Here is a 115,343-nt window from a genome sequence, read left to right as displayed (position 1 = left end):
AAGCCCCACCTGAGAACCACCGAATCGGCACCTTGGCACCGCCCAAGCGCCTGTTCAACGGAGCGGGCAACACTGTAGTTTGTACCAGTGAGTAACACAGAGCTGATGAAAACTGAGCCCTTCGAAGCCGCCAAAGCCGCGGCCGACTACATCGCGGCGGAGACCGGCGTCGAATCCCACGACGTAGCGCTCGTGCTCGGCTCAGGCTGGGGCGCGGCTGCGGATCTTATTGGCGAAACGACGGCGACCCTGACGGCGTCGGAAGTTCCCGGCTTCCACGCTCCTGCCGTCGAGGGGCACGTTGGCACCATCCGCTCGGTCCTGACGAAGGAGGGAAAGCGGGCCCTCGTCCTGGGTGCGCGCACCCACTACTACGAAGGCAAAGGCGTCCGCTCGGTGGTTCATGGGGTTCGCACCGCGGCGGCAGCAGGCTGTAAGACCTTGGTGGTAACCAACGGCTGCGGGGGCCTGAACGAATCCTGGACCCCCGGTACTCCCGTGCTGATCAGGGACCACATCAACTTGACCGCAGCTTCGCCCCTTGAGGGCGCTACGTTCGTCGACCTCACGGACCTGTACTCGGCGCGTATCCGCGGCCTGGCACGTGAGGTGGATCCCACGCTCGACGAAGGCGTCTACGCCCAGTTCACCGGCCCGCACTACGAAACTCCGGCCGAGGTCCAGTACGCCAAGCGGATCGGCGCCGATCTGGTGGGCATGTCCACCGCTCTGGAGGCCATAGCCGCACGGCACGCAGGAATGGAAGTCTTCGGCATCTCCTTGGTCACCAACCTCGCGGCCGGCATCAGCCCGGCTCCCCTGAGCCACCAGGAAGTCATCGAGGCGGGGCAAACTGCGAGTGCACGAATTTCCCGTCTTCTGGCGGACATCATCGCCAAACTCTGATCCGAAAGGCCAGGAGGCGGAAAGCGCTGCGAAATCTTGCATCCCGTGGCCGTACAATTTGAGTGATTCTCCGTCTTGGCTCAGCAACCGGAAAGGACTGCCGATGAAGACATCCGCGCCTTTCCGGTTCTTGCGCACTGGCCTGATCGCTTCAATCATCCTCGGCTTGGCTGCCGGTGGACACTTGGCGGGAGGCGGAAGCCTTCCGGCACCAGTCATTCTGATGGCGCTCTGTGCCCTGACGATCCTCCCGGTCGCCGTGCTGACGCGTGCCCGCCTTTCGCTGCCCGTCTTCGCTGGGCTGCTGGGGGCCGGGCAACTCTGCCTGCACTGGGCTTTTTGCGCGCTTTCGCCCGGAGCTTCCAGCGCGGCAACCCTGGCGTCCGGGCATGCTGGACATGTTCTTTGGACGCAGGCACCAGAAGCTCTGGGGGCCGTCGCCTCGGCTCACACCGCCGGAGACGACTGGCAAATGTTCGCCGCCCATGCGGTGGCCACGTTGGGTACCGCATTGGTGCTCGCCCGCGGCGAACAGGCGCTGTGGGCGCTGGCGGCATGGCTGTGCCCCCTTGTGCAGCTGCCGGTTCCTGGATCTATCGAAGCGACGAGAACCCCCGGACCGTACATGGCCTCTGCGATTACTCCCGCAGGCTGGGACTCCAGTCGCTTTCCCTCCCGGCGAGGCCCACCAGCACTGGTGCGCGCCGCCTGAGACCCACCTTCACAAGGATGAGGACCCGGCGGCAGATTGCTACTCTCGCCTGCCGGATCATGTCCGCCAGGGGTCCGCACCGATTCTTCCTTTGTGAAAGGCACCATTGCCATGAAGACCACCCACCGCCGTACGCTCAAAACCGCCTCCGCCGCCATGTTGGCCGTCGGAATGCTCGCTTTCGGCGTCTCCGCCGCCTCCGCACATGTCAATGTGGCTCCGGACGACCCGGCAGCCGGAGGCTACACCCACCTGACCTTCAACGTCCCCAATGAGTCACCCACGGCCAAAACCAACAAGCTCGAAGTGTCACTTCCCACGGACTTCCCGTTCAATTCGGTATCAGTGAAACCGGTCGAGGGTTGGAAAGCCGAACTTGTGACGACCACTCTTCCCAAGCCCGTTACAGTCGCAGGAGCCACGGTGACCAAGGCGGTCACGTCGGTGGTGTGGACCGCAGACGCGGCGCATCAGCTCGGGGAAAATGAGTACCAGGCGTTCTCGCTCTCCGTGGGTGTCCTGCCCGACGCCGGCACCACCATTACGCTGCCGGCCACCCAAACATATACGGACGGCTCCGTGGTGAAGTGGGACCAGAAGACCGTCGATGGTCAGCCCGAGCCGGAACACCCGGCTCCCTCGTTCGTGACCACGGCCAGTGATTCGGCGGCATCGGCTGAGCCTACGTCCTCTCCTTCCGTGACACCTGTCCCGGCAACGGCGGCGTCGACTTCTTCCAACGATGCAGGATCCACCGCTGGCTGGTTTGGCCTTGCGGCGGGGCTCATAGGCCTGGCTGCGGGCGTCACCGCATTGCTGCGAACCCGCCGCGCACAGGCCAGCTAGCCCAAGTAACTCGCACTTGTTGTCGTTTTGACGCCTCATAACGACAACAAGTGCGAGTCAGTTGGGTGGGGTGGCCGGACTGTGACAGCTGACACAGCGTTACGCCTCGGCATCCACCTCCTTTGACGATAGCTTTATCCCTATGACATCAAGCGATGCCGAACTAGAAAAGCTGATATCCGACGCCGGCAAGTGGGCCGCCCAGGACCCCGACCCGGTCACTGCGGCAGCATTGTCCGAGCTGGCCGGACTCGCCTCTACTGGCGTCGCCGCAGCCCGCCAACAGCTCGAAGACAGCTTCAACGGGACGCTTCAGTTCGGTACCGCAGGACTTCGTGCCGCCCTCGGCCCTGGCCCCAACAGGATGAACCGCGTGGTGGTGCGGCGGGCGGCCGCAGGTCTCGCCGCATTCCTCAAGGACGCCGTGGCGGCAACTTCCCCCGGGACGCGGCCGCGCGCCGTCGTCGGATATGACGCGAGGCACAACTCGGATGTCTTCGCGGCGGAGTCTGCCGCGATCTTTACCGCAGCAGGAATCGACACGTTCCTGATGCCTTCCGCACTTCCTACCCCCCTACTGGCCTACGCGGTCCGCACCCTTGATTGCGACGGCGGAGTCATGGTCACCGCGAGCCACAACCCGCCGCAGGACAACGGATACAAGGTCTACCTAGGCGGACGGGCCGTCGCGGAAAGCGGCCGCGGGTCCCAGATCGTGGCGCCCTACGACACGCAGATTGCCGCAAGCATCGAAGCTGTTGGCTCCTTGGACTCCATTGCTCTGGCTGAATCCGGCTGGACCGTGCTGTCCGGCTCCATCACGGACGAGTACGAGGCTGCAATGGCCGGATTGGCCGACTCCGCGGCCTTCCCCGCACGTGAGCTAAAGATCGTTCTTACCCCCATGCACGGGGTGGGCGGTGAAACTGCGGTAGCTGTTCTTAACGCAGCAGGCTTCAGGGACGTCACGCTGGTGGAAGAGCAAGCGGAGCCGGATCCGGACTTTCCCACGGTCAGTTTCCCCAACCCGGAAGAACCTGGCGCCCTGGATCTGGCCTTGGCGGCGGCGGGACGTCTGGATGCAGACATTGTTTTGGCCAACGACCCCGACGCCGATCGCGCGGCTGTCGCGGCAAAGGACCCGGACACGGGTGCTTGGCGGATGTTGCGGGGAGACGAAGTGGGCGCTTTGCTTGGCGCCCATGTGGTGGCCCGCCTCGCCGCCGGGGGCCGGCAAAGCGACGGGACTCCAGGCCTCGTCGCAAAGAAGGGCGTCTTTGCCAATTCGATCGTCTCGTCCCGATTGCTCTCCCGCATCGCGGCGGCAGCTGGGTTCGCCCACGAGGAAACACTGACCGGATTCAAGTGGATCTCGCGCGTTCCGGGACTCGTCTATGGATACGAGGAAGCCCTGGGGTACTGCGTGGCACCCGAGCTAGTGAGGGACAAGGACGGCATTTCCGCCTCCCTGCTTGTCGCCGAATTGGCGGCGACGGCCAAAGCTGACGGAAAGACGATCTTCGACACCCTGGATGAGATCTACCTGGTGCACGGGCTGCATGCAAGTGACCAGCTCAGTATCCGGGTGGCGGATCTTGGCCTGTTGGATGCGATGATGAACCGGCTCCGTGCGGATCCGCCGGAATCCTTCGGCGGTTCAACCATCGAGACCTTCGTGGATCTGGCCGAGGGAAGTGAACACCTGCCGCCCACGGACGGCCTCCTCTACCTGACCAAGGACCTGAGCCGCGTCATCATCCGTCCCAGCGGCACCGAGCCGAAGCTCAAGTGCTACCTGGAGGTCATCAAGTCGGTCGGTTCAGCGGCGGAACTCGCCGAAACCCGGCAGGCTGCCCGGAGCACTTTGGACCACATACTGGCCGATGTCCGCGAGGCACTGGGACTCTAGACTTCGACTTCGATGAAGCCATCAACCGTGCGGGTCTTGAAAGCGCGCAGCCAAAGCGCGGGGTTTGAATAGCACTCACCGGTTTCGAGGTCGTAGACCTCTTTGTGAAGCGGCGAGGCGATGGTGGGACGGCTGCCCCGGGAACCAGTGATACCGCGGGCCATGACGTTGGCCAAGGTTGCAGGATCCTGCTGCGCAACTGCGTAAACCTTCTCGGAGTCGACCCGGAAGATCGCCACCTGGACGCCATCTATCAAGGCTGCCTCGCCCCATGCCGGCTCAAGTTCGTCCAGCGGGCACACGCGATGCCAGCCGGACGCCATCGGCGCGTTCGTCAGTTGTTCTTCACGCTCCAGAATGACGGTCATGTCAGCCCCTCTCGCTCTTGCCTTCGGCGCACGAATGATGTCCTTGCCTTTTAGGCGACTGCCGCCAAGCAGCCACACCTTCAAGGTATGCCGGGAGTGTTTCACCGGAATGCAGTCAATGTGTCCGGTGCGTAAAAGAGACCTCACACGGAACGACATCCAATCGTGATCCAGAAGTTAAGACCACGAAACAAAAGGGAAACTGAAGGGAAACTGCCCGTCTTTAGTCTGAAGTGACAAGTTGCGGATGACGGTTCCGCGGCACATGCGAAAGGCCGCCCGTGACCGGATATTCTTCCCCTTCAGATGACCTGCGCCGTGTTGTTGTTGCAGGCGGAGGCCCTGCGGCCCACCGTTTTGCCGATGCCATGCACACGCGCGGTCTTGAGGGCTGGCACGTCACGGTCCTCACCGAAGAAGCGCATCTTCCCTATGACCGGGTCACGCTGAGCAAGGCCCTCATCGAGGTGGATTACGACCTCACCCTGGGGGACATGTCCATGTGGGAGCACGACGCCCTGGACCTGCGCACGGGCGAGCGGGTGGTGAAGATCAACGCCGCAGCCAAGTCCGTGAAAACCGCGGCCGGCAACAGCTACGAATACGACGCCCTCGTGGTCGCGACGGGTTCGACTGCCGCCCGCCTGCCCATCCCGGGCGCCGAGCACACGCATGTCTACCGCACGCTCGACGACGTGTGGGCCATTAATGAGGCCATCACGCAGCTCACGGAGAAACTGGGCCGCAAGGTCAAGACCGTCACCATCGGCGGCGGTCTCCTCGGCCTCGAATCGGCCGCAGGCACGGAACGGTTGGGCGCCAACCCCATCGTCATCGACGGCGCATCATGGCTGATGGCCACGCAGCTCGACGAAGGCGCCGGTCAAGCACTGGGCCGCCTCATCAAAGACAAGGGCTTCGAAATCCACGGCGGCGTGTTCCCCTCCGAAGTCTTGTCCGACGACGACGGCCAGGTCACCGGTGTCCTCATGGCCGACGGCCGGATCATCGACGCCGACATCGTGATCGTCGCGATCGGAGTGAGGCCGCGCGATGAACTCTTCCGTGCCGCGGAAGGCGAGGAGCAGGTCTTCACGCTCGGCCAGCGCGGCGGTGTTGTCATTTCCGATAGTTGCGAGACCGAAGTCCCCGGTATCTTCGCCATTGGTGAAGTCGCGAACTTCGGCGGGATGTGCCTGGGGCTCGTGGCGCCGGCGAACACGATGGCCGAGATCGTCGCCGACCGCCTGCACGGCGGACACGCGACCTTCCCCGGTTTCGACACCGCCACCAAACTCAAACTCTCCGGCGTGGACGTCGCCAGCTTCGGCGACGCCTTCGCCACCACCAAACACGCCCTGGAAATCGTCTACGCCGACCCCGCCCGCGGCGTCTACCAGAAAATCGTCACCACCGACGACGCCAAAACCCTCCTCGGCGGGATCTTCGTCGGCGACGCCACCCCCTACATGAGCCTGCGCCCCCTGCTCGGCCGCGAACTCCCCGCCGAACCCGGCGCCTACCTCACCGCCGCAGGAAACACGGACGCCCCCGACACCGAACTGCCCGACGACGCGATCCTGTGCTCCTGCAACAACATCCCCGCCGGGACCATCCGCGAGGCCATCAACGCCTGCGGCGCCTGCGACGGCAACACCCCCGTCCAGGAACTGGGCGAACTCAAAACCTGCACCCGCGCCGGCACCCAATGCGGCTCCTGCGTGCCCATGCTCAAAAAACTCCTCGAAACCGAACTGAACAAATCCGGCATCGAAATCTCCAAAGCCCTCTGCGAACACTTCAACCTCTCCCGCCAAGAACTCTTCGACGCCATCCGCGTCCTGGAACTGGACTCCTTCGAAGACATCCTGGCCAAATACGGCACCGGCGCCGGCTGCGACATCTGCAAACCCACCATCGCCTCCATCCTCGCCTCCCAACACTCCGCGTACGTGCTCGACGCCGGCCGCGGCACCCTGCAAGACACCAACGACCGCGCCCTGGCCAACATGCAAAAAGACGGCACCTACTCCGTAGTCCCCCGCATCCCCGGCGGCGAAATCACCCCCCACGGCCTGGGCATCATCGCCGCCGTCGCCCAGAAATACCGCCTCTACACAAAAATCACCGGCGGCCAACGCATCGACATGTTCGGCGCCCGCCTCGAACAACTCCCCGACATCTGGAAAGAACTCGTCGACGCCGGCTTCGAATCCGGCCAGGCCTACGGCAAAAGCCTGCGCACCGTGAAATCCTGCGTCGGCTCCACCTGGTGCCGCTACGGCGTCCAAGACTCCGTCGCCATGGCCATCAACCTCGAACTGCGATACCGCGGACTACGCAGCCCCCACAAATTCAAAATGGGCGTCTCCGGCTGCGCCCGCGAATGCGCCGAAGCCCGCGGCAAAGACGTCGGCATCATCGCCACTTCGGAAGGCTGGAACCTCTACGTCGGCGGCAACGGCGGAGCAAACCCCGCCCACGCGCAACTCCTCGCCGGCGGCTTGAACGACGAAACCCTCATCAAATACATCGACCGCTACCTCATGTACTACATCCGCACCGCCGACCGCCTCCAACGCACCGCCCACTGGCAAGAAGAACTCGACGGCGGCCTCCAACACATACGCCAAGTCATCATCCACGACTCACTCGGCATCGCCAACGACCTCGAAACCGCCATGGCCCGGCACATCGACACGTACCAGGACGAATGGGCCCAAACCCTCAAAGACCCCGAACGCCTCCGCCGCTTCCGCTCCTTCGTCAACGCCCCCGAACAAAAAGACGAAGCCATCGCCTTCGTCCCCGAACGCGGCCAAATCCGACCCGCCACCAACAAAGAAAAAGGCGGAGTCCTCATCGCCAGCACAATTCCCGTCCGCAGCCAGGGCTAAGGAGCAAAAGCCATGCAGCTCACCATCGACCTCACGGGCCGCGACATTCTGGTCACCGGTTCTACTCATGCCGCGCGGCAAGCCGTCCGGCGCTACCAAGCCGCCGGCGCCGTCGTGCATCGGCTGAGCACCCCCAACGGCACCGACACTGACGGCACCCTGCCCGAACGCCCTTTCCTGGTTGCGGCCGTTGACGACGGCCAGCCTGGCTGGGAACCGCTGCTCGAACGCTGCCGGGAAGCGGGGATCCCCGTCGCGAGCGAACCGCCTGCAGGCGAGTCAGGCCAGGTCACCCTCGTCGGCGGCGGTCCCGGCACCCTCGATCTGCTGACCATAGGCGCGGTCAACGCGCTGCGGGACGCCGACGTCGTCTTCTACGACCGGCTCGCCCCCTACGCGGAGCTGGCGCAACTGACGTCCGCGGAACTGGTGGATGTCGGCAAGCGCCCAGGGCACCACAAAGTAGCCCAATGCGACATCGAAAAACTCATGGTCGACGCCGCCCTGACCGGCAAGAATGTGGTCCGGCTCAAAGGCGGTGACCCCTATGTGTTCGGCCGTGGCGGCGAAGAAGTCACCGCTTGCGTCCAAGCCGGCGTGCCCGTCCGGGTCATCTCCGGAGTCACGAGCGCCATCTCCGTCCCCGCCGCCGCAGGGATCCCGGTCACCCACCGCGAGGTCAGCCACCTGTTCACGGTGGTCTCGGGCCACGCACCGCTGACGGAAAAGGAACATACGCATCTGGCCGGGCTCGGTGGCACCATCGTGGTCCTCATGGGCATCGGCACACTCCCCCAGCTGGCCGCGGGACTCCGCCGCGCCGGGATGGACCCCGCCATGCCCATGGCCGTTGTCGAACGCGGCTACCGCCCCGGGCAACGCACCACCATCGCCGAGCTCGGCACCATCGAAACGGCAGCCGCAGGCTGCGCCAACCCGGCTGTCCTTGTTATTGGCGAAGTGGTCCGGGTCGCCGAAACCAACCGTAACCATGCCGAAGCCACCGCAGACCTGGACCTCCTCGCAGCTTCCCTCCTTGAAGCCTGAAAGTGCGCACATGACTACTCTGAATGCCCTTGACTCCGTCGATTCGGCCTCGCCGCTGGCCACGCCTGGACCCAACGACGATGCTCCATTGGACGGTTTCCGCATCGGAGTGACTTCACACAGGCGTTCGCGTGACCTGATCGAAGCCCTGGAACGGCGCGGCGCCTCCGTGTTGCACGCTCCTGCGTTGAAGATCGCGCCGGTCCAGGAAGACCTCACCCTTATCGAGGACACGAAGAAGATCATCTCGGCCAAGCCGGATATCTGCATCGCCACTACCGCCTACGGCATGCGGCGCTGGTGCGAGGCCGCCGACTCCTTCGGCATCGGCGAGCAACTTCTCGACGTCCTGGCCGCTTGCCGAATGTTCGTGCGCGGGCCAAAAGCCCGCGGCGCCGTCCGCGCGGCCGGCCTTGCCGACGTCGGGATCAGCAGCGACGAAACCACCGCCACACTGGTGGACATGCTCCTCCAAGAAGGCGTCCGGGGGAAGACGGTTGCCGTGCAATTGCACGGCTACACCGATGTCCGACAGCTTGAGCGGCTCCGGATGTCCGGCGCCACCGTCCTCACGGTCACCCCGTACCGCTGGGTGAAGCCCGACGGCGAAGATAAACTGCCGCGCCTGATCGAAGCCGCCTGCAGTGGAGACTTGGATGTGCTCACCTTTACGAGCGCGCCGGCGGTGGATGCCATGTGGAGTACGGCCCACGAAATGGGCCTGTACCGCCCGTTGATCGAGGCCCTCAAAACCCAGGTGACCGTTGCCGCCGTCGGGCCCGTCACGGCACAACCGCTGATCGACGCCGGACTGAGCCCCCTCATCCCGGACCGCTACCGCATGGGTGCGCTCATTCGGCTCGTCACGGAGCACCTGGCGCTGAACCACGTGCGAAGGCTCGACACTCCTTCGGGAACCATCGAGCTGCGCGGCCGCTGCCTGAGGATCAACGGCTCGGCGGTGGAACTGGCCCCGGCTCCGTTGCTCCTGCTGCGCGCCCTTCTGGGAGCCGGCGGCGCAGTGCTCTCGCGCGAGGCCCTTTCCGAGCTGCTGGAATTGCGTGGATCCGTCCACGCCTTGGACATGACGGTGAGCCGATTGCGGTCCTCGCTGCCGGACGGAAAGCTCGTGGAAACCGTGGTCAAACGGGGTTACCGGCTCCACGTCTAGCTCCTTCGACGCGCAGCCACTCCCTGATGTGATGCACCTCATTACCGGCCGGTAACCATCAGGGAACGGGAGGCCGCGAAACGGCAACAAGGGCGAAACACCACCGAAAAACCCCGCGCCTACGCTGGGCACAGGCACATCCACCACGGCTCAGTTCAGTTCAGCGAAGGGACCCCCCATGTCCACCACCCCGTCCGCCGACACCATCCACCTCGTCATCGCTGGAGCCGGGCCCGCGGCCCAGGCCCTCGTCCGACGGCTGGCGGAGACCGGCGAAACGTCACGGCAGCCGGGAGCCGCAGCATTCAACGGGACCATCACCGTCCTGAGCAACCGGGACGAGTGCCCCGAAACGCTCCTGGAGCTGGCTGCCCTCCCCGAGGTCTCCGTCCGTTTCGGCCAGGCTGCAAGCTTCATCGATGCCCAGGCCCGTACGGTCACCACCAGCGAAGGCTTGGAGTTCCCCTACGACCAGCTGGTGATTGCCACTGGTTCCGCGCCGGTGTCTCCGCCGGTCCAGGGAGCTTCCCGCAGCCTGAGTTACTCCACGATCGACGACGCCGAGCAGATCGGGACCGCGGTCACGGACATCGCCCGCGTCCTGGGCCGTCGACCCCTGGGAATTTTGGTAGGCACAGGCCCGGCAGCCGGCCAGGCCGAAGCCGTACTCCGTGCCCGAGGTGTGCGCCCCATCCGCACCACCGTTCGTCCCGCCGCTGTCATACCCTCGGCCGCAGGTTCGGCACTGCCAGCTACCGGCATCGTGTTCGAGGATGGCAGCAGCATGAACGGCGATCTGGTGGTGCTGGCCGAGGAACGCCTCCCCCGCAACGGGCTCGCAGAAACCGCCGGCCTGCAAACAGCTTCCGACGGCGGCATCCGGGTTGGACGCGACTTCGCCACCTCCGTGGCAGGCATCTGGGCGATCGGCGACGCCGCCTCCCGGGACGGCCTGCGACCGGGCCTCGTCTTGTCCTCCGACGCCGCAGCGGCACACTGCGCCGCCCGCCTTGAGGAAGACGCGAGGCACCGCATCGCTCGGCCGGCACAACCGGCGCAGTCCACCATCGCAGCCGCCTGAGCAGGTCCTGCGGCGAGGCCGCCCCACCCTCTTCGGGGGAGCCTCCACGGCGGCGGGGCAGTGTGGCAAGATGGTCATTTGACGAGCCGCGACCCTTGCGGCGCGAAGCCACCGGGCCCGCCACGGAAGGACCTCCATGAGCAACGAAGCCTCCACCGCACTGGACAACAGCGCAAGCATCGCTTCCTACATCGACCACACTCTTCTCAAGCCAGAGGCCAGCGAGGCCGAAGTGCGCCAGATCTGCGCGGAAGCGGTCGAGTACAAGTTCAAGTCGGTGTGCGTCAATCCGCTGTGGGTCAAGACCGTCACGAAGGCCCTCAAGGGTTCCGGGGTGCTCACGTGCTCGGTGGTTGGCTTCCCTCTGGGTGCAACACCCAGCGACGTCAAGGCATTTGAAGCCCGGGGGGCCGTACTGGACGGTGCAGATGAAATAGACATGGTGATCAACATCGCCGCAGCGCGCGCCGGAGACAAAGGCGCGCTGGTGGATGACATCACGACGGTCGCGGAAGCGGTCCACGCCGGCGGAGCGATCCTGAAGGTCATCATCGAGACCTCCCTTTTGAATGACGAGCAGAAAATCTTGGCTTGCGCGGCATCCGTAGAGGCGGGAGCAGACTTCGTCAAGACGTCAACCGGGTTCAATGGTGGGGGCGCCACGGTTGAAGACGTAGCCCTCATGCGCAAGACAGTTGGCCCTGACCTGGGAGTCAAAGCCTCCGGTGGAGTGCGTTCCTTGGCCGACGCACAGGCTATGATTGCTGCTGGTGCAACACGTATCGGTGCGAGCTCCGGAATTGCCATCGTCAAGGGTGAACAAGGTTCATCCGCGTACTGAATTTACCCAGTACTGACCGGCCCGGCAGCCGCCATAGTTTTTGAGCCCCCCCGGGGCCGAGGAGGAAACATGTCCCAGAACGATGTCAGCAAGCCTGTCGAAAGAGAAAATCCCTTGGGCCAAAGCATTTTGATCTTCGTGATCATCATGGTCCTCTTCCTCGGCGGCATCTATTCGCTGTCCTTCCTGACGCTCGAAAACACGTGGCCGATGGCCATCTGCCTGGGGCTTGTTGGCCTTGCCTTCTGGATCCCGCAGACCATCCTCGGCCGCTCCAACTCGATCGGCGAAAGCTAAGACTTGGCTCAACAGCTGTGGCCCCGGACTCTGGTCCGGGGCCACAGCTGTTTAAGGACGGCTGCCCTAACGACCCTGAATGAGGCTACCCACCGCGGAGAAGACCGCCGGCCAGTTGTTCCTGATCAGCGCCCAGGCCGCTAGCCCGAGTCCAACCATGGCATAGCCGCCCACCGGTATGAGGACGAGCCATTCCCGCCGCGAGCCGGCCTTACCGAGCAAGGGGATGGAGAATGCGCCATTGGCCCGCCAGATCCCGCTGACCAGGGGCAGCTTGCGCCAGAACTTCGGCGGCTTGATGACGATGGGCCACAGCAGCGGCACTCCCCCGGTGGTGATCATGTCACCCACAATGTGGACAGCGACGCCGGTCAGCATGGCCAAGGGCAGCCAGCTCCACTGATGCGGGGCGAACCACGTCACCAGCCCTGCCATCGCAAGGGCAAAAACCCAATTCACGATCCACCCGGTATTCGGGAACAGCTTGAGGGCCTTGGCGGCCAGGTTGATCATGAACATGCACAACAGCCCGGCGCCCACTGACAAACGGCCCACGGGAGTATCCAGCTGGAATTGGGCAGCCATGGCCGCGAGTACCACGAAGGCCGAGGCGCCCAACAATGAGTGGGTGCCCTGCCGGTGCCCTCCGCTGGCCTTCTCGATCCCGACTGCGATCACGTTGGACAGCGGCGGCAGCGAGTGGGCAATGGTGCTCGAACGGTGGTCCCAATCGCACACCAAAGCAGTTCCCGCCGTCGTCATCGCTCCGATGAGGATTCCGGTGGCGTCCAAGGGATACCATCCCAAGGCGTACGGGCCGGTTGATGCAATAGCCACCCACGCCGCGGCCCCGGACGCGGCGTGGTGTCCTCCCATCATCGGTTCAGCCTGCGGTCTGCGAAGCGGGCGAAACCGGCGAAGCCGCAAAAACAGCCTCGATCACGGTGTTGGCCCACTCCAGGATCTCGGCGTCCTGCAGGTCGCGGCCACCGATCCTTGCCGTTTTCGGCTTGGGGATCAGCACGGCGTCGAGGGCTGGCTTGACCTGCGAGCCGGGGAACATGCGGTTCAGCCGCATGACCTTGGACTCAGGCAGCTGCGCGGGCGAGAAACGGATGAAGTTGCCCTGGAGCGCGACGTCGGACAGCCCGGCTTCGCGCGCTCCCACCCGGAAGCGGGCGACGGCGATTAGGTTCTTCGCGGGCAGCGGCGGCTCACCGTAGCGGTCCACAAGCTCGGCCAACACCTCGTCGATGGCCTCGTTGGTGATGGCCGCAGCCAGCTTCCGGTAGGCCTCAAGCCGCAGCCGTTCACCGGGCACGTAGTCGTGTGGCAAGTGGGCATTGACGGGCAGCTCGATTTTCATGTCAGCGGCCTTCTCTTCGGCCTCGCCACGGTATTCGGCCACAGCTTCACCCACCAGCCGGATGTACAGATCGAAGCCGACGCCTTGGATGTGCCCGGACTGTTCCCCGCCCAGCAGGTTGCCGGCGCCGCGGATTTCAAGGTCCTTCAGGGCCAACTGCATGCCTGCTCCGAGCTCGTTATGGGCCGCGACGGCTTTGAGCCGTTCGAGCGCCACTTCGCCCAAGGGTTTCTCGGAGGGATACAGGAAGTAGGCGTAGGCGCGTTCGCGGCCACGGCCCACGCGTCCACGCAGCTGGTGGAGTTGGGAGAGTCCGTATTTGTCAGCGCCGTCCACAATCAGGGTGTTGGCGTTTGAAATATCCAGGCCTGTTTCGATGATGGTGGTGCAGACCAGGACGTCAAAACGCTTTTCCCAGAAGTCCACGATGATTTTTTCCAAGCGGCTCTCGGACATTTGCCCGTGGGCCACTTCAACGCGGGCTTCGGGGACAAGTTCGCGGATTTGGGCGGCGATTCGCTCGATCGAGGACACGCGGTTGTGGACGAAGAACACCTGGCCTTCGCGCATGAGTTCACGCCGGATCGCGGCCGAGGTCTGCTTGTTGGTGAACGGCCCGACATACGTCAGCACCGGGTGCCGCTCTTCCGGCGGTGTAGCCAGCGTGGACGTTTCGCGGATACCGGTGAGGGACATTTCCAAGGTGCGCGGGATGGGCGTCGCGCTCATGGCGAGGACGTCCACGTTGGTGCGCATCTTCTTGAGCGCTTCTTTGTGCTCCACACCGAAGCGCTGCTCCTCATCGACGATCACCAGCCCAAGATCCTTGAACTCGAAGTCCTTGGACAGCAGGCGGTGCGTGCCAATGACCACGTCCACGGAACCGTTCTTGACTCCCTCCATGGTCTCCTTGGCTTCCTTCGCGCCCTGGAACCGGGACAAAGGCTTGACGCGCAATGGAAAACCGGAGAAGCGCTCAGTGAACGTTTCATAGTGTTGTTGGGCAAGCAGCGTGGTGGGAACCAGCACTGCAACCTGTTTGCCGTCCTGTACCGCCTTGAACGCAGCCCGGACCGCGATTTCGGTCTTCCCGTAACCGACGTCGCCGGAGACCAGCCGGTCCATGGGGATCTCGCGCTCCATGTCGGCCTTGACCTCGTTGATGGTGGTGAGCTGGTCCGGCGTTTCCACATACGGGAAAGCTTCCTCGAGCTCCCGCTGCCACGGCGTGTCCGGCGCGAAGGCATGTCCGCGCGATGCCATGCGTGCCGAATACAGCCGAATGAGCTCGCCCGCGATTTCCTTGACGGCCTTGCGGGCCTTGGATTTGGTGCTCGCCCAGTCCGCCCCGCCCATTTTGCTCAACGACGGCGTGTCGCCCCCGACGTAGCGGGTCACCTGGTCCAGCTGGTCCGTCGGCACGAAAAGCCGGTCGCCGGGGGCGCCGCGTTTGGACGCCGCGTACTCGAGCACGAGGTACTCGCGAAGACCGGCGTCGCCCCCGGAGGGACCAGCAGAAGAGCCGGCCACCTTGCGCTGGATCAGCTCCACGAACTTCCCGATCCCGTGTTGTTCGTGCACCACGAAGTCACCGGCGTGCAGTTGGAGGGGGTCGACGGCGTTGCGTCGTTTGGACGGCATCCGCCGCATGTCCTTCGTGGACCCGGCCGATGTGCGGCCCAGGAGGTCCGCTTCCGTGAGCAGCCCCAGCTTGAGGCCGTCCAGGACAAACCCGCGTCCGACGGCGGCCGTGGTCACTTCGATGATCCCGGCCTGCGGCTGGTGGTCCAGCGATTCGACGCGGGAACAGGGAATCTCAGCATCATGGAACAACTCGGCGAGGCGTTGGGCCGGCCCCGGCCCGTCCGTTGCCACCACAATGCGCCATTGGTCCCGTACGTGGGATCCGATGAATTCGAGCATCTCCGCGACGTCGCCCTGATACCCGCGCGGTTCGCGGGCATGCAGGTTCAAGACGTCGATGTCGAGGACCAGTTCTTCGTCTGTCGCCAATGACGTGATGGACCACCAGGAAACCCCGTGGGCCAACGCGGCACTTCGGGTGTCCGTCAAGGATTGGAAGCTGGCGGCATGCAGGGCCGCTGTGGTTTGGGAGCCCAAAACCGTATCCAAATCCAATGGTGCGGCCCCGCCGTCGGACGCGGTGGACCAGGCCGCCTCCAGGAACTCCTCGTTGGTTGCCGCGAGGTCGTGCGCGCGGGTGCGGACCTTCTCCGGTTCGATGACGACGCCAATCGAACCGGCAGGCAACTGATCCACGAAAGGCACCATGGCGTCCACCAGCACAGGAGCCAGGGACTCCATGCCTTCGACGGCGATGCCTCCCGCGATCTTTTCCAGCATGTCTGCAGCGGCGGGCAGCTCCGCTTTAAGCTTCGCCGCCCGGGACATGACCGACGGTGTAATGAGGATTTCCCGGCATGGCGGGGCGTGCAGCTCGGTGGGATGGTGCACCGACGGACCGGAGAGCGAACGCTGGTCGGCCACCGCAAACCAACGCATCTGGTCCACCTCGTCCCCGAAGAATTCCACCCTGATCGGGTGGTCTTCGGTGGGCGGGAAAACGTCCAGAATACCGCCCCTGACGGCGAACTCACCCCGGTGGGTAACCATGTCCACGCGCGAGTAGGCGGCGTCGGCAAGGCGGCGCACCACGTCGCTGAAGGGCATTTCCTGCCCTACCGTCAACGTCACCGGGACCAATTCCCCCAAGCCCGCCACCACGGGCTGGACCACAGCGCGAACCGGCGCCACGACCACCCGCAGGGCACCCGCCGTCGAGCTCTCCGGATGGGCCAAGCGGCGAAGGACCGAGAGCCGGCGCCCCACCGTGTCCGAGCGCGGCGAGAGTCGTTCGTGCGGCAGTGTTTCCCAACTGGGGAAGGTCGCCACCGAGTCCGCAGATAGATATGCCGCCAGGGCCGCCGTCAGGTCCTCGGCCTCGCGTCCCGTGGCCGTGACGGCCAATACCACTGCACCGGTGTCGGCTTGCGCGGCAAGCCCGTCGGCCATTTCCGCCAGCAACGCCGCCCTCAAGCCCGCAGGGGCGCTGATCTGGTAGTCGCTGCTGCGTTCATCGAACGTGCGTGTTGCCTCGGGCCTGACCCGGGCGAAGGTCCGGTCCTCGCCTAAGGCACGCCGCAATCCGTCAAGGGACGCGGCAGTGTCGACGTGGCTGATTCCGGAGTTAACCGCGGACGGCTGGCCTTTGGGGCTCATGGATGGCACTCCTCGGAAGAGGGAAGTCGGATGGGGGAAGGCAACACGAAAACCCGAAATTCTCTCGAATTCCGGGGCGTTCCTAGCCTACCCCGCCCACACCGTAGGATGTTTGGGAGCCGCAAGAGCTTTCAACCGAGATATTCACGGAGGACCCATGGCCCTGAACGCATCCACCACCCTGCCCTACGACGTCGAGCGCGTAGCGGCTACTTTCATTGACGAAGACTTCCTGCGCCACACGAGCGAGTATGTCGGCGGCACTTTGGAATCGTTCCAGATCGACGGCGATACCTCCGGCGCTTTCACCACCGTCACGGTCCGCACTCTGCCCACTACGCGCCTCCCGGAGATCGCCCGCAAGTTCGTGGGCGAGAAGCTGACTGTCACCCAGACCGAGAAGTGGGATGCCCCGACGGCCGATGGCTCCCGGACCAGCAACATCTCCCTGAAGATCTCCGGTGCCCCGCTTGATGTCACCGCGGTGCAGCGCCTCGTGGTCGACGGCGGCAACACCCGCGTGGAGCTCGACGGTGCCGTCACGTCGTCGGTTCCGTTCCTCGGCGGAAAGATCGCCGAGGCGGCCGAGCCGATGGTGGGCAAGGCCTTGAACATCCAGTCCCAGCAGGCCCAGGCCTGGCTCGAAAGCCACTAGCGTGAAGCTGGCAGCGGGCCTATACGTTGTGCTGATCGTCGCGGGGGCGTGGTCCCTGATCGTGTGGCCGCAGTTCCTGCGCCGCGTGATGGCAGACTCCCGTGCCCGCGACGCCAACGGAAAGGCCACGAAGTTCCTCACGGTCCACGTTGTGCTGGTCACCATCTCCATGGTGCTCGGACTCGCGACGGCGGTCATCGGCATCGCGGGGTTGCTCACCTAAGCTCCCCCAGCCCAACTAGCTCGCATTAGTTGTCGTTTTGGCGGCTCATAATGACAACAAATGCGAGCTAGTTGGGGGCCTCGGCGGGGTAGGTGCCGTTCGGCTAAAACGGAACTTCCGCTAAAATGAAACACAGGTGCGCCGGGAAGACTGGTCGGCAACGGTATTGTCGAACCCGAAAACTCCCCGAGGAATCCCATGGCGAATCGCCCGCACCCCGCTGCCACCAGGGTTTTCAGCCGCTCCAGCTTCCCTGAGTACCAACGGATTCTTGCGATCCTGCGCACCGAAACCGTCGGCGGCGCGCTCTTGCTCGCCGCCACGGTGGCCGCCCTCGTCTGGGCCAACTCTCCCCTCGCGGAAGGCTACTTCGCGCTGCGCGATGTGAAGATCGGCTACGCTCCGTGGCACCTGGAACTGTCCTTGGGCCACTGGGCCTCCGACGGACTCCTTGCTTTGTTCTTCTTCATCGCCGGGCTGGAGCTGAAGCGCGAATTCGTGGCCGGCGAGTTGCGAAAACCCGCAAAAGCGATCGTCCCGGTGGCGGCAGCAGTGGGCGGCGTGGCCCTTCCCGCGCTCATCTACGTCGTCTTCAACCTCGGATCAGGCGCGGAAACGCTCAGGGGTTGGGCCATCCCCACGGCGACGGACATAGCCTTCGCCCTGGCCGTCCTGGCTGTCATCAACACGCATCTGCCTGCTGCGTTGCGGACCTTCCTGCTGACACTGGCCGTGGTCGATGACCTTATTGCCATCGGCATCATCGCCTTCTTCTACTCAAGCGGCCTCGAACCCTTCTTGCTGCTGGCCGCCGCCGTGCCATTTGCCCTCTTTGCCTTCCTCGTGCAGAAGCGCATCCGCAGCTGGTACTTGTTGCTCCCCTTGGCCGCGGCCACCTGGGCCTTAGTCCATGCTTCGGGAATCCACGCCACCGTGGCCGGCGTCCTGCTCGGCTTCGCCGTACCCGTCGCGGCGTCAGGCAAGAAGGGCGAGCCCGCGGCGGGACTCGCCGAAAGCTTCGAACACCGGCTGCGCCCCTTGTCTGCCGGCTTTGCCGTGCCCGTCTTCGCTTTCTTCTCCGCCGGGGTGGCCATCGGCGGCACGGAAGGGCTGGGCGCCGCCTTGGGCGATCCGGTAGCCCTGGGCATCGTGTTTGCACTGGTGGCAGGTAAAACGATGGGAGTGTTCGGCACCACGTTCCTCATCACCAAGACCACCCGGGCCCGCCTGGACGACGGCCTCGCGTGGATCGACGTCGCAGGGTTGGCCATGCTTGCCGGCGTCGGCTTCACGGTTTCCCTCCTGATCGCCGAGCTGGGCTTCGGCCCCGCTTCCCCGCATGATGACCACGCGAAACTGGCCATCCTCGCCGGTTCCCTGACCGCCGCGGTCCTTGCCGCCGTCGTGCTCAAGTCCCGCAACCGGCACTACCGCCGCGTTGCGACGGAGGAGCAAAGGGACGACGACGGCGATGGCGTACCTGACGTTTTTACGCGCACCTGAGGCACTAGTAACTCATACGAGTAGCCGACAATTCACATGGAGTAATGGCCACGCGCAATTGGGGTGGTCGGCACGCTGTTTGGGCCGTATCGGCAGGAATACCTTGCTGATATGGACGCGAATAGTATGGAACGGGTGTGGCACGGGAGCCACAGAAAAGCACCGACAAAGAATTGGTCGCTAATCTTTGTCTGGGCGATTCTCGGGCTCATGTCGATTTCGGTGCTCATCGCAGCAATACCTATGCGATGACTAAGCCAACGGTACAAAGAAGCTCGGACCGCTTTCCCGGGTCCGAGCTTTTCTTTGTCCCAGCCGTTTTTCAATGGCTCGGTTCCAGCTTCACGCCTTCAGCGCATCAGTCCAGCAACAGCGGCAAGTATTGTTACTGCAACAAGGGCAATCAGCATTCCCACAATCACAAATTCCGCCCGGCGCACCCGATGCTGACTCTGGCGCCATTCCCGCCTGCTCTCCAAGGTAATCATGCTTAAGGCTAAATCCGGCGGCGGGGTTTAAATAGAGTAAACGCTACTCGTCTCAGGGGGCCGCCGAATTAGAGAGCCCGGATCACTTCGTAGCCGGACTCGGCTTGACGGAGCGCGTCCTCGGCAGCCACCCAAGCGAGCATTGCGCACTTTACCCGGGCAGGGTACTTCGCCACCCCTGCCAGGGCAGCAGCGTCCTGGAGGAGTTCCTCATCCGCGTCCATCTTGCCGCGCGAACGCATCAGTTCGCGGAAGTGATCGATCGTCCGGCGGAGGTACGCCACGGACATTCCGGGGGCCATTTCACTAAGTATCGATGCGGACGCCATGGAAATGGCACAACCATCACCATCCCAATGGATTTCAGTGACCGTCGGTCCGTCTCCGCCAGTGCCGACGTTGAGCCGCAGGGTGATTTCGTCCCCGCAGACCGGATTGAGCTGGTGGCTCTGACCCATGCCCGCCGTGCCCGTTTCAACGGCAGGAAGATCAGCCAAGTCTCGGCCGCTGCGGGCTTTGGAGTGCTCCAGGATCAGCTGTTGGTACAAGGAGTCCAAGCCGCTCATGCTGTGGCTCCCGAAGCCGTAACCCCGAAATAGGGCCTCACCTTGGCAACGGACTCCACCAGGAAGTCGACTTCATCGGACGTGGTGTAGAGGTAGGTACTGGCCCTCGTGGAGGCGGTCAGGCCCAATCTGCGGTGCAGGGGTTGGGCACAATGGTGACCCACCCGGACAGCGATGCCAAGGTTGTCGAGATACTGCCCGACGTCGTGAGCGTGCACTCCGGCGACGTCGAATGCGGCAAGCCCGGTCCGTTCTTCCCCTGGGCCGGGGCCCAGCACGCGCACGCCATCGATGGCGCTGAGGCCCGCGACGAGCCTTTGGCCAAGCTCGGCCTCACGAAGGGCAATCCGGTGCATTCCTGTTTCGCTGAGATAGTTTGCCGCGGCCGAGAGGGCCACAGCCTGCGAAATCGGCTGCGTGCCGGCCTCGAAGCGCTGCGGTGCGGGCAGGTATTGGGCTTGTTCCATGGTCACCGTGGTGATCATGGAACCACCGGTCAGGAAGGGCGGCATGGCGTTGAGCAGTTCGCTACGGCCATAGACCGCGCCGATTCCCGTGGGCCCCAGCATCTTATGGCCGGAAAATACGGCGAAGTCCACGTCCAAGGCCTTGAAGTCCAAGGGCAGGTGCGGCGCGGACTGGCAGGCGTCCAAGACTACCAAGGCGCCCACTTCCCGGGCCATCCCTACCAACAAGCCTACGGGGTTGATGTTGCCGAGCACGTTGGAGGTGTGAGTGAAGGCCAGGACTTTGGTGCGTGCGGTCACCAGGCGCGCTGCTTCCTCAAGCCGCAGCGCACCGGCGTCGTCAACGGGAATGAATTTGAGGGTGGCGCCGGTCCGCCGGCACAGTTCCTGCCATGGGATCAAGTTGGCGTGGTGTTCCATTTCGGTGACGAGCACTTCATCGCCCGGCTTCAAGGCAAAACGCTCGGCGCCCGCGACTGGCCGGCCCACACTGGCGTTCGAGAACGAATATGCCAGGAGGTTCAACCCGGCAGTGGCATTGGCGGTCCAGACCAGCTCGTCATCCTGCACTCCCACGAAACGTGCCACGGTGGCACGTGCGTCTTCGAAGGCATCCGTGGCCTCTACGGCAAGAGAATGCGCGCCGCGATGCACCGCGGAGTTGCGCTGCTCATAGAACTCCTGCTCGGCCTCCAAAACGCTTCGAGGGTTCTGGGAGGTGGCACCAGAATCCAGATAGACCAAAGGCTTGCCGTTGATTTCCTGCTCAAGGACAGGGAAATCGTTGCGGATGCGATGGACTTCGTCGTCATCGAGTGCGGAAGCCTGGGCATCTCCCCACGCGGGGGTGGAAACCATTGTCAAAACCGGAGCTCCTTGTTAGGAATACGTGTTGTTAGGACTACGTGTTTTTAGGACTACGTGGCAGTCACGAGCGGCTGACCGCCAGATGTGGCGGCGTCACCTAGTAATTGTCCCACCAATTGGCTTCGCGGCCGCCATCCGCGGTACTACGGCACTACTCCTCCGGCTTCGCCAACTCGTCCCACAGCTCGGAGAGCTTCTGCCTGCGCGACACTCCGAGCTTGCCGTAAACCCGCTGGAGGTGGGCGTTGACCGTGTTGACGGCGATGCCTAACCTCGCGGCCACTTCCGCGCTGCTCAGCCCGGAAGCGACCAAGGCAGTCACTTCGCGTTCGCGCTGGGAGAGCTTGACAATCCCGGGAAGAACGGAGGATCCGGTCTCCGGACTTTCCGGGTGGGCTTCGTCATGTTCAAACCCCTCTTCCTGCCCGAACGCCCATTCTTGCTGAGGCTCACCTGTGCGTGGCTGTCCTGTTCCCATTTCCTGCCCCGTTTCCTGTCCCGATGGCATGCCGGACTCGACGCTCCACACCACCTCCGATACCCCGGCTCCCGGGCGCCGGTAGCCACGGCTACCGGTACGGGCGGCCAGGCCGAGGTTCAGCATTTCGAGCGCCCGATGCCCTTTCTTGGCGGCGGAACCCGCGAGTTGAAGAAGCTTCCGGTGTGAATGTTCTGCCCCGATCAGCACTGAACGCGCTGCGGATGAATAGCTTTCGCCCAGCTGCGAGGCCAGATAGTTCCCGCCGCTGCGGCGCGAATCGTAGGCCGCGAGGGCGCGACGCACCTGGCCGACATCGCCCAGCAACCACGCGGCTGCGGCAAGTCCCCCAAGGGCCGGTGGCAGAAGCCCCTCCGGGTCAGCTTCGTCCAGCCGGGCCCTGGCTTGGCGGAATTGCTCACAAGCCAGTTCCAGGCTGCCCTGCCTGGCAAGCACAAGCGCCCTGTAGAGGTGGGCCGCCCCGCCGAAATAGCTCGTCCGGTTGCTGTAGCTGGAACTGCCGGCGCAGAACATCTCGGAACCGCCCCATTGACCGCGCCAGATCAAATTCGACCCGTGGATGGTCAACACAGTGGAATGGAAGTCCACGGGGCACCGGGGCAACCGCCCCAGGGCTTCCAGTGCCAGAGTGGAAAGGGCGACGGCGTCGGCGAACCGCCCGCTGACAGCCAGCCCTTGGGAGACGAGCGCCATCAGGAGCACGCCGGCCTGGGTGGGAGGTGGTGGATGGCGCTCCGAACGCAGTCCCGGGTCGATCAATTGGCTGTGGCAAAGCCTTTGGAAAAGCTCGCCGCCGGATGACGGCCAGCTACCGTTCTGGGCATCGAGATACAGCTGGAGAACCTCCAGCTCGTCCCGGACAGCCGATAGCTCAAGAAACGCCGGATCGCCCGGCTGGATCCCGACGGCGGCAGTCTCCACCCGCCGTCGTGCGTCCTCAAGCGCAGCCTGCAGCACATTCGATCCGGGAGATGTTGGCAGAAGTGCGTGCAGCAGCATCCATACGGCGTGGGCGAAGTCCACCGTCAGGACGTCCTGGGTGTTTGCCACCAAACCTTTCAGGACTGTCACAGCCCCGGAATAATCTCTCGTTTGATAAAGGGCCCGCGCCAGCTCCACTCCTGCAAGCAGTGCTAATCCCGGCGCCCGCACCGCTTCCGCAGACCGGCGCGCCCTCCGATTGTCATGAATGTCGTTCGCGGCGATGGCCACGGCCAGAAGGTCCGCGTCGGAGACGGGCAAACCGCTTGCCTGTTCGAGGTCCACGCGGCGGAACAACGCCCACAGGGAGTCATCGGCAACCGGTTCGGACGCCTGGTGGATGTCCCTCCGAAGTTCAAGGATCCTGGCAGGTCCCAGCTGCTGCCGGGCCAGCCTGCCCTCGATGGCGTGGCTGAGCGATGCTGCCTCCTGGTTGTTGAGCTGAACACGGATCGTTCCGTCGCCCCGAAGCGCATCGACGGAACGCTTCTGGGCCAGCTGTTCAAGGACGGCCAGTGGTATCGGCTCCCCCACGGCCAGCAGGTCGACAACCTGCCGCTGCGGCACGGAATATCCCTCAAGGCGGTGCCGCGTCAGCTCGAACACCTGGGAACCGTCCGAGCGGATCGGTCCGGACAGCATCCAGGAATCAGCCTGCTCCACGATCTCTCCACGCGCCGCGGCTTCATCCAGAAGCAACTTCGCGGTCTGCAGGTTTCCTCCCGTCAGGGCATGGATATCACGGACCATGCTGTGCGCCACGCGTCCGCTGAGTCGGTCTTCAAGGAATTCACGAAGCTGCTCTTGCGTGAGATCGTCCAATGTCACGACCGACAGCTGCCGCGAAACCACCGACTCCATCAGCTCCATTCGCAAGGGCCGGTCTGAGCGGTGGGTGGCAATCATGCGGATGTCCGGTTCAACAAGCAGCTGGTTCAGAAGCCACAACGACATGTCGTCCAGGAAGTCGATGTTGTCCAGAACCAGCAACGCCGAGGTCCCCGGAGTCGCGGCGCCCCGCACTGCCTTGCGGCAAGCCGCAACGATGGAACCCGGCCACACCTTGGACCGGGCTGGGAGGTCCGGAACCAGGGCCATGGCGATTCCACACGGAATCTCCGCGAAAGACTCGGAGACGTTGTGGGCGATCACGCTGAAGGACCCGCGCAGAACCGAAGCGGCGGCGTCCAAGAGGGTGGTCATGCCCGAGCCGCCCGGACCTGAAATGACTATCCCGGCTGGTTCCGGCCCTGACAAAGCAATAACAATCTCTTGAAGCTCGGCTGCCCGAATGATCGGGGGCGAGGTGTGGGTCCCTTCAGTATCGTCCATGGTCCTGTCTCATCTTTGGGCCGCCGGACACGTGTTCCTGACGGCCGCGGCATGGACCGGTGTCTTTTCCAAACGTTACCTGCGGGTTTCTGTCCTGGATTGAGTGGTAACTACTTGGTTTTCCCGGGCTACTTGCACCAGGCATCCGCGCTCCACGGAGCGCCTGGGAGGGGTCCGGCGGCGACGGCACGACCCCGGATTTATAGCCGCTGTTACCGTCCTGTGATCTGACTGTGTATGCTGGTCCCGCAAGAGTAAGTTCCGGCTGGCTACTTCTGGGGAGTTGAAGCGCAGCCGATTTCCGTAACGACTCTGTCGTGCACACACCATTTGGCCGTGTATGACGCTGCGGCATTTTTGCCTGCAGATAGCGCTTTTCATTGCCTAGGTCTCGTATGTCTATGTCCCCAACAGATATGTCACCCAAAATATGAAACACCTGTTCACCGCACTCATAGCCGTGGCGCTTCTGGCCTTCGGCGGGCTAGCTACCATCTCCGCCGTCCAGTCGTCACACAAGTCCTCCTACCAGGCAGGCGACCGGACTTCAGCGCGCCCCAGTCCTTCGGCTTCCCCCTCCTCCACGCGCACTTCGACGCCGACGCCGACGTCCACGTCGAGCAAGGTTCCGGTTGCGACGCCCTCAAGCCCGCCCGCCGTAGCCGCGCCGGCACCCGCACCCGCCACCGCAGCCCCCACTACGCCCGTCGCGGCACCCGCTCCCGCGCCGGCCACGGGAACCTACCCGCTGCACACCAACATCGTGAGCACCACTTTCTGGGTCGGCGAAATCTTCAATGCAAACCTCTCGGATGGTTCGCAAGTCTGCTCCACTTTCAACGGCCAGTGGGCCCTCCAGCACACCGGAGTCAACCTCGGAACCACCCCTGCCGGGGCGAGTGGCTGCCCGGGTAGCCCCTACGGTGGTTGCGATGGCGTGAGTTCCGGAACCGGCACGAGTTTCAAGTGCGCCACCGAACAGCGGGTCGCCAGCAACGGGTACTTCCCGTTGCACCAGCCCAAGCCGTTGCAAAACCCGTTCTACCTGGATCTGCCCTACGACGATGTCAATGACAGCGTCGCTTTCGCAGAGCGTTGCAAAGTGATCCCGTGGGCCGCCGCAGACAACGCCAAGACAGGCGTCAACCATTGCGCGGACTCGAACTACAGCTACATGAAGAACGCTTGGGTCCAGATCACGGGCCCCAACGGCGGCGTCTGCTACGGACAGGTTGAAGATGCGGGCCCCTCCAGCGGTTCCCTCTACCACGACTCCGCCTACGTCTTCGGGGCGAACAACGCCCGTCCCGTCAACAAGCAATTCTCCGGCGACCCGAGCCAAGGCGCCGGCATGGATGTCTCCCCGGCACTGAACGGCTGCCTCGGTTTCGCCGAGTTGAATGGCGACAACGACCACGTGTCGTGGCGTTTCGTTGACCGTGCCAGCGTGCCGGCCGGTCCGTGGCTCACTGTTGTCACCACTTCGGGAGTGACCAACTAACACCACGCGCGTTCCTTTGACCTGAGGGTCATTCCCCGGGAGCTACACCGACGCCCATGTCCCGGCCATCACAGGCTGCGGGCATGGGCGTCCGTGTGCCCGGGCCGGTTGTCCGGACAGCCTGAACCCCTAGCCGGTCCTCACGACGGACCGTTCGGGTACGTTGATCCCCTGAGGGGTGCGTTGAACCCTCCGAACCGGGCTGACCCAAACCCCCGACGAGCGCGACGAATATGCCTTAGGCAGTACTTGGAGGCAGATGACGGCGTCCAGGATCCGCATGAACGGAAACAAGGGAGCCAGCAACAAGAAGCGCGCGCTGCGCATCGAAACAGCGGCAAGCACTGTCAAGACAAGGTCCGGCAGGAAGACTCCGATCAGGACGTCCTGCGGCCGCAGGACGCCGGAGAGGAAGACAAAGACGTCCGATCGATTCCCAAAGATCCACACCTCGACGGCGGCGACGGACGACAGGAGGAACGCGGGCACCAACAGCACAAAGAAGATGCAGCTTGCAACGAGCTCAACGATGTAAAGGCCCAGGACAAACCAGAACTTGCTGAATTGCAGGCCGTGCCGCCTGACGGTCTGCCAGAAGCCAAGGATCCAACGACGCACCTGCTTGATGTAGTCCTTCAGATTGTCCGGATCCTGCGTATAGGCGACAGCTGCCCCTGGATGGAACGCAATTCGCCCCAGCTTCTTCGCGTGGATTTCGAACGTCATGTTGAAGTCTTCGATCACCAGGCCGGGCGCCAAGACCTCGATCTTTGCGAGCGCGCTGGTTCTGTACATGCTGGCGAATCCCGGAACGATCGAGACGACATTCGCGCCGCGGGATGCTTGGCCGTATTTGAGCAGCAATTGAACCACGATGTACAAACGCTCCCGGTAAGCCACCAGGAAGCGGCCCATCGCCGTTGGGGGTGCGGGGCTCATGATCGACTTGGCGCGTCCCGCGACGGCGACCACCGTGGGATCGGAAAACAGCGGCAGGCCGGTTTCGAGGTAGTCCGGAGACGGGCGGGTGTCGGCGTCCAAGAGCATGACCACCTTGAACCGCTTGCACAGATCAAAATGGGCGATGCCTGCCGCGAGCGCACCCGCTTTACCGCGATTCGGTTCGAGCTCGAGGACTTTTACCCCGGCTGCCCGCGCGATGGCGGCGGTGTCGTCAGTGGACATGTCCGATATGACGTGGATGTTGCGTCGCGGAACCAAAGCTGACGCGGCAAGGATTGTTTCCTTGATGACGAGGGCCTCATTGTGGGCAGCCACGAGGACCGCGACGTTCGAAGGATAGATCCGTGCTCCTTTTGAACGGTGGCGTGCCCGTCGTGGGATCGGCGCCTTGCCGCCAAACTGCAGATAGATCCGGTCGCGGGCCCGCCTGGACAATTCCCGGACGCGCCACCACCGCTCCCCCACCAAGCGGACAAGCCCGGCCACCGACCAAAAAATCGTGCTGATCCCCAGAACCAAAAAGATTGAAAGAAGTATCACGGCGACGGAGCTCCAATTGTGTCGTACATCTCGTAATCATCGGTAGCAAGCTGGCCATCGCTGAAGAGGTTCAAGCCAAAGCTGATTGCCTCAGCGCCGGCAGGAACCGGCGGGGTCTGCCAGATCGCTTGTTCGTAGCTGGTGTTTGCTGCAAACCACGGACTGGCCGTCCAGTAGGTCCACGTACCGAGCTTGTTCCGGTAATACACTTCAAATTGGGTCTTCGCGGTGGACTGATACCACGCACGAAGTGAATAGCTATGGCCGGCACTCACGCTCGGGGCGCATGCTCCAAGATCGAGGACGGGAAGCAATTTCGCGTCACCGGACGCATATTCCGTCACGTCCAGGCGTCGGGCCACCTCACCGCTGTGCCCCGGAGTCAAGGTGCTGAGCACGGCGGCATTCTTGCCGTAAGACGAAACCTGCCAGCATTGGGGCAAGCCATACTTACCGATGGTTTCCAGTCCAGGATTCCGAATGGCGTTTTTGCCCGGTGCCGCCGGTGCAGGTACCGGCCCGTTCACCACCGCTTGCGCCACGCCACCGATCACCTCATGTACCGTGCGCACGGCCATTGTCCCTGTTCCGGTCGTCGCTGCCAGCCAGGTGGCGAATTGTTCGAACAAGGCCGGGCTGACGGAGCGGGGACTGCCGCTGTCATCTATGTCGTAGAAGGCCAGCTGCAACCAGCCTCCGGCTTTTTCCGCTTGCTCTACCGTCGCCTCAAGGTTTGCCAAGGTCCAAGCGCTGCCGACCTCTGATGCTGCCCGTGTTCGGAAAAGGTCTGCGGGCCGGACGCTTTCTGCGGCAACGCAGCCCGCACAGTCAAGGGGCGTGTGGATTTCGCCGAGACCCCGGGCGCTGTTGTAGCCGCATCCAGCGACGATTCTTTCCGCCGGAGCCGATGAGGCCGCGAACGGGTAGGCGAAGGACGTGACCTTAAAGCCCCAATCCGTCAGGTTCACCCGATCGTCGCAGATCTGCCGTGACGCTTCGTCAGGCTCTACCGAGGTCACATCGGCAAGCGTGACGGTATGACCACCGATCTCATTCTGGTCCGCCGCCAGGCTGTGTAGGTTGTCCATGGTCATATAGCCAGGAGCACCAACAAAGCCCGAGTCGATGAAAAAGGTGCCGCGGAGGCCGTGGTCCTTCAAGATCCGGGCTGCTTCCATCTGGCTTGACCTGCCGGCATCGAACGTGAGGCTGACAGAGGACAGCGGCGCGGAAGGCGTGGGGCTACCGTTCCCGGCCCCATCTACGGGAGCACGGCTTCCATTGATCAGCGGGGCAGTACCCGTTAACAGGAGCAGCACCGCCACCCATGAGACCGCCCAGAAGCCCGCCCGTTTCCTGGAAGTGCGGACCGGGCCGGATGCGCGGTCCTTCCCTTCGGAACTCATCGCAGACCCTCGTTCGGCAGATTCCTGAAGGGGCCGGTGGCGACTGGGGGAAGCCTCGGTCTCAAAGGCTTATTCACCACCGGCCCCCGTTCAGGGGCCCTCCCTGCGAGGGCGTGCTGCCATAAGGCAACACTGTCAATTGGCGATGGATTTTGGCGAGGAACAGCACGGAGCCCCCCCAGAACGGACTCGAACTCAAGCCAGGCGCCTCCCAGGATCAATCCGCTTCGTCCAGATGCCGCTCGGACCAGAGCGTCCGTTTCCATTGTGAGACCTGTCTTTCCCCCGTTGCCCTCAACCAACTGACCTCATCAGCGTATGAAGTCAAGCCTCGGCGGACACGAGTAGGCTCTACCCGTCTTTCGCGCAACATTGGCCCCCAGGACCGCGCCACTACTCGTACGCTACGCACCAACGCAAGCGGAATACGGCCCCGGGGCGCAGTCAGCGCGAATCAAGTCTGTTCGTGGTGAAATGGTGCATTAGGACATTCGGAGTCTAGGGATGGCGGAGGAGCGTGTCCAAGAAACAGGGAAATGACACCCCGGTTGCGGCTGAAGCAGGCACCGCACGGGGCGTCCGTGGCCCGTTCGCCGAAGCCGATGGACATCGCTCCGACAGACGCCGCCCGCTGTCAACCCGCGCCAGGGCGTGGATCGCCGTCGCCCTGGTGGTGGCGGGGATCGGAGGTCTTCTCGTGTGGCGGGTGACGACCGACGCAAACGGCTCGCTCCAGCCAGCTTGGTTTTCCGGATACGTTGATGTCACCGTGGTGCCGCAATACCCCTTTGAGGCGCCCACCGGAGACGGCACGAGGAATGTCACGTTGGCGTTTGTCGTGGCATTGGCTGGACAGCCCTGCACGCCCAGTTGGGGCAGTACTTACAGCCTTGATGCTGCGAAGACTTCGCTCAACCTCGAGGAACGGATCGCCAAGCTTCGGTCAAACGGCGGGGCGTTCGCAGTGTCCTTCGGGGGCTCGGTGAACAGTGAGCTTGCCAACTCCTGCCAGAGTGCGGCGGATCTGGAAACCGCCTACGGGGCCGTACTGCGGCGTTACAACCCCGGAACCATCGACTTTGATATTGAAGGCGACAATCTCCTGGACAGCGCCGCGTGGCAGCGCCGTGCAGCAGCTGTCGGGGCCCTCCAGAAGGAACGCAGCAAGGAAGGACAAGCCCTCTCCGTGTGGCTGACTCTCCCTGTCACCCCTCAAGGATTGACCGACGCCGGAACCTCCGCCGTCGACCAGATGCTCGCCGCTGGGGTCCAGTTGTCCGGCGTCAACATCATGACGATGAACTACGGTTCGAGCCGGAGGGACTCCCAGACCATGCTCGATGCCGGAACCTCAGCAGCGCAGGCCACCCACGAGCAACTCAGCATCATCTATCAACGAGCGGGCATGGACCTCAGCAGCGAGCAGATTTGGAGGAAGATGGGCTTGACCCCCATGATCGGCTTGAACGACCTCCCCGGCGAAGTGTTCGATCTGGATGCAGCACGCGGGCTGAACGCGTTCGCCGTCAGCAACGGCGTGGAACGAGTGTCCATGTGGTCGTTGAATCGGGACATGCAGTGCCCGCAGAACGCTCCGGAAGGTCCGGCCAGCCACGTTTGCAGCGGCATCGACCAAGGGACGCAGCGCTTCTCGGACCTGTTGGGTGCGGGATTCCAGGGCAAGCTGCCCTGAGTCCGCCCCCAGGACGGGATCATGCCAGGCCCGGACGATCCGTTCTATCCCGGTTCTTGGCTTCGGCCGGACGGGCAAGGTGCCGGCCGCTGCCGCGCCTAAACAGCTTCTTGAACCACAGCATGGATACCTCCAGTTTTCGAGGGATTGCTTGCACCGGATACGGCTGGCCAGGCACCGGGGGCCTACTGCACTTGGCTGACCGTGACGATGTTCAACCACGGCCCGGCAGGAACCTGGTCGCGTGCCACGAACTGCCAGTCGACCTTGTCCGACTCTCCATCAAGCTCGGAAAAACCGAGGCAGCCGTTGAGCGCGGGCGAGACATCCATGCCGGCGCCGTTGAAATTCTTGTTCACCGGGCGGGCATCGTTGGAGCCGAAGACGTAGTCCTTGTCGTGGTACTGGCCGGGGCCGGCGTCTTCGATCTGTCCGTAGCATTCACGGCCGTCCTTGCGGATTCTGACCCACTGGTTCTTCATGTAGCTGAATGAACGGTTTTGGGCGTTGCCCGCGAATCCGGGGTCGTTGGCCCAGGGGATGACGCTGGCGCGTTCGGCGAACGCAGTGGCATCGTTGACGTCGTCGAAGGGAAGATCCAGATAGAACGGGTTCTGCTTTGGGGTCATGGCGGTCGGCGCATATCCCTTGGCTTGCGTTCGCGCCTCGGTTTGGCAGCCATTCGTGTTAACGCCGTCGCAGCCTCCATAGCTCTGCATCCATTGGGAATCGTAAGTGGACATGACCTGGCTGCCGTCTGCTGCGTTGGGATCAAAGATCTCACCGACCCAAAAGGTCGTGGACACGATCCCGGTGTGCCAGGGGTATTGCCTTGCGGCCGTGGTTCCTTGACTCGGAGTGGGTCCAGGCCCCGGCCCGGGCCCCGTACAGGCTGCCGTGAGCAGGGCGAGACAAAATGCGACACCAACAGATACGCGTTTCCGACGCTTGACGGCGGACGTCGCTGTATTCACCATTCACTCCCTTGAGACTTAACCAGGTGCTTGTTCGCAGTGTACGTGGCCGTGGGCGGTCGATCCCCGCACATCGCCGGAGACCGGCCACCCACTGTTTCCTCCTGGACCAGCTACCACCGTCAGCCCTGGGGGAATCAAGAAGCCATGGTGATTTTCCAACCCGCGGGATCCAGGACTTTCACCGGTTTGTAGTCGGCTGCGACGTTGAGGATGATTTCATCCAGGGTGGTCTTCGGGTCGAAGCCGACAAGGCCGAACGACTTGCTGTTGTCCGGAACGCGCCGCCGCATGTCCTCGTACCCTTCCGAGTAGGCCTGCTCATAGGGAACCAGCGAAATGGGGCTGTTACTTCCGAGGAGTTCAACGATCCGTTCGGCGAGCGTCAGGATGGATATCTCGTAGCTGCCACCGAGGTTGTACGCGTTCCCGTAGGCGAGTGGTTCCTCGGAAATGCGGGTGATGGCCGGAACGATGTCACCGACGTAGGAGAAGCATCTGGTCTGCTTGCCGTCGCCGTACACCGTCAGGGGCTCACCGAGGAGCGCTTGGCGCACGAGTCGCGGAACAACCATTCCGTAGCGGCCTGTCTGCCGCGGCCCCACCGTGTTGAAGAGCCGCACAATGGCAACCGGGAGTCCGAACTGGCGCCAGTACGCGTGAGCAAATGCTTCATCGATGCCCTTGGCCGCCGCATATGTCCACCTGGACTTGAGCGCGGATCCCAAGATGCGGTCGGCTTCCTCCGAGAGGCTGTCCGAGGCGTTTTTGCCATAGATCTCGCTGGTGGATGCCAACAACAGCGAGGCTCCCGACTCCAGCACCGAGTCCAGAACCACTTCGGTGCCATGGATATTCGTGCGTAGGCTCTCCAGCGGGTGGTCCACAATCAGGTTCACGCCTACGGCGGCAGCCAAATGGAAGACCCTATCGGCACCGGCCACCACCTTGTCCACGGCGTCCCGGTCGAGGATGGTGCCCTCGACGAAGTGGAACTCCCGGTGGCCGATGACGCCTTTGAGATTCTCCAGGCGTCCCGTCGACAAGTTGTCCAGGACTGCGACTTCGTCTCCGGCCGCCAGCAGATGCTCAACAAGGTGGCTTCCTATGAATCCGGCACCGCCGGTAATTGCTGTTTTCATTACTCCTGCTTCCTCGAAACCTAATGGATCTAGAGCCGGGTTACGTTGTCGGCTTTGGGCAAGCGGTACGTCGTATCAAGGACTGCTGCTGCTCCGGCCAGCCAGTCAAGGTCCATTTGGCTGTGCCTCGTGTGCAGGATCACCAGATCTGCACCCCACTCAGCCGGCGACGACTCCGAGCGGAGTTCCCCTCCGTGCCCGTCGGGCGCCGTCTGGCACCAAGGATCGGAGTATGCCACTTCGGCCCCGTCGGCGATCAAGGCTGCGATGATCTCCAACGCCGGGGATTCCCGAAGGTCTTCGACGTCGGGCTTGTATGCGACCCCAAGAACCATGACCCGGGCGCCGGAAACACCGTGGTTGCGGTCCGACAGGATCCGCCGGGCCTTTTCCACCACTTGGTGGGGCCTGCCGGCAATCCCGGCCATCGCTTGCTCGATCACCGGCGCAGTGAGGCGGGCCTTCCGCAATTGCCACAACAAGTAATGGGGGTCGCAGGGGATGCAGTGTCCGCCGACTCCGGGCCCAGGGGTAAACGGCATGAATCCGTAGGGTTTGGTGGAAGCCGCATCGATGACGTCCATGACCTCCATGTTGAGTTCGTGGCAGATATCAGCGAACTCGTTCGCCAAGGCGATATTGACGGCCCGGAAGGTGTTCTCCACGAGCTTGGTCATTTCAGCGACGTCGGCCGACGGGACGACGTGTACCAGCTTGGTGCTCGCGCTCAGAAGGCGTTCGGCCGCTTCCCCGCAAGCCGGGGTTACGCCGCCGACGACCCGGGGCACATCTTCGTGCGAGAACGAGTCAACGCCAGGGTTGATGCGCTCCGGCGAAAATGCGACGAAAACGTCGCGGCCCGGGATGAGCCCTTTGGCAGCCAGGGGCAAGGCCAGAAGGTCCCGGGTGGATCCCACATACGTCGTAGAGGTAAGCATCAGAAGTTGGCCGGCGGTGGCAAAATCGACCACGGAGGCGCAGGCCGCTCGAAGAATACCGAGGTCCGGGACCAAATACTCGTCGACCGGGGTGGGAACGCAAACAACCACTGCCGCCGCACGGGCAAGCAACGACAAATCGCTGCTCAGCATGAACGTAGGGTCCAGCAGTGCGTTGCTGAGGCGCTCTTTGTCGGAGTCCAGAAGGTCTGCCCGCTGCTCGCGGATCACCGCGAGCCGGCCGTCGGACACATCCAGGCCCAGCACCCGCCGGCCCGAGGCGTTGATTGCCAGGGCGGTTGGCAGGCCCACATAGCCCATGCCCACGATTGCCACGTCGAAGCTGAATGCCTGGTCTTGCGTGGTGGTCCTTGCTGCCGTGCCCTCCGGCCATGCCGGTGCAGGCGCGTGCAAGGACTGTGAGCTTCCGTTGAGCTCTGTCTTGAGGGTCTTTACCTTCGTGTTCGGTGCCATGGTCAGTCGACCTCCCGGTGCCTGTTGTCTCCAGTGTGAAAAAAAGCCGGCGACGAAACGGGTTGTGCCCTGGTCTCAGAGGGCGCGTGTCCGCGCGCCGCCGGCTCGCTTGTGGGGGTACCCGCAGAATGCGGGAGACCGGTCGCATTGGAGCTGATTTCTCGCCGGATTACCGGTTGGTTTTCCTTTAGCAAAGAATTCTTCCTGCGTTTCATCTCGAGACCCACTTATCCCCAATTGAGTGGCGGTTGCCATCAAGAAGAGCGTATTAACCAACCCCTACGGCGGGCGCGAGTGGGCTCTACCCGTCTTTGGATGCGTTGTCCCGCAAGCCACCGTTGACTACCCGTTCAAGCACTTTTAACCACTCGATTCAGTACTCGTTTTTGGCTCTAGCGCCCTTTGCGTGCCTTTTGCAGCGCACGACGGCGGAAGCCGGCTTCCGGGAATCGGTCACCGCCTGGGAGTGGGAAGTCAGTTGTGCGTGCGGTTAGCCCTGGCCCTGCGTGCCTTGGACTCCGTTTATGAGGTCCTCACGGTGGCTGATGCCAAGCTTGGCAAACATCCGATAGAGATGGCCTTCAACGGTGCGCAGGGATAGGCCCAAGCCAAGCGCAATGTCCTTGTTGCTGGATCCCGATTGCACGAGCGTTGCGATTTCCTGCTCCCGCCTGGTCAGCTTATGAAGGTCGGGGGAAGTCCCGTCAACAACCGGGCTCGCCTTGTCGAGGGCGGCGGTGCGCCGTTTGAGAAGCCGCTGTCCCTCAAGCTGGCGCGCCTTGTCCCCCCTGCTTTCCAAGATCCGGAGGGCGTGGCTGGCACAATCAGCCGCAGCAAGCTCTAAGCCATCCCTCGCGGCCGAATCACTGAGCTCGATCAGGCGATCCGCGTCCTTGTGCACCAAGGCCAGTCCGACGCTCAGGGCAAACTCGGCGGTGCGGCCTTCGCTGCCTTCGGCTACCGCTATCAGCCGGCGCGCCACACTCGTATCTCCCAGTCTCAGCACCAACATGAGGATGTCGATCTCCGCACTGATCGCACCGTTCGCCGCCGCCGAATCCGCAAGCGACATGAGTCTCGCGATCGCTGTCTGCGATCCGCTCTGATCTGCCCTGGCAACTGCCGCATGGCCTTGGGCCAGAAGGGACGGATGCACACCTTCCCGGATCAATGCGTCGTACTCGTTTGAGTACGTCATGGCAGTGTCCCGGCGTTTCAGGATCGACGCAGCGTACGCGGCGGCAGCTACGGCGTCGGGCAGCTCGTTTCCCATATCCGAGACACGCAGCATGCTGACCGCCTGGCGAAGCCGTGGAAGCGCCACGCCCAGATCGCCTCTGCGCAAGTCCACCATCCCTGCCGCCAGATGGAGCATCCCGCCCGAATAGATGAGAGAGTTCGGCGCCTGTGAGACATGATTCCTCAGGAATGTCTCAAGAACGGCAAACTCGCCTGCTTGTTGCAGGGCAAGGATGTAAGTGCGCATCACAAAGCCCGCGTATTGGAGACTCCAATCGCCGCTCGAAGCGACCATCTCCTGGATCCCCATCAGAATCTGGAGGGCAGATACCGGCCGACCAGTGACCGCCATCGCCTCGGAAAGCAAGGTGGCCGCCACGAGTCGGGACTCGTCGTCGTCCGTTTCTTTCCAAATCTGGCGGAGTTCACGTTCCGTTTCGACGTAGTGGCCTTCGGTTTGCAGGCCTTGGAGCGAAAGGAGCCTGCTTCCCAGCTTTCCGCGTTCCAGCTCGGCGGGGTCGATCCCGGGGGAAGACTCGGCAAGCCTGGCGAGGGCCGCTTCCCATTCGTAGGCGGCTTGTTTGACGGCGTTCGGCCCGAGGCCTTGGCGGCCGGCGAGTTGGGCCGCCAACATCGAAGCCTGCCGGATAGTCCGGGGATCACGCGTCCGATCCACCACTCCCGCAAGCGATGACACTGATCCCCGGATATCGCCGCGGTACCACTTGGCCCGCGCTACCTCCACTTGGGCGGCAAGTCTCAGGGCAGGATCCTTGATCGCGCCGACCACCCTCTCCACGTAGCTCGGGATGAACAGCCGGTTGGCCAGCTGGGCTGCTTCCAGGATGTCGGAGTCCGGGACCTCAGTGCCCGATTCCAATCCCCAGGAGACGAACCTCAGGAGGCCGTCCATGGTCTGTGGCTTGGCCTCCATGAGCTCCACGATGCGCCGTCGGATCGTCATGCTGTGGGCAGTGGGGACCAATTGACGGATCACTTCCCCCACCAGCGGCTGGGCGAGCCGGACATGCCGGGCAGGGTCGGACGCGATGTCAATGAAATGCAGCTCCTGCAGCTCGTCGACGGCGTTGGAGCTGCCGGCCTGCTGCACTACGCTCAGCGGGACGGGCTCGGCCAAGGCCACGGTCTCCAAGGTCTCCCGCTGTTCGGCTCCGAGCAAGAGGATCTGGTTCCGCACAAGGTCCATTAGCCGGACGCTGGTTCCCCGAAGTTCTCCCGAAAGCATCCATGAGTCGTTGCGGCAGACCAACTGGCCGAGCGACTTGGCATGCCCGATGAGTTCCAGGAGGAACATGGGGTTTCCCCCGGAATACTTGCAGAGAACAGCGCTGGAGCTTTGTACGACAGGTGCGTCCAAGGTCTGGGCGCACAATTGGTTGACTTCCTGTTCGTTGAGTGGCTGCAGGTCGAATCGATCCACGAGCCCTTCGGACCACATCGAGAAAACTTCTGCTGGCGGCGCAGGGTACGGGCGGCACAAGAACACGACCTTGGCGGCTTCCGCAGCCGCCAACTGTGCCAGGACAGCCACACTGCTGTCATCGAGGTGGTGTGCGTCTTCCACGATCAGGACTGCGGGCGCCGGATGCGGCTGGCCCGCCGGATTCAAGGCCGCTACGACCGTCCTGAGGACTGACAATGGTTCACTGATCTGGCCCGGCGTCAATCCGGTCAGGAGCGGTGCCAAAGCCGCAAAGGGAACAGAGGACAGGGTGGGTCCGGCAAAGACCCTGAAAGGGCGCACGCGTTGCCCGAGTTCGCGGACCACTTCGTTAATCAGTGCCGTCTTTCCGATTCCGGCGTCGCCGAAAAGCAGGACCCCGGGGCCGTTGACATCGAGGAGGCAGTCCACGACGGCGGCCATGACGCCGAACCGTCCGACCAGCGGCTCGGTCGAAACCACCTCGGTCATTGCGCACCGCCTTCTACGCTGCCAAGCGCGAAGCTCAGTTCGGAGCGTTCCACGATCTTCAGTTTGCCGAAGATCTGGTAGAGGTGCCCTTCCACCGTGCGTACCGAGACGTGGAGCTTCTCGGCGATGCCCTTGTTGCTTTCCCGCTTCGCCGCCAACCTGGCAATCTCCAGCTCACGCGCGGTCAGCTTGATCCCCTCGTTGTTGCCGCTTTGAGGTGTGCGCAAACGCTGTCGGCACGTTTCTGCGAGGTGCCGGGCCCTCCTGAGTGCCGTCTTGTCCAACTGGAACTGATCCACGTGCAACACGGTCTCGGCGATATCGAAGGCGAACCTGTCGTTCTGCATGTCTTCTGCCAATTGTGCTGCTTCAAGAAGACGCTCTGCGCTGCCCGCTATCGTCGCCCGAGCGTACGCGGCACACAATTCGGCGAATCGGCCCTGGCAATGGAGTGCCGAGTCCAGCAGCCGCGGAGCGGCCGCCACCGCCCCGAGCCGGACCGCCGAACTGAGGCAGAATATCTCGTGGCCGGGGGCACCTTCGTCCCTGTCGACGTCGGCCAGTCTGAGGAGTGCCTCGACGGCGGCCTCCGGACCCTCGAGTCGCTCCCGGGCCAGCGCGACGAAGTACTTCTTCGTCCGCTCTTTCCGCCATGTTGGCCGACGCAGCTGGGTGGACGCTTCCTCCAGGTAGCTCAAGGCCTGATCTTGCTCTCCTTGCAGGGCCGAGGCGTAGGCCGCTGCTGTACAGGCGACATCCAGCATGCCTTCGTTGTCCTGTACCCGCAGCTGGCTTATCACCGGAAGGAGTGCTTCCATGCCATCTTGGCCCCGTCCTTGGAGGCAACGGAAGATTGCTTTAGGAAGATCGATCGCCGTCGGGAGTGCCTCGACCGGGGAACCCAGGAGGTCTTCGCCGGGCTGGACCATTTCCGCGGCATGGTCCCACCGCCCGGCAAGCACGAAGGCGAATCTCAGACGCGATGAAGCGCGTCGGGCCGCGGCGACCGAAACAGCTGGATCATGGCAAGCGGCAATCAGCTGTTCCGCCATGTCCGCTGCCTCGGATTCCCGTCCGGTCAGGGCCCATGCCTCGCACAGCCAGCTTCCGGCAAGAAGCCGGAATTCCACCCCGTGCGACTCAAAATCCTGAAGTACCTCTTCCAGTTTTGCTGCCATCTCGGCATAGGAACCGGAATAGCTGGCCGCCTGCGATTCGGCCAGGACGAGGTCCTCCCATAGCTCGGAGACGTCCCGTCCTTCACCGGCCGAGGCGGTTTCGTCTTCCAGCCGCCCGCGGATTCGTGCCAGCGTCTCGCAAGCCTGAGCCGTGGTTTCGGCTCGGGCCAAAAGGATTGAGCACTCGGCCAACTTGAGCCGGACCCATTCCGAGAGGGTGGCTTCATCACCGGATTGATCCGCGGAAAACGTCAAGACTTCCTGGGCTCCGGCCAAGTCCCCCAGCGTCATCAAACCACGGGCTTCCTCGGCTACCGCCCCGGGCATCGTGGAATGGCTGGGGATGGACCGGACAAGGCGCAGGGCCAGGCGCGCATCAAGTTGCCGGTTGGCCATCGCGGCAGCTTCAATCACTTCGTCCGTGCCCAGCTTGGCTCCGCAGTCCAACGCCCACGCGGCCATGGACAGCACCACCGAGGGTTGGCCAAGGGACGGATCCATCGCCTCAAGGAGCTCGCCCCGAAGTTCGTTGCTTCGGCCAGGGGGAACGTTCGCCCGGACCACGTCGCCCACAAGCTGGCTTTGCAACCGGGCCATCCTGGGCAGCGAATCATCGACGACGAGGATGCCCCTCTTCTCAAGGGAGTCCACATCATCCGCTGATGCGAGCGCCAGCAGGGATTCCAAGGGGGCTGCCTTGGCAAGGGAGAGGACCTCCAACACCTTGCGTTCACCGCTGCCCAACCGGCCAAGCCGTGTAGTGATGAGATCGGTGATTGCCCGGCCGTGCACGTCGCTTCGTGACGTCAGGACCCAGACCCCGTCGCTCTTCAGGAGCGCCCCGGATTCAGCCAGTTCCGCCGCTAGCATCTTGAGGTAGTGCGGGTTACCCCCGCTGGCCGTCCACAGGGCATGGGCGCCGGATGGCGAGACTTTTGCGCCCAACCCGGACTCGAGCCAAGCGTGGGACTCTTGAAAAGTCAGTTGCTTGAGGTCTATGCGGTGCAGGAATCCGTCGCCACAGAGCCGTGTGATCTCGCCACAGAGCCGCTGCGGGTCCGTGCAGGTCAGGATAAGCTGGGCAGTGCCGTTCCTCGCGAGTTGTGCCACCGTCATGGCCGCCAGTTCGTCAAGCTCGGTAGCATTTTCTACGACCAGGTACACCGGCTTTCCCTCGGCGCGCTCACGGAGCAGATTGGTCAGCGCCGACAACACCAGGACCGGATGGGCCAAGTACCCGGCGTCCAGATCGCTCAAAAGGATATTCAGGGCGCCATACGGTGATTTCGCCAGCGCTGCGCTGCCGCGGATCACGACGACGAACGAGTGGCTGCGTAGTTCGTTCACCGCGCGCGTGGTCAGGTAGCTCTTGCCACTCCCCGACGGTCCCGTCACCAGCACGCCTCCCCTGGCGGTTGCCAGCGCGAGCGGGATGTCTTCAACGGCGGCCCTGTGCCCAATCGGCGGCCACGCCGTCGAAATTATCGACTTTCCTTCGGCTCCGTCAGGCGAAGAGGCCGGGGCCGCGTGGAATGCCTGGTACCGGGGCGCTCCCCCGGACCGAATGGCATGGACCGTAGATGCACTGCCTGTTGTCAACATGAGCGAGACCCCCAGTGATCGAGTGGTGACACCCCCCAATTAACCAGCTCGCCGTCAGCCCTACACCAGTAGTGAGTACTCGACTTTCATCCTGCCCGATACTCGTATGCGGGTGTAAGTACCCCTGCTGCGTGGGACGGGTACTCGACGTCGACAGTAGCGCTCGTCGAATCGAGAGTTCACTATTAGTTATCTTGTGGCCTACCCGGGCTCCGATGGGCCCCGCGCAGCGGCCGCGGCACCGGCAAGTGCGTCCCTGCCGGTGATTCCCAGTTTCGAGTAGCACCTGTATAGATGCCCCTCCACAGTGCGGACCGAGATGAGCAGTGTGTCCGCAATCTGCCGGTCGCTGAGGCCCCTGACCGCCAGATTGACAATGTCCCATTCCCGCTTGGTCAGCTTAGGGAGCACAGATTCGTGCTGCGATTCCTCGCCTCCGTGGCCCAGCTCTTCGTTGCAGCGCGCCAGGCCCGCGCGCGCAGCCGCCGTGAGCTCTTTGGTGCGGCTGCGATCCGAGGCTCCCAGCGCCAATCCGTAGGCCTTCGCGGCCAGATGGTAGACAGAAGCAGCGTGAAGCTTCTCCCCGGCGGAGAAGTAGCGGTCAGCACCCCCGAATTTGAGTGCGCGCCCATATTCCGCGAGGGCTTGCGCCCAGTTTCCCTCGGTTGCAGCCGCAGTCTCACAAAACCGGTCCAGCCTGCTGGTGTCTCCCAGGCCAAGCGCAAGCTCCAGCGCATGAAGTTCAAGGAAGGTGGCATCTTCCTTGGCTGCTTCGTCAGCGTTGAGGTGCAATGCTTCGACGCCGGAGCCGTCGCCTTTGAGGAGTTCAAGTGCGGCTTCGAAGAAGTTGCTGGCCTGGGCCTCGAGGAGATGCATGCCATGCTGCCCCCGGGCCTTGAAGTCCGCCCTGAAACGATCAGCTTCCGGTAACCCGGTACCGGCTGCGGCATAGAAGGCCATGGCCGCACACAGCCCGAAGAGGTTTTGCGGATCGCTGTCTCTCAAGGCTTCGAGGCCCGCAGTCAGCAGCGGCAAGGCGTCTCCGGTTTTTCCCTGCCTGATGGCAACGTACCCGAGCAGTAGGTAAGCAGCCCCACCGAAGGAGGCCATGGCTACACCCGAGGATTCGTAGTAGCGATCGAGGAACTCTTGGGCTTCGCCCCAGTCGCCGGCAGCAAGAGCGCACATGACATGGCGTGCTGCGATGAATTCGGGGAGGAAGAAGACGTCGTTCTCTGGAGGCTGGGCCAAAGCGGCAGCTTCAATGGCCAGTAGCCTTCCCTGGATCGCGGCGCCCAGGGCGCACAACCTCTCTGACTCCAGGGACAGCGCCAAGGCTTTGAAGAGCACCGACGAAGGTCCTTCCACGGAGCCGATCTGCAGGAGGACGCGCTCCAGTCCGGCCCCCATCCGCTCATAGTCTCCTTCCAAGGAACCAGCAACCAGCTCCATCAGGGTCACTGCGATGGGCACCGCAGCTTTCGCCGCCGGTGTCTGCTGGCCGTGGAGGCCCGGCAGCTGCTCGCCCCATTCGCGGAGGACCCCGGCATCCGTAAGGATGAGGGCGGCGGATTGTCCGACGGCGGCACGGGTGACCGCGTGAAGCAGGCTGCCCGATACGATCTGGGAAGGTCCGGTGTCTCCGCCCAATGTTGCCTGGGCCAGGACCGCCGCTGCTTCGTCGCGGCGGCCAAGATTGAAATAGGACCGGGCCATGACCGCTTGGGCAATCGCTTGCCACTGCGTCTCCTGCACTGCGGCAGCCATACGCAATGCCGTCTCGCTCTGCTGTAGTTTGGCGGCGAGGACCGCCGCCCGGATCAAGAGACGGTCCGGCACGTCCGAACCGCAGTCAAGTGACCAGGTGACCATCCGCAGAAGGGAATCGGGATTGTCCTCCAAGACATCCATCCGGGAAATCAGTTGCCTGTGCAGCTGGAGACTCTGCGCGGCAGGGACGATGCTTCGAAGCACCTCTCCGTACACCGGATTTACGAGCCGGAGGGTTGCCATTCCTTGTCCAGCGGGCTGAATCAAATGCTGTTCCAACAACTCCTGGACGGCGGTTTCTCCGACGACGGCGTTGATCAACGATTCATCGACCGGCTCAGCCAAGGCAATCAAGTTCAAGGCGTCCCGGCCTGCGGCCGAAATGCGCATCAGCTGGAGTTTGACCACGGCTTCCAGCTTCACGGTGTGGACCGGCGTCGCGGCTGTCTTGAGCCACACGCCATGTCTCTGGACAAGGGTCCCGGAACTCTCGGCTTCGCGCACCAGGGTCTTCAGGAGCAGGGTGTTGCCGCCAGCCTCTATCCAGAATCCATGGCTCGTGCCGTTCAGGACGATGCCGCCCAGCAATGCCTCGCACAATTCGTGGGCTTGCTCAGCTGTCAGGGGCTCCAAATCAAACCACTCGGCAGTTCCCTCGTGCCACAATCGCAAGAGGGGCTCGGGAACTCCTGGTCGCGGGACGCATGCGGCGACGATTTTCGCCCATTCTGCCTGGACAAGCTCGGTAAGCATCGCACAGGTGGCATCGTCCAGGTAATGCGCATCGTCGACCAGCAGCAATGCTGGACCGGTACCGATACGGACGCCTTCAAGATAATCCCAGAGAGCCCGCAGCACGGCGACGCGCGAGGAAATGTCGGAAACCGAAAGGTGGGCAAGGTAGGGGGCCAGAACTCCATAGGGGACCGAGGTCAGGGATGGACTTCCGTGAATCGGAACAATCGCAAGGTCTTCGCGAAAGACGCTGCCCAGCTGGGCTAGTAGGGATGACGCGCCAAGTCCGGAATCCCCCACGATGAAGACGGCCGAACAGTCGTCCGCGCGGATTGCGGCAGTGATTCCAAGGAGCAAATGCCCATAGTCCAGCCATGGTTCAGGCGGTCTTGTAGTGTTTCCTCCGACAGGACCATGCACCGCCGCAGCGTTGTCATGCCTGCGCGGTTCCTTCAAGCTCGCTCCTCGATGAGATTCCCATTTTCGTGAAGATCTGGTACAGGTGGCCCTCAACCGTGCGGACCGAAACCTGCAACTGGTTAGCTACCTCTTTGTTACTCAACCCCTGACTGGCCATCTTTGCAACCTGCCGCTCCCTTTCGGTCAATTCTGGTCCAAAAGTGTGCGGTGTCAGGGGCAGTACAGGTACGGTACCGACTAAGCGGTCCAGCCGTTGCTGGGCCAACCTGGCGGAAGCCGAGTCGCCGGCCTCCCGTGCTGTGTCAAGGGCCAGGACCGCACAGCGCGACTCCACCGCATCCAATTTCAGTTCCTGGGCCACCGAGGCGGCAAGCAGCAGGGTCTTCGGGTCCTTCTTGCGAGTGCCCTCCGCCACCATCCGGTTTACGGCCGCCATCTTCCCTTGGCGACGCGAGGAAACCTCCTCCAAGAGCAATAATTCATCCTCGGTACCGTGGACGGTGGCTCCGAAAAGGCTGATGGATGCCGTTGTTGTCCGGCCCTTGGCCAGGTCCCGGTTTGCCGACTCGATGAGGCTCTGCTTCGCCCCGGGGTCCTTCAACCAGCGGCGTGCCATTTTGACGCAGAACTCAGCCATCCACGCAGGGAACCACGCTGTCTCGCCCTGCGCTTTTTCGGCCAAATCCAGGAATGTCCGCGCTTCCTTCACGTCCCCGGCCTGCGCATAAGCGAACGCCAGTGCGGAGTAGGCCAGGGAAGGCCCGTAGTAATTCCGCCTGATCTCCAGTTGCGCCTGGGCTCCCAAAAGCGTGTCAATCGCCACGGAGGCCCGCCCCGCATATGTGTAGGCAACGCCGAGCGCAAGCTCGGCAGCACCGCCCAGGTAGTGGATATTCTTCGGCTGCTGATCGAGGGTCGCCGTAAGCATCCGGGCTAGTTCTTCCCACTGTCCACTGCACAGCAGGGCCGCAAACAGGCCTTCGGACAACCAATTGTGCAACCGCGGCTGAGCTTTTGCGCGCTGCATTTTGTGCCTCAGCTCGCGCGCCAGCTCGATTGCCTCCATTTCCCTGCCAAGTACTGCCCAAGCCATGGTCAAGAGGCTCCCGCAACTCAGCTTTTGTTGGAGGTCGCTGCCGTCCCGGTACTCTTTCTCCAAGGCCTCTGCAACCTCGGAATACTCGCCCTGATGAACGTGAAGCTCGAAGCTGGCCAGCCTGAGCATTCCGCTGGCGCGGGTAAGTTCGGCAGCATCGGAACCAGCTTCTTGTGACCGACGGTCAAGCTCCTCGTGGCCCTGGGCGACGAGGCCAGGTATCCGAACGTGGCCGCCGGGGACCCACAACAGCGCACTGCAGAGTTCCTGGACATAGTCCGCATACTCATACGCGGACAGCCGTCGAAGTTGCTCGGGCGTCACATCCTCCAAAGCTGCGACCGCAGCCTCGTGCTCGGCAAGAATGACGTGGGACACGCAGCGCTGCTGTGCAGCCGCGACCCATTCCTTGTCCGTCCGTCCGATCTGCCGAGCGCATTCCAAAGCGAACCACGGATCGAATTGGCGGTTCGCGGCCGCCGCCGCGGCCAATGCGACTCCGGGTTCAAGCGTTTCGCGGACATTCAACGTCGAGGAGGCAAAACCCAAGAGGGCCTCGGCGTCGAGGTCACGGGAAATACTGCCAATCACGCCGGCCGCAAGCTGGCGTAGTTCGTTCCTTCGCGGGAGGTCCATCCAGCCCCGTATGACCTCGCCCATGTATTCGTCCCGGAGCGCCACCCGCCGGGCGTCCGTCGCTTCGATGCGCAAGTAACCGGCCCACTCCATCTCCGCGACCACTTCGGGATCGAGGACGTCCAGGAGCACCGCGAGCGGGGCCGTTCGAATCAGCGCAAGCAGTTCCAGCGCTTCCTGGACTGCAGGGCTCTCCCGCGCGAGGCGTGAACGGACAAGGTCGGTCAGAACGTCCGCGGATGACAGGCGGATCTCGCCTTTCATGGCCCAAACCTGCCCGGCCAGATGCAAGTTGCCTGAGCGAAGCTGCTCCGTGACGATGGCTTGGAGCACCAACGGATTTCCACCACTGGATGCATGCAAGGCGCTGGCAGCCGTCGCGGTCACTCGCTTTCCGAGGACCGCGGTGAGCAATTTGGCCACTTCGGCCCGGGAAAAGGCCTGAAGCAGGACCTCGTCCAACAAACCGTCTTTCAGCAGTCTGACCAAGTCTTCCGGCATGTCCGTCGCTTGGCGGACAGTCACGAGAATTTTAGCTGTGCCACTAATTAACAAATGCACGAGAAGTGCGGTGCTCATGCTGTCCAAAGCAGGAAGTTCCGAGAGCACCAACAGCACGTTGCGTCCTGCGGCGTCCGAAGTTATCAAGTGGGATATGCCGTGGATGATCGTGGCCGGGGAATCTGCGGCGTCTACGGGCAGTCTGGCGAGCAGATGTGCCAGCGCCCCGAACGGAGTGTTGATGTCCGTGGAGCCGTGGAGATGCAGCACATGCGTCGCGGGAGCGAGACGGGCCTCTACCGAACGGGCAAACGTCGCCTTCCCGACGCCCGGCGCGCCAACCACCACCACTCCGTACAAAGATGGCTCACCGAGGGCGCTAACAACCGCATTCTGAAGATCCTGCCTCACCAGCGAAGACCATTTTCGTCGCTCCGCTGCACCGAGGGCTTGCCGCTCCGATGCGGGTCGTCCCAATTCAGATTCCGGCGTTGCTCGCAATATTAAATCACGCTACCTTCGTAGCTCTGGCGGACGTGACGTTCAGCGGGTCGTTTGTTGGGTAATTTCCTCTTCAGCCCCGGCAGTGATTTGCAAAGTATCATAGGGATCTCCCCGAATCAATTAGTCAGCCAGCCCACCATCAGGCTACTTGTTAATGACTCGAATGAGTACGTTCGAACCACCGGTTCAGAGCATGAATCCCGGCGCGGCAGCTCAGCCCGGACCGGCATCTTTCTCATCCGCGAGGCTAGGCCTTGACCGGGTGGAACTTCTGCTGGGCGGCAAGCAAACCCTCAGTCACCAATAGTTCAACGGCATCCGCCGCTTCATCCAAGAGAAAGGGCAGCTCTTTCTTTTCGGCGGGTCCAAAATCCCTGAGGACGTAATCCGCGGTATCCATTCTCCCCGGTGGCCTGCCAACGCCCACGCGGACGCGCAAGTAGTCCTTGGTTGCCAAAGCCTTGGAGATATCCCGCAGGCCGTTGTGCCCGCCTTCCCCTCCGCCGATCTTCAATCTAATGGTGTTGAATGGGATGTCAATTTCGTCATGGACTGCAATCACGTGATCCGGGGAGATATCAAAGAACTTGGCCAAGCCGGAAACGGGGCCTCCGGAAACATTCATGTAGCTTATCGGCTTCGCGAGAACCACACGCGGGCCGCCGATCCCGAGCCTTCCCTCGACAACCTGGGCCCGGGCTTTGTGGGCTTTGAAGCTTCCACCCACGCGCGAGGCAAGTTCGTCCAGCACCATTTGGCCGACGTTGTGGCGATTGTGGCTGTATTCAGCGCCGGGATTGCCAAGGCCTGCGATCAGCCAAGTGTCAGTCATGGAGTCATCCTAGGGAATCAAGGGGGTGGAAGGAAAAAGAAGTGGCCGGGACCCCTCAGGGACCCGGCCACTTGCAGGCTGGTGCCGCTAGTAGTCGGAATGACTACTAGACAGAAGACTACTCAGCAGGAGCTGCCTCTGCCTCGGCTTCCGAGGTGGCCTCCGAGATATGGATGATGAGCGTCTCGGGATCGCTCAGCAGCTCGGAGCCGCTCGGCAGGACGATGTCCGAGGCGTGGACGTGCTCGCCGGCCTTGCGGCCTTCGATGCTGATTTCGACGAAGGTCGGCAGGTGCGTGGCCTCGGCTTCGAGGGAAACCGTGGTGGCTTCCTGGTTGGCGACTGCGCCAATGGCAGCTTCGCCGATCACGTGGACGGCCACGTCAACGGTAACCTTCTCGCCTGTGCGGACGGTCAGGAGGTCGATGTGCTCGATGATCTGCTTGATCGGGTCGCGCTGGATGTCCTTCACCAGGGCCAGGTGTTCTTCGCCGTTGACGTCAAGGGCCAACAGGGCGTTGGAAACACGGACCGCCAGGGTGGTGGCGCGGCCCGGGAGGTTGATGTGGATCGGCTCTGCACCGTGACCGTAGATGACGGCCGGGATCTGGCCGGCTGCACGGGCCCGGCGGGCGAAACCCTTGCCGAATTCGGTGCGCAGTTCCGCTACGAGCTTCTGTTCAGACATGTGTACTCCTTGATTACTGTGGCGCCGGCAGGATGCAGGCAAGTCGATCAGCAAGGGCGGAGGTCTGTGGTGACCTTCCACGCCCGACGGAGCGCCGACCGCTGGAGCAGCCGGTTCAGTCCGCCTTCGTTGAAGGAGATTCAGACCCAGTCGATAACGGAGACCCGCAATCCGGTATTAGCCCGGATGTGCTCTCCCTCGCCAAGGTATCCCCAAGAGTTTAGCAGCCACGTCCCGTCAAAGGGAAAACTGCCCCACCCCGGCCCAACTGACTGGCAGTTGGGTGCGGACCCGGGGTTTGCGTGGAGACTAGGCGTTGCCGTCGAAGAGGCTCGTGACGGAACCGTCGTCGAACACTTCGCGGATGGCGCGCGCAATCAACGGTGCGATCGACAGCACCGTAAGCTGCGGGAAGCGCTTGTCGGCCGGAATCGGCAGCGTATTGGTGACAACAACCTCGCGGGCACCCGAATCGGCCAAGCGCTGCGCCGCCGGTTCGGAGAACACCGCATGGGTGCACGCGATAATGACGTCCTTGGCACCGGCATTCTTGAGGACCTGGACGGCGCCGGAGATCGTTCCACCGGTGTCGATCATGTCATCGATCAGGACGCACGTGCGGCCTTCGATCTGCCCGACGACGGTCTTCGAGACAGCTTGGTTCGGCACCGTGAGGTCGCGGCTCTTGTGAACGAAGGCCAAAGGCGCGCCGCCCAGGCGCTCGGCCCATTGCTCCGCCACGCGGACGCGGCCGGTATCCGGCGAAACAACGGTGATATTGTCGGCTTCAACCCGGGTCCGAATGTAGTCAGCAAGCAGCGGAATGGCCATGAGGTGGTCCACCGGTCCGTCAAAGAACCCCTGGATCTGGGAAGTGTGCAGGTCCACGGACATGATGCGGTCCGCGCCGGCTGTCTTGTAGAGGTCTGCCACCAGTCGGGCGGAGATCGGCTCGCGGCCGCGGCCCTTCTTGTCCTGCCGGGCATAGGGGTAGAACGGCGAAACAACCGTGATCCGCTTTGCCGAGGCCCGCTTCAGGGAGTCGATCATGATCAACTGCTCCATGAGCCAGTTATTCAGCGGGGCCGGGTGCGCCTGGATGACGAACGCGTCGGTGCCCCGGACGCTCTCCGCCGAGCGAACGTAAATTTCCCCGTTGGCGAAGTCGTAGGCGTCAATAGGCAGGAGTTCTGTTTCCAGTTCCTTGGCGATTTCCTGCGCCAGCTCGGGGTGCGCCCGTCCGGCGGCGAGAACTAGTTTCTTCTCGCCGTGTGCGGTGATTTCGCTCATGCCTGTGTGCCCTGTTCTGTGGTTGCCGGAATACTTGGGGAATCGGGGGTGGCAGAGCGTTGCGCGGCTTGCGCAGCCTGCGCCAGCTGGGCAGAGTTGCTGCCCTGGCGGTTGGCAACGACCCAGCCTTCGGAATTGCGCTGGGGGGCGACACTCAGGGTCAGGGCTCCGGCGGGAACGTCCCTGCGGATGATGGCGCCGGCACCGCTGTACGCGCCGTCGCCCACCGTCACGGGGGCAACAAAGACGGTGTTGGAGCCGGTCCGCACCCCGGAGCCGATCACCGTGCGGTGCTTCTTCTCGCCGTCGTAGTTGGCCGTGATGTTGCCGCAGCCGATGTTGGTGTCCTCGCCGATCTCGGCGTCGCCGGCGTAGCCGAGGTGGGACAACTTGGAGCCACGGCCGATCGTCACGTTCTTGGTTTCGTAGAAGGCCCCGATCTTTCCGGTATCCCCCAGGACCGTGCCCGGGCGCAGGTAAGTGAACGGACCCACGCTGGCCCCCGCCCCGATGATGGACCCTGAGCCGTGCGTCCGGGTCACCTTCGCGCCTTCGCCCACCGATACATCGGTGAGGGTCGTGTCAGGGCCGACGACGGCGTCCCGGGCCACGGTAGTGGCGCCGTGAAGCTGCGTGTTGGGCAGGAGGCGGACGTCTTCGTCCAGGGTGACTGTGGAATCGATCCAGGTGGTAGCCGGGTCGACGACCGTAACGCCGGCACGCATCCAGGCTTCAACGATGCGGCGATTGTGCTCGGCGCCGAGCGCGGCGAGCTGGATCCGGTCGTTAGCGCCTTCCACTTGCCAGCGGTCCTCGGTGATGACGGCGGAAACCCGGCCTCCGGCGTCGCGCGCCAAGGCGAGCACGTCGGTCAGGTACTTTTCGCGCTGGATGTTCTCTGTAGTCACTTTGCGCAGCTGGGAACGGAGTACTCCCGCGTCAAAAGCGTAGATACCTGAGTTAACCTCGCGGATGGAACGCTCGGCGTCGCTCGCGTCTTTGTGTTCGCGGATGCCCAGCACGGTGCCGTCTTCGGCACGAAGGATGCGGCCGTAGCCATTGGCATCATCGAGGATCGCGGTCAAGACCGTCACGGCGTTGCCTTCGGATTCGTGCGCGGCGACGAGTTCGGAGAGCAGGGAGCCGGTAAGCAAGGGCACATCGCCGTACGTGACAACCACTGTGCCGCTGAGCTCGGCCTTGGCGTCCAAGGCATCAAGGGCGACCTCCACGGCGCGCCCTGTTCCGGGAACATCGTCCTGGTCCACGATGACGGCCTCGGGATCGATCAGTTCGATGTGCGCGGCGACGAGGTCCCGCTCGTGGCGAACCACCAAGGCAAGCTGCTGGGGATCGATGGACCGCGCAGCGAGGAGGGCATGCGCCACCATCGAGCGTCCACCGATTTCGTGGAGAATTTTGGGAGTCCGCGACTTCATGCGCGTACCGGCTCCGGCGGCTAGGACGATCACTGCGGCGGGGCCAGTAGTATCGGGGCTCACGAACTCGCTCTCCTTGCTCGGTAACGTCCGGGCGAACCCGGCTGCGGCATCTGCTCTATCCTACTCTGGCCGATTGATGGTCTTCCCCAGCAGCCGGTGGACAGCTTCGGGAGAGACAGTGCCGTCAGAGGCAGTGCCGGCAGATCACCGACAAGTTCCGCCCATAGGATTCGAACCTATACTCCACGGCTCCAAAGGCCGGGGTGCTGCCATTACACCAGAGCGGACCGTGTGGACGAGGACCAAGCGGACCGTGGCCCGCGGGGCTCCCGAGTGACCGGGTCGCACACACAAGAAACTAGTTTGCCATGACCGCCGCGGTGTTCGCGACTTGGCGGACCGCCGAGTCGTTTCAGCCGCACTTATTGCCGCAGTTATTGCCGTACTGACAAGTCCTCCGAAGCCGTTTCAGGCTTGGGGTAAGGCATGATAGATGCGTGAGCAACAGCACAGGACTTCCGCGGCGTTCGATGGGTTCCCGGGTGATTAACCACCCACCCGCGGGCCAGGTTGTCCGTGCCCGGATGACAGGCTCCCAGCGCCGCTCCCAACTTATCGAAATAGGCCGGGGCCTCTTCGCCGCCCGAGGCCTGGACGCCACCACTATTGACGAAATCGCGGCCGCCGCCGGAGTGTCCAAGCCGGTAATTTACGAACACTTCGGATCGAAGGAAGGCCTCTACACCCAGGTCGTGGAGCTCGAATTCCGGATCCTGCTGGAGGCCATCAACGCGTCCCTGGCCGCTGAAGCCAAACCTCGCGTCCTCGTTGAACAGGCGGCCCTTGCGTTGCTCGGTTACATCGAAGAGCGGAGCGACGGTTTCCGTATCCTCATGCGGGACGCCCCGCCTTCCCGACCCGAAGGCGCCTTCTCCACCTTGCTCTCCCACGTGGCGGACCGGGTGGAAGGGCTGCTTGCCGACGAATTCTCCCGGCGCGGCTTCAGCGCTGCGGACGGAGCCATGTACGCCCAAATGCTGGTAGGCATGGTGGCCATGACCGGCCAATGGTGGCTGGACCACCGTGAACCCGACAAACGCGTGGTGGCCGCCCACCTGGTCAACCTAGCGTGGAACGGCCTGACGGGCCTGCAGAAGGATCCGGAGCTCCGGAGCGAGGGCTAAGCATCCCGTCGACACGGAAAATCCCTGTCGACACCGGAATCCGCGCATCGATTTCCTCGATCTGTGTCGCCGGAACATTTGCCCGCCTACTCCCCCAGAATCTCTGCCGCTTCGAGCCATTCGAGTTCAAGGCCTTCTTTTTCCTCAAGGAGTTCCTGCAGCTTGGTGTTCAGTTCGCCGAGGGCATCGAAATCACCCGATTGCGACTTGGCGGCCATCTGGACGTGGAGTTTCTCTTCTTGCTGCGCGATCTTGCCCAGCTGGCGGTCGATCCTGTTCAGGTCCTTGCGGGCCTCGCGTTTCTCTGCCTCACTCGGCCCGGAAATGACGGCGCCGGAGCCGCTTGCCGCCGTCGGGCTGCTGCTCCCGCTCGACGTCCCGCCGAACACTGCACCGCTCGCAAGCGCCGCTTCCCGCAATTCCAGGTACTGGTCAACGCCACCCGGGAGCCCTCGCAGCTTGCCGTCGCCCAGAAGCGCCATCTGGGAATCCGTCACGCGTTCCAGGAGGTAGCGGTCGTGGCTGACCACAATCAGGGTGCCTGGCCAGCCGTCCAGGACGTCTTCGACGGCGGCAAGAGTGTCGGTATCGAGGTCGTTGGTAGGTTCGTCGAGCATCAGGACGTTGGGTTCGCCCACCAACAGGCGCAGCAGTTGCAAGCGGCGCCGCTCCCCACCGGAAAGGTCGGTGACCGGCGTCCACTGCTTTTCCTTCGTGAACCCGAGCTGCTCCACAAGCTGACCGGCCGTGAATTCCTTGCCGCCCACGCTGAACGAACGCTTCTCGCGCTCGATGACCTCGATTACGCGAAGGTCCGAGACGTCGTCGAGCTCCTTGACGTCCTGACTGAGCACGGCAGTGACAACAGTCTTGCCGCGCTTGACCTTGCCGGAACTCGGCGCGATCTCGCCGTTAAGGAGCCGCAGCAGCGTGGACTTTCCGGCGCCGTTGACCCCCACCAGTCCGAGCCGCTGCCCCGGCGCCAGGCGCAGGGTGATGTCGTCGAAGAGCTTCCTGCCTGCACCGTCGCCCAGGAAATCCAGGGAGACGCCTTCAAGGTCCAGCACATCCTTGCCGAGCCGGGCCGTGGCCATCTTACTCAGGGCCACCGAGTCGCGCGGATCGGGAACATCGGCGATCAGTTCGTTGGCGGCTTCGATGCGGAACTTGGGCTTGGATGTGCGCGCCGGGGCGCCCCGGCGGAGCCACGCCAGCTCTTTCTTGACGAGCTGTTGCCGCTTGCTTTCGACGACGGATGCGCTTCGGTCACGCTCGGCGCGGGCCAACACGTAGGCCGCGTAGCCGCCGTCGAACGGGTCCACCATCGCATCATGTACTTCCCAGGTCCGGTTGCAGACTTCGTCCAGGAACCATCGATCGTGGGTCACCACAAGGAACGCACCCTGGTTTGGCCGCCAGCGTGTCTTCAAGTGCCGGGAGAGCCAGGCGACGCCTTCCACGTCGAGGTGGTTGGTGGGCTCGTCAAGCATGATGACGTCATGGTCTTCGATGAGCAGCTTGGCCAGGGCCACCCGACGCTTCTGCCCGCCCGAGAGCGCATGCACGTTGGCGTGCCAGTCGACGTCGGCAACGAGCCCTCCCATGATTTCGCGGATCTTGGGGTTGGCGGCCCATTCGTGGTCGGCCTGGTCGCCGACAATCGCGGCACCCACTGTGAGGTCGCCGTCGAGCACGTCGGACTGGTCGAGGTAGCCGACGTTCACGTCGCCGCGTTTGGTCACACGGCCGGAATCCGGCGTCGAACGCAAAGCCAGCAAGCGCATCAGCGTGGACTTGCCGTCACCGTTGCGCCCGACCATGCCGATCCTGTCGCCGTCCTCCAAACCAAGGGTGACGCCGTCGAGGATGGTGCGGGTTGCGAACGAAACGGTGAGGTTTTCACCGCCGAGCAGGTGGGCCACTAGGTACTACTTTCTGGTGTGAATCGTTGGGAAGATCGCTATTGGTTGAATCGGTACTGCGAGCTGTCATAGGAGGGTATCGGAGATGATCCGGGCACCGGGAACAGGGCCGTGTACGGCAAGGGCGTTGTGCCCCAGATGGCGAAGCTCCTCGGCCAGCTCCTCCGCCGCGCGGGGGTTGGGCGCGAGCAAAGCCACGGTGGGGCCGGAACCGGAAACGATCCCGGCAAGGGCACCGCTGGACTCCCCACGTCCGATAGTGTCACGCAATTCCGGGGCCAGCTCGATCGAGGCTCGCTGGAGGTCGTTGATGAGGACTTTACTCAGGGCATCGGGATCGCCTTTGCGCAGCGACTGAAGGATCTTGGCATCGACCTCCAGCGGCTCGGGGATGACGAGTCCCTCGGCGTCACGGAGCCTGTCCAGCGTGTGGAAGACCTCGGGCGTGGAGAGTCCGTAGTCGGCGCAGACCAGGACCCAGTCCATCTGCGCTTTCGCGAGAGCCGGGGACAGTTCGTCGCCGATGCCAAGCCCGACGGCGGTCCCTCCGAGGAGCGAGAACGGTACGTCCGCGCCCAACTCGGCTGCAAGGTGGGCCAGTTCTTCGCGTGACAAGCCGCTGTTCCAGAGGGCATCACAGGCCAGGAGGGTCGCCGCGGCGTCGGCGGACCCGCCGCCCATGCCCCCGGCGACCGGGACGCGCTTGGTGATTTCCAAATGCACGCCCGTGGAGTCCTCCGAGACATCCCGCATGATGGCGGCGGCCTTGTAGGCCAGGTTCCGCTCGTCCAGGGGGATGTCCACCCCGTCGAGGTCCAACGTGCTTGCGGGACCGATGCTGACCGTGATCCCGGGCTCCTCGGTGCTCGTGGCGGCTACTTCCTCGTACAATGACACCGCAAGGTACACGCTGGCGACGGAGTGGTAGCCGTCGGGCCGCAAGGGGCCGACGTTGAGGGAAACGTTCACCTTGCCGGGAGCCCGGACACGCACCGTCCTGGCGACGAAGCGGCCGCGATTCGCGCCGCTGATTGCCGGATTCATGCGTCCAGGGGGTGGCGTGCCTCGGCGATGCGCACGAACGCGTTGATATCGAGAACCTCTCCACGCGCGGTCGGGTCAACGCCTGCGGCCACGATGTATCGTTCGGCCTCTGCCGCGCTCCCTGCCCACGATGCCAGGGCCGCGCGAAGCGTCTTGCGGCGCTGTGCAAACGCGGCATCAATGACCGCGAAGACTTGTTCACGGCTGGCGTGCGTCGCGGGCGGTGTGCCGCGGGTGAAGGAGACGAGCCCGGAATGGATCTTTGGCGCTGGCCAGAAGACATTCATGCCGATGACTCCGGCCTTGCGCATGTGGCCATACCAAGCGGCCTTGACCGAAGGGACGCCGTAGATCTTGGAACCGGGACCTGCGGCCAGCCGGTCGGCCACCTCGTCCTGGACCATGACGAGCCCGTGTTGCAGGCTCGGGAAATGTTGGAGCAGGTGCAGGACCACGGGAACCGCCACGTTGTACGGCAGGTTGGCCACGAGGGCGGTCGGCGGCACGGGAAGTTCGGTGACCTTCATGGCGTCGGAAACGACGAGGTGGAAATCATCCGCCGCCTCCGGGCGCCACGTGCGCACTGTTTCGGGCAATTTGCCGGCCAATACAGGATCGATTTCGACGGCGACGACTGTCTTGGCGGCGTCAAGGAGGCCGAGCGTCAACGAACCCAGCCCTGGCCCGACCTCCAGCACGGTTTCCCCGGGATCAATACCGGCTGCCGCAACGATCCTGCGGATCGTGTTGCCGTCAATGACGAAGTTCTGGCCCAGGGTCTTGGTGGGGCGGACACCGATTTCCTCGGCGAGCCGTCGGATGTCGGCAGCTCCCAGGAGGGGCGCGACGGCGGCGTGTTCGGAATTCGGTTCAGTCACCTAGGTATCGTATCGTCTGCCCGACCGGCGGGAGCGCCCGCCTGTCAGCTGCGTGACGCGAAAAGGCCGGGCCCGAACATTCCGGACCCGGCCAATTTCATCGATGCTTTAGCTGGACGCTGCCCAGCCGCAGCCCCACGGCGAGAGGCCGCGCTGCGCGTAGACGCGGTTCGCGATGTCGATCTGCTGGGCCTTGCTGGCGGCCGCGGCGTTCGGAGCGTAGGCGCCACCGCCGGAACCGATCCAGGTCTGGACGTCGAACTGCAGGCCACCGTAGTAACCGTTACCGGTGTTGATGGCCCAGTTCCCACCGGACTCACACTGGGCTACCTTGTCCCACATTGCTTCGTTCGGCGCGCCAGTAGGACCGGAAGCGCCGGATGCAACAGCCGCGGCAGGGGTCGGCTTGGGGCGTTCCTTGGTTCCGACAGTCACTTTCGCGGGGACCGGCTTGACGGTGACATCGGAGGAGACCAGAGTCCGGGTCGCTTCGCGACCATCCACCAGGACGAGCTTGAACGTCTTGCTGAGCAGCCCGAGGACACCCTCCTGGGTCACGGTCTTCTGGTCACTGAACTGGGTGGAGTCTTCCGTGGTGACGGTGTCGAAAGGAACGTTTTCCGTTTCCGTGGCGGTCTTGCTCGTGTCCACCCGGGAAACCTTGATCACCATGTTCGGGACCACGGGAGCCGAGTTCGGCTGGGAAACGCGATCGTTCGGGCCGAGCGCGACGCCGGCATCGCTGAGGACGGTGCCGACGTCGGCCGCCGTCGTAGTCTTGGAGGAGCTCTGACCGTCCACGATCAGGCTAATCGTCTTGGGGGTCATGATCGAGACGAAGGATCCGGAAACGGCGAGCTGGGTGTCTTTGGGCTGGGAAACAGCCGATGCGCTCGCGACGCCGAGCTCGGAGACGAGTCCCTCGACGTTGGGCGCCGTGGTGTTGACCGTCCGCTGGGCACCGTCAAGGCTGACGGTAACGGCTTTGGCCAGGTTGACGTTGATGATGGAACCGTTCTGCACCGAGGCGTCCAAGGCCGGGGAAACCCGGTCTTCAGCCTTCAGATCAACCTTGGCTGCCTTGACCACTTGGTCAACGGTACTGCCGAAGGTCTGGACGGAACTCACTTTGCCGTCGACGTTGAGGGTGACTGACTTGTTGTTGCCCGTAAAAGCAACCACTCCCAGTACCAGTGCCGAGAGCACCAGCAACTGCGCACCTACCTTGACGAAACTGAACTTACCGCCCGTGGTGAAGAACTTAACCATGTTTGCCCGTAACTTTTGGACCATCCGGGCACGGGGAAAAGCGCACAGGGCTCTCCTGCCGCGGTCCTGGGATGCCGGCCGAAGCCATGCAAAAGGACTGCAGCGGAGTTGTGCGCCGCCACACTCAATTCAACTGAAACACCAATTGCGAACGGAGTAAGTTGTCCGAAGGCCTTCCCCGACCCCGGCTACTGGTTACCCACTGTAACCGAAGCGTTATATAGTGACCAAGATTTTTACATACCGAGTATGTATCGGGACGTCCGTTCAATCCCACGAACCGTACGTTGCCACGGTGTTTGCGGCCAGTTGCGAGCACAGCGTGGAGAGCTCGGTTCCGGTCACTTCAGCCATGGAACGAACGGTGTAGGGCACCATATAGCTCGCGTTGGGACGGCCCCGGTAGGGGTGCGGCGTCAGGAAAGGCGAATCGGTTTCGACGAGCACCAGTTCGGGATCTGCGATGGTCAGGGCATCCCTCAGATTTGCCGCGTTCTTGAAGGTCATGGTGCCCGCAAAGGACATGTACCAGCCGTTCGTGTTGCAGATCCGTGCCAGTTCTTCATCGCCCGAGAAGCAGTGGAACACCACCCGCTCCGGAGCGCCTTCCTCGCGGAGAACCTGGACCACGTCGTCATGCGCGTCACGGTCGTGGATCTGGAGGGTCAGGTCGAGCCTCTTCGCGATATCGATGTGGCGACGGAACGAATGCCGCTGGTGCACCAGGCCGTCGCCGTGGGTGCGGAAGAAATCCAGCCCGGTTTCCCCGATTGCGCGGACCCTCGGATGGGCCGCGAGGTCCTCGATCTCCGCGAGCGCCGATTCCAGCTCTCCGCGGCCTGCATAGACGGGAGCATCGTTGGGGTGGATCGCGACCGCACCGAGGAGCCGCCTGTCCGCCTCGAGGGCCTGGACCGTGAACCTCGAGGACTCAAGGTCGCACCCCACTTGCACCGCACCTTGGACACCCACCGCTTCGGCCTCGTCCAAAGCATCGGAGACCGCGACTTCCAGCAGGCCGTGCCGGAAATCGAGATGGGTGTGGTTGTCCATCACCGGGACCGGTAGCGGCTCGGGAGCAGGCGGGTATTCCTTGCGTGAATCGCCGTTCGCGGGCGCATCATGGGAAACTGCCGCCCGGTATGAGGCCGGCGGGAGGGAAGTGCACATGTTTCCACCCTATCTTTTCCGCCCGTGCGCTTCCTGATCCGTTCCTGAGCCCTTCCTGATCCGTTACTGATCCGTTCCTCCGGAACGTCCCTCTGTCTGCAGCAGGCCCGGGCTGGGTAGTCTGGTACAAAAGGCGGTAAATCCCGGCCAGGGCACCGCGGCCCCGGCTGCGGAGCTGTCATGGCTGAGGGGTTGTCCATGGATTCAAAGCGACACGGTGCCGTTGATGAGCCATTGTTGCGGGACGAGGCCGTTGTTGCCTTGCCATCCGAACGAGAATCCTTCAACGGCCACAAGCTGGCGGTCATGGATACCGGGCAATTCCACACCGCCAGTGAGAAGATCCTGGTGGCCATCAACAAAGTCATCGATGGCAAAGCCGAAGCCGCCACGCTTGCCCTCACAGTGCTCCTCGCCCAAGGCCACCTGCTCGTCGAGGACGTCCCCGGGGTCGGTAAGACGCTGCTCGCCAAAGCCCTCGCCCGCACCATCGATTGCAAGGTCAGCCGCATCCAGTTCACACCGGACCTCCTGCCTTCGGATGTCACGGGCGTCTCCATCTACAACCAGTCGTCTCGGCAATTCGAGTTCCGGAGGGGCGCGGTCTTCGCCAACATCGTGATCGGCGACGAAATCAACCGCGCCTCGGCGAAGACCCAGTCCGCCCTGCTCGAATGCATGGAAGAGCACCAAGTGACGGTGGATGGCCATTCGTACCAGCTGGCCGAGCCGTTCATGGTGGTTGCGACGCAGAACCCCATCGAGATGGAAGGCACCTATCCGCTGCCGGAGGCCCAGCGGGACCGTTTCATGGCCCGAATCTCCATGGGCTACCCGGACAAGCTTTCCGAGATCGAGATGCTCGAGACGCATCAGGCGGTCTCACCCCTCGCCAAAGCCGCCCCCGTGGTCACGTCCGCGGATGTCGCCGCGATGATCGCCACGGTGCAGCAGGTCTTCGTCTCCCAAGCCGTGAAGGAATACACGGTTGCCCTGGGCCGGGCCACCCGGGACAGCGCGCGCCTACGACTCGGAGCCAGCCCCCGCTCGCTGCTGCAGCTGCTGCGCGCGGCCAAAGCGACGGCGGCTCTTGACGGCAGGGATTTCGTCCTTCCCGACGACGTCATTTCCGTCGCCGAATCGGTCTTGGCGCACCGCATCATCCTTGACCGGAAGGCCGCCAGTTCCGGTGACACTCCACAGAGCATCATCCGAGCCATCCTGGCCTCCCTCCCGGTGAGCCAAGACGCCGGCGCGGAACGCCGCGGCAGCTAACAGAACGAATTCGGGGGCACGCATGGCACTGATGGATCTACTTCCGAAACACGTGTTCACCACCCGCGGTTGGGGCTTGCTGGCCAGCGGAGTCGGCGCCCTGTTGCTCGCCCAGATCATGGGGAGACGTGATCTGCTGGCACTTGGGATCCTGCTGTTGGTCCTGCCGCTGGTATCCCTTGCCGGGATTCGTATCCTCAAGCCGCGCTTTCAAGTATTCAGGGAATTCCACCCGGCTTCGGTGGAGGCGGCTTCCACCGCAACGGTGCGGCTTGCGGTTGCGAGGACCGGCGCATCCACCGGCCCGGTGATCATGGAGGAGCAATTGCCGCCGCGTTTCGGCGAGCCTCCGGCCTTTCGTTTTCCCGCACTCGCCGCTTCGGGCGGCACCAGCCGGTATGAATACCATTTGCGCTCAGGCAAGCGCGGCCAATTCAGGATCGGTCCGGTCACGGCCGAGTTCTGCGATCCCTTCGGCTTGTCGTTGCACCGGCACGCGATCGACGACGGCGACCTCCTCACCGTGACGCCCGCCGCCGTCGAACTCCCCGCCACGGGCCTCGCCGGCGCACGCGGAAACGACGGCGTGACTGCCACCCGGATCCGCGCCAATCCCAGCGACGACGACGTGATGACCCGCGAATACCGGCACGGCGATCCCATGCGGCGCGTCCATTGGGCCGCGACAGCGCGGCACGGGGAGCTCATGGTGCGGCAGGAGGAATCCGTCACCACACCGGAGGCGACCATCATCATGGACCAGCGCTATTCCGCTTTCGTGTCGGGCTCTGGAGCCGTATTCGGTCCGGCCCACGAGGACTCCTTTGAACTGGTCAGCAGCGAAAACTTCGAGTGGGTCGTGACGGCGGCCATGTCGATCAGCGCCCACCTTGCCGATCGCAATTATTCGCTGCGTTTCCTCGACGCTGCGGGGTATCCCGCGTTTCGCGGATCCCGTTCCGCACCCTCTCCGGAAGCGGAGGAATACAGTGGTCTGGGCGGGATGCAATCCATTGCCGAAAGCCTCGCCGCCATTCAGCTCAGCGGCCCGCGGCATGTCCATGGCGAGCGTGGCCGCAAAGAAGCCGCCGTCGTCGATGGTGCCGAGGCGCCCTTCGACGACCACCTGATGGACAAGCTCGCGGCACATCGTCTCCGCGGGCCCGTCCTCGCACTGCTGGGCAACATGACGCCCTCCGAGGCCCGTGCGCTGGCGCCTGCGGCCGGCTACGGCGCGAACGCTTTCGCCCTGGTGGTCACCGACCACCCCCACCATGTCCAGCCGATCATCGAAGCCTTGAAGCTGGGCGGTTGGCGCGCCGTCGCCGTAAGTTCCAGAACGGACCTTCCCGCCGCGTGGTCCGGTTTCGATCAAGGGGAGATCCTCGCAGCGGCTGCAGCCGCGATGGATGTCCGGCGTGGCGCGGCGGTGCCGCGATGACAACTACCTCCAGACACGGCCCTCCGGGACGAAGCCCGCACCCGGAGCCGGCAAACCTTGGCGATCATTCGTCCGGTGGCCCAGGACGGACGTCAGGAACGCAGAGCCTAAAGCCAGGGGCTTACCCGTGGGCGATGGCGGCGGCCATTGCCATGGCCGTGCTCGGAGCATCGCTTGCGCTCAACGGGGTCTTCAGGGGCTGGGTGTGGTTGGTTCCTGCGATCACCACGGTGTGTATCGTCGCGTTGGTCTTGGCCGTCCTGCGCACCTTGCGGGTGCCGTCGCTGCTCACGGCTTTGGGCGGCCTCGTCGCTTTGGTGTTTATCCTCGATTTCACCTTCTTCCGGCAGCAGAGCCTGGCGGGATTCGTACCGTCCGGAGCAACCTTTGACACGCTGGGACAATTCCTCCGACGTGCCGGTGACACCGTCGTTTCGGAAACCGCCCCCGTCGCGCCGAACGCCGGAATCGTGTTTGTCGCTTGCGCGAGCCTGGGCCTCGTGGTTGTCCTTATGGATGCTTTGGCGGTTCCGCTGGGCATGCCTGCGACGAGTGGTGTGGGCCTGCTGGCCATCCTCGCTTTCCCGGCGACCATCAAGCCACAGGGCGCGGGGCTGCTTGGATTCCTTGCCGCGGCGATCGGTTTCATCGTGATCCTTGGTTGCAGCCAGTGGTTCGCGCCGGATGCCCGCTTGCAGTCCGACAACGCCCGCGGCACGGGGCAGCCTAAACGATCCGTGGTGATCGGTGCGGCGGCTCTTGTTCTCGGGTTGCTGTTGCCGTTGGCGATTCCGGGATTCGAGCGGGGAACGTTTCCAGTGGGCTCGCGGCTGAACCCTTGGGGGGTGTCCAACGGTTTGAACCCCATGATCACGCTCGGCAACAGCCTGCGGAATCCCACCGGCGACGGCCGCATCACCTATGCCACGAGCTCCACCGCTCCTGTGTACCTGCGTTCAGTCACCATCGACAAGTTCGACGGCGATACCTGGGCACCGGACGATCGCGAAGCCTCCCGGCGGATCGGACCGGGCCGCATGGCGCCGGACTACCCGCTCCCCTCCGAGCTGGTGCGCCAATTGACGGTGGTCGACACCGGACAGGTCATCAGTCCGTACCTGCCGGTCCCCTATGCTCCAACAGCCGTCAACGGGCTGAGCGGACGGTGGTCCTGGGATCCGGCAACACTGAGCATCCGCGGCGAAGACAGCACCACGAGGAACCAGCAATACACGGTATATTCGGCTCTGCCGGCTCTGACATCAGCGGCGTTGGCCCAGGCCAACGCCAGGCCCACGTCCATTTCGCAGGATTTCATCCAGTTGCCAAGCAATGTTCCGGACATCGTAAAGAACACCGCCAACACGGTCACGGCCGGCGCCAATGGCAACTATGCCAAGGCGATGGCGATACAGGACTATTTGCGCTCGTCCCAGTTCAGCTACTCGCTGCAGGCTCCGGTCCAAGGCGGTTATGACGGCAATGGCATGTCCGTCCTGGCTGATTTCCTGCAGCAAAAGAGCGGCTATTGCGTCCACTTCGCCTCTGCCATGGCCGTTATGGCGAGGCTGGAGGGGATCCCGAGCCGCATCGCCGTGGGCTATGCGCCGGGCCACGCCACCGGGGCGACCGTCGCCGTGGCCGGCCAGGAACCGCTTCCGGAGTTCGCAGTGGATGCTCGGGACGCCCACGCCTGGCCCGAGCTGTATTTCGAAGGTGTCGGCTGGGTTGCCTTTGAACCGACGCCTTCACGCGGAGTGGTCCCGAGCTACGCTTCGGATCCTGTTGCCGCGGGCGGCCCGAGCACCAAGCTGCATGAGGAGAACCTGACCCCTGGTGCCGCGACTCCCGCGCCAAGCGTTCCTGCCGTACCGCAGCTTGCCGGGCCGGGCGTTGGATCGGGTGCGGCCACCGGCTCCTGGACCGTCCTGTACGTCGTCGCCGGTGCGTTGCTTCTCGCGGTGTTGGCGGCTTCACCGAGGATGCTCCGCTCGGGTATCCGGGGGCGGCGCCTCAGACCGGCACCGTCCCGCGACAGTGCGGCCTTGGCATGGGCCGAGCTCCAGGACCTCGCCACCGATTACGGTGTACCGCCCGACCCTAGCGAAACTCCGAGGCGTTTTGCCGAACGATTGCGCAACTCAGTTGCGCTCGGAGCCTCCGACGACGTCGGGCAACACGCGGTTGCATCACTCACCGGCGATTTCGAACGGCAGCGTTACGGTCCCCCGGACGGTCCCGCAAGGAACAGCGCAGAAAGGAATAGCGCAGAGCAAGGGAACCGGACCGCGGCTGTCCGGATCGCTGCTGTCCGCACCACGTTGCGTCGCAATGCTTCTTGGTTCGCGGCTTTCCGCGCGGAGTGGCTCCCGCCATCCCTGATGTCCAGGTGGTCCCAGCTCTTCCGCCGGCGTTGACCCCCAACTGACTGGCAGTTGATGTCGTTTTGAGCGCTTATTACGACAACTACTGCCAGTCAGTTGGGATTAGTCTGCGTACGGATCGGCGATGCCGACGTACTGGGTGGTGAGGTATTCCTCGATGCCTTCGAAACCGCCTTCACGGCCCAGGCCGGACTGCTTGACGCCGCCGAAGGGTGCCGCGGCGTTGGAAATGACGCCGGCGTTGAGGCCCAACATGCCCGTTTCGATCCTTTCGCTGACCCGCAGTCCGCGGTTCAGGTCCCGCGTGTAGACATAGGCAACGAGGCCGTATTCGGTGTTGTTGGCGAGGTTAATGGCCTCGTCTTCGCTCTTGAAGGTGATGATCGGGGCCACCGGGCCGAAGATTTCTTCCTTCAGGATCCTGGCGTCCGCGGACACGTTCTTGAGCACCGTGGGCTGGTAGAAGTAGCCCGGACCATCCACCGGGGCACCGCCGGTGACGGCAACTGCGCCGTTGGCAACGGCGTCGGCCACGAGGGCATGCACGCCGTTGCGTGCCTTGCCATCGATCAGGGGGCCCACGGTGGAGTCCGGCTCGGTGCCCCGCGCGGGGTTGAGCGCGGAGATCTTGGCGGCGAACTTCTCGGCGAAGGTATCGGCGATGGAATCATGCACAATGAAGCGGTTCGCAGCTGTGCAGGCCTCGCCCATGTTGCGCATCTTGGCTGCGACGGCGCCTTCGACGGCCTTGTCCAGGTCGGCGTCTTCGAAGACGACGAACGGCGCGTTACCGCCAAGCTCCATGGAGCTGCGCAGGACCTTATCCGCGGCTTCGCGCATCAGGGACTGCCCGACGGCGGTGGAACCGGTGAAGGAAATCTTCCGCAGGCGGTCGTCCTTGATGAGGGGCCCGGTAACTGCGCCCGCTGTGGAAGTCTGGATGACATTAAGGACGCCGGCAGGAAGGCCGGCTTCCTGCATGACCTGGGCGAAAAGCAGGCTGGTCAGGGGGGTGAGGTTGGCGGGCTTGAGCACCATGGTGCAGCCGGCGGCGACCGCGGGAGCAATCTTGCGGGTGGCCATGGCCAGCGGGAAGTTCCACGGGGTAATCAAGAGGCAGGGCCCAACCGGCTTCTTCTGGACCAGGATGCGGTTCTTGCCGTCCGGGGCTGCAGAGTAGCGGCCGCTGACGCGGACGGCTTCTTCGGAGAACCAGCGGAGGAATTCGGCACCGTAGGCTACTTCGCCGCGGGCTTCGGCCAAGGGCTTGCCCATTTCCAGGGTCATGAGAAGCGCGAAGTCCTCAGCACGTGCCGTGACCAGCTCGAATGCCCGGCGCAGGATTTCGCCACGCTCACGGGGAGCGGTCCGGGCCCAGGAAGCCTGGGCTGCAGCGGCAGCGTCCAGTGCGGCGGCGCCGTCCTCCGGGCCGGCGTCAGAGATGCTGGTGAGCACCTTGCCCGTGGCAGGATCCTCGACGTCGAACGTCTTGCCGGATGCCGCAGGCAGCCACTGGCCGTTGATGAGCAACCCGGTGGGAACGGATGCGAGAAGTTCGCTTTCGCGATCGGCGGTAACAGTCACAGTGACTCCTTCGTCAGTCAGCGCAGCTTGTAGAGATGCACCAACACTTGATTTTGTGGAATTACTGCCACCGTACTGCCCGCCGCGAAGCAGTGTCTACGCCTTCGCGCACTGCCGTGGGAACAACAGATTGTGCAGTTGCACAGCCCGGGGTTGGAGCGCCTGCTAGCGCCGCCAGCACAGCCCTAGCGCGCCGCGAGCACGGCCCTAGCGCGCCGCGAGCACGGCAGAGTACAGCTCGCGCTTGCTGATGCGTGCGTCCTCCGCGACGGCGGCCACCGCTTCCTTGAGCCTGACGCCCTTGCCGACGAGTTCATTGACGGCGGCAACATGGTCCTCAGGTTTGCCCGGCTCCTGGTCGGGCGCGCCGGCCACCACCACGGCGATCTCACCGCGAACCTCGTTGTTTTCTGCCCATTCGAGGAGTTCCCGGACGGTTCCCCGGATGACCTCCTCGTAAGTCTTGGTCAATTCGCGGCATACGGCGATGCGCCGGTCCGCCCCGAAGCGCTCGTGCAAAGCACGGAGCATGGGCTCAAGACGATGCGGTGCCTCGAAGAACACCATCGTCCGGCGTTCGCTCCCAAGATCCGCAAGCCGCGAGCTGCGTTCGCCCGCTTTGCGCGGCAGGAATCCCTCGAAGCAGAAACGGTCCGTCGGCAGCCCCGAGAGCGCCAGGGCAGTCAGCACCGCCGACGGTCCCGGAAAGGCAGTGACGAAGAGCCCTGCCGCCACGGCTCCCTCCACGAGGCGGAAGCCGGGGTCGGATACCGCGGGCATGCCGGCGTCGCTCACCATGATGATGGTCTTGCCGGCCCTGACGTAATCCAGCAGTTCCTCGGTCTTGGCGGCCTCGTTGTGCTCGTGATAGCTGATGACCCGACCGGACACGGTGATGCCGAGGGACTGGACCAGACGATGCAGGCGCCGGGTGTCCTCGGCAGCGACGATGTCGGCCGTCTGCAGCAATTCAACGAGCCTGCTGGAGGCATCCCCCACGTTCCCGATGGGAGTGGCAGCCAGAACGATCCGGCCCACGCCGTCAGCAAGCGTAGGAAGCGCCTGCGCCTCGAGGGACTCCGCCGAGTCAGGAACGGTGGTTTCATCCGGAGAGCTCAGCTGTTCAGTCACCCAACCAGCCTAATGCCCCGGCTGCGGCTTTCAGTGAGCGACGGAGGCAAAAGGTAGCATGGGCTGAGTGACCGATACCTCCGTGCGCCCCACCCCGCAAACCTGGCTGATACGGCCCCGCGAGGCTTTCACGGCCCCGGCCCTGCGGACGCGGCTCATTGGTAGCATCCAGAGCTGGCGCGATTATCCGCCGTCGTTGCGGCTGTGGTTCTGGCTGATCCCCACCATCACAGCCGTGATCGGCGGGATCCTGCGTTTTGTCCGCCTCGATGCCCCGCACAGCCTCGTGTTCGATGAGACCTACTACGTCAAGGACGCATACTCCCTCCTGGTCAGCGGCTACGAACGGAGCTGGCCGGACAAGGCCAACGACGCTTTCAACGCGGGTAACCCCAACGTCCTCCTCGACTCCCCCGAGTACGTGGTACATCCACCGGTCGGAAAATGGATGATCGCCTTCGGGATGTGGCTTTTCGGTTCGGACAATTCCTTCGGTTGGCGATTTTCCGCGGCCCTGACCGGCACCCTTTCCATCTTCCTCATTGCCCTGATTGCGCTGAAGCTCTTCCGTTCCCACATTCTGGGCGCGGCCGCCGGGCTGCTGCTAGCCGTCGACGGTCACCATTTGGTCATGTCGCGGACTTCCCTGCTGGACATCTTCCTGATGTTTTGGTTGCTCGCGGCCTTTGGTGCCTTGCTGATGGATCGCGACGACGGCCGGCGCCGCTTGGCGGCACGGCTCGCTGCGCTGGCGGGTGCGTCGAAGGACGGCCGGCCAACGGCGTTGCAACTCGCCTCGGGGCCGTGGCTGGGATTTCGCTGGTGGCGACTGGCAGCCGGCGTTTGCCTCGGCCTGGCCGTCGGCACCAAATGGTCGGCATTGTTCTTCGTGGCCGGCTTTGGCTTGATGACCGTCTTCTGGGACATGAGCGCGCGGCGCATTGCGGGTATCCGGAGTTGGCCGAGCGCCGGGATCATCAAGGACGGCGTGCCGGCATTCCTTACCATGATCCCGGTGGCTGGAGCCGTGTATTTGTCCACATGGACCGGCTGGTTCCTTTCCAAGGACGCCTACTACCGGAATTGGGCGGATACGAATCCCTCCGCCACATGGGGATGGATTCCCGGGCCGTTGCGCTCCCTTGCCTACTACCACCTGCAGGCCTACAACTTCCATCAAAGCCTCAGCTCGCCGCATCCGTATTCGGCGAGCCCGTGGACCTGGTTGGTGATGGGACGGCCCACGTCCTTCTACTATGAGTCTCCCAAGCAAGGAACGCCCGGTTGCGATCTGCAGAGCTGTACTTCCGCGATCCTCTCGGTGGGAAACCCGGTCGTCTGGTGGGGAGCCACGATTGCGCTCTTCGTGGTGTTGTTCTGGTGGGCGGGGCGGCGCGATTGGCGGGCTGGGGCCATCCTGGCCGGCGTCGCGGCCGGGTACCTGCCGTGGTTCATGTACCCGGACCGGACCATGTTCTACTTTTATGCCCTGTCCTTCGAGCCTTTCTTGGTCCTGGCCCTCGTCTACGGATTAGGGCTCGCCTTGGGCAGGAGCGACGCTCCCCCGTGGCGCCGACGCTCGGGGCTCTACGTCGTGGGCCTGGTGGTGGTTCTCGCCGTGCTCTTGTCAGCGTTCTTCTATCCGGTGTGGACGGCGGAAGTCATCAGCTACCAAGACTGGCGCATGCGTATGTGGATGCCATCCTGGATCTGATCCTCGCCAAATCCGTCAGTAGCTTGCCGCTCCATTCCTGACCCTTTTTGAATCTGAAAAGCCGATATCGACGGCGCGTCGCCGGCGTGTCGCACAATTTCCACGTCAAACAAGGTCAGGAAGGTTCCCGCTATTTTTCCAATGTGACGGCCTCGTTCTTGGGAGGTAGTCCGCGACGACGGCGGGTAGGCCACGTAAAGATGAGAGTCAGCAAGGCCGCGACAAAGACCATAGCGCCGATCGCAATTCCGGCGTCCATCCAGAACTGTCCGGGGAACAAGCGGATCAACGTGTCATCCAATGAGAATGTCCATGTGCCGTTGGCGAAGAAAATCCGGTGGAACTCCGTGAAGAACTGCTGCCAGCCCATCGCCGCGAGTGTGCCAAGTCCCACGATGAGCACCAGTGTGGCGATCGAACCGGCGAACAGTCCACGGCGAATTCCGCCCTTGCTGCGTTTGCGCAGGTACAGCATCGCGATGATGCCAATGATGACCATGAGGGCGCCGGCACCAAAGGCCGAAAGCATCACGGTCTTGACGTCGGCCATGTGAGAGACTTCGCCCTCTTTGAACAGCTTCTCGCCGTTCTGGTTGACAAGATCGCCCAAGTACCGGGGCCCTGACCAGTTGCTGAGATAGTCCACGGCGTAGGAACCGTAGGTCATCCGGTCATCGGCGTTGAATCCGTAACCGTCACCGGGGAATCCAGGCCGGTAGTACTCCACCCAGAGGAACAGCGGGCTCGTCACTGCGCGGATTGCCAGCACCAGGAGGACCACCGGGTAGAAGACGGCCAGGATGACCTGGAAGATGCGCGGTGCCACGGGCTTGGCATTGGCAGCCTGCTCGCGCTCGTGGTAGCGACGTTCCACCTCGGCTTCCGCGGGCCGTACTTGAAGGGCCGACGTCGGCAAAGGCTCGGCGAAGAGCGCCGGTTCTGCGCCGGCGTCCGCAGCTTCGGCAGCTTTACGGTCCGCCCGGCTCTCGGGCTGCTGCCCGGTCACCGGCTGTCCTGTCACCGGCTGTCCTGTCACCGGCTGTCCTGAGGCGGAATCCGGCGTCGACCTGGCGTCGGGCACGCGCTTCGTGGAAGAGTCCTCGGCAATGTCAGCGCGCTCCGGTTGTGCGTCCTCGGCCATGGACTTGGGGGCAGGTTTCATCCAGTCGAAGGCCGGCTCATCACCGTCGTCGTGGATATCCGCGTCCTGGTCTTTGGGGATCGGGCTCTTCTCGGTCACTTCGATTTCACTTCCGTAGGATTCACATGCCGGAGCAGGAACGGGCCGCTGGCAATCTTCTCTGCCTTCGAGCCTACAGTCAGCCCTCGCGGAGAGACGAGGAGCCACCCCGGCGAAGCCGGATTGAGACCTGACCCGCGTGCCGTCAGGCGGCTATTTCCCGGTAGCCGGCATCGTTGATGTCCAAGTCACCTGTGGCGCCTGCGCGGAACGCCCGTCCGCCCAGCGCCAGGGCATAGACCCAGTATGCAACGAGAACGAACGAACCGATCAGGATCTTGGCCCACACCGGAAGCGCGCTGGGCGTCACGAAAGCCTCCACGAGTCCGGACACGAACAGGACAAATACCAGCCCCAGCGCCACTGTGATCAGTGAGCGCCCCTCGTCCGCCACGGCCTGCATCCTGCGCCGCGGCCCGGGGGAAATCAAAGCCCAGAAAATGCGGAGACCGGCCGCGGAGGCGATGAACACGGCCGTCAGCTCCATGAGGCCGTGGGGAAGGATGTAGCTGAAGAACACATCCATCTTCCCTGTCGCCGCAAAGACACCCGCAGCGACCCCCAGGCCCTGTGCATTCATGAAAAGCATGGCCGGTACCCAGAAACCCGTGACCCCTAAAGCCACGGCCTGCGCCCCGATCCAGGCATTGTTGGTCCATACAGCCCCCGCGAAGGACGCGGCAGGGTTCTCCGAGTAGTAGCCAACAAAGTCTTGGTCGACGTACTGCTTCACGGCACTGCTGCTTCCCAGCGCCCTCAACGCCTCCGGGGACGTCGCGATCCAGAGTGTATAGCCCGCGGCCACGAGGCAGAAGAACACACCGCACCACACTGTCAGCCAGCGCAAACGGAAGAACGCGGCTGGCAGGGACACCACGAAAAAGCGCGCAAGGTCTTCCATGAAATTTGATCGGGCTCCGGTAAACCGGGTGCGCGCCTGGGCCAAGGCCGCCGACAACGATGCGGTAAGTGCGCTCTCAGGGGCCACGGAGCGGATGAGGGATAAATGTGAAGACACCACTTGGTACAAGCGCAAAAGCTCATCGGCATCGCCGCCGTCCAGGCGCCGTTTGCGCGCAAGTTCGTGCAGCCTTGACCATTTTGGCCCGTTAACGACGGAGAAGGCATCCATGTCCACGGCTCTACCCTAGTACTGCCCTTCCGAAAGCAGCCCCCCGCTCCCCACCCTTGTCCGCAGTTAGACTCGATCCAGCGGGAGCCATCCGGTCCTGCGACGGCGTGGCAGTTGTAGGGGGCCGTGTGGGTTCGATCATTACTGGTGAGGCCGTAGTCCTTGAACTGCGGCCGGCATCGTTCGGGGCCAGGGCCCTCGGACTCATGCTCGATGTCCTGGTTCATGTGGTGTTGCTCTTCGCTTTGCTGTTCCTGCTCGGCATGGTGGCGCCGGACCTGGACGGCGCAGCCGCCCGTGCCATGGCCCTGTCCAGCGTGGTGCTGTGCCTCGTGGTCGTTCCCGTGGCGGTGGAAACGTTGAGCCGAGGCCGTTCGCTGGGCAAGCTGGCTACCGGGCTGAGGATCGTGCGCGACGACGGCGGATCCATCCGCTTCCGGCATGCGGTGATCCGGGGGCTGATCGGCTTCCTGGAGATCTACGCGACGTTCGGGGGACTAGCAATCGCCGTGGCGCTGTTCAACGACAAGTCGAAAAGGCTCGGAGACGTCGTCGCAGGAACCTACTCGCTCAGGCAGCGTGTTCCGTCCGAACCGACCATCCTGCCCTACGCTCCTCCGCACCTGCAGGCTTGGGTGGGAAGCGCGGATATCGGCAGGGTGCCCGACGGTACGGCGCGTCGGGCTTCGCAATTCATCCAACAGGCCTCCCGGATGGCCCCGGAATCGCGCTCCAGCCTGGCCGCAGCCCTGGCAACTGAACTGGCAGCGTACGTCGCCCCGCCGCCACCGCCCGGAACGACGCCGGAAGACTATCTGCACGCTGTGCTGGGCGAGCGGCGGATCCGGGACCTGGAACGGCTGCGCCGCGCGGAACAACGCAGCGCCATTGTCGGGGATCGGCTCAACAGGCTCCCGTTCACTCGTTAGCCAAGCGCACGGGACGCAAGGTTCGTCCCGCCGTCGGGCACAACTGCAGCATGTCCCGGCAGCGCTCAGCGCTTCGCGTAGCCAGCCCAGGCGATGTTCCAGTCACCGAAGCCTTCAAGTGGTTCGACCACCGGAGCGCCGGTGTTGAGGACTTGCACCACATCCCCGGGCGCCATGTTGTTGAAGAACCAGGCGGCGTCGGCCGGGAGCAAACCCACGCAGCCGTGGGAGACGTTGTAGGAGCCGACGGCTTCGTAGGCGGACGGGAGCGCCTGGTGCACATAGACCCCCGAGTTTGTCAGCCGGTTCGCATGCTCCACGACCAGCGGCGGGTAGTAGCCTTTGTCGCCGGGCTTTAGCCCGATGGTGCCCGCGTTGAAGTTGGAGTGGCGCTCCTGCTCCATGATCACGGCGTAGCCGCTGGGCGAGAGCCAATCCGGGCCGCCGAGGGTGACGGGAGCGGTCTTGACGAGTGCGCCGTCGAAATACACCTTCATGGTCTTGGTGGTGTCGTCCACCACCGCGATCCGCTGCGGACCGGTCCGGAACGTGGTCTTGACATTGGAGTTTCCAATCATTCCGTTGCCAAAATCCTTGCCGAACAACGGCATGTCCACAGTGACGCTCGTGTTCGCTGCCCAGAACTCCTTCGGACGGATGCGCACCTTTCGGTCCGAGTACCAGCGCCAGGCTACTTCCTGGCCGGAGGAAACACTGATCTTCACGGTTGCTTCCATGGCGGCCTTGTCCGCCACCGGCTCGCTGAAGTTGATGTCGATGGGCTGTCCCGAACCGACGGTGGACCCATGTTGGGGGAACACGGTGGCATTGGCCTCGTTGGGCGTGGACACTGTGGTGAAGCTTTGGGTCTTCCGGAGTTCCCGTCCTGCGCCGTCAACAACGGTGAACCTGTAGCGGTACCCGGTGTTGAATGCCAAGGCATCCAGCGCGGACCAAGTGCTGCCGTCAGCACTCATGGTTCCCTTGATGGCCTTGCCGCCCGTGACCGGGACGAGTTCAACGTCCTTTAGCGTGCCGTGCACGGCCTTCACGGAAGGCCCGACGGCGGGATTCACTTCGCGGGCCCCGTCAAGGGGCGTGATACCCAGTTCCACTGCTTTGACGACGGCGGACGCCAGTCCTGCGCCGGAGCGCTGCGGTGATCCTGATTCGGATTCCACCACCGTGCCCAGCCAAGCAGGAGCGGTGGCCACACCGATACCTCCGGCAGCAATAGCGGCACACATCCCCATGATCCCGAGAATCTTCCCGGTCCTGCGTTTCCCTTGCAGCGCCATAGTGCAACTCCACATCCCCCAGCAGACCGCCTCCCCCAAGACTAGCCACCAATTCTACCCGAGGTACTGATGCGTCCCGGGCAGCGGCGGCCTATCAGTTGGCGTACTGCGCCCAGGGAATGTTCCAGTCGCCGAATCCGTCGTCGAAATTGGCATAGTCACCCTGGGTATTGACGACTTGGACGACGTCTCCGGTTGTCATGTTGTCGAACACCCATTTCGCCCCGTCCGGTCCCAATCCAACGCAACCATGGGAAAGGTTCGTGACGCCGATGTACGGCAAGGCGGAGTCCGTTGCCTGGTGAATAAACTCACCGCTGGGTGTCAGGCGCGTGGCGTAGTTGACGTCAAGCTGTCCGTAGTAGGCCGGATCCCCTGGCTTGAGGCCAATGGTGGAGGCATCCATATGTTCCACCCGGTACTTCTCCATCAGCACCAAGTAGCCGCGTGCGGAAGGGAACCTGGTGTCGCCCATGGTGTCCGGCCACTCGCCCACTTGTTGGTCGTTGACACTGACCGTGAACGTATGGGCGACTGCATCGGCCACCGCCACCTTCTTATCACCGATCTTGAAGGTGTTCGTCTTATTGAAGTTGCCGATCTGGCCGTTGCCGAAGTCCACCCCGAAAAGCTTGAGGTCCACCGTCACGGTGGTGTTCGCTGCCCAGAAGTTCTCCGGACGGTAGCGCACCATGGTGTCGCTGAACCAGTGGAAGGCCCCCACTTGGCCCGACGTGGACGTGACCTTGATGGCCTTCTCCACAGCGGCCTTGTTGACCACTGGTTCGCTGAACGTGAGCTGGAGCGGCTGCGCCACGCCTACTTTGGAGCCGTCCAGCGGGTACATGGCGGCGTCCGCTTCGTTCTGCGTGGAAACCGTCGCGAAAGAACCGGTCTTCGACGTTGCACGGCCGGCAGCGTCTGTCACCGTGTAGTTGAACGTGTAGGAGGAGTTGAACTCGAGGGGCGTTGACGCGGCCCAGCTGAGGCCGTCCGGAGTCAACGCGCCGTCGACCGTCTTTCCTTGGGTACTCGTCAAGGAGACCCTGTCCAGCGTTCCGTCCTTGACGGCGATCGTGACAGGCGCAGCGGGATTTACTTGTTTGGCCCCGCTCGCGGGCGAAGCAACCACGGTGGCCGGCTTCACGACCGGCAGCACGGCAGCCGCTTCGCTACGCTCACCGGATGATCCCTCGGACTCGATCGCTGCACTGGCCGCATGCGGGGCCACGGCAGCGAACGTGCCGCTCAGCGCAGCAACGAGGCAGACCACTACGATCCAGGCCGCTTTCCGGAACCTGCTTCGCTTCGCATCGGCGGTGACAATAGTGTGCACCGCGCCCTCGCTTTCCGTGGCGTCTGCATGCTCGCCGTCAGGATAAAGACCCATGTTTGATTTCTCCAAAAACTCACGTCCCCCAAAAAACTCACGCCCCACAGCCGCATCTTAAGGGGCGTGGCTTGACATTGGCTGGGAACTGCCTTCCCGCATGTTCCCAGCCGATGTTCTCAGTACCGGTAGTGCTCCGGCTTGTACGGCCCGGCAACATCAAGATCCAGGTATTCGGCCTGTGACTTGCTGAGCTCGGTCAATTCCACGCCCAGTGCATCCAAGTGCAAGCGCGCAACCTTCTCATCGAGGATCTTGGGCAGGACGTAGACCTGGTTCGAGTATTCACGCTCGGCCTCGGATTGGTCCTTCTTGGTCCATAGCTCGATCTGCGCGATCGTCTGGTTGGCGAAGGAGTTGCTCATGACGAACGAGGGGTGCCCGGTCGCGTTGCCCAGGTTCAAGAGGCGGCCCTCGGAAAGCACAATGATCGACCGCTCGTCGCGGCCATCGGCTGCAGCGAACACCCACTCGTGCACCTGAGGCTTGATGTCGACCCTTTGGACGCCGGGGACCTTTGCCAGTCCGGCCATGTCAATCTCATTGTCGAAGTGGCCGATGTTGCCCACGATCGCTTTGTTCTTCATCCGCAGCATATCGGAGGCCATGATGACGTCCTTGTTGCCTGTGGTGGTGATGAAGATGTCGCCTTGTTCCACTACCGAGTCCAACTTGGCCACCTGGTAGCCGTCCATGGCTGCCTGCAGTGCGCAAATGGGGTCGATTTCCGTCACGATCACACGCGAACCCTGGCCGCGGAGCGCCTCCGCGGCGCCCTTGCCGACATCGCCGTAACCGCAGACTACGGCCACTTTGCCGCCCATGAGGACGTCCGTGGCCCGGTTGATGCCGTCCGGAAGCGAATGGCGGATGCCGTACTTGTTGTCGAATTTGCTCTTGGTCACCGAGTCGTTGACGTTAATGGCCGGGAAGAGAAGCTTGCCTTGTTCGGCGAGTTGGTAGAGGCGATGCACGCCTGTAGTGGTTTCCTCGCTCACCCCGCGAATGCCGGCGGCGATGCGCGTCCACTTCTTCGGGTCCGCGGCAAGGCTCTTGCGCAGGACATCCAGGACAAAGGCATACTCTTCGGGGTCGTCTTCCGTGGCGACTGGCACGGCACCTGCGGCTTCGAACTCGACACCCCGGTGGACCAACAGCGTCGCGTCGCCGCCGTCGTCGAGGATCATGTTGGGGCCCAACTCCGGGTTGGCGTCCGCGCCCGGCCAGCTGAGGATCTGCTCGGCCGTCCACCAGTATTCCTCAAGAGTCTCGCCCTTCCAGGCGAACACCGGAACACCTTGGGGATCCTCGGCAGTTCCCTTGCCGACCACGACGGCGGCAGCGGCCTCGTCCTGTGTGGAGAAGATGTTGCAGGAGGCCCACCGGACCTCTGCGCCGAGCGCCGTCAGCGTCTCAATAAGCACCGCGGTCTGCACCGTCATGTGCAGAGACCCGGCAATGCGTGCACCCTTGAGCGGCTGGCTCGGACCGAACTCGGCGCGTAGCGACATGAGGCCCGGCATTTCATGCTCGGCCAGGCGGATCTGGTGCCGCCCGGCTTCAGCCAGGGAGATGTCGGCAACCTTGTAGTCGAAAGTCATGGAAATCCTTAGAAATACCGAATGGTTGAGGTCAGTGAGGGCTCAGGCGTGCTGGTCAGGAGCGTTGACGGCGGCCCGCAGTTCAGGCGGCAGGAGCAAGGGGATTCCGTCCTGGATGGCGTAACGGAGCTTTTCACCCGAGGCGGCCGCCGCCGTCGAGACAAGTTCCTCGCCGTCCTGCTCCAGCGGAGACCCGGTCACCGGGCAACGCAGGATGGACAACAATTCAGGACTGACCTTTGGCATGGTTGGAGCTCCCTGGATGGCACCATCACGGGCGCCGCTTTGGACTGATATGCAGCTTCCAGAGTACAACCCGGCGGCGCTGGGAACCTTGTCACAAGAGTCGGACGGCGACACATGGGGTCAGCCGCCGTGATTCCCGGTGGTCCAGGCTGTCAGGAAGGGTCAGGATGGATCACGCAGGATGCGCAGGTGACGCCTGGTTCCTTCCACGGGGCTTGGCCCGTCAAAGGGGGTGCGGAGCGTACGGTGCTCGGGCGCCGCAGGCGCCGATGCGGCTTCGCGCACAGCGTTGGCCAGAGCAAGGAGATCGTCAGGTCCGGGCTGCGGCGGCGAGGACGGCATGGCGAGCCGCATGACTTCCCAGCCCCTCGGCACCGTCAGCGACTCCGCATGCTGCGCGCACAGATCATAGGAGTGAGGCTCGGCATAAGTGGCCAACGGACCTAGCACTGCCGTGGACTCGGCGTACACGTACGTCAAAGTAGCCACCGCGGATTGGCGGCAGGCGGACCTGGAACACTGACGAATTGCACCCACAACATCCCAGATTAGCCGCTCTTCGCCGCGGCGCGGTGCATTGCCTCTCGGCAAGCATTATGTCGCGTTGGCCGAATCACGGGTCTAAAGTCGATATATGCAGTCACAGCACCACGTCCCGGGCTTCACAGTCCATTTGTCCGACACCGCGGACAGTCAGGAAACCACTAGCGCGGCCACGTCCGCACGCGGCTTCAGGGAGCGCCGCAGAAACCGCCACGGGCGGGGGTTGCGTGGTGAAATCATGCTTCCCAACGTCCCCGGTTACCGGACGCGCGCGGAACGGTTCGACGACCTCGTGTTGGATTCTGCGGAACGCCTGCAGGATATGTGGGGCAAACGGCTCGACGGCGTTTCGTTCGCCGTCGACGAGATCCCGCCAAACCTTGAGCAGTTGGTGGCTGAGGGCACCGCGGCGCCGCTCGGCTCGTACACTCCGGCAGGCTATGGCGCAGGACCCGTCATTACCATCTACCGGCGCGTCGTCGAGCACACCACCGGGGGCCGCGAGGACCTCCAAGACCTGGTGCACGACGTCGTCGTCGAGTACACCGCCGAAATGCTCGGCGTGCCGCCGGAGACGCTGGACCCGGTGTACCGCCGTCGTTATCAGTAGCCCAGGGTGACCTGTACTTTTTCGTGACCGGCCGCGCCATCTTGGATGGCCAGCACCGAGACCCCGTTTTGATCGGCCTGGCCGAGGACGAGCGCGCCGTAGGCCGCGTCCCCTGCCGCCGACACGATATAGCCGGAGACCGCGGCGCCGTCGGACTTGTCCGGAATCCCAATGACCGAGGTGGTCCCCCCGGCAATCTCCACAGTTTCCGTTTTATGGACCTTGCCGTCCGAAGTGACCGGTGTGTAGCTAACGGTAGCGCGCCCCGCCGGAACACCGAAGCTCAGGGACCGGGTGCCGCCTTGAGGCACGGCCATCACATGCTGGCTGCCCAAACGGACCGCTGCCGGAGACCAGGCAAAGTCAACGGGATCCTCAGCCTTGAGTCCCCGTGTCACGCGGGTGGACGCTGCGAAGGACGCATCCGAGGTGGCGCTGACGGTGTACATGCCGGCTGGGACCCCCGTAAGAGGGACTTGGGTGACCGCGCCCGCTTTGGCAGTCACAGCTCCGCCGCCGGGCAAAGCGCGCTGGCCGTTCGGTCCGAACAAACGCACATCCACCACGGCGTCGACGGGACCGGGGACCACAATCTGCAGCGCCGGAACGGCGTCGGAAAAACCTGCTTTGTCCCCGAGTGACTTCGCGGCGGCGGGATCCTGGATGTCCACTCCGGTCATGACCTGGGCATCAGCGGCGGCAACACCGGGGGTAATGAGCTCGACGCCACCGGCTGTCAATCCGCGGAGAACGCTTTGCTGGATGCTTGCTGCAACCGGCCCGCCGCTGCTGCGCAGGTGCACTGAAAGCTGGCTCTCATTCGTGACCAATCCGGCCAAATTAATGGACCGGGTGGTGCCTGGCCCTACCAACAAGCCACGGCTGCCCGAGGCTTGGACCTGGCCACGGGAACCGTAGAGCTCCAGATTGACAGTTGCCGGCGTGCCCGAGGCGTTGCTGATGTTCAAGATCGCGGTCCGGCCCAACGCCGTGCTGGCACCCACGAGCCAAGCATCGTTGCCCGGCTGCTGGCAAGGTGCCGCCGCGAGGCCGCGGAGATCCCCGTCGCCGGCGGTGTAGCTCATCAAGCCCGCGACGGCGGCCCGCTGGCTGCCGATGGGATCGGCACCAACCACCATGACATCGCCCGCCGGACGCTGGGCCACGACGCCGGCATTGAGCACGGGAGGCCCTGGCACTGGAGTCGCGGCGGGGGCAGGAGGCTTGGCAATGTCGGCAATGGCGGCACCACCCAAGGAGGCGAGGTTGCTTCCCGGAACGGATCCGCTGGGGTCACTGAGTACAACGGCATCGAGGAAGCTTTTGGCCGAACGCGAAACGGGGCTGAATTGGGTGTCCGTGCCTGCGTCGGTTCCCTCAGGGAGACGAGGCTGCGACGGACACACTGCGGTGACCCTGCCTGCCGGAACATCAGCGAGGGACAAGTCCAAAGCTCTGCTTCCCGCAGGCCCGGGCACTATGGATGCCGCAGAGACCATGCCCGCCCCGGCCGCAAGCAGCAGCGTAGCCGAGAGCACGCCCAACACGATGCCTTGGCTCTTCCGGCCCTGCCGGTTCCCGGCTTTGCGCTGCCCGCGCTTTCTCGACTCCCCGCGTCCCTTGGGTTCGGGGTCTTGGTTGTCAGACACTGCTGTACTCCTTACGGAGGGATTTTTGTTCCTTCAGCAGGCCGGTCTTCGGCCTGCGGGCGGGCATGGGAATGGCCAACAGGATCGTCAATCCAATCACTACGGCCTGCAGAATGCTGAGCCAAGGCTCCCAGGGAGTGGTGTAGCGGATCTCGATCGCGCCGCCCGAGGACGGCAAGGTGAATGCTTGGGCCCATCCAGACGTTGTTGGAGTCAGCGCGCGGCCGTCCAACCAAGCACTCCACCCGGTATCTGCGCGCTCAGCGAGCACCACCAGGCGCCCATCCCCGCCTGCCGGGATGTTGCCCTCGGCAGACGTTCCGAGGGAGGGCAGAAGGGCAACCACCGCGCCCTTGGCATCGACGACCCTGACCCGGTGAGCCGTCCCGGCATCGGCGGCCGCAGCCTTGTCCAGTGGCGTGACCCGCCATAACCATCCGGAATCCGTCTTGCCCACAGCCACCAGTCCGGGAACGGAATCTATCCGGTTGGCCGTCAGCTGGGCAGCGGAATCGGCGGACTTCAGGACGACGTATCCGGCGCCGAGTTGTTCAAGGCCGGGTCGGGGATCCACGCCGGCCCCGGCAACAATGGTCGCCACGGCGTTCCGCACGGACGCCGTGGCGTCGTCGTCGGCTACAAGGCGTTCCTGTCCGGGTGATCCCGCAATGGAACTGGCGGCGGCGACCGTCGAGAGCGAATCCATCGTGGTACCGGATCCACGCATCAGCGATGAGGTGTAGCCACCGTTGTCGTCGGCCGTGATGACCAGCGTGCGCGTCTGTTCGGGACCTTGGCCGTGATCGACGGCTGTAGCCGGGAGCGTGCCCTGCCCTGCCGGCTGGACCAGCCGCGGTGTGCCGAGGGCACCGCCGGCCGAAGATACGGTAGCTGCGTTGGACAAGGCATTCTGTGTGGCCCATACGCCCATGCTGGCCAGCGGGCCTGCAATCAGGAGGAGGGATGTGACAGCAGAGACGGTACGCATCGCCACACGCCGGACCTGACGGCCATCTTGTGCGTTGGTCCTGAGGTGAAAGAGGTTTTCGGCTCCGATCAATGCGGCTCCCAGGACCGCGAACCCTGCAGCGGACACAGCCGGACCCGTGAAAGGTGTCACCAGAAGGTTGCCGTTGGCGCCTGTTGCCACATGTCCGGCGAGCCAAGCCCAGGCCAGGAACACGAAGGCTGCGGCCCACAGGAAGCGTGCGATGCGTGAGCGCCGGCCAGGCGCAAACAGTGCCACCACTGACAGAAGCAGGACCGGCGCGCCGAGCAGCAGAGCAAAGAGCAGCGCCCACGGGATGCTGGAGGGGCCAAAAAGTGCCAACCCGGCCAAGCCGCCGTCGAGGTCGAATTTCAGCGGTTGTCCCAGCAGTTGCTGCCACACCGGCGCGGCCTGGAAACCCAATGGAAGTCCTGGATCTGCAAGCATGGCACGGGGCCGTTCCAAGACAGAGAGCGCGTAAGGAGCGAACAGTGCGGCGCTCGGAAGCAGCGACCACCAAACGGTCCGTCCACGCCGGCCCAAGGCAATACCGCAAAATATAATAAGGACGGCAAAAGGGAGTAGCAGGGACGGCGCAGATGCGGTCACGACACCCAGCGCCAGGCCGGCAGCGGCGGCAGCCGTCCACGAGGGCGTCCCGTTGATGCCCGGCTTGCCAGGCACCGGCTTGGCTGCGATTGCTCCGGATGGCTGGCTCTGGCTTATTGCAGCACCGCGGCCGAGGGCCGATCCAGTGGCTCGCAAGAGAGCCAAAACCAGGAGGGGCATCGCCATGTGGGCCACGAGGGCGCCGACCCGTCCTTGGTTCAAGGCGACTTGGAGCGCGGGAGCTCCGGCCCAGATGAGCGCCGCGATGAAGCGGTAACGGCGCAGCCTGGTCATTGCGCCCGCGGCAAACCAGGCGCCCAGGCCGGACAGTGGCATGGCCAACAACAACAGCCACACCATGGCGGTATTGGAGTCGCCTCCACCGAACATTGACACAAACCACAGAACGTAGCCGAAGGGATCCCCGTGCCCGGGCAAGCCGGCGCCCAGGCTGATCCACCAGCTGGAGGCCGACCGCCAGATATCACCGGCTGCCGACAGCGGCAGGAGGCCGCCGCCCGATACCACGCTTGCACCGAAAAGCCCCAAGAGCCCCACGAAAGAGGCCGCCAAGGCCGCAAACGCGGCCGCCAAGGCCCCTGTGCCGATCCAGCCCCGCTCATTCGTTGCGAGGGCCGCGAAATCGTCACCGGCGTCGCCGCTCGGTTCAGGAGCCAGGGAATCCGTGGTCTCCTGGAATTCCTCCGCGCCAATCGCCTCGACGAGAGAGCGGCGGTGAGCCCACACCTCGCGCCGCGGAGTCTGCAGGCCCTTGACCATGGATCGTCGCACGCGCCGGGTTCGGGCAGCATTTCGCCTGGCACGCCAGATCGCCCGAGGGCGGCCGATGGCCGCAAGGGTGGCGCCAAGCTGGGAAATCCCGTAACCCGGCTCTTTGACAAGAATGCTCAAGACCAGCCTGAACAGGCTTCCGAGCAAGGCGCCGAGCGCGTGAAGGGGAACCTTCCAGGGCGAAGCGTGCGTGAGCCTCAAATGGATCTGGCTTTTGCGGGCGGCAGCTGGTGTCCCCAGCGCGTGGGGGCGGTGCTCCACATGGAAGATACGCGCAGCCGGAACCACCACCACCCTGTTGCCCGCGAGCCAGTTACGCCAGCAGAAATCGATGTCATCCCCCACGCCCGGAAGCGCCGGGTCAAATCCGCGCAGCTGCTCCCAAGCGTCGCGCCGGATCAGCATGCCCGCGGAATTCACCGCAAAAGTGTCCGTGCGCCCGTCGTACTGGCCTTGATCGAGTTCGTCGGCTTCGATGAGCGTTAGCCGTTCGGCCCAGCGGCTCGTGGAAAGGCCGGCGTCGATGAGTTTACGTTCCGCATTCCAGGCCAACTGCTTGCATCCGGCCACGGTGACCGAGGGAGCCCGCTCGACTGCCTGAAGCAGTTCGGCGAGCGCATCCGGGGCGGGAGCGGCGTCGTCGTGCAACAACCAGATCCATTCCGCGACCCCCGGCTCCTTCAAAGGAGCCGAACGGGCCAGGCCAGCCAGAACTGCCGCGCCGAAGCCGGTTTTCGTCTCGCCTGTGGTGGTGACATTGGCCTCACCGAACGCCCGTCGCAGCAGGGCTACAGACTTGTCCCGGGAGCCCGTATCAATGCCGATGGCGGCATCCACCGGACGCGTCTGGTCCAGCAGGGCCGTCAGGGTTCTGGGGAGATAGTTACCGCCGTCGTGCGAGACGACGACGGCGGTAACGTGTACTGCCTTGAGAATCAGACCGCTCGCTTCCTCAGCCTGCGGCGTTCACGCTCGGAGAGCCCGCCCCAGATACCAAAACGTTCATCGTTGGCGAGTGCGTATTCAAGGCACTGCGAACGTACATTGCATGCACCGCAGACCTTCTTGGCATCCCGCGTTGAACCGCCCTTTTCGGGGAAGAACGCCTCGGGGTCCGTCTGGGCGCATAGGGCGTCCGTCTGCCATCCGAGTTCGCCTTCGTCGTCGAAGTCCCGCTGGCCGGGGAGCCCGATCCACACCGGCTGTGCCGGATTGTCGAGCGGACGGCGCAGCTCCATGGGAGGATCGTCGAGATCATCCTCCGGATCTGCCGGATTGTCTCCTACAAGAGCCTCGTGGGCGGCAAGAAGGCCTGTCGCCCGGTCTTCCAGCGACTCCCGAGTGCTTTCGATGTAGCGGTCCGCCGCCTGCGGATCCGCCGGGTCAACATACCAATCCCCCGGAACTTCCCGCGACCGGTACTTGACCGACGCAAATTCCGCGACGACTGCATCTTCCTGGATACGCAACGCTTGCCCCATGGCGTCCCTCCTGATGTTTGCAGCTGCTGCCGTGCTCATTCGGTACTCGGTGATGTACCCGATACTCCCGCAGCGGCGTTCGATACCTAATTACACGTGTGTAACTACCAAGCCGTCAAGCCGCGCCGGGATAATAATCAACTTTCCGCACAAACACCTGCCGCGCCACGCCCGGGATTTTTTGTGCCCCTCGGCGCGCCACGGCGAAAAATGGAAGTCTAACATCACTTAAGATGTATTTTCGTTGAATTTCAGGGAAATCATTCGGAAGCCAGCTAAGCATCTCCCCCTCCGCCCCATGGTGGAACGTGGCGCAATTCACATGCTCCCGAGCCTGCCGGGGCGCCCCGTGGCAAGATGTAGCCATGAGCACCCCCGCGATGAACTTGATGGCAGCCTTGCGTTCCGGACACGCCACGTCACCCCGACTGACCTGGTATGGGCCTGATTCCGAACGCGTGGAGCTCTCAGGCCGGGTACTGGACAATTGGGTGGCCAAGACCAGCAACCTGCTCCAGGACGAGTTCGATGCCGAGCCGGGCATGAGCCTCCGCCTGGACCTACCGGCCCATTGGAAGTCCCTGGTGTGGGCACTGGCCGGTTGGCAACTCGGCATGGAATTGGTGCTCGACGGCGGCAGTGCGGATCTGCTTGTCACGGACACCCCCGACGTCGGTGCTGGCGCCGACTTTGATGCCGTCGTCGCCGTGCCGCTCGCAGCCCTGGCAATGCGCTGGCCCGGGGAACTGCCGCCCGGCGTCGTCGATTACGCGGCAGAAGTCCGATCGCATGGCGATGTGTTCATGGCCCACGCCGAGCCGGACGCCGCACTGCCGGCACTGCGCCGCCCCGAAGCCGAACATTCGCACAGTGAACTGCTGGACGGTTTCGCCAGGGAACATGAGGCAGGCGTCCGACTGCTGGTCCGCGCAGTGGACGGCTTGGAATCAGCCCTCGCCGACGCGCTGGGCGCATGGAACAGCGACGGTTCAGTGGTCCTGGTTCATCCGGACGTTGACATCACCCAGCACCTGTTGGACAACGAGCGCGTCAGCGGCGCTTGACCGCGTCCCCGCCTTCACCGGAGCCAGCCTCTGCTTGGGCCTCGGCCCTGCGGTGGGCTTCGATGAGCTCGTGGTCATGCGAGAAGGCCGGCTCCTCGTCCAGTTCCTTGTTGAACACCAGGAATCGGTAAGCGAAGAAGCGCACGACGGTGGCCACGAGGATGCCGACCACACCCGCCGAGAAAAGGATGTCCTTGTCCTGGATGTTCATGCCGTACTTTGCGATGGCGGTAAAACCGGTCGAAATGCCGATTCCAATGCCGTTGATCACGATGAACATCACAAACTCGCGCACCACGTTGTCCTGACGGCGGTGACGGAAGGTCCAAAAGCGGTTCGCGATCCAGGAGAACACGGTGGCCACGGTGGCTCCGACGAACCGGGCCTTGGCCTCGCTGTCCGACATCACACCGTGCATGAGATAGTAGGTCAGACCGTTATCTATGACGAACGCAACACCGCCGACAGCGCCAAACTTGGCTACTTCGCGCCAAAAGAGCGAGGCAAGTCCGCGGATGCGATCTGCAAGTGTGTTGATCATGACCCTCCATGGCCGTTGTTTCCAGGGGTGTTTCTAGGAGGCCGATGGGCCGAAGTCTACATTTTAGCTCGGTTTCCTTGGAGCTTGCCGAAAATCCGTGCGACGGAACTCACTCGAACCGCACGGGCCCCCGCCGGCAGAAGAGTCAAGGAACCAGTCACTGGTTCGGTAGGCTGAACCTTGTGAATTTTCCTGTAATTGGCGTAGTGGGCGGCGGCCAGCTCGCACGAATGATGGCACCAGCCGCAACGGCCCTTGGTTTTGAACTCCGAGTCCTCGCTGAAGGCGAGGACGTTTCTGCGGTCCCGGCCGTGGCAACGGCTCCCGTTGGCGACTATAAGGATTTGGCCGCCCTGCTCACGTTCTCCGAAGGCTTGGACGTCATGACCTTCGACCACGAACACGTTCCCACGGAGCACCTTCGGGCCCTGATTGAGGCGGGCGTGAACGTCCAGCCCGGACCTGATGCCCTCGTGCACGCACAGGACAAACTCGTGATGCGCGCCGCGATTGATCGCTTGGGGCTTCCGAACCCGGTATGGGCTGCGGTCCACGGCGTGGAGGAGCTTATCGCTTTTGGCGAGCAGACCGGCTGGCCGATCGTCTTGAAGACCCCCCGTGGCGGCTATGACGGCAAGGGTGTGCGGATCATTTATTCCGCGGAGGACGCCCGCAGCACTGCGGACTGGTTCGAAACCATGAGTCCGCTGTTGGCCGAAGAGAAGGTCGAGTTCAGCCGCGAACTGTCCGCGCTCGTGGCGAGGACGCCCAGTGGCGAATCCCGCGCCTGGCCGGTTGTCCACACCGTCCAGGTGGACGGCGTCTGCGACGAAGTGATTGCGCCGGCCCAGGACATCCACGTGGAGGTCGCCGCCGCGGCCGAAGAAGCGGCGCTGCGCATCGCAAGCGAACTCGGAGTCACCGGTGTCATGGCGGCAGAGCTCTTCGAAACGCCCGGAGTGGGGGTCGGATTCCTAGTCAACGAACTGGCCATGCGGCCGCACAACACCGGCCACTGGACGCAGGACGGCTCGGTCACCAGCCAGTTTGAACAACACCTGCGCGCCGTACTCAACCTGCCGCTCGGAGCCACCGACGCGCTGGGTGCTGTGGCGGTCATGAAGAACTTCCTCGGTGGCGCCAACCAGGACCTCTACAGCGCCTATCCCCAGGCCCTCGCTTACGAACCCGCCGCAAAGGTCCACTGCTACGGCAAGTCGGTGCGCGTCGGACGGAAGATCGGCCACGTGAACCTCGTCGGCGCCTCCGCGGCAGACGTGGATACCCTCCGCCGCCGCGCCACCGTGGTGGCCGACATTATCCGTGACGGCCATATCCCGGCCGAGACCAGCCCAGAGGAGACCGCATGAGCGAAGAAAACACCGCCCCGATCGTAGGCCTTGTCATGGGATCCGACTCGGACTGGCCCGTCATGGAAGCCGCAGCGGACGCGCTGGCCGAATTCGGCATCCCTTTCGAAGCCGACGTCGTCTCCGCCCATCGCATGCCTACGGAGATGATCCGCTACGGCCAGGGTGCGCATGAACGCGGCATCCGCGTCATCATCGCCGGAGCGGGCGGAGCTGCCCATTTGCCGGGCATGCTTGCTTCAGTCACCCCGCTGCCTGTCATCGGTGTCCCTGTCCCCTTGAAGACCTTGGACGGCATGGATTCCTTGCTGTCCATCGTGCAGATGCCGGCCGGCGTTCCCGTAGCCACTGTCTCGATCGGCGGTGCCCGCAATGCAGGCCTCCTGGCCGTGCGTATTCTTGCTTCCGGGACCGACGAGATGGCCGTCCGGCTCCGCGGCGATATGCTCGAATTCGCCCGGCAGCTCAACAACACCGCAACCGAAAAAGGGGCCAGGCTCCGCGACAAGGTCGCCGAAGTCTTCTCCTCGGCCAACGTCTCCGCCCGGAGCACCCACTAAGAGGGCGTTGCCTGGCACATCCAACGAACCGCCCCAAAACGACAAGGATCCCCTGCCGTGTACCAGCTTGAGAACCTTCTGCGTCCCTATGCGTGGGGATCGACGACGGCGATCGCCGCTCTGCTGGGAAGGCCCGCCTCGGGCGGCCCCGAGGCTGAGTTGTGGATCGGAGCGCATCCGGGTTCGCCGTCTCTGGCCACCCGCCCGGACGGGTCCTCCGTTGCCCTGGACGCACTCATCAACGTGGATCCCACCCACTTCCTCGGTGGATCGAGCCTGGCCGAATTCGGTCCGCGCTTGCCTTTCCTTACGAAGCTCCTCGCAGCTGACAAGCCACTGTCCTTGCAAGTCCACCCCGGCCTGCAGCAAGCCCGGGAAGGCTTCGCGAAGGAAAATGCCGCAGGCTTGGCTGCGGACGCACCCGAGCGAAACTATCGCGACGACAACCACAAGCCCGAAATGCTCTTCGCGCTGACGCCGTTCGAAGCCCTGTGCGGCTTCCGTCCGGCCACCGACTCGAAGCGCGTCTTCGAGCACCTCGCAAACCTCCTGGACCTGGCCGCCGTGGACGTTCCGGACATCATCACCGGAGTCATTGCGGACTTGTCCGATGCCGATGAGGCCGCGGCACTCAAAGCCTCATTCACCCGCCTGATTACCGGCGGGGATTCCGTCTCCGCTGCCACGGATCAGGTGGTCGCCGTCCTGACGTCCGGCGCGCCAATGGGCCACTACGTCGCGGAACTCTCCGCGGTCCTGCGCATCAACGCCGAGTTCCCCGGAGATCCCGGCGTCCTGATTTCATTGCTCCTGAATCTTGTCATCCTGGCGCCAGGCGAATCCGTATACTTGCCGGGCGGGAACGTCCACGCTTACCTCAAAGGCCTTGGCGTGGAAGTGATGGCGGCCTCGGACAACGTGCTTCGCGGTGGTCTTACCCCCAAACACATTGATGTTCCCGAGCTCCTGAAGACCATCGAATTCGCTGCCCTCGGTGTGCCCCGCATCGAGCCCAGGACCTCCAAGTTTGGCCAGGACCTGTATGTACCGCCGTTCCGGGAGTTCCAGCTCCAGCGCATCGAGTTGGCTCCGGGTGCGGAACCGGTGCCGCTGGCGCAGGCCGGTCCCGCCGTCGTCGTTGTCGTCTCAGGCTCCGTGCTGCTCGACTCGCCCAAGAGTGAACTCGCCTTGGCGCGCGGCGGGAGTGCGTTCATCCCGGCATACGAAGAACCCGTCATGGTGCACCCGGTTGCCGGGACAACAGAGACCAGCGTTGCGTTTGCCGTCACGACAGGCTTGGGGAACTAATTCGTGGAGTACTTTCTGCAGATGCCCGTCTGGGCGTCCTTCCAGCGTTCCCTCGGCCGCACCGTGCACGAGGAGTCGGGTCCGGGATGGCGGTTCGTCGCTGTGGAGGAAAAGAACCCTGCGGGCAAGGTGATCTACACGCCCTACGGACCCGTCGCCGATTCGCTGGAGGCCTTCGACGACGCTGTGGCCGCACTCGTGGCGATCGCGCGCCGCAGCCGGGCCGTGTTCGTTCGGATGGAACCGGTCGCTGCCGGATTCCAAGCCGCCGACGCCGGTGCGGTACTGGGCGCGCGTGGCCTGCAGCCGGCACCGTCCAACCAGCAGCCGGAATTGAGCTGGATTGTGGATTTGGAGGGCGATTTCAAGGACGTCCTTGCGCGCATGAAACCCACCAACCGGAATCTGTACCGCAACATCCACAAGAAGGGTGTCACCTTTCGGTCTACGCAGGATCCAGAGGAGATCTCGGTGCTCCTCAACTTCCTGCACATGACCGCGGCCCGCAACGGCTTCAAACCCCAAAGCGACGGCTATCTGAGCGCGGTGGCCCGCTCCCTCATGCCGGCCGGTGCCGGCACCCTGTTCATCGCCGAACTCGAGGGTGAGCCCATTGCGGCTGCGCTCGCGTACGACTCCGCCGACACTCGTACCTACGCCCACGCCGCAATAGACGATACGCACCGCAAGCTCAGCGCCGGCATCCCGTTGCTCGTCACGCTCATGGCGGATGCGAAGGACAAGGGGCTCAAGCACGTCGACCTCTGGGGGGTGGCTCCGGAGAACGAACCTGACCATAAGTGGGCCGGATTCACGGCCTTCAAGAAGTCCTTCGGGGGCCGCGAAATCGCCTACCCGGGCACGTGGGACCTTCCCGTCAACAAGCTCCGCTACGGCGCCTACCAGTTGGCCCGGAAGCTACGCGAAAAGCTCCGCTGACCCCACGCCCTCCCCCTCCCCCTCGCGCGAACTGGCAGCAGATGCCCTCAGAATCCGATTTTCCGGGCATCTGATGCCAGTTCGCGGCGGGTAAACCGCGCCCGTCGAACCTTGTCTACCACTTCCGGCCGGGGCCCGAGCAGATCCTCATAGTGAACCCGGACTTCGCGCCAACCCAAGCGCTCCGTCAACGCCTGGCGCTTGATGTCCCTTTGGTACTGCACGGCTTCCCCGTGATGACGGCCGTCGTACTGGAGAGCAATACGTTCCTTCACGTAGGCGGCATCGGGCCACACAGCGGGAGCGCCCCATTCGTTAAGGATGACGTGGTTCAGCGTAGGTTCAGGCAACCCTGCATGCAGCAATGTAAGGCGCATTTGCGTTTCCTGCGGCGAATCCGCGCCGACTCGAACCAAGTCCAACGCCAGCCGGGCCTTGCGGACGCCCCGCATGCCGGGATGGGCGGCCACCATCGCCCTTAAATCGTCAATGGTTGCCAGTGCCCTGCGTGGCTTGGGATGGTTTTCGCCGTGTTCGACGACGATCGAGTCGCCCGCCGCGACAACGTCGTCGATGCTCATCAATTGGGCCAAGTCCAGCCACGTCCGCGCGGGCGAGGTGAGCCGGACGCCGTCGAGCTCCATCACCTCACCCGCTTTGAACGTTAGTTGGTGCCCGACAACGTTCCGCCTCCGCGGTTTCCACCGCTCGCCAGAGCGGGCAAGGTGGATTCGCCAGTCCTCTTCAAGGGCCATGGACAAACTGATGCGGTGGATCCGTGCCGCCGATCCATGGCTAAGACAGCAATCGGGGTCGAGCTCCGTGTAACCCCGCAAGTGTTCCGCGACCGTCCCCTTGCTGTGCAACGGCAGGCGCAATCCCCGCGACAACGTGACAATTCCGGCGCGGCGCAATTGCTTCTGGCTCAGTCCGAGGGTCTCAGCGGCCGACGCCGGAAAGGAACCGTTTGGGAGCTGCGGGGGCATCGGAGTCCGGGACATGCTCAATTCTTGCCCGGCTTCGAGCCCTAGATTGAGTTATCCACAGGTGGGATTCCGGCGTTAAGAACGAACTGGCAGCACATGCCTCCAAAATTCGATTCAGAGGGCAAGTGCTGCCAGTTCGCAAGGATCGGTGGGAGGACGAGCCTACTTGCGGGCGTAGCCTTCCCATTTGCTGGCCTGGTGCTCACCCTCCACGAAGCGGATGGTGCCGGACTTGGAGCGCATCACGATGGACTGGGTCAGGACCTTGTCCTTGGAGTAGCGCACGCCCTTGAGGAGATCGCCGTCGGTGATGCCCGTGGCCGCGAAGTAGCAGTTGTCGCTCGTGACGAGGTCGTTCGTGGACAGCACGCGCTCGAGGTCGTGTCCGGCGTCGATGGCCTTTTGCTTCTCTTCGTCACTGGTGGGCCACAAGCGACCCTGGATGACGCCGCCGAGGGACTTGATGGCACACGCGGCAACAATCCCCTCCGGGGTCCCGCCGATACCCATCAGGGCGTCGACGCCGGTGCCGGAGCGTGCGGCGGCAATGGCGCCTGCGACGTCACCGTCCATGATGAACTTGGTGCGGGCGCCCGCCTGGCGGATTTCTTCCACGAGCGGACGGTGGCGGTCGCGGTCCAGGATCATGACGTTGAGCTGGTTGACCTTGACGCCCTTGGCCTTGGCGATCAGGTGCAGGTTCTGCTTCACCGGCAGGCGCAGGTCCACCATGTCGGCTGCCTCGGGACCCGTGACGAGCTTCTCCATGTAGAACACGGCGGACGGATCGAACATGGCGCCGCGTTCGGCCACTGCCAGCACGGCGAGGGCGTTGTTGATGCCCAGGGCGGTCAGGCGGGTCCCGTCGATCGGGTCGACGGCGACGTCGCACTCCGGCCCCGTGCCGTCACCGACGTGCTCGCCGTTGAAGAGCATGGGGGCTTCGTCCTTCTCACCCTCGCCAATGACAACGACGCCGTTGAAGTGGACGGTGTGGAGGAACGAGCGCATGGCGTCAACGGCGGCACCATCAGCTTTGTTCTTGTCGCCGAAGCCAACCCAGTGACCTCCCGCAATGGCCGCAGCCTCAGTGACGCGGACAAGTTCGAGGGCCAGGTTGCGGTCCGGCTCATCGGTCCCGACTGCGAGTGCGGGCGAGATCGTGGAATACTTCTGGGACATTGGCGCTGGAGACACGTGAACCTCTTCTTCGATGCGATTCGTGGGACCAGGAGTGGCCACACTTGACGGCCTGGATGATTCCTCTACCAGTGATCATAGTCGCGGCGGAGCAGCATGGTCATGGGATGACCGGCTCTCAATACGTGCCTTGCGTGGGCCGGCCGTTGTGTATTAGCCGCTTGGATAAGGGACTATTGAAGCGTGAGTGATACGCAAGACAAAGCAACAGCCGCCACCCCCTTAAGCGATGACGGCCGCGGCCCCGTGAGCATCGACGACGGCAATCAACCGGCCGTCAAGCCCGTCATCGCGGCGAAAGCAGCCAAACGGGCGAACGCGTCAGTGATCGGCATGCTCATCGCGTTGCTGCTCTGCGTACTGGCATTCCTGCCGGTCGTCCTCATGAACCCCGCGCCGAAGAGCAACGGCTACAAGCCCAACGTGGATGTTGCCGGCAGCGCCGCCAACGCCAAAGATGTGGCAGGTTTCACACCTGTTGCGCCGGATACCGGCGACACATTCAGCCCAAACTACGCGCGCTGGATGTCTGGCACCGGCGACGGGGTGCCCACTTGGGAAGTCGGATACCTCACTCCCAAGCAAGCGTTCATCGGCATTGTCCAAACTCGCAAGGCCAATCCCACCTGGATCTTTCAGCAGACCGGTAATGCTCCGGTGACAGGCACTCGCAGCGCCGGCGGCCATGACTGGGAACTCCATGACACGGCCAAGGGCACCCGCAGCATGGTCCTGAACTATCGCGGAACCACAATCATCCTGAGCGGCACGGCAGGACTCGACGAATTCTCCACCTTGGCCGCGGCCGTGGTGAAGGCCGTGGACGCAGCCCCGATCCCTTCCCCGGATGCAAGCACGAAGCCCGGCGCAACAGTTTCGCAGACTGCTACCCCGACGCCGTAAAGTAGCGGCGTGGCCACTTATCTGACTCCTGCCCTTGCCTGGCGCCGTTTGCGCGAAGGAAATGAACGCTTCGTCGCCGGGGAATCCCTGCATCCCAACCAGGATGCCTCGCGCCGGAACTCCTTGGTGGAGGATCAGCATCCATTTGCGGTGATTTTCGGCTGCTCGGATTCCCGCCTGGCCGCGGAAATCATTTTTGATCTCGGCCTCGGCGATGCCTTCGTGGTCCGCACGGCCGGGCAGGTGATCGACGACGCGGTCCTTGGTTCGCTTGAGTACAGCATCTCGGAGCTTCACGTTCCGCTCATCGTGATCCTTGGCCACGACAGCTGCGGCGCGGTGACAGCGACCAAGAGCGCCGTCGAAACCGGTGAAATGCCCGCAGGTTTCATCCGTTCCCTGGTGGAGCGCATCACCCCTTCCGTCCTCACGGCAATGCGCAACGAGCAGACGGACGTCAACGAGATGGTAGTGGAACACGTCAAGCAGACGGCCCGCCGCTTGGCGGACAGTTCCCGTGTGATTTCCGCCGCGATCGACGACGGCCGGGCCGCCGTCGTCGGGCTGTCCTACAAGCTGGACGAAGGCCGTGCGGCGCTGGTTTCCGGGATCGGCGAGCTCTAAAACGGAAGCCGGAACCGCCCGGGACGGACGGTCATCAGCGACCGTTGCTTTACAAGCCGGTTTTCGGTCAAGCGGCCACCCGCCATAAGCTAGCCCCATGACTTCCACTCAAGAATCCAACGCGGCCGAGTTCCGTATTGAACATGACACGATGGGCGAAGTTCGCGTCCCCGTGAACGCACTGTACCGCGCACAGACGCAGCGCGCCGTGGAGAACTTCCCGATCTCCGGCAAGACGCTTGAGCGCGCACACATCGAGGCCTTGGCACGCGTCAAAAAGGCCGCGGCCTTGGCAAACGCAGAACTGGGAGTGCTCGACGGCGAGCTCGCCGAAGCCATTGCCAACGCTGCCGATGAGGTTGCCGCCGGAAAGTACGACGGCGACTTCCCCATCGACGTCTTCCAGACCGGTTCGGGTACGTCCTCCAACATGAACACCAACGAGGTCATTGCGGAGCTAGCAACGCGCGCCCTCGCCGCCGCCGGGAGCGACAAGGTTGTCCACCCGAACGACCACGTCAACGCTTCCCAGTCCTCCAACGACGTCTTCCCGACGTCGGTCCACGTCGCCGCGACATCGGCCCTGATCAACGACCTGATCCCGGCCCTCGAATACCTGTCCGCTTCCCTTGACCGCAAGGCCGTGGATTTCAAGGACGTCGTCAAGTCCGGCCGCACCCACCTCATGGACGCCACTCCAGTGACCTTGGGCCAGGAGTTCGGCGGCTACGCAGCGCAGGTCCGCTACGGCATTGAGCGCATCAACGCTGCCCTCCCCCGCGTTGCCGAGGTCCCCTTGGGCGGCACCGCCGTCGGCACCGGCATCAACACTCCGGAAGGCTTCCCGGAGCGCGTCATCGAGCTGCTGGCCGCGGACACCGGCCTGCCGCTGACCGAGGCACGCGACCACTTCGAGGCGCAAGCCAACCGCGACGGACTGATCGAGGGCTCCAGCCAGCTGCGCAACATCGCGATCTCGTTCATGAAGATCAATAACGACCTCCGCTGGATGGGTTCCGGTCCCAACACGGGCTTGGGCGAGATCTCCATCCCGGACCTGCAGCCCGGCTCCTCGATCATGCCCGGCAAGGTCAACCCCGTCATTTGCGAGGCGTCCATCATGGTCTGCGCCCAGATCATCGGCAACGACACCGCCATTGCATGGTCCGGTACCAACGGCGCCTTCGAGCTCAACGTCGGCATCCCCGTGATGGCCGCCAACCTGCTCGAGTCCATCCGGCTGCTGGCCAACACCAGCCGGGTCATGGCGGACAAGATGATCGACGGCATCACGGCAAACGTGGAGCGCGCCCGCTTCCTGGCTGAGGCTTCCCCGTCCATCGTGACGCCGTTGAACAAGTTCATCGGTTACGAGGCCGCAGCAAAGATCGCCAAGAAGGCTGTCGCCGAAGGCTTGACCATCCGCGAGGCCGTGGTCTCCCTCGGTTACCTCGAGCGCGGCGAACTGACGGAAGAGCAGCTCGACAAGGCCCTCGACGTCACCACCATGACGCGCCCGGCCCACAAGGCCTAGCCTCACCCCAGCCCGACCGGCCAGCCCGACGGCGGCCGGCACCTTCCCCACGGAAGGTGCCGGCCGCCGTCGTCGTTTCGGGAGCATGCGCGTTCCGCCGATTTCCACTTTTTGCACTTTCTGTAAGTAAGTGCAAAACTGTACTTTGTGGAAAATAGTGCAAATGTCGACGGCGGGCTCCGGGAGCGCAAGCGCGCACAGACCCGCGCGGCGATCACCGCCGTCGCACGCTCCCTGACCGCCCAGCGCGGCCTCAACGGTTTCACGGTCGAGGAAGCCTGCGATCAAGCCGGGATCTCGCGCCGGACGTTCTTCAACTACTTCCACACAAAGGAAGACGCGGTGATCGGCTCGTTCTCCGACGAGCTTCCGGAAGATGCTTTGGATACCTTCAAACGCAATCCCGCCCGCGCCACAGGTACCATCTCCGACTCGTTGCTGGTAGCCATGCGCCACTTCACCCTGGCAGTCCTCGAGCGGTCCACCGTCAGCCCGTCGGAGATCCGCCAACTCATCGCAGCCGTCACGGCCGAACCCCAGCTCCTGGGGCGGCTGACACGCGAAGGCGAAGTCCGCGAGCGCCAGTTCGCCGAACTCATCGCCGCACGGGAAGGACTCGCGGCAGACCACCCAGAGGTCATCATGGCCGCCGCGGTCTTCGGCGCGGTCACCAAGAAGACAAGCCAACAGTTCTTTTCCGAAGAGAACACCCGCGCCTACCGCGAACTGCTCGACCAAAACCTCAACGCGGCCCGCACGCTCTTCGCCCAAGCGCTGGACACCAACCCCGTCGAACTCCAGAAGGACCCATCGTGAGCACCACTCCAAAAACCAAGGCGGCAGCGGAACCGCTCCTCTTGACGCAGAAACGGATCTGGATCATTTTCTCCGCGCTGATCGCCGGAATGCTGCTCTCCAGCCTGGACCAGACCATCGTGTCGACGGCCATGCCCACCATCGTCGGCAAGCTCGGCGGCGTCGAGAACCAAGCCTGGATCACCACGGCCTACCTGCTGGCCACCACCATCGTCATGCCGATCTACGGCAAGTTCGGTGACATCCTGGGCCGGCGGAACCTTTTCCTGACCGCCATCGGTTTGTTCACGGCAGCCTCCATCGCTTGTGCCTTCGCCACCGATTTTTGGAGCTTCGTAGTCTTCCGCGCCGTCCAGGGCCTCGGCGGCGGCGGTCTGATGATCCTGTCCCAGGCCATCATCGCCGACATTGTCCCGGCCAAGGAGCGCGGCAAGTACATGGGTCCCCTCGGTGCCATCTTCGGCCTGTCCGCCGTGGCCGGCCCTCTCCTGGGAGGCTTCTTCGTCGATCACCTGAGCTGGGAATGGGCTTTCTACATCAACATCCCGGTCGGCATCGCAGCCTTCACCATCGCTTGGTTCACGCTCACCCTGCCGAACAAGAAGGCCGAAAAGCGCATCGATCTCCTGGGCGTACTGCTGCTGTCCGCCGCCACGGCCTGCCTGATCTTCTTCACCGACTTCGGCGGCAAGAAGGACCAGGGTTGGGATTCCCCGCTCACCTGGCTTTTCGGTGCAGGAATGGTCCTCGCCGCCTTCCTGTTCGTCCTCGTGGAGCGCAAGGCCGAAGACCCCATCATTCCGCTGAGCCTGTTCAAGAACCGGATCTTTATCAACGCAACGGCCATCGGCTTCACTTTGGGGCTCGGCATGTTCGCGGCTATCGCCTTCGTGCCGACGTTCCTGCAGATGTCCTCCGGAACCTCGGCCGCCGTCTCGGGCCTGCTCATGCTGCCGATGATGGTGGGCCTGATGGGTACCTCCATCTACTCGGGAATCCGAATCTCCAAGACCGGCAAGTACAAGATGTTCCCGATCCTCGGAGCGAGCCTCACGATCGTTGCCATGCTATGGCTCACCACGCTCACCGCGGCAACCCCGGTCTGGGTCATCTGCATCCAGCTGTTCATCTTCGGTGCAGGCCTGGGCTTGATCATGCAGGTCATCGTGCTGGTGGTCCAGAACGCGGTTCCGGCCGAGCAGATCGGCACGGCGACCAGCACCAACAACTACTTCCGCGAGGTCGGAGCCTCGTTGGGCGTGGCCGTCTTCGGCTCCATCTTCACCACGCGGCTGGCCGAGTCACTCACCAAGGCCTTCACAGGGGCCGGCGCTTCGGCCTCACAAGCTTCGCAATCCACCAGCAAGCTCGATCCACAGACTCTCGCCCAACTGCCGGCCCAGGTCAAGGACGCCATCGTCAACGCCTACGCCGATTCGCTGGCACCGGTGTTCTGGTACCTGATCCCGTTCATCGCCGTCGCACTCCTGCTCGCCATCACGCTCAAGCAGATCCCGCTGTCCGACACCGCCGGAATGGTGGCCCGGGGTGAGGCCGTGGGAGGTCAGGAAGCCGAGCGCCTTGAAGCCGCTCGCCTGGTTGGCACGGCGAAGGGCACCGCCGACGCAGACGCGGAGCCGGATTCGGAGCCGGATTCGGGGCCGGATTCGGAGCCGGATTCGGAGCCGGATTCGGGGAGCGAAGAGGACAACGACAGCGAGCTCGCCCTGCGCTGAAGCTAGGGACATGCCCGGCTTTGGCTCGGACCAGTGGACATATGGGGAATATGCCCAGTGCCCGGATGCAAAGCCGGGCATGTCCACCGGGCCGAACGGCGCAACTGACGCTTCTGGCCTAGGCTGGAACCCATGAGTTCAGAGCCCGAAGAATCCGCGACCATCAGCCCGGCCGTTCGATGGGGATTAGGGGCAGTCCTTTTCAGCCTTCTAGCCGTCTCCATGGTCTCCGCCAAGGGCGAGTGGTGGACCATTGCGGGCGCTATCGCCTGCGGTACCACCGCATGCCTCTTCGCTGCCCGCGCGATCCTGGCAGCCCGTCAATCGCGCTGATACGCGACGGCGGAGCCTGGCTCCAGCGCAAGCCGGATGGTTTCGCGGTGGCCTGCGCTGATGTCCGGCAAGTCGTCCAGGGCAAACCAAGCCACCGCGATTGATTCGTCGTCGTTGACACGTGCCTCTCCCGAGATATAACGGCATTTGAAGGCAATATCCAGGAAGTCGCAGACATCCCCGTTCGGATACGTGACCGGGCCGATCACACCCACCGCCAGAATGCGCTCAGTTTCGGCCACCACGGCAGTCTCCTCGAAGATCTCCCGGATCAATCCAGGAGCTGGGTGCTCCCCCGGTTCGAGCATTCCCGTAATCAGGGTCCAGCGGCGGTTGTCGGCCCGTTGGCACAAAAGGACCCGGTCCTCGTCGTCCAACACCACGCCGCGAACGCCGGGCAGCCACAAAGGGTCATTGCCGATCTTCTCGCGGATTTTCAGGATGAACTCGGGGATCGCCACTGCCTTAGCCCGCTTTCGTCGAAACAGCCAAACCAACAGTAGGGCGAGTATCCCACCAGGGACGCCCGAAGGACAGCGATGGGGCTGCTCCCACCGGTGACTCCGCCGCCCTCGTCAAGCAGGCAGGGCAAGCATCGCCGCCGCCGCACCGGCAAGCATGAACGGCCCGAATGGAATAGAGGATTTCAGGGTTCCCCGCCGGGCAGCCAGGATTCCCAGGCTCCACAGCCCGCCGAAGAGGAACGCCGCAAACGTCCCGGCGAAGACATGCGCCCAGCCCAAATAGCCAAGGTAAAGACCGAGCACGCCCGCCAGTTTGACGTCGCCGAAGCCCATTCCCGGCGGATACGCCAAACGGAGGATGAAATAGAACACCCAAAGGACAGCTCCCCCGGCCACGATCCCCAAGGCCGGCACCCCCAGGAAGGAGGCACCGCCGTCGGGCGTGTTCCCTTCCGCTCCGCCGGAGAACCCTCCTGCGGCTCCGCCCGCCAGGGTGACAGCGATCGCAGCCCCGATCAGCAACACCCCGGCGATCGCATACGAAGGGAACACGATCCGGTTTGGCAACAGGTGGTGACGGACGTCAATGACTGTGAGGCGGGCAGCCATGATCGCAAAGTACACACATGCTGCGAGCAGCAGCCAGAAGGCCGGGAAGCTGGTCCCCCACAAATCGCCGAGTCGTCGGATCACCCTCGGATGCTATCGGTTTTCCGAAACCCGCGCCGGTCACGCGCGCCTAGACTGTGGATATGGGGTCCTACAGTGTAGAAATCCAAGGCAGTCCGGACGCCGACATGTCCTCCGTCTTCCGAAATCTCTGCCGTTCCTCACCGTGGAAATGGACCAGTTTGAGGTTCGAATACTTGGACCGGCCGGGCGACGCAGGAGACACCGTGCGCGCTTGGCTGCGCAGGCCGGGTGCCCTTCGGCTTGAAACCATGGAAGGGACGTTGCTGCACAGCACCACCGGCATCAACGACTCCCGCGACGGGCTATACCTTGGTTCCAAGCGCAAGTCGTGGCTCTTGCCAGCCCATTTGGTGACCCCGGTGTACGACTCGGGAGGGCTCGTCCGCAGACGCCCCGAAGCGGCGTACGGCGAACCGTCCTTCGGCAACGGGCGGTTGGCAGCCGCCCTCGACCCGGTGGAACTCTCCGGAAATGCGCCGGTGCCCATGGAATTTCCGGAATCCAACCGGGTGGCCCTCGGTCCCATCCGAGAAGTGGATCACGAGGGTCGTCCGGCGCTGGAAACCATCGCGACGCCGGGACACAGTTACGTGGCGGCCGATCCGGGTAGACCGCTCTGTTTTCCCGGGCGCACGCTCTTGCGGGTGGATTTGGGAACGGGCGTGTGTGTTTCCAGCCAGTCGCTCGACGGCGACACTGCGGGCCAGGGGCATTGGATGCGGGTCCTGGGTGTGGACGAATACATGCTCGATGATTTGTTCCTCGCTGAGTCGATGAACCTCACCGACGTCCGGAAGCACATCAGCTGGGAACTCGGCCCTCACGCTTGAACACCGGCTAGTTGACCGGGTGCCAACAGGAACGCTCGCTCACCTATACGCCCCTTTCGCCAAACGTTCGCTCACCTTTGGGGCCTTCCCTCTACATGAGCGTGCGTCAGCAGGAAACCCCACACACATGAGCGGTGGAGGGCCGTGGCCCGGCGAACCCGGACACGGCCCTCCGCAATGGAGCCTTAGATCTCAGCCCCTTCAAGCAGTTCCGTCACGAGTGCCGCGATCGGCGACCGCTCGGAGCGGGTCAGGGTGATGTGTCCGAACAGCGGGTGCCCCTTGAGGGTCTCGACGACGGCTGCCACGCCGTCGTGCCGACCGACACGGAGGTTGTCGCGCTGGGCGACGTCGTGGGTCAGGACGATCTTCGAGTTTTGGCCGATGCGGCTCATGACCGTGAGGAGCACGTTCTTTTCGAGCGACTGGGCCTCGTCCACGATCACAAAGGCGTCGTGCAGCGAACGTCCGCGGATGTGGGTCAGCGGCATGACTTCGAGCATGCCCCGGTCCATGACTTCTTCCACGACTTCCTGGCTGACGAGAGCACCGAGGGTGTCGAAGACCGCCTGCGCCCAGGGGTTCATCTTCTCTGCCTCGGAACCAGGCAGGTAGCCAAGTTCCTGTCCACCTACCGCAAACAGGGGGCGGAAGACGATCACTTTGCGATGCTCCCGGCGTTCCAGGACCGCTTCAAGCCCGGCACACAAGGCAAGGGCCGACTTTCCCGTGCCGGCCCGGCCGCCGATGGAAACGATTCCAACGCTCGGGTCCATCAGCAAGTCGATCGCCAGCCGCTGCTCCGCTGACCGGCCATGCAGCCCAAAGACATCGCGATCGCCCTTGACCAGTCTCACCTGCTTGTCCGCACCTACGCGGCCCAGCGCGGAGCCTCGGTTCGAGAGCAGAACCAGGCCCGTATTGACCGGAAGCTCTGCGGCTGCCGGGATGAAGACCGGTTCGTGACCGTACAAGGTGTTGATTTCGTCCTCGCCGGCCTCGATCTCTGCCATGCCGGTCCATCCCGAGTCCTTGACGAGTTCGTTGCGGTATTCGTCCGCGAACAAACCCATGGCGGATGCTTTGACGCGCATCGGAAGGTCCTTCGAGACAACTGTGACGTTGTGGCCTTCGTTGGCGAGGTTCTTGGCGACCGCCAGAATACGGCTGTCATTGTCGGCACCCCGGAATCCGGCTGGCAGCACTTCGGTGGACACATGGTTCATCTCAACGCGCAGCGTGCCGCCGTCAGCGCCGATCGGGATGGACTGGTTCAAGCCGCCATGCTCAATCCGCAGGTCATCAAGGAGCCTGAGGGCTTTTCGGGCGAAGTAGCCCAACTCGGGATCGTGGCGTTTGCCTTCCAATTCGGTGATGACCACGATGGGGACAATGACTTCATGCTCCGCGAAGCGCAACAAAGCGTGTGGATCCGAAAGCAAAACAGAAGTGTCAATCACATAGCTTCGGCCAGTCGGGGTGTTGGACTTTGCAGTACGACCACCGTTGGCCCGCTTGGTGCGAGAGGTAGCTGAACTTTCCCCGTCGGAAACGACTACGGGCAGTTGCTCAGAAATAGCCACATCGACTCCAGCCCCGGGCGAACCCGGCTTATTCGTGAGGCGGCTCGGCCGGAAGGCCAGGCGCGGCCCCCCACGTAACTGGTGCGATGATTCGCTCCATCTACTGGCCTCCCCGATCAGCAGGCGGTTTGCCTACTGATGGGATTAACGTATTCCCGTGCGATTACATTTCCGGTTAGCCCAAACGGCGATTCGCGTAGACAAGATGTGAACTTCCCGTAAACGGGAGCGCACCGGGATGTCACCGTGTCAGGAACCGAAGCGGCGCTGCCGGCCAGCATAGTCCCGCAGGGCCCGTAGGAAATCGACCTTGCGGAACGCGGGCCAGAGTGCCTCGCAAAAGTAGAACTCGCTGTAGGCGCTTTGCCACATGAGGAAGCCGGATAAGCGCTGCTCGCCTGACGTGCGGATAACCAGATCGGGGTCCGGCTGACCGCGCGTGTAGAGGAAACGCGAGATGTCGTCCACTGTAAGTTCATCGGCCAGCTCGGTAATATCCCGGCCGTGCGCGACGGCGTCGTGCAGCAGTTCCCGGACGGCATCGACGATTTCGCGCCGACCGCCGTAGCCCACGGCGACATTCACGTGCAAGCGCTCGCGGATCGGCGTGCGGGCCGTCAGCTTGTTGAGCCGTTCAGCGAGGTAGTCCGGAAGGAGCTCAGGCGCACCCATGGCATGGACTGAAATATCGGCGTCCTCATCGAGCCGATCCAAGGTGTTGGCGATGATTCCCATGAGCAGCTCGAGCTCTTCGCCGGAGCGGTTCATGTTGTCAGTCGACAGCATGTACAGCGTGACGACTTTGACTCCCAGTTCCTGGCACCAGCCGAGGAATTCGTGGATTTTGTCCGCGCCTGCCTGGTGGCCTTCGCTGGTGGGGGCGTTGAATTGCCGCGCCCAACGACGGTTGCCATCCACCATGACCCCGATGTGCCCGGGAATCTTTTCCTGCTCGAGCGAACGGAGTAGTTTGCGCTCGTAGAAGCCGTAGAGGAAGCCGGGCCACTCCATCCGGACACTCACCTGACTTCCTTTGAACAGGGCTGAAAACGAATTAAACAACGACTTAAACAACGACGGCGGCGGGCCGGATGGGCAGCCGGCCCGTAGCCAAACCACTATCGGCACCCGCGGGCTGCTGCCGCACGTGCACCACCAAGGCTACCTTCCCAAGCTGGCCGGTCCGCACACCGGAGCCTCGAGGATCGACGACAAAACTCATTACTCCGCGGTAACTTATCCGGATGCGGGTTACGCTTTAACGATGTCGGAGCTGCTCACAATCAAGCCAAGGTGGCGCGGCTGGATACATGCTGTGGCCGTTCCTTTCGCCGCCGCCGCAGGGATCACTTTGGTGATGGTGGCGCCTACGACCGACCGCAAAATTGTCTCGGCGATCTACGCTTTCACGGGTGTCCTGCTCTTCGGCGTGTCCGCGATCTACCACCGCGGCAATTGGGAACCGAAAACCAGGATGGTCCTGAAGCGCTTGGACCACACCAACATCATGCTGGTGATCGCCGGCAGCTACACACCACTCGCCTGGTCGCTGCTGGAGCGCCCCAAAGCCGTGCTCCTCCTGTGGGTGATCTGGTCCGGGGCCTTGTTGGGGGTACTGTTCCGCGTTCTCTGGACTGGCGCTCCCCGGTGGCTCTACGTGCCTATCTACGTTGCGCTGGGCTGTGGGGCTTTGTTCTACCTGCCCGAATTCTTCGCGGCAAACGTTCCGGCGGCGGTCCTGATTTGCGTGGGCGGGGCGCTGTATATCGCCGGCGCGGTGTTCTACGGGATCAAAAAGCCCAACTTCAGCCCGATGAACTTCGGTTTCCACGAACTTTTCCACGCTCTGACGGTGCTGGCCTTCGCGGCCCATTTCGCCGCCATCATGATTGCAGTGCTGAGCTAGCCGCGTCAGCCCGCGGTCATCGCCGCGAGCCGCTGCCCGAGTTCCTCGACCGAACGAAGCGGCAGGTCACAGACCATCCCACGGCATAAGTACACCTGCGGTGAGCCGTCCGCAGCAGCCACTCGATCCAAAAGTAGTGGCACCTCCGGTTCCTCGACGCCGGACCCCGGCAGCGCGCCGTCGTCGGAGGCCTCCGCACGCTGCACGGCCACCACCAACCCCGGACTCGGCGAGGCCAACAGCGCGCGGTGCAGTTCCCGCTGCATCGAACCGGCAGGGCCGGACACAGCGGCCTCTACAGGCCCCGCCACGGCCGCCTGGGCGGTCGCCAGCAGCCATCCAGCAACCCTTGGTGCCCGCCCGGCTATCGGCGGCAGGAGGGACAAAATATTGCCCGCCATGAGCCTGTGCTCGTGTGAGCCGGAGTACGCCGCATAGCTAAGCAACACTCCGGCGAAGGCAGCTGCCCCACTGGGTGCCGCGTTGTCGAAGGGATCCAGCCCGGCGTGCTGGCCCTGTGCGTTGAATACCTGGGCCGACTCACCCACGGAGTCGGACAACCTGCCGTCGACCACAAAGCGTTCACAGGCTCCGCTGATCAACTGCTCCGCGAACCAGTACCAGCGCCGGCGGCCGGTGACGGCGTAGAGAGCCAGGAAGCCTTCGGCACAAAATGCGTAGTCTTCCAGCAGGCCGCCGATCCCCCGGGCAACCCCATCGTGCGAGACGCGGATCAGCACCGGCTCGGCCGCCGTGAGCGCACCGGGCTTGGAGGCAGGACGCCAATGCACTCGCACCAGGTAGTCGGCGAGGCTTTCCGCAGCGGAAACCAGTTCCGGCCTGTCCAGGACCGTTCCGGCTTCGGCGAGCGCAGCGATCGCCAGGCCGTTCCAGCCCGCCACGACCTTGTCGTCTCGAGCAGGTTGCGGGCGAGCGTCGCGTGCGTCGCGCAGGGCGGGCCGGACGCGGTTCCACAACCGTGATTCCGCCCCTGACAACTGTCGCCCAGGGTGCAACGGGGAGCCAAGCTCCGAGACCGTGCCCGAGGCGCCGATGTTCATGAGGCGCGCCGCGGCGGCACCATCCCCTGAACCGAGCGCAGCTTCCAGGCTTTCGGGAGTCCAGAGGTAGGACGCCCCTTCGTGGTGCGCTCCGTCCACCACGGTATCGGCGTCGAGCGAGGAGGCGAGCCCGTCCGGAGCTCCTGGATCTCCCACGCCGAGCGAGTCCAGGATCCAATCCGCCACCCGCGAGGCCACCATTGCGGCCTCGTCGGCGGACAAGACCCCGTCGCCGCGCAGCCGGACCCAGTGGACATAGACGCGGAGCAGCTGGGCATTGTCGTAGAGCATCTTCTCGAAATGCGGCACCGACCAATCGGCGGTCACCGAGTACCGGGCGAAGCCGCCGTCGAGCTGATCGCACAGAGCGGAACGGGCCATGGCGGCAAGCGTACGGCCAGCCATATCGCGGGCGGGGTCGGATGTGTCGGACGGCACGGCGGCGTGCCGGATCAAGAACTCAAGAACCGCCGACGGCGGGAACTTGGGAGCGCCGCCAAAGCCACCGCCGTCGGGGTCTTCCGAGCGGGCGAGGAGCCGCACGGCTTCCGACAACAGGCTGTCATCCAGGCTTTCAGGCGGCCTGTCGAGGAACACCGCGGCTGCGAGTTGGGCATCGGCCATGCCGGCGGCGAGCCCCCGGGCGTTCTGTTCGACGGCGTCCCGGCGTTCCAGCCACGCCTCGTGTACCGCTTCCAACACCTGGCGGAAGGACGGCCTTCCCGGCTGGGGCGCCGGCGGGAAATAGGTGCCTGCATGGAAGGCCAGGCCCTCGGGCGTGAGGAAGACGGACATCGGCCAGCCGCCCTCGCCGCTGATGGCCTGCGTGGCCGCCATGTAGATCGAGTCCACGTCGGGGCGTTCTTCGCGGTCCACCTTGATGGGCACGAAATGGGCGTTCAGATAGTCGGCGGTGTCCTGGTCTTCAAAGGATTCGTGGGCCATGACGTGGCACCAATGGCAAGCGGCATAGCCTATCGAGAGAAAAACGGGAACATCGCGGGCTGCCGCGAAGGCGAACGCCTCATCGCCGAAAGGCCGCCAATGCACGGGATTGTCCGCGTGCTGGCGTAAATAGGCGGACGGTTCCGAGCCAAGGGCGTTGAACGCCCCGGGCCACTCCCGGGCAGTACCCGGGTCAGCGGGCTCCGGTACCGGCATCGCCGTCGGAGTCTTCTACACCCTGCTTGCCGGAGACGACGCCTTCGGCATCAGTGCCGTCCGTAGCGAAGCCTTCGGCCTCGGGACCTTCGGGATCAGGGCCGTCAGTCTCGGGGCCAAACTGGGCTTCTTCAGCCTGGGCACGGTAGCGGACCCGCCGGATCCGCCGGACCATATCCACGATCAGGAAGGTCGTGAGCACCACGATGAAGGCCGTCAGGACGAAGCCCCAGGTTCCCGGGGTCACTTGGTCTTCGGACAGGCCTGGACGTAGCGACGGGGTCGGGGAAGGCGACGGAGTCGTGGCCAGGGCGATGAGAAAGTGGTGCACGGTTCAAACCTTCTATGGGAGTTTCCAGCCGGGTGGCGACTTCTACGCATGATAGAAATCGCCGGCGATCCTATCTTAGCCCTGCGAACAGGTCCTTTTCCGGCAGATCCGCCGGAATCCGGGAGTGGATCAGCGTGTAGTCTTCCCACGGCCAGGCCCTGCGCTGCATCTCCGGGGACACGGCGAAAAAGAACCCGAGCGGATCAACCTGGGTCCTGTGCGCCCGGAGGGCGTTGTCACGGGCTTCGAAATAGTCCCCGCAATCCACCTGTGTGGTGGTCTGGTGGACCGGCCGCGGCGGGGTGTGGCCTTCCGCGTCCGCTTCGAGCCAGGTAGCCAGACGTTCGGCATAGGGCGATTGCAGGCCGGCCTCTTCGAGCGCGAAATGCAAGGCCCGGAAGCGGTCAGGACTAAAGGCACGGTCGTAGTACAGCTTGCTGGGTGCCCAGCTTTCCCCGGTCCCCGGATAGCGTGCCGGGTCGCCGGCAGCATCGAAAGCTTCGACGGCAACCTTGTGGGCCATAATGTGGTCCGGATGCGGGTATCCGCCGTTTTCGTCGTAGCTCACCATGACGTGCGGCTTGAAGCCACGAACCAGCCGGACCAACGGCGCCGATGCCCTTTCAAGGGGCTGGAGCGCGAAGCAACCAGCAGGCAGGGGTGGCAACGGGTCCCCTTCGGGCAGCCCGGAATCCACCCAACCCAACCAGCGCTGCTTGACTCCCAAAACCGCGGCCGCTTGATTCATTTCCAGGCGGCGCGCGCCTGCCATGTCCCGCTTCGGGTGCGGAGCCGACTCCATCGCCGGATTCTGGATATCGCCCCTGGAACCATCCGTACACGTGGCCACCATGACCTCGACGCCGGAAGCCGCATACATTGCCATGGTTGCCGCGCCCTTGCTTGACTCGTCATCCGGATGTGCGTGGACGGCGAGCATCCGGAGCTGCGTGTCGGGGCTGGTGGATGTGCTCATCCGGTACGGTTCCTCTTTCTGGGGTGATGCTCTTCTGGGATCGTGCTGGTGGCCATATGAAGCCGTGGGACGGCGGTGTGCATCGAGGTGCCGAAAGCCCACTAAACTAGGTGGGTGACTTCGGAGGACCCATCGGGTACGGCGCTGCCGGCAACTACCAGCCTAGCCAATCGCTACGGCAGCCAAAAGCGCGCCTTCGGCGGGAAAACCAAACGGAACATCGTGATCGCCGTACTCCTCGTTGCCGTCGTGTTCTTGTTTTGGGCCACCACGTCTTCCTCGCAATCGTCTGTGTCGTTCAAGGACGTCGGCTATAGCGCCACCGACTCCACCCAGTCCGACGTCGATTTCCAGGTCACCAAGAGCCCGGATGCCACGGCAAAATGCGCGATCAAGGCCATGGATTCCAAGTTCGCTGTGGTCGGCTGGAAAGTCGTCGAGATCGGCCCCAACGCCCCCAAGGACGGCGCCGACGGCGGCCAAACAACTGCCCAGAGGACCGTCCTCCGGACCGAGTCCGCGGCAGTGTCCGCAGCCGTCGACAACTGCTGGATTGTCCCCAACAGCAAATAACAAGGGTGTGATCGACGACTCAGTCGGCTTGGGTTTGTCCACAGGATTGACTACACTGGATCAATACCTTAACCCCGCTGAGTTGGTTGCTGAGTTCCACGAGTGGCCTGCACCGGCGGGGTCTTTGCTTGTCAGATCCATAAGGAGAAGTCCGTGTCGACCACCAACAGCGCGCCTGCAGCTTGGCTTACCCAGGACGCATTTGACCGCTTGAAGGCAGAGCTGGACCACCTTTCCGGCCCTGGCCGTGCGGAGATCGTACAGAAGATCGAAGCCGCCCGTCAGGAAGGCGACCTCAAGGAAAACGGTGGCTACCACGCCGCGAAGGAAGAGCAGGGCAAGATCGAGGCCCGCATCCGCCAACTGACCGCGCTCCTGCGCGACGCCCAGGTGGGCGAAGCCCCGGCGGATGACGGAATCGTCGAGCCCGGCATGCTCGTCGTCGCACGAATCGCAGGCGACGAAGAGACCTTCCTGCTCGGATCCCGCGAAATCGCCGGCGATTCCGATCTCAATGTCTTCAGTGAGAAGTCCCCGCTGGGCGTGGCCATCATGGGCCACAAGGAAGGCGACAAGATCAGCTATGTCGCCCCGAATGGCAAGGAAATCCCGGTGGAGATCGTTTCCGCCAAGCCGTTTGCCGGCTGATAGCTCCGCAAGACTTGTTTTCCCAACTGACTCGCATTTGTTGTCGTTCTGAGCCCTCAAAACGACAACAAATGCGAGTCAGTTGGGTTGGGGGACAGTACCGGGGCGCGGACGCAGCAGCACCGCGGCCAGCACTCCCCCAATAGCCCCACCAAGGTGTGCCTGCCACGAGACGACGCCCATCACCGTGGGCAACATTCCGAACAGGATGCTGCCATAGGCCAGGAAGAGCACCACGGAGAGCAGGATCTGCCACCAGCTGCGATTAAAGAAGCCGCGCACCAACAGGAACGCAAAGAGCCCGAAGACCAGGCCCGAAGCGCCGATGGTCACGCCTCCACCGCCGATGAGCCATACGGCGAGCCCGGAACCTAGCCAGCTGAACGCCAATGCCGTCAGGAATATCCGGAGACCGGACAGGAACACCAGGAATCCAAAGATGACCAGCGGCAGCGCATTGGAAAGGAGATGGCCGAAATTGGCGTGGAGCAGCGGAAATGTCAGGATGTCGAAAACCCCGTCCATGCTCCGGGAACGCAGCCCGAACAAGCCGTTGAGGCTGTGCGACATTAACGTGTTGACCAACTCGATCACCGCCAGGAGCCCCACAAAGCCACCCATGACCAGCAATCCGCTCCGGGCACGGTTGGCCAGAGAGTCCTTAGCCGGTATCGGCCCGTCGCCGTTGTTGTAAAGCGCCATGGTCAACCCGTCAGTGCACCACGATCGGGTGGAAGCCTTCGGCGCGAAGGGCTGCCAAAACCTGCTCGCTGTGCTCGTGGCCCTTGGTCTCCAGATTGACGGTGATGGAAACGTCGCCCATGCTGATCGCACCGCCCACCCTCGTATGGTCCAGGCCGGTCACGTTGGCGTCGTTTTCGGCGATGATGCGGGCGATGGTGGCCAGGGAACCAGGCCGGTCATCCAGCATCATGCGGACGGTCATGTAGCGTCCGGCTGCGGAGAGACCGCGCTGGATCACCTTGAGCATCAGCATCGGATCGATGTTGCCGCCGGACAGGATGACGGCAGTGGTTCCCGGGTTTTCAATCTTGCCGTCCATGAGGGCAGCCACGCCGACTGCACCAGCCGGTTCAACCACCATCTTGGCCCGTTCGAGCAGGAAGATCAGGGCCCGCGCCAAGGAGTCTTCGCTCACGGTCACGACGTCGTCAACGAGTTCGCGGATGATGCTGAATGGCAGCTGGCCGGGGCGCCCGACGGCGATGCCGTCCGCCATCGTGGAGACCTTCTTGAGCGGCACCAAAGCGTCAGCAGCGAGCGACGGCGGGTAGGCCGCGGCGTTCTCGGCCTGCACACCGATGATCCGGATCTCCCGGCCCAGCTCCTTGGCCCTCGCTTTGATCGCGACGGCGACACCGGCCAGGAGACCGCCCCCACCGACGCCCATGAGGACTGTGTCGACGTTAGGGATCTGGTCCAGGATTTCCAGTCCCACCGTGCCTTGTCCAGCCACGACGTCAACGTTGTCGAAAGGATGGACGAAGACGGCGCCTGTTTCATTCGCGTAGCGCTCGGCCTCGGCCAGGGCCTCATCAACGTTGTGTCCGTGCAGGACAACTTCGGCTCCGTGGCTGCGGGTCGCGGCAAGTTTCGGAAGCGCCACACCGAGAGGCATGTAGATGCGGGCCTTGATTCCCAGGCTTTTCGCGGCCACCGCGACACCTTGTGCGTGGTTGCCTGCCGATGCTGCGACGACGCCGCGCTTTTTCTCTTCAGGAGACAACCGCGCCATCCGCACGTAGGCCCCGCGGACCTTGAAGGAACCGGCTCGCTGGAGGTTCTCGCATTTGAAGAAGACCTCACCGCCTACCATCGCTCCGAGAGCCCGTGAGGACTCGATCGGCGTCTTGGTAATAATGCCCTCGAGCAGCTCCTGCGCCTGAAGGACATCGTCCAGGGTGACGGGCAGGGTATCGAGGGTATTCACGGGCTATTCTCCTTTGTTGATGTCGTCTGCGGCATCCTTGGGGGATGTCCGTTCCGCAGCCGTGTTCTGAGCTACGGCTCCTTTGCCGCGATTGGACTGTGCAGGGGCGGTGGCGCCGGGAAGGTGCATCTTCTTGAAGTTGGGGTCCTCATCGGAGTCCCGCAATGCGTTCCCTGCGCCGGCGTACGCCGTCATCAGTCCTTCATCATGTTCCCACGTCCGCGCGGCAATGTAGCGAACCGCCGTATTTGCTACGGCAAGGAGCGGGACAGCGAAGAGCGCTCCCGGGATTCCGGCCAGGTACGATCCGGCTGCAACCGATAGGATCACGGCTACGGGATGCAGCGATACGGCCTTGCCCATGATGAGCGGCTGGAGGATGTGGCTTTCAATCTGCTGCACGAACAACACGATGGCCACCATGATGAGCGCGTTGACCGGACCGTTGGCCACCAGGGCCAGGAGCACTGCGATAGCTCCGGTCACGAGGGCGCCCACTACCGGGATGAAAGAGCCGATAAACACCAGGACGGCCAAGGGCAAGGCGAGGGGAACCTGGATGATCGCGGCGCCGACACCGATTCCGAAGGCGTCCACGAACGCCACGAACATCTGGATCCGGACGTAGCTGACCATGGAAGACCAACCGCGCTGCCCCGCGCCGTCGGCTGCTGCGCGGGCAGTCCGGGGCAGGAGCCCGACAATGAACCGCCAGATCCTGGACCCCTCCAAAAGGAAAAAGATGAGGATGAAGAGTGCCAGGACCATGCCCGCGGCAAAATGCCCTGCAGTGCTGCCGAAGGACAACGCACCGCTGAGGATGCTGCTGCTGTTGTTCTGGAGGGCAGCGGTGGCGTCTTGGACATACTTGTCGATCTGGTCCGCCGTCAGTTGCAGCGGGCCGTTAGCAAGCCACCCCTGGACTTGTTGGATGCCGGCGAGCGCTTCCTGCCAGAGCTCGCCGAACCCCACGGCGAGTTGCCTCCCCACCAACGTCAAGGCTCCCCCAATGACACCCAGGAACCCCAGAACCGTGATGGCGACGGCCACTCCTTGCGGCATCCCCAGTTTCCTGAGCCACCCGGTGACCGGGTAGAGCAAACCGGCAAGAAGGGAGGCCACCATAAGCGGAATCACCAGGAAACTGACCTTGCCCAGCAACCAAACCAGGGCTCCCGCGACCACCATGATGAGTCCCACCCGCCAGGACCAGGCCGCGGCGATCCGCACTCCATACGGGATGTCCTGCTCGATGCGATACTCCGGGAGCGGTCCGGGTCCAGCAGTAACCTGTCCAGCAGAAATGGGGTCAGCCGTTGGCGTGGCGTCCTGTCCTGGCGTCATTCCCCCATAATTCCCCAGGGAGCGCTGGATGGGAAACCCAGCTAGAGCGCTCCCGCAATTCCCCACTTCATGGTGAAGACCTCCCCCGGTTCAAGCCAGCGCAGCCCGTCACCGGAGTTGAAGGCGTTCGCCGGGCCTGTCATGGGTTCTATCGCGACGGCTTTTGATCGACCAGGAAAGGTATCCGTGACGAAGACATGGACGTAGGCGCAGTTTTCATCCTGTTCCAGGGAAACGCTCCGGCCATCGGGCGCCGACAGCGTGTGGCGGGCGATGCCGCCGTCGAACTCCAGATCGGTGTACGCCACGTCGATATCGAGGCTGCCCACAGTCCGGCCCCCGCCGAGATCAAAATCGCCGTCGACAGGCAGCGAGCTACGCGGGATGAGCCGTTCGTCGGCCACGAGCCGCTTTCCTGCGTGAACCGTCAATACCGTCTCTTCCGGCGGAACATTGCCCACGCGCAAATACGGGTGCGCCCCGAGCACGAAAGGTGCGGGGGCGGCCGAGTCATTGATGAAACTCTGGGAGACCCGCAATGCGAGGGCGGCATCGATCTCGTACCGGACGCGGTGACGGGCCAGGAACGGATAGCCGTGCTGCGGGAAGATCACGGCTTCGAGGGTCACGGAGAATTCGTCTTCATCCACGAGGCCATAGGAAGAGTTGCGCAGGAGCCCGTGGCTGGCGTTGTTGCGGGACACTTCGGTGATGTCCAGTTGCTGCTTCTTGCCATCGAGGTACCAGACCCCGTCCTCCACCCGGTTGGCCCAGGGAGCCAAGGTTATTCCGGTGGCGCCTGGTGGAAGTTGCTCGTCACCGTAGCTCTCGGTGAGCTGGACGCCGTCGCGGCTGAACAACCGCAAGCCGGCGGCGAGCTCGGTGACGACGGCGAGCGCGTCACCTCGGCGGATCTCGAATTGGCGGCCGCTGGCAAAGCGGCGGGCTACGGTCTCTTCATCCGGTACGGAAAGCGGCGTTGTGGGAGGCATGGCACCACCGTACTGCATTCGTGTGACGTTTGCTTTGCGCCTAAATGTTTCTTTTTGTTAGATATTTTGTCTTTTTGATCACTTCGTGGCACCATGAATCCATGACTCGCCTTACCAGCACACGCCTCGCCGATGGTCGGGAGCTGATCTACTTCGACGACGCCGGCTCACCCGAGCGCGAGCCCTCGTTGCTGGAGGATCATCGGGATCTGCCGCCACGTGCTGAACCGGGCGAGGTGCGTTACGACACGCTCACCGGCGAATGGGTCGCTGTCGCGGCGCACCGCCAAAGCCGCACCCACTTGCCGCCTGCGGAACAATGCCCGATCTGCCCCACCACGTCCAGGAACGCTTCGGAAATCCCCGCGCCGGACTACGACGTCGTGGTTTTCGAGAACCGTTTCCCTTCTCTGGGGCCGGCGGTCGGAAGGATCCCCGCCGCACCGGCCTGGGGAACTGCGGGACCTGCCTATGGCCGCTGCGAAGTCGTCTCGTTCACCCCCAGCCACACCGGATCCTTCGCCGAGCTTGGCGAAACCAGGGCACGCACGGTTATTGAGGCCTGGTCGCACCGAACTGAGGCCCTCAGCGCCCTCCCGGGAATCCAGCAGGTGTTTCCGTTCGAAAACCGGGGTGCGGACATTGGGGTAACTCTCCACCACCCGCACGGACAGATCTATGCCTACCCCTACGTCACGCCGCGGGCAGCAAGCCTTGGCGCCGCGGCCAGCCGGCACTTTGACGCCTCCAAGGGCCGGGAATCGTTGACGTCCTCGATCCTCAATGCCGAACGGCAGGACGGCAGCCGCATGGTGCTCGAGTCCGGACACTTCAGTGCCTACGTACCGTTCGCCGCGCGCTGGCCGTTGGAGGTCCACCTCGTTCCGCATCGCCAAGTTCCGGACCTCGCCGCCTTGAGCGGCGAAGAACGCGACGAACTCGCCCACGTCTACCTCGAGTTGCTCAAGCGCGTGGACGCCCTGTACCCCACGCCTACGCCGTACATTTCAGCCTGGCACCAGGCACCGCTCGACGCAGCCTTGCGGCCGTCCGGCCACCTTCACCTGCAGTTGACCTCCCCGCGCCGTGCCGCCGACAAGCTCAAGTACCTTGCCGGATCCGAGGCCGCCATGGGAGCCTTCATCAACGACGCCACGCCTGAATCCGTGGCCGAACGGCTGCGCGCCGTCGCCGGCGATTCCGTAACTCGTGGCCGCGAAACTGCCCGCACGCTTCCGGAAGGGGCCTCAACATGACCGCAACGCCCGCCCCCGCGCTCAGCGCCCTGTCCGGGCAGTTCGAGTCGATCTTCGGTTCAGCCCCCGACGGCGTCTGGCAGGCACCGGGACGTGTGAACCTGATCGGCGAGCACACCGACTATAACGAGGGCTTCGTGCTGCCGTTCGCGATCGACAAGGCTGCGAAGGTTGCGGTCCGGCTCCGCGGCGATTCATGTGTCCGGCTGCTGTCCACTTTAGGCGAGCAGGGCTTGGTGGAGACCGAAACCACCGCCCTGGCCCCCGGGTCAGCCAAAGGATGGACCAAGTATCCCCTCGGCGTTGTCTGGGCGCTCGGACAGCTCGGGCTCGACGTCCCCGGCTTTGATTTGCTCATGGATTCCGACGTCCCCCTCGGGGCCGGCCTGTCTTCCTCACACGCCATCGAATGCGCCGTGATCACGGCCTTGAACGACCTCACGGGCGCGGGACTGGGCCTTGAAGACATGGTCCTCGCAACCCAAAGGGCCGAAAACGAGTTCGTGGGCGCCCCCACCGGCATCATGGACCAGTCGGCTTCGCTGCGGGGGTCAAAGGGACACGCCGTTTTCCTTGACTGCCGCAACCAAAGCGTACAACTGATCCCGTTCGACCCCCGGGAAGCCGGACTCGTCCTTCTGGTCATCGACACCAAGGTCTCGCATTCGCATGCGGACGGTGGCTACGCCTCCCGCCGGGAGTCCTGCGAAGTGGGCGCCCAAGTGCTGGGAGTGACCGCCCTTCGCGACGTCGGCATCGGCGATCTGGAGGAAGCCAGCGGGCTCCTGGACAGCACGACTTTCCGAAGGGTGCGGCACATCGTCACGGAAAATGACCGCGTCCTGCAGACGGTGGAACGGCTCACCGCGGACGGACCGGCCCATATCGGCCTGCTGCTGGACGCGAGCCATGCATCCATGCGGGACGACTTTGAGATTTCGTGCCCGGAACTGGATCTTGCAGTGGAAACCTCGCGCGCCCACGGCGCTATCGGCGCCCGGATGACGGGGGGCGGTTTCGGCGGCTCAGCCATCGCCCTCACCCCGGTGGGCCATGAGCAGGAGGTGCGCGACGCCGTCGTACGCGCCTTCGCGGCGGCCGGATTCACGACGCCGGACGTCTTCACCGTGACGCCGGCTGCAGGAGCCGCACGCCTCGCCTGACTTCGGCGCATTCGCCCGCGTTTGGCGGGCGAGCCCCGGCGTAAGCTGGGGACATGTCTGAGGCCGTCATCGTTTCCACCGCCAGAAGCCCCATTGGACGCGCTTTCAAGGGGTCCCTCAAGGATGAACGTCCTGATGACCTCGCGGCGGCGATGGTGACCGCGGCACTAGCCAAAATTCCGGCTTTCGATCCGGGAGCCCTGGATGGCCGCGGCCTCGATGACCTCTACCTTGGCTGCGCCGAACCGAGCGGAGAAGCCGGCTCGAACATGGCCCGGGTGGTGACGGTGTTGGCTGGCCTCGACACCGTCCCGGCGGCCACGATCAACCGCTTCTGTGCCTCGAGCCTGCAGACCCTTCGGATGGCCTTCCATGCGATCACCGCCGGAGAAGGCCATGCCTTTGTCTCGGCCGGGGTCGAGTCCGTTTCGCGCTACCAGAACTGGGTGGGCGCTGGGGAAACGGACACGAGCCACCACAACCCCCTGTTCCAGGCCGCCCGCGCCCGCACCGCCTCCCGTGCCGCGTCGAACACCCCCTGGACGGATCCCCGTCTGGGTGGGCGAATGCCGGACGTCTACATCGCAATGGGACAGACCGCAGAAAATATCGCCACGAGCCATGGAATCAGCCGGGCGGAGCAGGATCTATGGGCAGTCCAGAGCCAGAACCGTACCGAGGCGGCCCTTGCCTCCGGTTTCTACGCCCGGGAAATCACGCCATATGCACGCAAAGACGGCACCGTAGTAGACCGCGACGATTCGCCCCGCGCCGGTGTCACCTTGGAAGCCGTCAGCGCCTTGGAGCCCGTCTTCCGCAAGGAAGGAACAGTGACCGCAGGGAACGCATGCCCGCTCAACGACGGCGCCGCCGCCGTCGTTGTCATGAGTGATTTCAGGGCCCGGGAGCTTGGCCTCGAACCGCTGGCACGGATCGTCTCAACGGGAGTCAGCGCCCTTTCGCCGGAACTCATGGGGATGGGGCCCGTAGAGTCCTCACGCCGGGCCCTGGCCCTCGCTGGACTGAGCATGGCGGACATCGACCTCGTGGAGCTCAACGAGGCCTTCGCCGTGCAAGTGGTGGCGAGCGCACGCGAACTCGGCATCGATCCGGAGAAGCTCAACGTGCACGGTGGGGCCATAGCCCTCGGCCACCCCTTCGGCATGACGGGCGCCCGCATGACCACCACCCTGCTCAACGGGCTACGCGAACGCGACTGCACGTTGGGGCTGGCTACGCTCTGCGTCGGCGGCGGCCAAGGCATGGCGGTGGTCTTCGAGCGGATGTCCTAACCCTTCACAAAGGGAGTTAGTCGTCGCCCCGCAGGATCGCCAGCAAGCGGATGATCTCCACGTAAAGCCACACGAGCGTGACGGTCAGGCCGAAAGCAGCCGTCCAGGAGTATTTCTCCGGTGCGCCCTGCCGCACACCCTGCTCGATGCTCGTGAAGTCCATGACCAACGAGAAAGCGGCCAGGCCAATGGCCAAGATGCCTATGAACACGCCCAGCGGGATGCCGAAGATGTGCACGCTGCTGCTCAGACCGAACGGAGACTGGACGGCGCCGGTCCATACCAGAACCATGTTGATTACGGCGAAGACGAGGTATCCGAGCATGGCGATCATGAAGAAGCGCATCGCCTTGGGGGTGGCGCGCACCTTGCCGCTCTTGAAGAGGGCCAGCGTCACACCGAACACGGCAAGCGTGCCGATGACTGCTTGCAGGCCGACTCCCGGGAACATCCCATCCAGAAGGCGTGTCAGGCCGCCGAGGAACAAGCCCTCAAGACCGGCATAAGTCAGGATCAGCGCCGGCGACGGCTGCTTTTTGAAAGTATTGACCATGGCCAACACGAAGCCTCCCAGCGCACCGACCACCATGAGGAGACTTGCGGTGCCCGGGGCCACGAACAGCGTGACGGCTGCGCCGAGCAACAGCAAGGCGAGGCAGGCCGCAGTCTTGACGATAACGTCATCGAAAGTCATGCGGCCGGTCTCGGCCGGACCGGCTGACGGCTGGTTGTACATCTGCTGCAGCTGATCGCTGGTCATCTGCGGCTGTGCTGCCCAGCCTGGCTGGCCGTACTGGTTCTGGCCGTACTGGTTCTGGCCCTGAGAGTAGCTGGGAACAGGCGGAGCCTGTGTGGCTCCACGGAAATTCTTTCCGTTGAAGATCGGGTTGCCGCCGAGTGCCATGGTGGACGTCCTTTGTCTTAAGGGTGCGAAGTGATAGTTCACGCTACCAATTCCCACGCTTGGTGTGCAGGGAAAGTTCCACCGGCCCCCCGACGCCGGCACCCCGCTTGCGCTCGAGGTGCCGGCGGACGCGACTATCCGACGCCCAGGTACGCTTCCTTGACCGCCGGGTTGGCGAGCAATTCCTTGCCCGTGCCGCGGTGCGTAATTGATCCGGTTTCAAGGACAAAGGCACGATGCGCCCGGGCCAACGCCTGGTTGGCGTTCTGTTCCACCAGAAGCACGGTGGTTCCCTGGTTGTTGATCTCGGTGACAATCTTGAAGATCTGTCGGATGAATTGCGGGGCAAGCCCCATGGAAGGTTCATCCAGCAGCAGCAACTTGGGATTGGACATCAGTGCACGGCCAATGGCAAGCATTTGTTGTTCGCCGCCGCTCATGGTGCCGCCCAGCTGCTTGATACGCTCCTTCAAACGCGGAAAAAGGTCGAACACGCGCTCCAAATCATCACCCACCTTCGTCCGGTCCTTGCGGCCGTAGGAACCCATGTCGAGGTTCTCCATTACCGTCATGCCCGGGAAGATTCCCCGGCCCTCCGGCGCCTGTGAAATACCCCGGACGACGCGAATGTGCGCCTTCATCCTGGTGATGTCCTTGCCGGCGAAAGTGATGGAGCCAGCTGACGGACTCAGCAATCCCGAGATGGTCCTCATGGTGGTGGTCTTGCCAGCACCGTTGGCGCCGATAAGCGAGACGATTTCACCCTCTTCGACGCTGAATGACATGTCGGAAATGGCTTGGATCCGGCCATAGTGGACGGATATGTTCTTCAGCTCAAGCAACGTCATCTTCAGGCTCCCCGAGATAGGCGGAAATAACTTTCGGGTCATCGCGAATGATCTTCGGAATTGCGTCGGCGATCTTTTTCCCGAACTCCAGGACCACGATCCGGTCTGTTACGCCCATGACCAGCTTCATGTCGTGCTCAATGAGCAGTACCGTGTAGCCGTCATCCCGGATGGTGCGGATCAGGGCCAT

Annotated in this window: 94 protein-coding genes and 1 tRNA gene (1 of these 95 only partly in view); 40 read left to right on the top strand and 55 right to left on the bottom strand. The window is 63.6% G+C overall.

The features are described 5' to 3' along the window. Positions 1 to 105 precede the first annotated feature (105 nt). The 4 genes from A3M3_RS0111595 to A3M3_RS0111580 all read left to right on the top strand — a co-directional run bounded on the left by A3M3_RS0111595 (position 106) and on the right by A3M3_RS0111580 (position 4,373). Positions 106 to 906: a purine-nucleoside phosphorylase gene (locus A3M3_RS0111595; protein WP_197023211.1), complete on the top strand. Its 801-nt coding sequence runs from the start codon at positions 106 to 108 to the stop codon at positions 904 to 906. Positions 907 to 1,009: 103 nt separating this feature from the next. Then, positions 1,010 to 1,618 (top strand): hypothetical protein, encoded by a 609-nt coding sequence (locus tag A3M3_RS0111590; protein WP_028266468.1) that lies wholly within the window; start codon positions 1,010 to 1,012, stop codon positions 1,616 to 1,618. 111 nt (positions 1,619 to 1,729) lie between these two features. Beyond that, on the top strand, positions 1,730 to 2,464 hold the full coding sequence (locus tag A3M3_RS0111585) for a YcnI family copper-binding membrane protein (RefSeq protein ID WP_028266467.1): 735 nt from the start codon (positions 1,730 to 1,732) through the stop codon (positions 2,462 to 2,464). Positions 2,465 to 2,606: 142 nt separating this feature from the next. After that, a complete protein-coding gene (locus tag A3M3_RS0111580) occupies positions 2,607 to 4,373 on the top strand; it encodes a phospho-sugar mutase (protein ID WP_028266466.1) in 1,767 nt (588 codons plus the stop codon). Here the strand turns inward: A3M3_RS0111580 and nirD are convergent. Continuing rightward, the gene (gene nirD / locus A3M3_RS0111575) at positions 4,370 to 4,741 is read right to left on the bottom strand and encodes a nitrite reductase small subunit NirD (RefSeq protein WP_028266465.1); all 372 of its coding nucleotides are present in this window, start codon (positions 4,739 to 4,741) and stop codon (positions 4,370 to 4,372) included. The genes A3M3_RS0111580 and nirD overlap by 4 nt on opposite strands. 281 nt (positions 4,742 to 5,022) lie before the next feature. Here nirD and nirB point away from each other — a divergent pair, with 281 nt between their 5' ends. The 6 genes from nirB (at position 5,023) to A3M3_RS0111545 (ending at position 12,075) form a co-directional block, all read left to right on the top strand. Continuing rightward, a complete protein-coding gene (nirB, locus tag A3M3_RS0111570) occupies positions 5,023 to 7,638 on the top strand; it encodes a nitrite reductase large subunit NirB (RefSeq protein WP_028266464.1) in 2,616 nt (871 codons plus the stop codon). 12 nt (positions 7,639 to 7,650) lie between these two features. After that, a complete protein-coding gene (gene cobA, locus A3M3_RS0111565; RefSeq protein ID WP_028266463.1) occupies positions 7,651 to 8,685 on the top strand; it encodes a uroporphyrinogen-III C-methyltransferase in 1,035 nt (344 codons plus the stop codon). A 19-nt stretch (positions 8,686 to 8,704) separates the two neighbouring features. Next, positions 8,705 to 9,856, top strand: a complete 1,152-nt coding sequence (locus A3M3_RS0111560) for a uroporphyrinogen-III synthase (protein ID WP_442853117.1) — start codon at positions 8,705 to 8,707, stop codon at positions 9,854 to 9,856. Between the two features lie 178 nt (positions 9,857 to 10,034). After that, positions 10,035 to 10,937: an FAD-dependent oxidoreductase gene (locus A3M3_RS24805; protein ID WP_051423129.1), complete on the top strand. Its 903-nt coding sequence runs from the start codon at positions 10,035 to 10,037 to the stop codon at positions 10,935 to 10,937. 136 nt (positions 10,938 to 11,073) lie between these two features. After that, entirely contained in the window at positions 11,074 to 11,778 is a 705-nt protein-coding gene (gene deoC, locus A3M3_RS0111550) for a deoxyribose-phosphate aldolase (RefSeq protein ID WP_028266461.1), read from the top strand. Between the two features lie 69 nt (positions 11,779 to 11,847). Beyond that, positions 11,848 to 12,075: a hypothetical protein gene (locus A3M3_RS0111545; RefSeq protein ID WP_028266460.1), complete on the top strand. Its 228-nt coding sequence runs from the start codon at positions 11,848 to 11,850 to the stop codon at positions 12,073 to 12,075. A gap of 66 nt (positions 12,076 to 12,141) precedes the next feature. Here A3M3_RS0111545 and A3M3_RS0111540 read toward each other — a convergent pair whose 3' ends face one another. Both A3M3_RS0111540 and mfd read right to left on the bottom strand, forming a co-directional pair. Continuing rightward, positions 12,142 to 12,954, bottom strand: a complete 813-nt coding sequence (locus A3M3_RS0111540) for a metal-dependent hydrolase (RefSeq protein ID WP_028266459.1) — start codon at positions 12,952 to 12,954, stop codon at positions 12,142 to 12,144. A gap of 4 nt (positions 12,955 to 12,958) precedes the next feature. After that, positions 12,959 to 16,681: a transcription-repair coupling factor gene (mfd, locus tag A3M3_RS0111535; protein WP_035741665.1), complete on the bottom strand. Its 3,723-nt coding sequence runs from the start codon at positions 16,679 to 16,681 to the stop codon at positions 12,959 to 12,961. A 157-nt stretch (positions 16,682 to 16,838) separates the two neighbouring features. Here mfd and A3M3_RS0111530 point away from each other — a divergent pair, with 157 nt between their 5' ends. The 3 genes from A3M3_RS0111530 (at position 16,839) to nhaA (ending at position 19,062) form a co-directional block, all read left to right on the top strand. Continuing rightward, complete coding sequence (locus A3M3_RS0111530) at positions 16,839 to 17,336, top strand: DUF2505 domain-containing protein (RefSeq protein ID WP_028266457.1); 498 nt, start codon at positions 16,839 to 16,841, stop codon at positions 17,334 to 17,336. A gap of 1 nt (position 17,337) precedes the next feature. Continuing rightward, positions 17,338 to 17,559, top strand: a complete 222-nt coding sequence (locus tag A3M3_RS0111525) for an SCO4848 family membrane protein (protein WP_028266456.1) — start codon at positions 17,338 to 17,340, stop codon at positions 17,557 to 17,559. A 198-nt stretch (positions 17,560 to 17,757) separates the two neighbouring features. After that, complete coding sequence (gene nhaA / locus A3M3_RS0111520) at positions 17,758 to 19,062, top strand: Na+/H+ antiporter NhaA (RefSeq protein WP_028266455.1); 1,305 nt, start codon at positions 17,758 to 17,760, stop codon at positions 19,060 to 19,062. Between the two features lie 556 nt (positions 19,063 to 19,618). On the opposite strand, the gene sufU is transcribed toward nhaA, so the two are convergent. The 3 genes from sufU to A3M3_RS0111500 form a co-directional block, all read right to left on the bottom strand. Beyond that, positions 19,619 to 20,116 (bottom strand): Fe-S cluster assembly sulfur transfer protein SufU, encoded by a 498-nt coding sequence (gene sufU, locus A3M3_RS0111510; RefSeq protein ID WP_028266453.1) that lies wholly within the window; start codon positions 20,114 to 20,116, stop codon positions 19,619 to 19,621. After that, the gene (locus A3M3_RS0111505; protein ID WP_028266452.1) at positions 20,113 to 21,447 is read right to left on the bottom strand and encodes a cysteine desulfurase; all 1,335 of its coding nucleotides are present in this window, start codon (positions 21,445 to 21,447) and stop codon (positions 20,113 to 20,115) included. The genes sufU and A3M3_RS0111505 overlap by 4 nt, the downstream gene beginning before the upstream one ends. Before the next feature lie 154 nt (positions 21,448 to 21,601). Beyond that, positions 21,602 to 24,262, bottom strand: coding sequence for a LuxR C-terminal-related transcriptional regulator (locus A3M3_RS0111500; protein WP_028266451.1), 2,661 nt, complete (start codon positions 24,260 to 24,262; stop codon positions 21,602 to 21,604). A 430-nt stretch (positions 24,263 to 24,692) separates the two neighbouring features. Here A3M3_RS0111500 and A3M3_RS0111490 point away from each other — a divergent pair, with 430 nt between their 5' ends. Then, positions 24,693 to 25,763 carry a hypothetical protein gene (locus A3M3_RS0111490; protein ID WP_028266450.1) on the top strand — a complete coding sequence of 357 codons (1,071 nt, stop codon included), beginning with the start codon at positions 24,693 to 24,695 and terminating at the stop codon, positions 25,761 to 25,763. Between the two features lie 129 nt (positions 25,764 to 25,892). Here the strand turns inward: A3M3_RS0111490 and A3M3_RS0111485 are convergent, their stop codons facing one another. After that, entirely contained in the window at positions 25,893 to 27,266 is a 1,374-nt protein-coding gene (locus tag A3M3_RS0111485) for a glycosyltransferase family 2 protein (RefSeq protein ID WP_028266449.1), read from the bottom strand. After that, positions 27,263 to 28,672: a polysaccharide deacetylase family protein gene (locus A3M3_RS0111480; protein ID WP_028266448.1), complete on the bottom strand. Its 1,410-nt coding sequence runs from the start codon at positions 28,670 to 28,672 to the stop codon at positions 27,263 to 27,265. Before A3M3_RS0111480 ends, A3M3_RS0111485 begins: the two co-directional genes overlap by 4 nt. Positions 28,673 to 29,189: 517 nt before the next feature. Here A3M3_RS0111480 and A3M3_RS0111475 point away from each other — a divergent pair. Further along, a complete protein-coding gene (locus A3M3_RS0111475) occupies positions 29,190 to 30,365 on the top strand; it encodes a chitinase (RefSeq protein WP_231497243.1) in 1,176 nt (391 codons plus the stop codon). Between the two features lie 185 nt (positions 30,366 to 30,550). Here the strand turns inward: A3M3_RS0111475 and A3M3_RS0111465 are convergent, their stop codons facing one another. The 12 genes from A3M3_RS0111465 to A3M3_RS0111410 all read right to left on the bottom strand — a co-directional run bounded on the left by A3M3_RS0111465 (position 30,551) and on the right by A3M3_RS0111410 (position 50,046). Continuing rightward, positions 30,551 to 31,171 (bottom strand): hypothetical protein, encoded by a 621-nt coding sequence (locus tag A3M3_RS0111465; RefSeq protein ID WP_231497242.1) that lies wholly within the window; start codon positions 31,169 to 31,171, stop codon positions 30,551 to 30,553. A 305-nt stretch (positions 31,172 to 31,476) separates the two neighbouring features. Continuing rightward, complete coding sequence (locus tag A3M3_RS24800; protein WP_035741661.1) at positions 31,477 to 32,481, bottom strand: dTDP-glucose 4,6-dehydratase; 1,005 nt, start codon at positions 32,479 to 32,481, stop codon at positions 31,477 to 31,479. Positions 32,482 to 32,510: 29 nt separating this feature from the next. Then, positions 32,511 to 33,893: a nucleotide sugar dehydrogenase gene (locus A3M3_RS0111455; RefSeq protein WP_028266445.1), complete on the bottom strand. Its 1,383-nt coding sequence runs from the start codon at positions 33,891 to 33,893 to the stop codon at positions 32,511 to 32,513. A gap of 490 nt (positions 33,894 to 34,383) precedes the next feature. Continuing rightward, positions 34,384 to 37,065 carry a helix-turn-helix transcriptional regulator gene (locus tag A3M3_RS0111450; RefSeq protein WP_028266444.1) on the bottom strand — a complete coding sequence of 894 codons (2,682 nt, stop codon included), beginning with the start codon at positions 37,063 to 37,065 and terminating at the stop codon, positions 34,384 to 34,386. Next, positions 37,062 to 39,845, bottom strand: a complete 2,784-nt coding sequence (locus A3M3_RS0111445; RefSeq protein WP_028266443.1) for a LuxR C-terminal-related transcriptional regulator — start codon at positions 39,843 to 39,845, stop codon at positions 37,062 to 37,064. Before A3M3_RS0111445 ends, A3M3_RS0111450 begins: the two co-directional genes overlap by 4 nt. 201 nt (positions 39,846 to 40,046) lie before the next feature. Further along, positions 40,047 to 42,806, bottom strand: a complete 2,760-nt coding sequence (locus A3M3_RS0111440) for a helix-turn-helix transcriptional regulator (RefSeq protein ID WP_155854366.1) — start codon at positions 42,804 to 42,806, stop codon at positions 40,047 to 40,049. Further along, positions 42,784 to 45,414 (bottom strand): helix-turn-helix transcriptional regulator, encoded by a 2,631-nt coding sequence (locus A3M3_RS24795; RefSeq protein WP_155854365.1) that lies wholly within the window; start codon positions 45,412 to 45,414, stop codon positions 42,784 to 42,786. Before A3M3_RS24795 ends, A3M3_RS0111440 begins: the two co-directional genes overlap by 23 nt. Positions 45,415 to 45,754: 340 nt before the next feature. Further along, positions 45,755 to 46,339 carry an aminoacyl-tRNA hydrolase gene (pth, locus tag A3M3_RS0111430; RefSeq protein WP_028266441.1) on the bottom strand — a complete coding sequence of 195 codons (585 nt, stop codon included), beginning with the start codon at positions 46,337 to 46,339 and terminating at the stop codon, positions 45,755 to 45,757. 118 nt (positions 46,340 to 46,457) lie between these two features. Then, a complete protein-coding gene (locus A3M3_RS0111425; protein ID WP_028266440.1) occupies positions 46,458 to 47,027 on the bottom strand; it encodes a 50S ribosomal protein L25/general stress protein Ctc in 570 nt (189 codons plus the stop codon). Between the two features lie 309 nt (positions 47,028 to 47,336). After that, the gene (locus A3M3_RS0111420; protein ID WP_028266439.1) at positions 47,337 to 48,317 is read right to left on the bottom strand and encodes a ribose-phosphate diphosphokinase; all 981 of its coding nucleotides are present in this window, start codon (positions 48,315 to 48,317) and stop codon (positions 47,337 to 47,339) included. Continuing rightward, positions 48,314 to 49,819 carry a bifunctional UDP-N-acetylglucosamine diphosphorylase/glucosamine-1-phosphate N-acetyltransferase GlmU gene (gene glmU, locus A3M3_RS0111415; RefSeq protein ID WP_028266438.1) on the bottom strand — a complete coding sequence of 502 codons (1,506 nt, stop codon included), beginning with the start codon at positions 49,817 to 49,819 and terminating at the stop codon, positions 48,314 to 48,316. Before glmU ends, A3M3_RS0111420 begins: the two co-directional genes overlap by 4 nt. Before the next feature lie 155 nt (positions 49,820 to 49,974). Beyond that, positions 49,975 to 50,046: transfer RNA gene (locus tag A3M3_RS0111410), tRNA-Gln, on the bottom strand. A 243-nt stretch (positions 50,047 to 50,289) separates the two neighbouring features. Between A3M3_RS0111410 and A3M3_RS0111405 the strand changes: the two genes are divergently transcribed. Continuing rightward, a complete protein-coding gene (locus tag A3M3_RS0111405) occupies positions 50,290 to 50,943 on the top strand; it encodes a TetR/AcrR family transcriptional regulator (RefSeq protein ID WP_051423334.1) in 654 nt (217 codons plus the stop codon). Between the two features lie 86 nt (positions 50,944 to 51,029). On the opposite strand, the gene A3M3_RS0111400 is transcribed toward A3M3_RS0111405, so the two are convergent. From A3M3_RS0111400 to A3M3_RS0111380, 5 genes are all read right to left on the bottom strand, one after another. Beyond that, positions 51,030 to 52,865, bottom strand: coding sequence for an ABC-F family ATP-binding cassette domain-containing protein (locus A3M3_RS0111400; protein ID WP_028266436.1), 1,836 nt, complete (start codon positions 52,863 to 52,865; stop codon positions 51,030 to 51,032). Between the two features lie 66 nt (positions 52,866 to 52,931). Further along, a complete protein-coding gene (locus tag A3M3_RS0111395) occupies positions 52,932 to 53,909 on the bottom strand; it encodes a 4-(cytidine 5'-diphospho)-2-C-methyl-D-erythritol kinase (RefSeq protein ID WP_028266435.1) in 978 nt (325 codons plus the stop codon). Beyond that, positions 53,906 to 54,787 (bottom strand): 16S rRNA (adenine(1518)-N(6)/adenine(1519)-N(6))-dimethyltransferase RsmA, encoded by an 882-nt coding sequence (gene rsmA, locus A3M3_RS0111390; protein WP_028266434.1) that lies wholly within the window; start codon positions 54,785 to 54,787, stop codon positions 53,906 to 53,908. Before rsmA ends, A3M3_RS0111395 begins: the two co-directional genes overlap by 4 nt. A gap of 108 nt (positions 54,788 to 54,895) precedes the next feature. After that, positions 54,896 to 56,056: a resuscitation-promoting factor gene (locus tag A3M3_RS0111385; protein ID WP_028266433.1), complete on the bottom strand. Its 1,161-nt coding sequence runs from the start codon at positions 56,054 to 56,056 to the stop codon at positions 54,896 to 54,898. A gap of 267 nt (positions 56,057 to 56,323) precedes the next feature. Beyond that, on the bottom strand, positions 56,324 to 57,226 hold the full coding sequence (locus tag A3M3_RS0111380) for a TatD family hydrolase (RefSeq protein ID WP_028266432.1): 903 nt from the start codon (positions 57,224 to 57,226) through the stop codon (positions 56,324 to 56,326). 198 nt (positions 57,227 to 57,424) lie between these two features. Between A3M3_RS0111380 and A3M3_RS0111375 the strand changes: the two genes are divergently transcribed. From A3M3_RS0111375 to A3M3_RS24790, 3 genes are all read left to right on the top strand, one after another. Further along, positions 57,425 to 58,501 carry an AAA family ATPase gene (locus tag A3M3_RS0111375; RefSeq protein ID WP_028266431.1) on the top strand — a complete coding sequence of 359 codons (1,077 nt, stop codon included), beginning with the start codon at positions 57,425 to 57,427 and terminating at the stop codon, positions 58,499 to 58,501. A 22-nt stretch (positions 58,502 to 58,523) separates the two neighbouring features. Beyond that, positions 58,524 to 59,942 carry a DUF58 domain-containing protein gene (locus A3M3_RS0111370; RefSeq protein ID WP_028266430.1) on the top strand — a complete coding sequence of 473 codons (1,419 nt, stop codon included), beginning with the start codon at positions 58,524 to 58,526 and terminating at the stop codon, positions 59,940 to 59,942. A gap of 134 nt (positions 59,943 to 60,076) precedes the next feature. Continuing rightward, complete coding sequence (locus tag A3M3_RS24790) at positions 60,077 to 62,359, top strand: transglutaminase TgpA family protein (protein WP_051423127.1); 2,283 nt, start codon at positions 60,077 to 60,079, stop codon at positions 62,357 to 62,359. 69 nt (positions 62,360 to 62,428) lie between these two features. On the opposite strand, the gene A3M3_RS0111360 is transcribed toward A3M3_RS24790, so the two are convergent. Next, the gene (locus A3M3_RS0111360; protein WP_028266429.1) at positions 62,429 to 63,910 is read right to left on the bottom strand and encodes an NAD-dependent succinate-semialdehyde dehydrogenase; all 1,482 of its coding nucleotides are present in this window, start codon (positions 63,908 to 63,910) and stop codon (positions 62,429 to 62,431) included. A 207-nt stretch (positions 63,911 to 64,117) separates the two neighbouring features. Continuing rightward, a complete protein-coding gene (rsmI, locus tag A3M3_RS0111355; protein WP_028266428.1) occupies positions 64,118 to 64,948 on the bottom strand; it encodes a 16S rRNA (cytidine(1402)-2'-O)-methyltransferase in 831 nt (276 codons plus the stop codon). A 160-nt stretch (positions 64,949 to 65,108) separates the two neighbouring features. Here rsmI and A3M3_RS24785 point away from each other — a divergent pair, with 160 nt between their 5' ends. Then, positions 65,109 to 66,755, top strand: coding sequence for a dolichyl-phosphate-mannose--protein mannosyltransferase (locus A3M3_RS24785; protein WP_051423126.1), 1,647 nt, complete (start codon positions 65,109 to 65,111; stop codon positions 66,753 to 66,755). Between the two features lie 130 nt (positions 66,756 to 66,885). Here the strand turns inward: A3M3_RS24785 and A3M3_RS24780 are convergent, their stop codons facing one another. Both A3M3_RS24780 and A3M3_RS0111340 read right to left on the bottom strand, forming a co-directional pair. After that, entirely contained in the window at positions 66,886 to 67,995 is a 1,110-nt protein-coding gene (locus tag A3M3_RS24780; RefSeq protein WP_035741655.1) for a TIGR01906 family membrane protein, read from the bottom strand. 145 nt (positions 67,996 to 68,140) lie between these two features. Further along, complete coding sequence (locus A3M3_RS0111340; protein WP_028266427.1) at positions 68,141 to 69,133, bottom strand: stage II sporulation protein M; 993 nt, start codon at positions 69,131 to 69,133, stop codon at positions 68,141 to 68,143. 122 nt (positions 69,134 to 69,255) lie between these two features. Here A3M3_RS0111340 and A3M3_RS0111335 point away from each other — a divergent pair, with 122 nt between their 5' ends. Beyond that, positions 69,256 to 70,056, top strand: coding sequence for an RDD family protein (locus A3M3_RS0111335; RefSeq protein ID WP_028266426.1), 801 nt, complete (start codon positions 69,256 to 69,258; stop codon positions 70,054 to 70,056). Between the two features lie 65 nt (positions 70,057 to 70,121). On the opposite strand, the gene A3M3_RS0111330 is transcribed toward A3M3_RS0111335, so the two are convergent. The 5 genes from A3M3_RS0111330 to A3M3_RS27465 form a co-directional block, all read right to left on the bottom strand. Continuing rightward, on the bottom strand, positions 70,122 to 71,354 hold the full coding sequence (locus A3M3_RS0111330) for a L,D-transpeptidase (RefSeq protein ID WP_028266425.1): 1,233 nt from the start codon (positions 71,352 to 71,354) through the stop codon (positions 70,122 to 70,124). 94 nt (positions 71,355 to 71,448) lie between these two features. Continuing rightward, positions 71,449 to 72,744: a L,D-transpeptidase gene (locus A3M3_RS0111325; RefSeq protein WP_081736780.1), complete on the bottom strand. Its 1,296-nt coding sequence runs from the start codon at positions 72,742 to 72,744 to the stop codon at positions 71,449 to 71,451. Positions 72,745 to 72,863: 119 nt separating this feature from the next. Next, the gene (ahcY, locus tag A3M3_RS0111320) at positions 72,864 to 74,345 is read right to left on the bottom strand and encodes an adenosylhomocysteinase (protein WP_028266423.1); all 1,482 of its coding nucleotides are present in this window, start codon (positions 74,343 to 74,345) and stop codon (positions 72,864 to 72,866) included. 42 nt (positions 74,346 to 74,387) lie between these two features. Further along, positions 74,388 to 74,591, bottom strand: coding sequence for a Trm112 family protein (locus tag A3M3_RS0111315; protein ID WP_028266422.1), 204 nt, complete (start codon positions 74,589 to 74,591; stop codon positions 74,388 to 74,390). 162 nt (positions 74,592 to 74,753) lie between these two features. Then, a complete protein-coding gene (locus A3M3_RS27465; RefSeq protein ID WP_081736779.1) occupies positions 74,754 to 75,128 on the bottom strand; it encodes a DUF3499 domain-containing protein in 375 nt (124 codons plus the stop codon). 97 nt (positions 75,129 to 75,225) lie between these two features. Here A3M3_RS27465 and A3M3_RS0111310 point away from each other — a divergent pair, with 97 nt between their 5' ends. Continuing rightward, positions 75,226 to 75,744, top strand: coding sequence for a metallopeptidase family protein (locus A3M3_RS0111310; RefSeq protein ID WP_028266421.1), 519 nt, complete (start codon positions 75,226 to 75,228; stop codon positions 75,742 to 75,744). On the opposite strand, the gene A3M3_RS24775 is transcribed toward A3M3_RS0111310, so the two are convergent. From A3M3_RS24775 to A3M3_RS27460, 3 genes are read right to left on the bottom strand one after another with little or no spacing between them, the layout of a single operon-like run. Then, on the bottom strand, positions 75,738 to 77,393 hold the full coding sequence (locus A3M3_RS24775) for a DUF5719 family protein (RefSeq protein ID WP_051423125.1): 1,656 nt from the start codon (positions 77,391 to 77,393) through the stop codon (positions 75,738 to 75,740). The two genes, A3M3_RS0111310 and A3M3_RS24775, sit on opposite strands and share 7 nt — an antisense overlap. Then, on the bottom strand, positions 77,386 to 80,718 hold the full coding sequence (locus tag A3M3_RS0111300) for a glycosyltransferase (RefSeq protein WP_035741649.1): 3,333 nt from the start codon (positions 80,716 to 80,718) through the stop codon (positions 77,386 to 77,388). The genes A3M3_RS24775 and A3M3_RS0111300 overlap by 8 nt, the downstream gene beginning before the upstream one ends. After that, the gene (locus tag A3M3_RS27460) at positions 80,718 to 81,263 is read right to left on the bottom strand and encodes a WhiB family transcriptional regulator (protein WP_081736778.1); all 546 of its coding nucleotides are present in this window, start codon (positions 81,261 to 81,263) and stop codon (positions 80,718 to 80,720) included. Before A3M3_RS27460 ends, A3M3_RS0111300 begins: the two co-directional genes overlap by 1 nt. Positions 81,264 to 81,628: 365 nt before the next feature. Between A3M3_RS27460 and A3M3_RS0111290 the strand changes: the two genes are divergently transcribed. After that, positions 81,629 to 82,327, top strand: coding sequence for a TIGR03089 family protein (locus A3M3_RS0111290; protein WP_028266418.1), 699 nt, complete (start codon positions 81,629 to 81,631; stop codon positions 82,325 to 82,327). Here A3M3_RS0111290 and A3M3_RS0111285 read toward each other — a convergent pair. Beyond that, positions 82,314 to 82,868, bottom strand: coding sequence for a GtrA family protein (locus tag A3M3_RS0111285; RefSeq protein WP_028266417.1), 555 nt, complete (start codon positions 82,866 to 82,868; stop codon positions 82,314 to 82,316). The two genes, A3M3_RS0111290 and A3M3_RS0111285, sit on opposite strands and share 14 nt — an antisense overlap. 182 nt (positions 82,869 to 83,050) lie before the next feature. Between A3M3_RS0111285 and A3M3_RS0111280 the strand changes: the two genes are divergently transcribed. From A3M3_RS0111280 to A3M3_RS0111265, 4 genes are read left to right on the top strand one after another with little or no spacing between them, the layout of a single operon-like run. Continuing rightward, positions 83,051 to 84,238, top strand: a complete 1,188-nt coding sequence (locus A3M3_RS0111280; protein ID WP_028266416.1) for a 5-(carboxyamino)imidazole ribonucleotide synthase — start codon at positions 83,051 to 83,053, stop codon at positions 84,236 to 84,238. After that, on the top strand, positions 84,235 to 84,798 hold the full coding sequence (purE, locus tag A3M3_RS0111275) for a 5-(carboxyamino)imidazole ribonucleotide mutase (RefSeq protein WP_028266415.1): 564 nt from the start codon (positions 84,235 to 84,237) through the stop codon (positions 84,796 to 84,798). The genes A3M3_RS0111280 and purE overlap by 4 nt, the downstream gene beginning before the upstream one ends. Before the next feature lie 57 nt (positions 84,799 to 84,855). Beyond that, the gene (gene manA / locus A3M3_RS0111270) at positions 84,856 to 86,106 is read left to right on the top strand and encodes a mannose-6-phosphate isomerase, class I (protein WP_028266414.1); all 1,251 of its coding nucleotides are present in this window, start codon (positions 84,856 to 84,858) and stop codon (positions 86,104 to 86,106) included. Between the two features lie 3 nt (positions 86,107 to 86,109). Continuing rightward, positions 86,110 to 87,045, top strand: a complete 936-nt coding sequence (locus A3M3_RS0111265; protein WP_028266413.1) for a lipid II:glycine glycyltransferase FemX — start codon at positions 86,110 to 86,112, stop codon at positions 87,043 to 87,045. 47 nt (positions 87,046 to 87,092) lie between these two features. Here the strand turns inward: A3M3_RS0111265 and A3M3_RS24770 are convergent, their stop codons facing one another. Together A3M3_RS24770 and glpX are read right to left on the bottom strand one after the other, a co-directional pair. Continuing rightward, positions 87,093 to 88,046: a hypothetical protein gene (locus A3M3_RS24770; protein WP_051423124.1), complete on the bottom strand. Its 954-nt coding sequence runs from the start codon at positions 88,044 to 88,046 to the stop codon at positions 87,093 to 87,095. A 147-nt stretch (positions 88,047 to 88,193) separates the two neighbouring features. Continuing rightward, positions 88,194 to 89,213 carry a class II fructose-bisphosphatase gene (gene glpX / locus A3M3_RS0111255; protein ID WP_028266412.1) on the bottom strand — a complete coding sequence of 340 codons (1,020 nt, stop codon included), beginning with the start codon at positions 89,211 to 89,213 and terminating at the stop codon, positions 88,194 to 88,196. 201 nt (positions 89,214 to 89,414) lie between these two features. On the opposite strand from glpX, the gene A3M3_RS24765 reads away from it, so the two are divergent. The 6 genes from A3M3_RS24765 (at position 89,415) to A3M3_RS0111225 (ending at position 95,177) form a co-directional block, all read left to right on the top strand. Then, complete coding sequence (locus tag A3M3_RS24765) at positions 89,415 to 90,134, top strand: DUF4245 domain-containing protein (protein ID WP_081736777.1); 720 nt, start codon at positions 89,415 to 89,417, stop codon at positions 90,132 to 90,134. Between the two features lie 9 nt (positions 90,135 to 90,143). After that, complete coding sequence (locus tag A3M3_RS0111245; protein WP_028266411.1) at positions 90,144 to 90,758, top strand: carbonic anhydrase; 615 nt, start codon at positions 90,144 to 90,146, stop codon at positions 90,756 to 90,758. A 97-nt stretch (positions 90,759 to 90,855) separates the two neighbouring features. Next, on the top strand, positions 90,856 to 92,292 hold the full coding sequence (locus A3M3_RS0111240; protein WP_028266410.1) for a class II fumarate hydratase: 1,437 nt from the start codon (positions 90,856 to 90,858) through the stop codon (positions 92,290 to 92,292). 147 nt (positions 92,293 to 92,439) lie between these two features. Next, the gene (locus tag A3M3_RS0111235) at positions 92,440 to 93,108 is read left to right on the top strand and encodes a TetR/AcrR family transcriptional regulator (RefSeq protein WP_028266409.1); all 669 of its coding nucleotides are present in this window, start codon (positions 92,440 to 92,442) and stop codon (positions 93,106 to 93,108) included. After that, positions 93,105 to 94,844 carry an MDR family MFS transporter gene (locus tag A3M3_RS0111230; protein ID WP_028266408.1) on the top strand — a complete coding sequence of 580 codons (1,740 nt, stop codon included), beginning with the start codon at positions 93,105 to 93,107 and terminating at the stop codon, positions 94,842 to 94,844. Before A3M3_RS0111235 ends, A3M3_RS0111230 begins: the two co-directional genes overlap by 4 nt. Positions 94,845 to 94,976: 132 nt before the next feature. Beyond that, complete coding sequence (locus A3M3_RS0111225; RefSeq protein ID WP_028266407.1) at positions 94,977 to 95,177, top strand: hypothetical protein; 201 nt, start codon at positions 94,977 to 94,979, stop codon at positions 95,175 to 95,177. Here A3M3_RS0111225 and A3M3_RS0111220 read toward each other — a convergent pair. Together A3M3_RS0111220 and A3M3_RS0111215 are read right to left on the bottom strand one after the other, a co-directional pair. Then, positions 95,165 to 95,638, bottom strand: a complete 474-nt coding sequence (locus tag A3M3_RS0111220) for an NUDIX hydrolase (RefSeq protein WP_028266406.1) — start codon at positions 95,636 to 95,638, stop codon at positions 95,165 to 95,167. The two genes, A3M3_RS0111225 and A3M3_RS0111220, sit on opposite strands and share 13 nt — an antisense overlap. Positions 95,639 to 95,752: 114 nt before the next feature. After that, positions 95,753 to 96,334, bottom strand: a complete 582-nt coding sequence (locus A3M3_RS0111215; protein WP_028266405.1) for a prepilin peptidase — start codon at positions 96,332 to 96,334, stop codon at positions 95,753 to 95,755. Between the two features lie 59 nt (positions 96,335 to 96,393). Between A3M3_RS0111215 and A3M3_RS0111210 the strand changes: the two genes are divergently transcribed. Continuing rightward, positions 96,394 to 97,164: a hypothetical protein gene (locus A3M3_RS0111210; protein ID WP_028266404.1), complete on the top strand. Its 771-nt coding sequence runs from the start codon at positions 96,394 to 96,396 to the stop codon at positions 97,162 to 97,164. Between the two features lie 185 nt (positions 97,165 to 97,349). Here the strand turns inward: A3M3_RS0111210 and A3M3_RS0111205 are convergent, their stop codons facing one another. The 3 genes from A3M3_RS0111205 to A3M3_RS28060 form a co-directional block, all read right to left on the bottom strand. After that, on the bottom strand, positions 97,350 to 98,624 hold the full coding sequence (locus tag A3M3_RS0111205) for a PhoH family protein (RefSeq protein WP_376955026.1): 1,275 nt from the start codon (positions 98,622 to 98,624) through the stop codon (positions 97,350 to 97,352). Between the two features lie 372 nt (positions 98,625 to 98,996). Continuing rightward, on the bottom strand, positions 98,997 to 99,758 hold the full coding sequence (locus A3M3_RS0111200) for an isoprenyl transferase (protein WP_028266402.1): 762 nt from the start codon (positions 99,756 to 99,758) through the stop codon (positions 98,997 to 98,999). Positions 99,759 to 99,813: 55 nt separating this feature from the next. Beyond that, positions 99,814 to 99,969, bottom strand: a complete 156-nt coding sequence (locus A3M3_RS28060) for a hypothetical protein (protein WP_155854364.1) — start codon at positions 99,967 to 99,969, stop codon at positions 99,814 to 99,816. 42 nt (positions 99,970 to 100,011) lie between these two features. Here A3M3_RS28060 and trhA point away from each other — a divergent pair, with 42 nt between their 5' ends. Further along, entirely contained in the window at positions 100,012 to 100,653 is a 642-nt protein-coding gene (gene trhA, locus A3M3_RS0111195; RefSeq protein ID WP_028266401.1) for a PAQR family membrane homeostasis protein TrhA, read from the top strand. Positions 100,654 to 100,658: 5 nt separating this feature from the next. Here the strand turns inward: trhA and A3M3_RS0111190 are convergent, their stop codons facing one another. From A3M3_RS0111190 to mca, 3 genes are all read right to left on the bottom strand, one after another. Then, a complete protein-coding gene (locus tag A3M3_RS0111190) occupies positions 100,659 to 102,875 on the bottom strand; it encodes a thioredoxin domain-containing protein (protein ID WP_028266400.1) in 2,217 nt (738 codons plus the stop codon). Next, positions 102,853 to 103,206 carry a hypothetical protein gene (locus A3M3_RS28885; protein WP_035741645.1) on the bottom strand — a complete coding sequence of 118 codons (354 nt, stop codon included), beginning with the start codon at positions 103,204 to 103,206 and terminating at the stop codon, positions 102,853 to 102,855. Before A3M3_RS28885 ends, A3M3_RS0111190 begins: the two co-directional genes overlap by 23 nt. Before the next feature lie 70 nt (positions 103,207 to 103,276). Continuing rightward, positions 103,277 to 104,182 (bottom strand): mycothiol conjugate amidase Mca, encoded by a 906-nt coding sequence (gene mca / locus A3M3_RS0111180; RefSeq protein WP_028266399.1) that lies wholly within the window; start codon positions 104,180 to 104,182, stop codon positions 103,277 to 103,279. A gap of 114 nt (positions 104,183 to 104,296) precedes the next feature. Here mca and A3M3_RS0111175 point away from each other — a divergent pair, with 114 nt between their 5' ends. Continuing rightward, positions 104,297 to 104,755, top strand: coding sequence for a DUF4307 domain-containing protein (locus A3M3_RS0111175; RefSeq protein ID WP_028266398.1), 459 nt, complete (start codon positions 104,297 to 104,299; stop codon positions 104,753 to 104,755). A gap of 153 nt (positions 104,756 to 104,908) precedes the next feature. Continuing rightward, positions 104,909 to 105,403, top strand: coding sequence for a transcription elongation factor GreA (greA, locus tag A3M3_RS0111170; protein ID WP_028266397.1), 495 nt, complete (start codon positions 104,909 to 104,911; stop codon positions 105,401 to 105,403). Between the two features lie 78 nt (positions 105,404 to 105,481). Here greA and A3M3_RS0111165 read toward each other — a convergent pair whose 3' ends face one another. From A3M3_RS0111165 to A3M3_RS0111150, 4 genes are read right to left on the bottom strand one after another with little or no spacing between them, the layout of a single operon-like run. Beyond that, entirely contained in the window at positions 105,482 to 106,105 is a 624-nt protein-coding gene (locus A3M3_RS0111165) for a rhomboid family intramembrane serine protease (RefSeq protein WP_051423123.1), read from the bottom strand. Between the two features lie 10 nt (positions 106,106 to 106,115). Further along, positions 106,116 to 107,354, bottom strand: coding sequence for a threonine ammonia-lyase (ilvA, locus tag A3M3_RS0111160; RefSeq protein ID WP_028266395.1), 1,239 nt, complete (start codon positions 107,352 to 107,354; stop codon positions 106,116 to 106,118). Between the two features lie 3 nt (positions 107,355 to 107,357). Beyond that, entirely contained in the window at positions 107,358 to 108,698 is a 1,341-nt protein-coding gene (locus A3M3_RS0111155; RefSeq protein ID WP_028266394.1) for an AI-2E family transporter, read from the bottom strand. Positions 108,699 to 108,739: 41 nt separating this feature from the next. Beyond that, the gene (locus A3M3_RS0111150; RefSeq protein WP_231497241.1) at positions 108,740 to 109,690 is read right to left on the bottom strand and encodes an aldose 1-epimerase family protein; all 951 of its coding nucleotides are present in this window, start codon (positions 109,688 to 109,690) and stop codon (positions 108,740 to 108,742) included. 101 nt (positions 109,691 to 109,791) lie between these two features. On the opposite strand from A3M3_RS0111150, the gene galT reads away from it, so the two are divergent. From galT to A3M3_RS0111135, 3 genes are read left to right on the top strand one after another with little or no spacing between them, the layout of a single operon-like run. Then, positions 109,792 to 110,946 (top strand): galactose-1-phosphate uridylyltransferase, encoded by a 1,155-nt coding sequence (gene galT / locus A3M3_RS0111145; protein WP_028266392.1) that lies wholly within the window; start codon positions 109,792 to 109,794, stop codon positions 110,944 to 110,946. Then, positions 110,943 to 112,109 carry a galactokinase gene (galK, locus tag A3M3_RS0111140; RefSeq protein ID WP_028266391.1) on the top strand — a complete coding sequence of 389 codons (1,167 nt, stop codon included), beginning with the start codon at positions 110,943 to 110,945 and terminating at the stop codon, positions 112,107 to 112,109. Before galT ends, galK begins: the two co-directional genes overlap by 4 nt. A 53-nt stretch (positions 112,110 to 112,162) precedes the next feature. After that, complete coding sequence (locus A3M3_RS0111135) at positions 112,163 to 113,401, top strand: acetyl-CoA C-acetyltransferase (protein ID WP_028266390.1); 1,239 nt, start codon at positions 112,163 to 112,165, stop codon at positions 113,399 to 113,401. Positions 113,402 to 113,417: 16 nt separating this feature from the next. Here the strand turns inward: A3M3_RS0111135 and A3M3_RS0111130 are convergent, their stop codons facing one another. The 3 genes from A3M3_RS0111130 to A3M3_RS0111120 all read right to left on the bottom strand — a co-directional run. Continuing rightward, positions 113,418 to 114,305, bottom strand: a complete 888-nt coding sequence (locus A3M3_RS0111130; protein WP_028266389.1) for a Bax inhibitor-1/YccA family protein — start codon at positions 114,303 to 114,305, stop codon at positions 113,418 to 113,420. A gap of 134 nt (positions 114,306 to 114,439) precedes the next feature. Then, entirely contained in the window at positions 114,440 to 115,153 is a 714-nt protein-coding gene (locus A3M3_RS0111125) for an ABC transporter ATP-binding protein (protein ID WP_028266388.1), read from the bottom strand. After that, on the bottom strand, positions 115,140 to 115,343 hold the end of the coding sequence (locus A3M3_RS0111120; protein WP_035741641.1) for an ABC transporter ATP-binding protein. 684 nt of this gene lie beyond the right edge of the window; only the last 204 of its 888 coding nucleotides appear in the window; its start codon lies off the right edge, out of view; its stop codon occupies positions 115,140 to 115,142. The genes A3M3_RS0111125 and A3M3_RS0111120 overlap by 14 nt, the downstream gene beginning before the upstream one ends.

It is taken from the genome of Arthrobacter sp. MA-N2 (assembly GCF_000517125.1).
Taxonomy (GTDB): domain Bacteria; phylum Actinomycetota; class Actinomycetes; order Actinomycetales; family Micrococcaceae; genus Arthrobacter; species Arthrobacter methylotrophus.
This window is presented reverse-complemented; position numbering and strand designations above follow the sequence as displayed.

Excerpts from the sequence above, each read along its gene's own strand:
- trhA (WP_028266401.1), top strand. The coding sequence starts at position 100,012 with ATGTCGGAGCTGCTCACAATCAAGCCAAGGTGGCGCGGCTGGATACAT.
- A3M3_RS0111325 (WP_081736780.1), bottom strand. The coding sequence starts at position 72,744 with ATGGGTCTTTATCCTGACGGCGAGCATGCAGACGCCACGGAAAGCGAG.
- cobA (WP_028266463.1), top strand. The coding sequence starts at position 7,651 with ATGCAGCTCACCATCGACCTCACGGGCCGCGACATTCTGGTCACCGGT.
- A3M3_RS0111210 (WP_028266404.1), top strand. The coding sequence starts at position 96,394 with ATGGGGTCCTACAGTGTAGAAATCCAAGGCAGTCCGGACGCCGACATG.
- A3M3_RS0111155 (WP_028266394.1), bottom strand. The coding sequence starts at position 108,698 with ATGACGCCAGGACAGGACGCCACGCCAACGGCTGACCCCATTTCTGCT.
- A3M3_RS0111200 (WP_028266402.1), bottom strand. The coding sequence starts at position 99,758 with ATGGAGTGGCCCGGCTTCCTCTACGGCTTCTACGAGCGCAAACTACTC.
- A3M3_RS0111595 (WP_197023211.1), top strand. The coding sequence starts at position 106 with ATGAAAACTGAGCCCTTCGAAGCCGCCAAAGCCGCGGCCGACTACATC.
- A3M3_RS0111285 (WP_028266417.1), bottom strand. The coding sequence starts at position 82,868 with ATGATCAACACACTTGCAGATCGCATCCGCGGACTTGCCTCGCTCTTT.
- A3M3_RS0111445 (WP_028266443.1), bottom strand. The coding sequence starts at position 39,845 with ATGTTGACAACAGGCAGTGCATCTACGGTCCATGCCATTCGGTCCGGG.
- A3M3_RS0111530 (WP_028266457.1), top strand. The coding sequence starts at position 16,839 with ATGGCCCTGAACGCATCCACCACCCTGCCCTACGACGTCGAGCGCGTA.
- A3M3_RS0111290 (WP_028266418.1), top strand. The coding sequence starts at position 81,629 with ATGAGCACCCCCGCGATGAACTTGATGGCAGCCTTGCGTTCCGGACAC.
- A3M3_RS0111385 (WP_028266433.1), bottom strand. The coding sequence starts at position 56,056 with ATGGTTAAGTTCTTCACCACGGGCGGTAAGTTCAGTTTCGTCAAGGTA.
- A3M3_RS0111490 (WP_028266450.1), top strand. The coding sequence starts at position 24,693 with ATGAAACACCTGTTCACCGCACTCATAGCCGTGGCGCTTCTGGCCTTC.
- A3M3_RS27460 (WP_081736778.1), bottom strand. The coding sequence starts at position 81,263 with ATGGGGCAAGCGTTGCGTATCCAGGAAGATGCAGTCGTCGCGGAATTT.
- ahcY (WP_028266423.1), bottom strand. The coding sequence starts at position 74,345 with ATGACTTTCGACTACAAGGTTGCCGACATCTCCCTGGCTGAAGCCGGG.
- A3M3_RS0111315 (WP_028266422.1), bottom strand. The coding sequence starts at position 74,591 with ATGCCAAAGGTCAGTCCTGAATTGTTGTCCATCCTGCGTTGCCCGGTG.
- A3M3_RS0111380 (WP_028266432.1), bottom strand. The coding sequence starts at position 57,226 with ATGTGCACTTCCCTCCCGCCGGCCTCATACCGGGCGGCAGTTTCCCAT.
- A3M3_RS0111190 (WP_028266400.1), bottom strand. The coding sequence starts at position 102,875 with ATGCCGGTACCGGAGCCCGCTGACCCGGGTACTGCCCGGGAGTGGCCC.
- A3M3_RS0111330 (WP_028266425.1), bottom strand. The coding sequence starts at position 71,354 with ATGGCGCTGCAAGGGAAACGCAGGACCGGGAAGATTCTCGGGATCATG.
- A3M3_RS0111455 (WP_028266445.1), bottom strand. The coding sequence starts at position 33,893 with ATGGCACCGAACACGAAGGTAAAGACCCTCAAGACAGAGCTCAACGGA.
- A3M3_RS0111405 (WP_051423334.1), top strand. The coding sequence starts at position 50,290 with ATGGGTTCCCGGGTGATTAACCACCCACCCGCGGGCCAGGTTGTCCGT.
- A3M3_RS0111370 (WP_028266430.1), top strand. The coding sequence starts at position 58,524 with ATGGCACTGATGGATCTACTTCCGAAACACGTGTTCACCACCCGCGGT.
- A3M3_RS0111480 (WP_028266448.1), bottom strand. The coding sequence starts at position 28,672 with ATGAGTTCCGAAGGGAAGGACCGCGCATCCGGCCCGGTCCGCACTTCC.
- pth (WP_028266441.1), bottom strand. The coding sequence starts at position 46,339 with ATGACTGACACTTGGCTGATCGCAGGCCTTGGCAATCCCGGCGCTGAA.
- A3M3_RS0111540 (WP_028266459.1), bottom strand. The coding sequence starts at position 12,954 with ATGATGGGAGGACACCACGCCGCGTCCGGGGCCGCGGCGTGGGTGGCT.
- A3M3_RS0111310 (WP_028266421.1), top strand. The coding sequence starts at position 75,226 with ATGCAGTCACAGCACCACGTCCCGGGCTTCACAGTCCATTTGTCCGAC.
- A3M3_RS0111500 (WP_028266451.1), bottom strand. The coding sequence starts at position 24,262 with ATGGACGATACTGAAGGGACCCACACCTCGCCCCCGATCATTCGGGCA.
- A3M3_RS0111240 (WP_028266410.1), top strand. The coding sequence starts at position 90,856 with ATGACTTCCACTCAAGAATCCAACGCGGCCGAGTTCCGTATTGAACAT.
- sufU (WP_028266453.1), bottom strand. The coding sequence starts at position 20,116 with ATGAGCGGCTTGGACTCCTTGTACCAACAGCTGATCCTGGAGCACTCC.
- A3M3_RS0111425 (WP_028266440.1), bottom strand. The coding sequence starts at position 47,027 with ATGTCTGAACAGAAGCTCGTAGCGGAACTGCGCACCGAATTCGGCAAG.
- A3M3_RS28060 (WP_155854364.1), bottom strand. The coding sequence starts at position 99,969 with ATGAGTTTTGTCGTCGATCCTCGAGGCTCCGGTGTGCGGACCGGCCAG.
- A3M3_RS0111590 (WP_028266468.1), top strand. The coding sequence starts at position 1,010 with ATGAAGACATCCGCGCCTTTCCGGTTCTTGCGCACTGGCCTGATCGCT.
- A3M3_RS0111395 (WP_028266435.1), bottom strand. The coding sequence starts at position 53,909 with ATGAATCCGGCAATCAGCGGCGCGAATCGCGGCCGCTTCGTCGCCAGG.
- galK (WP_028266391.1), top strand. The coding sequence starts at position 110,943 with ATGACCGCAACGCCCGCCCCCGCGCTCAGCGCCCTGTCCGGGCAGTTC.
- glpX (WP_028266412.1), bottom strand. The coding sequence starts at position 89,213 with ATGTCCCAGAAGTATTCCACGATCTCGCCCGCACTCGCAGTCGGGACC.
- A3M3_RS0111450 (WP_028266444.1), bottom strand. The coding sequence starts at position 37,065 with ATGACCGAGGTGGTTTCGACCGAGCCGCTGGTCGGACGGTTCGGCGTC.
- A3M3_RS0111165 (WP_051423123.1), bottom strand. The coding sequence starts at position 106,105 with ATGGCGCTTTACAACAACGGCGACGGGCCGATACCGGCTAAGGACTCT.
- mfd (WP_035741665.1), bottom strand. The coding sequence starts at position 16,681 with ATGAGCCCCAAAGGCCAGCCGTCCGCGGTTAACTCCGGAATCAGCCAC.
- purE (WP_028266415.1), top strand. The coding sequence starts at position 84,235 with ATGAGCGAAGAAAACACCGCCCCGATCGTAGGCCTTGTCATGGGATCC.
- galT (WP_028266392.1), top strand. The coding sequence starts at position 109,792 with ATGACTCGCCTTACCAGCACACGCCTCGCCGATGGTCGGGAGCTGATC.
- A3M3_RS0111585 (WP_028266467.1), top strand. The coding sequence starts at position 1,730 with ATGAAGACCACCCACCGCCGTACGCTCAAAACCGCCTCCGCCGCCATG.
- A3M3_RS0111150 (WP_231497241.1), bottom strand. The coding sequence starts at position 109,690 with ATGCCTCCCACAACGCCGCTTTCCGTACCGGATGAAGAGACCGTAGCC.
- A3M3_RS0111225 (WP_028266407.1), top strand. The coding sequence starts at position 94,977 with ATGAGTTCAGAGCCCGAAGAATCCGCGACCATCAGCCCGGCCGTTCGA.
- A3M3_RS0111420 (WP_028266439.1), bottom strand. The coding sequence starts at position 48,317 with ATGAGCGAAATCACCGCACACGGCGAGAAGAAACTAGTTCTCGCCGCC.
- A3M3_RS24770 (WP_051423124.1), bottom strand. The coding sequence starts at position 88,046 with ATGTCCCGGACTCCGATGCCCCCGCAGCTCCCAAACGGTTCCTTTCCG.
- A3M3_RS0111580 (WP_028266466.1), top strand. The coding sequence starts at position 2,607 with ATGACATCAAGCGATGCCGAACTAGAAAAGCTGATATCCGACGCCGGC.
- A3M3_RS0111375 (WP_028266431.1), top strand. The coding sequence starts at position 57,425 with ATGGATTCAAAGCGACACGGTGCCGTTGATGAGCCATTGTTGCGGGAC.
- nirD (WP_028266465.1), bottom strand. The coding sequence starts at position 4,741 with ATGACCGTCATTCTGGAGCGTGAAGAACAACTGACGAACGCGCCGATG.
- A3M3_RS24805 (WP_051423129.1), top strand. The coding sequence starts at position 10,035 with ATGTCCACCACCCCGTCCGCCGACACCATCCACCTCGTCATCGCTGGA.
- A3M3_RS0111545 (WP_028266460.1), top strand. The coding sequence starts at position 11,848 with ATGTCCCAGAACGATGTCAGCAAGCCTGTCGAAAGAGAAAATCCCTTG.
- deoC (WP_028266461.1), top strand. The coding sequence starts at position 11,074 with ATGAGCAACGAAGCCTCCACCGCACTGGACAACAGCGCAAGCATCGCT.
- A3M3_RS0111130 (WP_028266389.1), bottom strand. The coding sequence starts at position 114,305 with ATGGCACTCGGCGGCAACCCGATCTTCAACGGAAAGAATTTCCGTGGA.
- nhaA (WP_028266455.1), top strand. The coding sequence starts at position 17,758 with ATGGCGAATCGCCCGCACCCCGCTGCCACCAGGGTTTTCAGCCGCTCC.
- A3M3_RS0111125 (WP_028266388.1), bottom strand. The coding sequence starts at position 115,153 with ATGACGTTGCTTGAGCTGAAGAACATATCCGTCCACTATGGCCGGATC.
- A3M3_RS0111135 (WP_028266390.1), top strand. The coding sequence starts at position 112,163 with ATGTCTGAGGCCGTCATCGTTTCCACCGCCAGAAGCCCCATTGGACGC.
- A3M3_RS24790 (WP_051423127.1), top strand. The coding sequence starts at position 60,077 with ATGGCGGCGGCCATTGCCATGGCCGTGCTCGGAGCATCGCTTGCGCTC.
- A3M3_RS24800 (WP_035741661.1), bottom strand. The coding sequence starts at position 32,481 with ATGAAAACAGCAATTACCGGCGGTGCCGGATTCATAGGAAGCCACCTT.
- mca (WP_028266399.1), bottom strand. The coding sequence starts at position 104,182 with ATGAGCACATCCACCAGCCCCGACACGCAGCTCCGGATGCTCGCCGTC.